The organism is Pseudomonas monteilii (assembly GCA_001534745.1).
Classification (GTDB): Bacteria; Pseudomonadota; Gammaproteobacteria; order Pseudomonadales; family Pseudomonadaceae; genus Aquipseudomonas; species Aquipseudomonas alabamensis.
On record CP013997.1, the window covers coordinates 3109428 to 3224770 of the forward strand.

The window sequence follows — 115343 nt, forward strand, 5'->3', positions numbered from 1 at the left end:
TGATTGAAATAGAAAGCCGGAAGCGGTATGCCGAGCAAAATCGACTCAATTAATCGGATTTGCTGACGATTTTTCCATATAAAGCTTCTTTGAAAATCTGGCGCCAGATCTAAATCGCCCTCATTTATCTGGGTATATATCTCTCGAACTGTGAAGTTTTTCGTAGTGATCCGGATATCTTTTGGATCCCAAGGACGAAGACTTAGCTCCTCGCCTTCTACGTCTTCCTCCTCAATCGCTTGATTAGCTTTTTCACCTACCAATTTAAGACCTCCAATAAACCAAAAATTAAGATACGAGAAATCGTCAAGCAGTTACAAACTTACGCTATATACGGCACACTATATATGCCTAGTTTAAACGCTCATCGTTCACATATAAATCTAATCATACCAATAATATTGACATTTCGATTTAATCACGACCTTTACTTAATCTAGCCATTCAAAGATAGCTTCATCCGTCCCCATGCCCAAAAATCGCGAACCCGAATATGACAGCTTCTCGCAAACGCTTAATGCTCTGCGGAAAACCGTCTTGGCTAAGCGGCTTGCAAACTCAGTCTCAGCATCCGGCAGCTAGACCTCTGTCCTCTAATCATAGCAGTCCCATCCCTCACCTGAGGCTATGGCGTCGACCTATGTCTCTCAAGGGGACTCCACGTTGTGGTGAGTCTACTTCGATAGTCCCAGATGGCAAAGCCTGCTGGTAGAAGGTATTGGGTAGCAGAGGGACACAAAGCGTTGAACCAGAATTTGAGCGACGCTACTGCCAATCCCGCCCAAGTCCGAGGCGTTGACCACGAACACGCGCTGCGGCTCGTTGCTGGCCGCTGCCGGTTCGTCATCCCTTGCGCCCAGCACCTGGCCCAAGGCGCCCAGCCCAACATCCACCAGCTTGTTGCCTGTTTTGGGCATCTGGATGGCGGCCGCAGGCTTGAGGCTTGCGCGACCGGCGCCGCGCTCCATGACACGGCCACGGGTCAGGTTGAGCAAGCCCCGGCCGATCTTGAAGGCGCTGGCCGCTGTGCGCAGGCCCAGGAATGCGGCCGTGATGGCGGCAATGCCCAGGACCACCGGCTGCGCACCGTCTGACAGCTTGGTAATGCCCCTGGCCACCTTGGTCAGGCCCTTGGCGGCACCGTCAGTGACCGGCCGAATCGCGTCCCCAATGCTGCGCATCGAGTCGTCGACCGCCTGCCCCAGTTCGGCCCATTGCTGCGCCGAGGTCTCGCGCCGCTCGGCCAAGTTCTTGTCGAGGATCCCGGAGGCCTTCTTGGAGTCGGCCTTGAGTTCTTCGTAAAGTCCGCGGTTCTGCCCGTAGGCGGTGAGCGCGGCCTTGACCTGCATGTCGGCAAAGATATCGCCAGTACGCAGGGTCTTTTCCAGTGCCTCGAGCGCGGCCTTGGCCTTCTCCGGGTCGGCCTCCTTGTCGATGTTAGCCTTGGCCTCTTCGATCTTCTTGGCCTTGGCAGGATCGGTCGCCTGGACGTACTTCATGGCCAGGGCCATGGACGCCTCGATAACGTTCATGCCCTTCTGCAGGCCCGTGTTCAGCGAGGCCTGATAGTCGATGCCGGCGTCCTTGTAGGCCTTGACCACGTCGCCGGCGCCTAACTTCTCCATCCAGTTCTTGAAGTTGTTGGCCGCTTCATCCGAGCTGCCGGCAGTCTTCATCTGCACCTGCAGCATCGAGCCGAGCGAGGTCACCGCATCCAGCCCGGTGATCCCGTTCTTCTCCATGCCGGCGAGCAGCTGCGGGAACCACTTGGCCATGTCGCTGGCTTCGAAGCTGCCCGCCTGACCTTGGTAGGCGATCGCCTCCAGGGCCTGCTGCATGACCCTGGGGTCGCTGATCTTGGCATTCTGCTCGAGCGCCTGAATCATCGACGCCGTGTCGACCCCGGAAGCGCCCTGCCCGATCGCGAACGTGGCCGCGACTGGGGCATACGACAGCGCCTTGTCCAGCTCCATGCCGGCGCCGACCAGCTGGTTGACCAGGTCGGCCACGTCGTTGCGCGACATGCCGGTATCGCTGGCCGTGTCGATCACCGTCCGATTCAGCTGGGCCTCGCCTGGCTGATTGACGATATCGGCCTTGATTGGCCTGCACACGCGGGCCAGACGGGAAACCAACCAAGGAGTAGGACCATGCTGATACTGACCCGCAAGACGGGCGAAACCATCGTGATCAACGAGAACATTCGAGTGACCGTTCTGGCCGTCAAAGGCAACCAAGTGCGGATCGGTATTGAGGCACCAGAGGACGTGCCAGTGCACCGCCATGAGGTCCAAGAGCGGATCAAGGCTGAAGCTGAGGCCGCCGTCTGACCGAACAACCAGCGTCACGGCAGCCTGCCGTTAACTGCCTGATGCCCTGCTACCGGTGCATCGGTGGAGCAACTGGCTTCATAACTCGACCAGCTTCGCCAGGAGCATGAGAGGCTGGGTGGTCCTTCATCAGTTGATCCACCGATGCACCCCGCGTCCCCTTCCCTTCACATACGACTGCATTGGCAGGCGCCTCCGGCTGCGCGTGGGTTTGGTCACCCGCCCTGGCGCCTGACCAATGCGGTCCCTCGAGACAGATTATGGAAACGATCACCTGCGGTACATGGACTGGCCAGCTCGGCGATGCCCTGGCGCCACGTGAACTCGAAGCTTTGCTGTGGGTTGCCCAAGGCCTCACCACGAAAGAGATCGCCCGCCAGATGGGCACCACTCCCGGTACCGCTGCCAACCGTGTGAAGCTGGCCCTGTTCAAGATGCAGGTCAGCCGGCGCGTCGAGGCCGTCACCAAGGCCATGAGCCGCCAGATCATCAGCCCCCTGTGCATCGTGCTGGCCAGCCTCATCGCGCTGCACGCCGCCATCGACGCCGGCGACCCCATGCGCCGCGACCGCCGCGTGCCAGAGCGCCGCACCGCCCAAGTTCGAATCGTTCGCAAGGCCGAGGCCTTCGAGCTTCACGTCTGACCGAGGATCCCACTATGCCAACAGCAACGAGTCGCGCCTTCGCTCTAGGCGTTCCACAGCTCGAGGCGCTGCTGGCCCGCACCAGCCTCGGCCGGCGAGAGGCCCAGGTCCGCGTCCAAGTCACTGCGCCACGCTATCAGGCCATGAGCCGCGGCAAGATCTGGGAAGTGGTCGACCTCCATACCGGCGCCGTCATGGGCATGGCCTACCGCTACGACACCGCCTGATGTTCGTCGATGCGATGGAGGCAGCTGCCCGGGGCAAGCTGGTCGGAAAGCAATGAGCAAGGAGTCTCCCCGCGCAATACAGACAGGTTAAATTTACATATTAACCTAATATAAAAATTTTATCTAAATTGCGAGAAATTATAAGCAAGCTCTGTTTATACGTAAAGATCAAAAAACACAAAACAATGCCAAATTGATCTTGAGAGAAGAGGCTCGTACTGATTTTAAACAATTTCCCAAGACCAAGACTCACTTACTTTTCTGAGCTTACCACTCTGAGCATCCAATTCCAAAACCATCAGATCCATTGAAGGATAGTCAGGATGCCACACTCCTTGCGGAAGGATCAAAATACCACTCACCCTCTTACCCTTACCTGCCATTTCTAGCAACAGAGTATATTTTGAAACCAGCTCCTTGAGTTTTAATTGATTTTTGACCAATGACGGAGCACTGCGGGAATTAGTTACCTCTACAACATAATCCACAATAGTAGTGCTCAGTATTGCGTCAACCTCAAGTTCAAAACCTCTTGCGGAAAACCGCATATTTTCCTGTAAAGAAGCATTTTTGAATCGCTTAGAATAGATTTTTAATGCATCCAAAGCTTGCTTTTCAAACTTCAAGATCTCTTTGGCCCTTGATGCAATAGTTGTCGGAAAGCCTTTTGAAATATCATCTTGGAGGCTTGCCTTGGCATTACTAAACTGTTCAGTATTTGATTTTTTTTGCCCGCCATCCAAATCTTGCTCAGCAGCACTTGAACCTTTTGAAGCTTTAGACTGATCATCTTTCGCTTTCACACTATTTTCAGTATGCAAACTTTCTTCTTGTGCATTTATAGCCTCTAAGATAGCCTTTTGCTCGGATTGCTCAGGAGTGGAGTGCTTGGTTAGATAATCCCAATATTTATCACGGTTTGTAAACATTGCGGCCAGCTTTTCCAGAAATTGGAGCTCAGTCACAAGAGTCGCAACAATAAATATTGAAAGTGCATAAGTCCAAACGTTATTGGATGCAAAAGCTAACGATAAAACCAGCCCACTCCCAATAAGCTTAATCTTTGAAGAGCCATCTGATATTATTGAGTAGACCACCATCCAAGCTAGCCCGGTAAACCCAAAAATTTGCGCAAGTATCGGCGCAGCATGTGTTATATCACTAAAAAGCTCAGCGCTTTTTATGTTTTCAAGCAAATGAAATATATATAAAAAAGCCCCAAGCGCTAACATGCCAGCCAAAAACCCTTTAAAAATCCCTTTCACACTTCACCTCTACATGCGTGGAAGCAGTATAATTTATGCTGCGCGCCCCAGAACACACATAAAACTATATTTATTAGAAAATTGCTATCGACTTCCAAAGATTGCTGAATGTCTTATTTGGCGCGACCATTATACTGCGCAATGGCGATTAATGCCTTTCTTAGAAAATTTTATAACACATACCTACTCCTATGCCTGAGTCTATCTAGGATAACAGAAAACGAGAAGGTGCGCAGATCCTTACAGGGCTAATTGACAACGCACAAGCCATTATCTGAACGAGAAACTTCCCAAGCATCTGTATTGGAGGAGATCTTGTAATTATTCTCACTACCGCAAATTCTTAATAGATAGCGACCAGATACCGCGCTTATTAATAGCGCAGCTTTACCGTCGTCTGAAATCGCATAAGGAAAGCGAGAATTCATTTTCAGCGTAGAAAAGTTTTCCCCACCTAAAACATGATAAGCGCTTCCCACAGAGCATACTAGATAAACCCCAATAATCGCAGGCACATATTTGTAGGTCTTCTCCCTTATTGATTCTTTGATCAATGCAGCCGCCCACACCCCAAACAAAGAGCAGCTTACAGAATAAACCACATAGTCAGTGACAATGTAACTTAAAGAGACACCAAGAAATTTTGATACGCCGACAAAAATCGCCACCCCCAGGAGGATCCAGCCTACAATTCTACGACCGTTATAGTCAAGATCCACAGAGCTTTCAAATGAAAAGAAAAAAACACTCCCCACCAAAAAAACAATTGCAACGTCCATTGATCCCTTAAAAACAAAATCCTGAAAATTATGAAAGGAAATAGCCCACTCACAGCCAAGCGACTGATACAACATATAGAACTTAAAGAACCCGGTTGCGCATGCCAGCAAAGCAAACACGCCCAGCCCACCTGCCATCTGCGTCGAAAGATTTAGGAAATCAATCTGCTTATTCTTATTTCTCAACTTATAAATCCCTTAGCCTGAAAAAATCTATAAATGAACTACGGTGCATTCATGATCGAAAACTTACCCTGATCGAAATGGAAGGCATGCTGAAGGACCGCTCGAAGCCCTGCGATATACGCTGCGACGAATCTATTGCTCAGTACCTGCACCGCGGGATCCAGGCTTTGGTTACTGAACGCAATAACCTCCGTGAAGACCGCAACGGCCTGCTTAAGGCTGGCGGCCATGCACTGTGACCTACCTCCACAATTGAAGCTATACAATTATGACCTGCCGCCGCCAACGGCGTGGAGACGACAATGAACACCAATTTCCTGCTGGTGGCCCAATACGGTGGCCAGGCAATCATCCCACTTGAGCGCGTGTGCCTCGACTATTTCAGCCATCTGACCCCAGAGAAAATGAAAGCTAAGGTCGCAAAAGGCGAGATCAACCTGCCACTGGTCTGCATGGAGGCCAGCTAGAAGTCAGCCCGGGGCGTACACCTGAATGACTTGGCTGCCTACCTCGACGCACAGCATGCCAAGGCCAAGACCGAGCACGACAAACTCATGGGTCGCGGTCTTCGACGCGTCTCTTGATCCTCTTCCGGGTCTCGATCACGGGGCCCGCTATCACCCTGTCGATCCACCCCCACCCCGTGTACGGATCGCCATTCCCCCGCAGGTGCATATAGCGCCGCATCGAGTTCCAATCCCGGTGACGGGAAACAGAGGCCACCTTCGGGATATCCCACCCCATTTCGAAAAGCCGGCTCACGCCATCATGACGTAGGTCGTGAAAATGCAGGTCGTCGATCTCTAGAAAATTGCATGCCCTGGTGAACGAGGCCGATATCGACTTCGAGTTGTACGGAAAAACCTCGCTGGCTACACGCGGCATCGACTGCAGGATGCGCCAGGCTTCGTCCGGCAAATGGCACCACACGTCATTCCCGTACTTCTGCCCGGGGTTCTTCATGTCGGTGATGAGGGCTGACCGGTCTTTGTCGTTGAGCGAATCCCAGCGTATGCGTGTGATCTCCTCCTGCCGCCGGGTAGAGAAGAGCGCGAATAGCACCACACGAAGCATATCGATCTCCTGCTTGCGGCGATCGCGCATCTCGTCAAAGTACGCTAGCAGGCGCTCAAGCTCGTCCAAAGTCGGCCGTCGGTTTCGCTCGCGGCTTTTGCTAACCGCGCCCATCTTCCTCAGCACCTTCCGGGCGTCGGGCATAGCGTGCGGATCAACTTCATAGCCCCAGGCCGGCCGCGCAACGGAGAGGACCGCGCCCAGGTGCGCCAAGTCGTTGCCTACAGTCTGTGCCTGAATGCCGCTGTTCTCCATTCGCCACATGGCGTACTCGACCAGCTTCTGGCTGGTTAGGTCTGTGTCCGCAACCTCGCCCAGCCAGGTTTCCTTAATGGCGTTCAGGGTAGCGCGTTTCGTTTTACCCAATGGGCGCAACTTCTCGTACTGATCCAGGTAACGGTCGACCATGTGCTGACCGTGATGCCGCCGCGGTTCGCCTTGTCGATCGCGCCTGGCTCATATAGCTCGGCCTCGCGCTTCCTGAGCCAGGCCTGCGCTGTAGCCTTGCGATCGACGTCTGGCTTTCCTGATAGACTGACTGACCCTTCTTCATGATCCGGATCTGCGCGGTATACGCTGCAGACCCATCCTTGCGCTTCCGAAGCGTGATGGTTCCCATTGGTTTTGCTACACGGCTGCTATGAGTTACTACGTTGTAACAACGATAGACGGCAAATAAGCAAAAATGACGGGAAACGGTAGCAAACGAGAGAATCGAAAATGCCCCCTGAAACCCTAGAAAACAAGGCCTCTCCAGTAGATTCAGTAATGAGGCGGTTTTCTGTTGCGCCGATGATGGACTGGACCGACCGCCACTGCCGGTTCTTCCTGCGCCTGCTCTCCCGCCACACCCTGCTCTACACCGAAATGGTCACCACCGGCGCCCTGCTCCACGGCGATGCTGCGCGCTTCCTGCGCCATGACGCCACCGAGCACCCGCTGGCCCTGCAACTGGGCGGCAGCAACCCCGCCGACCTGGCCGCCTGCGCGCGCCTGGCCGAGGCGGCCGGTTACGACGAGGTGAACCTCAACGTCGGCTGCCCGAGCGATCGGGTGCAGAACAACATGATCGGCGCCTGCCTGATGGGGCATCCGGCGCTGGTGGCCGAGTGCGTCACGGCGATGCGCGAGGCGGTGCAGATCCCGGTGACGGTCAAGCACCGCATCGGCATCAATGGGCGCGACAGCTATGCCGAGCTGTGTGACTTCATCGGTCAGGTGCGGGACGCGGGGTGCCGGAGTTTCACGGTGCATGCGCGGATCGCGATTCTCGAGGGGCTGTCACCGAAGGAGAACCGGGACATTCCGCCGCTGCGCTATGACGTGGCGGCGCAGGTGAAGGCGGACTTCCCAGAACTGGAGATCGTGCTCAACGGGGGGATCAAGACGCTGGCGGAATGCGAGGCGCACCTGCAGACCTTCGATGGCGTGATGCTGGGGCGGGAGGCGTATCACAACCCGTACCTGCTGGCGGAGGTGGATCAGCGGCTGTTCGGCAGCGAGGCGCCGGTGGTGAGCCGGAGCGAAGTGCTGGCGCGGTTGCGACCTTATATCGTGGCGCACCTGGCCGAAGGTGGAGCGATGCATCATGTGACGCGGCATATCCTGGGGTTGGGGCAAGGGTTCCCGGGGGCACGGCGGTTCCGGCAGTTGCTGTCGGCGGATATTCACAAGAGTGATGATCCTTTGGGGGTGTTCGATCGGGCGGCTGAGTTGATGGTGGGGCGGTAGGGCTGGATGGGTGGTGCTGGGCGGGTGTGGTGAGCATTGGGAGATGAGTGGCTGACTTGTGGGCCCTGCGGGCCCAATCGCGGCACAGGGGCCGCTCCCACAGGTGACCGCGATAGCCTGCAACCCCGCGTTGGGGCTACGGGTATAGGAGCGGCCCCCGCCGGGGCGCCGGACCGGCCGCGATGGGCCGCAAAGCGGCCCTAAAATCGATTAGCAATAAAGCTTCGGATCCTGCCAGCTATCGTCAGTTCTCTGCGCGACAACGCGGCGCCAAGGCGGCGGGCGGACTCTCCGATTGCCTGCACCACTGCGGCAGGTGGAAGCATGCTTGCCCGCGATGGCGGTGGCCGCTTCACCGCGTCGACGACAGGTTCGACGCGGGCCTGCCAACCCTGGAAAGGAGGCACAGGCCCGATGGCGGGCACGCCACCCGCCCTACCCCGGCAATTTCATCTATCCTTCAGGCTCTTCGCGAACCTTGAGTGCTTGCCCGGGGTCCGTTAATGTCGAGCCATTGCACAGGACAGAGCACGCCCATGACTTCCAAGCTGGAACAACTCAAGCAGTTCACCACCGTCGTCGCGGACACCGGCGACATCGAGGCGATCCGCCGGCTCAAGCCGGTCGATGCCACCACCAACCCGTCCCTGCTGCTCAAGGCCGCTGCACTCACCGGGTATGGCGAAGTGCTGGAGAAGATCCGCGCCGAGCACAAGGGCAACGTGGACCAGGCCTGCGATCAGTTCGCCGTCGCCGTGGGGTCGGGCATCCTCAAGGAAATCCCGGGCCGCATCTCCACCGAGGTGGATGCTCGCCTGTCGTTCGATCAGGACAAGCTGCTGGCCAAGGCGCGCAACCTGATTTCGCTGTACGACAAGGCCGGCGTCGGTCGTGATCGGGTGCTGATCAAGCTCGCCTCCACCTGGGAGGGCATCCGCGCCGCGGAAGTGCTCGAGAAGGAAGGCATCCAGACCAACCTGACGCTGCTGTTCTCCTACGCTCAGGCTCAGGCCTGCGCCGACGCTGGTGTGTTCCTGATCTCGCCGTTCGTGGGCCGGATCTACGACTGGTACAAGAAGAGCACCGGCCAGGAATACAGCGCCGCCGAAGACCCGGGCGTGCTGTCGGTGACGCGTATCTACAACTACTACAAGGCCAATGGCTACGATACCGTGGTCATGGGTGCGAGCTTCCGCAACGTCGGCCAGATCGAGCAACTGGCTGGTTGCGACCGTCTGACCATCAGCCCGGAGCTGCTGGAAAAGTTGGGCCAGGACGAAGGCGACCTGCCGCGCATCCTGCAACCGGGCAACGCCAGCGAAGCCAAGCGCATGCTGAACGAGGCGCAGTTCCGCTGGGACATGAACGAGGACGCCATGGCCACCGAGAAGCTGGCCGAAGGCATCCGCCAGTTCGCCCGCGACCAGGAGAAGCTCGAGGCCGTGATGGCTGGCAAGGCGTGAGCCTGAATGGCTGACACGTGTCACGCTGCAGAGGGCTGCCAGACAGCCCTTTGCAGCTGCCTGACCGATTGAACACCGTCCCTTCAGAAATGATCTGACACACATGCCGGTTGCCAGACGCGCGAGGGATGACCAGCATGCTCGCCCGATCGTGCGCTCCAGCGCGAGCCAACGTCCGCCCATGGCCTGACGTTCGCGTCTTTTCCTGACCCCCGCTCTCTCTCTTCGCTGAGTATCCGATGCCGTTGACCACCGCCCCGCTCCCCCTCGTGCTCGCCGGCCCCCTCCTGCGTCGCCTGGAGGCGCAGCGCTTCGCCTTGTGGCTGGTCGGCACACAGCGTCTGACCCTGAACGTGACCGTGGACTGCGCTGACCATGAAGTCACCACCGAGTGTCAGGTGGTGCAGATCGGGCACGCGGCCTTCGTCCACCTGATCGACGTCCGCCTGGATGCACCACTGCCGGTGGATCAGGCGATCGGCTACGACGTGCTCATCGACACCGACGGCGGCCCGCTGGGCATGGCCGACTGGGCGCCGCACCTGCTCTATCCGGGGCGCCAACAGGCGGACTTCGTGCTGCGCGGGCGGCTCGACCAGGTCTTGCATGGCTCCTGCCGCAAGCCGCACCACCGGGCAGCGGATGGGCTGCTGTGCGCCGACCGCTTGCTGCTCGCGTGCGAGCGTGCCGAAGAACGCCCGGCCCTGCTGCTGATGACCGGCGATCAGATCTACGCCGACGATGTGGCCGGCCCCATGCTGCGGGCCATTCACCGGCTGATCGAGCGCTTGGAGCTGTTCGACGAGCCCTTGGCGGGCGCGGTGGTGGATGACAGCCAGGCGCTGTACGCCCATGGCGCCTGCTACTACCAGCGCGCCGACCTGCTGCCGGCACTGGAGGCCAACGAAGGCCTGCGCCGACGCTTCTTCGGCGGCACGCGCAAACCGATCTTCACCAGCAGCAACGCCGACAATCACCTGGTGACCTTCGCCGAGGTCATGGCCATGTACCTGCTGGTCTGGTCGCCGGTCTGCTGGCGCCTGGTGCGCATGACGCAGCCGTCGGGCCTGAACGCCAAGCAGCAGGCGCGCTACGCCCAGGAATTGCCTTGGGTGGAGGCGTTCACCGAGGGTCTGGAGGGGGTGGCCCGGGCACTGGCGCACCTGCCCAGCCTGATGATCTTCGACGACCATGACATCACCGATGACTGGAACCTGTCGGCGCAGTGGGAAGCGTCGGTCTACGGGCATCCGTTCTCGCGGCGCATCGTCGGCAATGCGCTGATTGGCTATCTGCTCTGCCAGGGCTGGGGCAATGCCCCGGCGCGCTGTCGCCCGTTGATCGACGCCTGCCAGGCGATGACGATGCAAGCAGCGGACGGCTGGCTGACCCGCGACGCCCAGGACGGCCTGATCGATCAGCTGCTGGCCTTCCAGGGCTGGCAGTTCGAGGTGGCCAGCGAGCCGCCGCTGGTGGTACTCGACACTCGCACACGGCGCTGGCGTAGCGAACGCAGCCTGAAGAAACCCTCCGGGCTGCTGGACTGGGAAGCCCTGAGCGAACTGCAGCAGGCGTTGCTCGACCACCGCTCGGCGGTCATCGTCTCGCCGGCGCCGGTCTTCGGCGTCAAGCTGATCGAGACGGTGCAGCGGATCGTCAGCGGGTTGGGCTTCCCGCTGCTGGTGGATGCGGAAAACTGGATGGCGCACCGGGGCGCGGCCCAGGTGGTGCTGAACATCTTCCGTCACTCGCGCACGCCGGGGCACTACGTGATCCTCTCGGGCGACGTGCACTACTCGTTCGTCTACGAAGTGCTGATCCGAAACCGCCAGCACAGACCGCACCTCTGGCAGATCACCAGCAGCGGCATCAAGAACGAATTCCCCCGGCGCCTGCTGAAGGTGTTCGACCGGCTCAACCGGTGGCTGTACGCGCCACGCTCGCCCCTCAACGGCTTCACCAAACGCCGTCGCATGGAGGTGATCCCACGCACGCCAGACCGCAGCCAGGCGGGCGAGCGGCTGTGGAACGGTGCGGGGTTGGGGCAGGTGTTCTTCGATGCCGAGGGGCGGCCGACGCGGATCCTGCAGCTCAACGCGGACGGCACGCCCGCGACCGAGTTTCCACCCAAGGCCTAGTCGGCCAGGCGGTCAGGTACGCTCGAGGGCGTTGACCAGGTCGCGGAAGGCTTCGCGGTTGGAGTCGTTCAGGCCCATCAGGATGCGGTGCGCCTCGAGCACCTTGGACCGCACCACGTCTTCGTTCTGGTCCTGGGACGGCAGGTCGCTCAGACAGTCCGGGCACGGGATCGGCCGGTCGACGATGTTGAACACCTGCTCGAAACCCATCGACTGCAGCAACCGGGAAATGTCCGGGTTGGTGGTGACCACGGTGGGCAGCAGCCCGACTTTCTGACGCGACAGGATCGACAACTTGGCCAGCAGGCCGAGCGTGGTGCTGTCGATGCTCTCGGCTTCGGTCAGGTCGATGACGATGGCCGAGAAGTTGAGGGCACTGAAGATCTTGTCGATCGTCGCATCCAACGCCGAACACAGGGTCAGGCGCACTTCACCGACGAATTTCAGCACGAAGGTGCCGCACTGCTCGGCGAACTGGATTCTACCGGTACTCATTGAAGGTTCCTGCTCAACACCATTAGGGCGATATCATCCGGCATCTCCCCAAGCGTAGCCAAATTGAAACGTCGACGCAGCCCATCCAGGCTGCCTCCCGCCTCCTTGACGATCTCCGGCAGCGACGCCTCTTTGTCTTTGAGGGTCGCGCCCGGCAAAAGGTCCAGGATGCCATCGGACATCAGGCTCAGGCTGAACTGACCGGGCAAGGTCATTTCATGATCCTGATAGGTCGCCTCTTCGAACAGCCCCACGGGCAAGCCTCGGCCCTGGAGGTAGCAGGCCTGGTCCGGGGTGTGCAGCACCGGCAGCGGCAGGTGCCCGCCGACGGCGTAGGTCAGCACGTTGGTGTGCTCGTCGATCACGCCGCCGACCATGGTCACGTGCTTGCCCAGCTTGCAGTTGATCAGCCCACGGTTGATGTGCGACAGCACTTCCGACGGCTTGAACTCGCGCAAGTGGCCCCCGCTGCGCTTGAATTCGAACAGCAGGCGGGTGGTCATGAACTTCAGCAGCACGGTGACGAAGGCCGACGAGGCGCCATGGCCGGACACGTCGGCCAGGTAGAAGGCGATGCGCCGATCGTCCACCCGGAAGTAGTCGACGAAATCACCCGACAGGTACAGCGACGGGATGATCTGGTGATCGAACGAGAAGCCACCGGCGAACCACGGGCTTTCAGGCAGCATGTTCATCTGCACCTGACGACCGGCGGTCTGGTCTTCCTGCAACAGGTGCAGGCTGGCCTCCAGTTCACGGTTGGCGGTCTCGAGCTTTTCCCGGTAGCGCTGGTTCTCGAGCAACAGCCGCGAGCGGTCGAGCACACGACGGACCGAGTGCTCCAGGACCGCCAGGTCCTGCAGGGGCTTGATCAGGTAGTCGGCCGCACCCAGGCGCAGCGCATCGACCGCGTCGCTCATGACCCCGGCGCCAGACACCACGATCACCGGCAACTGCGGTGCGCGTTCGCTGATGCGGCGGATCAGTTCCAGGCCACCCATCTGCGGCATGCGCAGGTCGCAGATCACAAGGTCGGGCGCGTGCTGCTCGAACACGTCCAGGCCCTGCTGGCCGTTACAGGCCTGCAGCACGGCGAAACCACTGTCTTCCAGGTAGGCGGCGAGGCTTGCACGGACCACGTCGTCGTCATCGATGATCAGCAACGTTGCACTGGTGTTCGGCATGTGGGCAAACGGCGCCAGAAATAGGTTGGCGTAGCGACGTCGACAAACACGACGAACGGCTACTGGAATTCTCTCTGGCACGCTTCTATTGGGGATGGACCCTGACGGTCGACCCGGCAAAAGGCAGAGGTGCCCTGTAAGGCGCTGACGGTACTCCCATCCGCAGGGCGTTTCAAGCACGACAGGCCATTGGGCGGGTGCGCTTTACAGCGCAAATTGCCAGACGTTATAAGAACTTCATGTACAACAACCTGATGGAAGGATGTGAGCATGTCGACGGTATCCCAGGGTCACGAAGAGAAACGCGATTTCATCCGTATGCGCATCGACAGCCAGGCCAGCCTGCTGCACGCCGGTGAGGTGGTCTCGGCAGTGTGCATCGACCTGTCCGCCAGCGGCCTGCAAGTGCAGGCACCCCGGCGCTTTGCCGTCGGCGATCAGGTGGACGTGAGCATCGAATCCGAACACGCCTCGCTCAGTGGCCTGCAGGCCAGCGCGGAGGTGGTCTGGGTGGCGGATGAAGGGGCTGGCGAACAAAGGGTGGGGTTGAAGATCGTGGCGATGCATTGAGGCGAGCAGGTGAATGACGCGACCTGCAACAGCCTGCGGCTTCCCGTGTGAGTGACCTTGGGGCTGCCTCGCAGCCCATCGCGGGCAAGCCCGCTCCTATAGAACAAAAAATAGCTTGTTGATTTCAAAGGAAATAATTTTAGAATTTTGTGGGCCCTGCGGGCCCAATCGCGGCACTGGGGCCGCTCCCACAGGTGACCGCGATAGCTTGCAACCCCGCGGTGGAGCTACGGGTGTAGGAGCGGCCCCAGCCGGGGCGCCGGACCGGCCGCGATGGGCCGCAAAGCGGCCCTAAAATCAATTAGCAATGAAGCTTCGGATCCTACCAGCTATCGCCATGTTCTCTGCGCGACAGCGCGGCGCCAAGGCGGCGGGCGGACTCCCACCCAGATCTGCGCAGCCTGTCAGCTAGCAAGGCTGCTCAGCACCCTGTGGGAGCGGGCTTGCCCGCGATGACGGCAGTAGCCTCACCGCCTGCCCATCGCTCTCACAACCCCTCCAACTCCGCCATCAGATCACTCAACCGATCCACCTTCTCCTCATCCAGCACCGTGCCCTGCAACCCCTCCACGTACACAGCCAGCGCCTCCACCGTGCTGCACTCGAACATCGCCCGCAGCGGCACGTTCAACTGCAAGCGCTTCTGCACCCGCGAGGCGATCTGCGTCGCCAGCAATGAATGCCCGCCCAGCTCGAAGAAGTTGTCGCGCACCCCGACCTGCTCGACCTTGAGCACATCGGCCCAGATGTGGGCCAGGGTCGTCTCCAGCTCGCTGCGCGGCGCCAGGTACGCCGATCCCTGAAGGGCACCGATCTCCAGCGCAGGCAAGGCCTTGCGGTCGAGCTTGCCATTGGCGTTGTGCGGCAGGCCGTCGAACCAGGCCCAGTGCAGCGGCACCATGTACTCCGGCAACTCGGCGCGCAGGCGCTGCTTGAGCTGCTCGAGCAGCACGCTGTCGCCCGCGACGCCCTGGTGTGCCACCAGATAGCCCACCAGGTACGTGCCGTTGGCGCCTGCCTGCACGCCTACCGCCGCGTCGCGCAGCTCGGGCTGTTCGTGCAGGCGGGCCTCGATTTCGCCCAGTTCGATACGGTAACCGCGGATCTTCACCTGATGATCGGCGCGCCCGACGTATTCGAGCACCCCATCGACCCGGCGCCGCGCCAGGTCGCCGGTGCGGTACAAGCGCTCGCCCGCTGCGCCATGGGGATGCGGGACGAAGGCCAAGGCCGTTCGCCCTGGATCGCCCACATAACCGCGCCCGACGCCCGTGCCGGCCACGCACAGCTCACCCACCGCGCCCACGGGCACCAGTGCCTGGGTCTCGCCATACAGGTACAGCCGGTTGTTGTCGGTCGGCGTGCCGATCGGCAGGTAGCTGCCCTGGGTAGAAGCCGCGTCCACGTGGAAGAACGCCACGTCGTCGGAACACTCGGCCGGGCCGTAGGCATTGATCAGGCCCACCTGCGGGTAGCGCTGCAACCACTGCGCCGCCAGCTCCGGCGGCATGGCCTCGCCCGTCGGCAGCATCCAGCGCAGGCCGGGCACGGGCAGGTGCTCGTGGGCCAGCATGCCCTGGATCAGCGACGGCACGCTTTCGAGCACCGTGATGCCGCTGGCCTGGACGTGCGCCAGCAACCCCTGCGGGTCATGGGCGATGGCGTTCGGCACGATCTCCACGCAGGCGCCGAACAAGGGCGCCGCCAGGAACTGCCAGACCGAGATGTCGAAGCTCTGGGACGCGGTCTGGGCGATCACATCGGATGCGTCCAAGGCCAAATACGGCACCTTGCTCAGCTGATTGTTGAGCATGCCGCGCTGTTCGACCATCACGCCCTTGGGCAGGCCGGTCGAGCCCGAGGTATAGATGACGTAGGCCAGGTTGTCCGGCCCGCTGTAGACCCCTGGATCGTGGTCGACGGTTTCCTGGATCTGGACCTCGTCCCACACCAGCAGGCGCACTGGCACGTTGCCATCCAAGGTGGCCAGCAATGCCCGGGCCTGTTCGGCCGTGGTCTCGGTGCAGACCAGCAACGGCGTGCGGCTCAGGTCGAGGATGCGTTGCAGGCGCGCCGTGGGCAGCCCTGGGTCGAGGGGCAGGTAGCCGGCGCCCGCCTTGAAGCTGCCGACGATCATGCCGAGCAGGTCCAGACCGCGTTCGGCCAGCAGCGCCACGGGCTGGTCGATACGCACGCCGGCCGCGATCAGGGCGTGGCCCAGCCGGTTGGCCTGTCGGTTGAGGGTGGCATAGTCGAGCGAGCGTCCCTCGCAGCGAGCGACGACCCGCCGTGGCTGAGCGGCGACCTGCGCCTCGAACAGCGCGACGTAGCCCTGCTCCAGCGGGTAGGCACGTGCACTGCGGTTGCAGTTCTCGAGCAGGAAGCGTCGTTCGTCCTCGCCCAGCAGCGGCACGTCCGTCAGGGCACCATGGAAGCCGTCCACCAGCGCCAGCAACAGGCGCTTGAAGGCAGCCAGCAGGCGCTCGACCGTGGGCTGATCGAAATAACGCTGGTCGAACGACAGGTGCAGCCCCAGGTCATCGCCGGGGTAGCACACGGCGGTCAACGGGAAGTTGGTGTGCGTACGGCCCGAGTCGGAGCGGGCGTTGAGGTGCCGGGCGTGGTCGAGCACGGTGCTCTCCACCGGTGCGTTCTCGAACACGAACAGGCTGTCGAACAGCGGCTGGCCCTTGGGCAGCTCGCTGCACTCCTGGATCGCCACCAGCGGCAGGTATTCGTGCTCGCGCAGCTCCATGTTGCGCTCGAGCAGGCTGTGCAGCCATTGGCGCACGGTCACCGGCTCGCCCGGCGAAGGCAGTTGCACACGCAAGGCGATGCTGTTGATGAACAGCCCGACCGTGCGCTGCATCTGCGGCAGGCTCACCGGGCGACCGGCCACGGTCACGCCGAACACCACGTCACGCTCGCCGCTGCAGCGCGCCAGCACCAAGGCCCAGGCCGCCTGGGCGAAAGTGTTGACGGTCAGCTGATGGGCCTGGGCCAGTTCACGCAGGCGTGCGCCCTGGGCAGGCTCCAGGCGGGTCAAACAGTCGCCGACGATCATGCCGTCGCTGTCGCCGACATGGGCGTGCCGCAAGGGCCGGTCGCTTGGTACCGCCGTGGCGCGCTCGAAGCCGGCCAGGTGGGCCTGCCACCAGCGTCGCGAGGCGTCCAGGTCCTGACGTTGCAGCCAGCCGATGTAGTCGCGGTAGCGCGGCGGCGCCGGCAGGTTCGCGGGGCGCCCTTCGCCCAGGGCCTGGTACAGCGCGAAGAAATCGTTCATCAGCAGCGAACGGCACCAGGCATCGATGAGAATGTGGTGGTTGCTCATCATGAACCAGTAGCGCGCCTCGTCCACACGCACCAGGCGCAGGTGGAAAGGTGCCTGGTGCAGCAGATCGAAACCGGCCTCGCGCTCGGCCTTGTGCAGGGCGTTGAGTCGCGCTTCCTGGGCCGGTGCCTCGAGGTCACGCCAGTCCTGGTAGTCCACCACCGTCTGGCCGGGCTTGTGGATGATCTGCAGCATGGCCTCGCCCGCACTCCAGCTGAACGAGGCGCGCAGGGCTTCGTGCCGTGCCACCACGGCCTGCCAGGCTTCGGTGAAACGCTGGGGGTCCAGCGCGCTGTCGATGAAGTAGCGGTCCTGCATGTAGTAGATGCCGGTGCCCGGCTCGAGCAGGGTGTGCAGCAGCAGGCCCTCCTGCATCGGCGTCAGCGGGTAGACGTCCTCGATGCAGGCCGCGGGCACCGGCAGGGCGTCGATCTGCGCCTGGTCCAGACGCGCCAGCGGGAAGTCCGACGGCGTGAAGCTGCCGGTGCCGTCGGCCAGGCAGTGCGCGACCAGCGCCAGTAGTTCGAGGCGGTACGCTTCGGCCAGGCGTGCGATGGTCGCGGCCTCGTAGCGTTCGCTGCTGTAGGTCCAGCGCAGCTGCAAGGCGCCGCCGTAGACCTGGCCGTCGACGCTCAGCCAGTTGGGCAGGGGCGCCTCGAGGTCATGGGCCAGGCCGGTGTCGCCTTCCACTGGCGCGAACACGGCCGCAGCGTCGAAGGCCTGGTCGAACTGGCCCAGGTAGTTGAAGGTGATGCGCGCCTGGGCCAGCGCGGCCATGCGCTCGCGGCTGGCGTCATCGCCCAGGTAGCGCAGCACACCATAGCCCACGCCCTTGTGCGGGACCTGGCGCAGTTGTTCCTTGATGCGCTTGAGTGCGTCGCCGCGGGCGGCGTCCTCCTGCCCCAGGGCCGGGCTCAGGCACAGTGGGTAGGCGGTGGTGAACCAGCCGACGCTGCGGGTCAGGTCGAGGTCTTCGAACAGCCCGTCACGACCATGGCCTTCGAGCTGGACCAGCACCTGCTCCTCGCCGCTCCAGTGGCACAGGACCCGGGACAGCGCCGTCAGCAGCAGGTCATTGACCTGGGTGTGGTAGGCCGCCGGCGCCTGCTGCAGCAGCTGGCGGGTCTGCTCGACGTCCAGGCCGATGGTCACGCGGGCGGCATGCCGGTAGCGGTTGTCACCCTGCGGATGATCGCATGGCAGCTCCTGGCGAACCTGGCTCAGTTGGCCTTCCCACCAGCCCAGCTCGTCGCGCAGCGAGTCGCTGCCGGCATAGCTGGCCAGGCGTGCGGCCCACTCGCCCATCGCATGGGTCTTGGTGGTCAGCGACTGGCCGCGGTAGGCCGCTTGCAGGTCCTCGAGCAGCACACGCCAGGACACCCCATCCACCACCAGGTGGTGGATCGCCAGCAACAGCCGTTGCGCGCCTCGTGGGTCCTCCACCAGCACGGCACGCAGCAGTGGCCCTTCGGCTAGGTCGAGGCTGCGTTGCGCGTCGTTGAACAGGGCCTGGCACGCGTCCAGGTCGTCGACCTGGTGCGTCCAGAGCAAGGCGTCGGCCGTCAGCGAAGCGTACTCGCCCTGCCAGCGGCCTTCGACCTGGGCGAAGCGCAGCCGCAGGCTGTCGTGCTGCGTGACCAGCGTGCGCAGCGCCTGTTCGAGGCGCTCGGCCTGCATCGGTTGCTGAACCTGCAACAGCACGGCCTGGTTCCAGTGCTGCGGCTGCGGCACGTCGCCGTCGAAGAACCAGTGCTGGATCGGGGTCAAAGCGACGGCTCCGGTCAGCGGCCCTTGCTCGATTCCGGCGGGCGCCGTGCTGACGGTCACCACGGCAGCGAGGGCCTGGATGGTCTGGTGCTGGAACAAGTCGCGCGGGGTGAACTGCATCCCCACCTGACGCGCCCGGCTGACCACCTGGATCGACAGGATCGAATCGCCGCCCAGCTCGAAGAAGTTGTCGCGTGTGCCGACCTGCGGCAGGTTCAGCACCGCGCCCCAGACCTGCGCCAGTTGCGCCTCGCGCTCATTGGCCGGTGCCTGATAGGCCTGACGCGCCTGCTCCAGGTCCGGCGCGGGCAAGGCGCGGCGGTCGAGCTTGCCGTTGCCCATCAGCGGCAGGCTGTCGAGCAGCACCAGGTGCGTCGGCACCATGTGGTCCGGCAGGTGCTGGCTGGCATGGCGCTTGACCGCCTCGCGCAGGGCCGTGGCCGCTGCGGCATCGCCACTGGCCTGTGGGCACACCAGGTAGCCGACCAGTTGCTTGCCGCCCGTCATGTCCAGAGCCGCGACCACCGCCTGCTCGACCTCGGCATGGGCCTGCAGGCAGCTCTCGATCTCGCCCAGCTCGATGCGGAAGCCACGGATCTTCACCTGGTGGTCGGCACGCCCGACGTACTCCACCGCCCCATCGGCGCACGCCCGCACCAGGTCACCGGTGCGGTACAGGCGCCCACCGTGCGGGTCGAACGGGTCGGCCACGAAGCGTTCGGCGCTCAGCCCCGGACGGTCGTGGTAACCGTCGGCCACGCCCGCGCCGCCGATGTACAGCTCACCGATGCCGCCCTGGGGCAGCAACGCCAGATCCTCGTCGAGAATGTAGGCGGTGCGGGCACCGATCACCTGCCCGATGGGCACGCTGCCGGCCTGTGCCGGCAACGACGCAGGGACCGGGTAGGCCAGCGGCATGACCACGGTTTCGGTCGGGCCGTAGGCGTTGAAGAGGTGCGCCGGGGTGAACGCCTGGCGCAGGCGCTGCACGTGCTCGCCGGTCAGCGCTTCGCCACCGGTGATCACCAGGCGCACCGGCAGCTGCTCGCCACGGGCGGCCAGCCAGTGGGCCAGTTGGCTGCCGTAGCTGGGGGTGAAGCCCAGGATGGACACCTGCTGTTCGCGCACCAGCGCGCAGATGGCCTCGGCATCCCATTGGCCCTGGGCCCGCACCACCACCCGCGCGCCGCACAGCAGCGGGGTCAGCAGGCGCTCGGTGGCGGCGTCGAAGTTGATCGAATAGAAATGCAGCTCGCAATCCTCGGCCTGCATACCGAACGCCTTGATCACCGCCTGGCAATGCAGGGCGATCTGCCCGTGGCTGACCACCACGCCCTTGGGCTGGCCGGTCGAGCCGGAGGTGTAGATCAGGTAGGCCGAGTGGGCGGGGTCGCTGAGGTCGTGCGGTGCGCCGTCCGGGTACTCGGCCAGGGCGGCGCGGTCATCCTCCAGGCTCCAGCGCGCGACGCCCTCAGGCAGCGCGCCAAGGGCGTCGAACAGTGCTCGCTGGCTGAGCAGCAGGCCGATGCGGCTGTCCTCGATCATGTAGCGCAGGCGGTCGAGCGGGTACTCCGGGTCCAGCGGCACGTAGGCGCCGCCGGCCTTGAGGATCGCCAGCAGGCCGACCACCATCTCCAGCGAGCGCTCCAGCGCCAGCCCTACCCGCACCTGCGGGCCGACGCCATGGGCGCGCAGCGCATGGGCCAGACGGTTGGCCTGGCGGTCCAGCTCGGCGTAGGTCAGGTGCTGGCCGGCGTAGGTCAGGACACGGGCCTCGGGGGTGCGCGCGGCCTGGGCGGCGAACAGCCCGTGCACGGTGTGGCGGGCAGCGTCAGGCTGCTCGCCGCGCAGCCCCTCGATCAGCCCTTGGCGCTCGGCAGGGTCCAGCAGTGGCAGCTCGCACAGACGCTGCTGCGGGTCGTCCAGCAGCCCGGTCAGCAGGCGCTGCCAATGCTGCGCCAGGCGCGCGATGCGCGGTTCGTCGAAGAGGTCCTGGCTGTAGGTCAGGCAGCAGCCGAGGCGACCGTCGAGGTCGGTGACCTCCAGGTACAGGTCGAACTTGGTCGCGTGGGCGTCGTTGACCAGGTAGTCCACCTCCAGGCCCGCCAGCGTCCGGCGTTGCTGGAAGGCCCAGCGCTGCACGTTGCACATCACCTGGAACAGCGGGTTGTAGGCGCTGCTGCGTGGGGGTTGCAAGGCCTCGACCAGGTGGTCGAACGGCAGGTCCTGGTGCGACTGGCCTTCGATGACGCGCTGGCGCACCTGCTCCAGCAACGCCTCGCCCGGCATCTGCCCATCCAGCTCGCAGCGCAGCACCTGGGTGTTGAGGAAGGCCCCGATCAGGCCCTCGCTTTCCGGGCGAATCCGGTTGGCCACCGGCACGCCGATGCGCAGGTCGCGTTGGCCGCTGTGGCGGTGCAGCACCGCCGCCAAGGTCGCGGTCACGGTCATGAACAACGTCAGCCCGCGGGCCTGGTCGAAGGCATGCACCCGCTCGGCCAGGGCCGGGTCGAGGTCGAAGCGGTACAGGGCCCCTTGATGACTCTGTACGGCCGGACGTGGGCGGTCGGCCGGCAGCTCGAGCACCGGATGCTCGTCGCCCAGGCGCGCCTGCCAGTACGCCCGTTGCCGCGCGCCCTCGCCGCCTTCGAGCCACTGACGTTGCCAGACGCTGTAGTCCAGGTACTGCACCGGCAAGGGCGCCAGGGGTGAATCGCGATCGTCGACGAAGGCTTCGTACAGATCGCCCAGCTCACGGGCGAAAATGTCCATGGCCCAGCCTTCGGTGACGATGTGGTGCAAGGTCAGCACGAAGTAGTGTTCGTGGGTTTCAGCCTTGACCAGGCAGGCGCGCAGCAGCGGGCCTTGTTCGAGGTCGAAGGGCTGATGCGCCTGGGTCTCGGCCAGGGCGTGCAGGCGCTGCTCGCGCTGCGCAGGGTCATGCGCGCTGAGGTCGCACCAGTCCAGCTGCAGCGGGCTGTCCGGCGCCACGCACTGGGACGGTACGCCGTCGAGGCTGGGGAAAGTGGTGCGCAGGGTCTCGTGCCGCACGATCAGCGCCTGCAAGGCGCGCTCGAAAGCCTCGACGTGCAGCGTGCCACGCAGCCGCGCCATGCCGCCGACGTTGTAGGCCGGGCTGTCCGGCGCCATCTGCCAGAGGAACCACATGCGCTGCTGGGAATACGACAGCGGCACGGCCTGGCGCCGGTCGATCCGGGCGATTTCGCCTTGCAGGTCATGCCGGCCCTGCTCGCTCAGCGCGTCGATCTCGGCGCAGAAGGCTTCCAGTTCACTGGCTTCGAACAATACCTTGAGCGGCAGGTCGACGTTGCAGGCCTGGCGGCAGCGCGAGACGATCTGGGTGGCCAGCAGCGAATGACCGCCCAAGGCGAAGAAGTCGTCGCGCAGGCCGACCTGGGCCACACCCAGCACCTCGCGCCAGATCGCCGCCACCTGCCGTTGCACAGGCGTGTGCGGCTCGATGTGCTCACGCTGCTGCCAGACCGGCGCCGGCAGCGCCTTGTGATCGAGCTTGCCGCTGGGGCCCAGGGGCATCCGTGCCAGGTGGATCAATTGCGCCGGCACCAGGTAGGCCGGCAGGCGCTCGCTCAGGGCGGCGAGTAGGGCCGCGTCGCGTGGCTCGCCGCAGTAGTAGCCGACCAGTTGCGCGCCTACACGGTCCTGATGCACCCGCACCACCGCCTGTTCGACGCCCTCACAGGCCAGCAGGCAGGCCTGGACCTCTTCGGGCTCGACGCGGAAGCCGCGCACCTTGACCTGCTGGTCCAGGCGTCCGAGGTAATCGAGGGCCTGAAGGTCGAACCGCCAACGCGCGCGGTCGCCGCTGCGGTACAGGCGCTGGCCATCCCCGTCGGGCTGGGGCACGAAACGTTCGGCGGTCAAACCTGGACGGCCCAGGTAGCCCCGCGCCAGCCCTGCGCCGCCCAGGTACAGCTCACCCGGTACGCCAGGCAGGCTGGCCTCCAGTTCGGTGTCGAGTACCCGGCACAGCACGTTGTCCAACGGCCGGCCGATCGGCGAGCGGTCGCCGTCGATGGCCTGGCAGTGCCAGTGGGTGACGTTGATCGCGGTTTCGGTCGGGCCGTAGCGATTGTGCAGTTCGACCTGCGGCAAGACCTCCAAGACACGGTCGCGCAGTCTCGCCGACAGCGCTTCGCCACCGGAGAACACCCGCCGCAGGCTGGTGCAGCCCGCCGCCAATGGCTCCTGCACGAACACCTGCAACAGCGGCGGCACGAAGTGCAAGGTGGTCACGCCATGGGCCTGCACCCGCTCGGCGATGCGCCGGGGATCGCGGTGCTCACCGGGCCCGGCCAGCACCAGGCTGGCGCCGGTGACCAGGGGCCAGAAGCACTCCCACACCGACACGTCGAAGCTGATCGGCGCCTTCTGCATCAGCACGTCGCTGGCGTCCAGCCCATAGCGGCCCTGCATCCAGTGCAAGCGCTCGGCCAGCGCCCCGTGCGTGTTGCCCACGCCCTTGGGCTGGCCAGTGGAGCCGGAGGTGTAGATCACGTAGGCCAGGTGATCGCCGTCCAGGTGCAGCCCGGGCGCCTGGCTTGGCCAGCGGTCCAGGTGCAGTTGGTCGAGGGCGATGACGCTGACCCCTTCGGCGCGGGGCAGGCGGTCGAGGCGCTCGCTGTGGCTGAGCAGCAGGCTGGCGCCGCAGTCGGCCAGCATGTAGCTCAGGCGTTCGGCGGGGTAATCGACGTCCAGCGGCACATAGGCACCGCCGGCCTTGAGGATGGCCAGCAGGCCGATCAACAGCTGCGGCGAGCGCTCCAGGCAGATCGCCACGCGGGTCTCGGGGCCGACGCCCTTGTCGCGCAGGTAATGCGCCAGGCGGTTGGCCTGCTGGTGCAGGCTGGCGTAGTCGAGCTGGCCGCCGTCCCAGATCAACGCGGTGTGCGTCGGGGTGGCCCGGGCCTGGTCGTTGAGCTGCTCGACCAGCCACCGAGCGGGCGCCGGCCTGGGGGCCTCGCCCCACTGACGCAGGCGCTGGCTGTCGTCCGCCGTGTGCAGGGGCACCTTGCTCAGCGCGCACTCGGGGTGCCGGGTCACATGGTCGAGCAGCGCCAGCAGATGGCGCGACAGGCGCTCGACGGTCTCGCCGTCGAAGCGTTCGCTGGCGTAGTCGAAGGCTAGGGTCAGGCGACCTTGCGGGTCTTCTTCGCTGTGCAGCTGCAGGTCGACCTTGGCTTCGCGGCTGTGCCACGGCAGCTCCTCGGCGAGCAGACCGGGCAGGCGACGCAGGGCCGACAGGTCGCGCTGCTGGTGGTTGAACATCACCTGGAACAGGCCGTGTTCGCGGGCGTCGGGCAGCGCCTCGAGGACCTGTTCGAAGGGCAGGTCCTGATGCGCCTGGGCTTCCAGCGTGGCCTGGCGTACCTGGGCCAGCAGCTGCACGAAGGTCTGGCGCGGCCCAGGGGTGGCACGCAGCACCTGGGTGTTGATGAAGAAGCCGACCAAGCCCTGGCTGTCCAGACGCGACCGGTTGGCATTGGGCACGCCGACGCGGATGTCGGTCTGGCCCGTATAGCGGTGCAACAGTCCCTGCCAGGCGGCCAGCAGAACCATGAACACACTGACCTGCTGCTGACGGGCCAGATCGCGCACGGCATTGGCCAGCGCCGCGGGCACCTTGACCTGCAGGCGGGCGGCGCTGTGCTGGATCTGGCGGGTGCGTGGGTGGTCGGCGCACAGGTCCAGTACCGGCAGGTCGTCCCCCAGCTGGCCGATCCAGTAGTCGCGCTGGCGCGTCGCTTCACCGGCGGCCAGCCAGTGGCGCTGCCGTTGGCCATGGTCGGCGTATCCGATCGGCAAGGCGTCCAGGGTCAGCGTTTGCCCGTGGACGTGGGCGGCATACAGGCGGGCGAACTCGTCCAGCAGGATGTTCAGCGACCAGCCGTCGGCGATGATGTGGTGCAGGGTCACCCACAGCTGGTGTTCGTCATCGGCCAGCCGCGCCAGGGTCACGCGCAGCAGCGGCCCCTGGCGCAGGTCGAAGGGGCGAACGGCCTCCTGCTCGCGCTGGGCGATCACGTCGCCAGGCGCGAGGCCTTCGAGGTCACGGTGCTCGAGTGTGAAGATCTGTTGAGGCAAGACCGTCTGTACCGCTTGGCCCTCGACCTCGTCGAAGCGTGTGCGCAGTGCTTCGTGTCGCGCCACCAGGGCCTGGAAGCTGGCACGCAGCGCCGCATCGTCCAACTCGCCTCGCAGGTGCAACCCGGCGGGGATATTGTAGGCCGCCGACTGGGGTTCCAGTTGCCAGAGCAACCACAGGCGATTCTGCGCCAGCGACTGGGGCATTGGCCCGGCACGGTCGAGTCGCTCGATGCCGTCGGCCAGCGTGACGCCCGGCTGACGCGCCGCTTCCACCGCAGCGGTGTAGGCCGTCAGCGTCGGGTGCTCGAACAGGGCCCGCACGCCCAGGCCGGTGCCCAGCGTCTCGTCGACACGCGCGGCGACCTGGGTGGCAAGAATGGAGTTGCCGCCCAGCAACAGGAAGTGATCGTCGGCGCCGACCGTGTCGAGGCCGAGCACGTCGCACCAGATGTGGGCGATGCGCGCCTGCAGGTCATCGAGGGCAGCCTCGGCGGTGTCGGCCTTCACGTCAGCCGGGAAGCGCGCATAGCTGTCCAGGCTGCCCTCCTCCAGGCGCTGACGGCAGGCCGAGCGCTGCAGCTTGCCGCTGGAGGTCTTTGGCAGCGCGCCGGGGTTGAGCAGCAGGACCACGGCCGGCGCCTGGTGGCACACCTCGGCGATGGTCTGGCGCACGGCCTGGATCAGCGTGGCGGGCGGCTGCGTCTTCTGGACGCCGCGACCGATCTCCACCGCGACGCCGATGCCCTCCTCGCCCCGGTCGTCGACCGCGAACACCGCGACCCGCCCCTTGCGCAGCCCCGCGACCTCGCGCTCCAGAGCCTGCTCCAGGTCCTGGGGGTAGAGGTTCTGGCCGCGGACGATCAGCATGTCCTTGAGACGTCCGGTGACGAACAGCTGCCCGTCGCGCTGGAAACCCAAGTCGCCGGTGCGCAGCCAGGTCTGCCCGTCGCGCTCGATGAAGGTCTTGGCGGTGGCTTCAGGGTTGCGCCAGTAGCCCAGGGCGATGCTCGGGCCAGTGGCCCAGATTTCACCCACGTGGTTGTCTGGCAGGCCGGTCAAGGTGCCGGGGTCGACGATCTGCACCGCATGCCTGGGCTGGCTGTAGCCGCAGCTCATCAGCACGCTGCCCTCGCCCGGTTCGACGCGGTGGGCGGCAAGCGCCTGGGCGTCCAGCGACAGCGCGGGAATGCCTTGACCGCGGCGGCTGCCGCTGACGAACAGGGTCGCTTCGGCCAGACCATAGCTGGCGAAGAACTGCTCGGGCCTGAAGCCGCAGGCGCGGAAGGTCTCGGCGAAGGTCGCCAGGCTGTCCTGGCGGATCGGCTCGGAGCCGGAGTAGGCCACGCGCCAGCGGCTCAGGTCGAGCCCGGCCAGGGCGGCCTCGCTGATCCGTTCGCTGCACAGCCGGTAGGCGAAGTCCGGGCCGCCGCTGATGGTGCCGCCGTGGTCGCTGATCGCCTGCAACCAGCGCAGGGGCCGGGCGAGGAAGTACCCCGGCGCCATCAGCACACAGGGCACGCCGCTGAAGATGGGCTGCAGCAGCCCGCCGATCAGCCCCATGTCGTGGTACAGCGGCAGCCAGCTGACGATCACGTCGTCGGGGTTCAGGTCGATGCCGAAGCCCCGGCGAATCAACTGCTCGTTGGCCACCAGGTTGCCGTGGCTGACCTGCACGCCCTTGGGCAAGGCCGTGGAACCCGAGGTGTATTGCAGAAAGGCGATGTCGTGCGCCTGCAGCGTGGGCGCTTGCCACGTGTCGGCCAGGGCCGAGGCCAGGCCATCGACAGCCAGCAGCCCAGGCGCCCCTGCGCCACCCAGGGCGTCCAGGCCTTGCAGCGTGTCACCCAAGGCTGCAACGGTCAGCAGCAGGCGTGGTTCGGCATCGTCGATGATCGACAGCAGGCGTGCCTGATGGTGCGCGCGGCTGGACTCCGGTGGATAGGCCGGCACCGCGATCACGCCGGCATACAGGCAGCCGAAGAACGCCGCCACATAGTCCGGCCCGCTGGGGAACAGCAGCACGGCACGGTCACCGAACGCCGCCTGGGCCTGCAAGGCCGCCGCGATGGTGCGGGCGCGCGTATCGAGATCACGGTAGCTGAGCACGGCCTGGGCGCCCGGTTCGTCCGCCAGGAAGCGCAGCGCGACGCGGTCCGGGGTCTGCGCAGCGCGCGTTTGCAAGGCCTGGACCAGCGTGAGCGGGAGTTCGAAGGCGTCCGTCATGGGGTTTCCTGCCATGTCTGGGTAATCGGTGGCGAGCGCCCGCCTCGCGAGCAGGCGCAAGTGTCGGGGGACCGGGATGTACACAAAGGACGGATGGACAGGTGAAAAATTAAGGGGCAGGCGACGCGGTCGGTAAGCCTTGCCGGCTTTCTTCATAGGGGTGGTATATCTAACTGAGTGCATCAGATATCGAGGCTTTTCCTACAGAAGAACGCATCACGCCGTCAGCCCTTTCTGGCGTGGACGTACGACGCGACTGCATCCCCATTAGGAAATTGCGCGAAACAAAGTCTTTTTCTCAATTGACAATCATTATCATTCTGAATAACTTGTCGCTCGTCGCAGGGACCTCGACCACCCGAAGGCCTCTTTCTCCTTTCGAAACCAGGTGATTTCCATGGCGGAACAACTCTCCACAGGCAAGTGCGATTCACCGTTGCTACAAGCATTCGTCGACAACCGCAACGTGCTGGTGAAGATCGCCGCACGCATCACCGGTTGCCGCTCGCGTGCCGAAGACGTGGTGCAGGATGCATTCTTCCGCCTGACCAATGCCCCGCAGATCACCTCCTCGTTCAAGGCTCAGCTGAGCTACCTGTTCCAGATCGTGCGCAACCTGGCCATCGACCACTACCGCAAGCAGTCGATGGAGCAGAAGTATTCCGGGCCTGAAGAAGAAGGCATGAACGTGGTGGTGCAAAGCGCCACGCCGGAGACCAGCCACATCAACTTCGCCACCCTCGAGCACATCGCCGAGGCACTGGACGAGTTGCCCAAGCGCACCCGGTACGCCTTCGAGATGTACCGCCTGCATGGGGTGCCGCAGAAGGACATCGCCAAGGAGCTGGGCGTATCGCCGACCCTGGTGAACTTCATGATCCGCGACGCGCTGGTGCATTGCCGCAAGACGGCCAGTCGGCAGGGGTGAAGGTGTCGGCCCATTCATAGAGCAGGGCCATGGGCGTTTCTGGGCAGGGCCCGTGTCGATGGGGTTTAGTCTGAGAGGCAGGCGGTGGTCGATCGGGCCCTATCGCGGGCAAGCCCGCTCCCACAGGCTGCTTGCGCAGCCATGACTAAGCCGACGGCTGCAGAGGTCTGGGTGGGAGCTGGCTTGCCAGCGATAGGGCCCTGCCAGGCGCCGCCTGTGTCGCGGGTAAGCCCACACATCAGCCCAAGTCGCCCCTGCAAGATACCCCCGTCATTGGGCTTGATTCATCAAACTGTGGGCCTGCCGGCGACAGGGCCTCTCGGCCACCCCTATGGCCTCAGGCTGCCGAGCCTGCACACCCCCTCCAGTACCCAACGAACCGCCCTCCTCCCGCTTCACATCCCTCTGAACCCCTCGAAGAACGCCTCGCGTCCCACCTTCATCAGCGCCGCCCGCTTGTGCGGGAAATCGAAAGTCTTTTCGCGGTAGAACCCTTGCGTCTGCAGATAACCGATCATCTTGTCATTGTCGGCGCGCGGCTCGGCCACCACGTGTTGCGTGCGTGGATCGTCGAGGAACAGATAGTGCGTCAGGGCCGACAGCCAGCTGGCCACCTTGTGCGGCCCGCGGTGGATCTCTTCGCCCACCAGCATGTGCACGCCCCGGTCGTAGTCGTCGACCGCGTAGAACGGCGCGATGCGGTCTTCCTTGGCCCAGTAGGCCTCGAAATAGGCGAAGGGCTGATCGTCGAAGCAACCGATCAGGGTCACGGTGTGGGGATCGTCTTCCAGTCGCGACAGGTAATCGCGGTGCTGCGCCAGGCTGCCGCCCTCTTCCCAGAAGTGCAGCACCCGGGGGTTGTTCTGCCAGCGGTTGAAACGCTCCAGGTCATGGTCGAGCGACAGCGTGCGCAGCGACACCCAGGCCCCGATGCGGGGATCGAAGCGGCGGTACACCTCGCCCTGGGGCTTGGGCGGGCGTCGTGGGTGGCGCTTGCCGGCGGTGATCTGCATCTGTTGCGGATAGACGCGCGCAACGGTGTCGCCCAGCCAAGGCTGGGGCAATTGCCAGAACAGCGTGCGCTCGCAGCGGTAGCGGTCGGGGTTCACGTCACGTACCAACAGGCCGCTGGCCAAGGCCTCGACCGGCACCTGGGGCAGCGTCCAGAGCAGCCGCTGGCAGGCCGGATGGCGTGCCAGCAGCCAGTAACAGGCGGCCCACAGCGCCTGCTCGGCGCGGTGGGTGTCGTGCTCCTGGCACTGGACCTCGAGCTGCGCGCCGGTGCCTGCCAGACGCACGACGATCAAGGGCTGGCCCTCCAGCACTAGGTCCAGGCGGCCTGGGGCTTCTTCGGCATGCAGATTGCGCCAGCGTGGCAAGGAGAGGGTCTGGGGTCGGCTATCGAACGGCATGGCGGAAGCTCGCGGCAAGATGAGGGCACATAGGGCAAGTAACGTTGCCGGGGCAGGAGAAATTAGCCCAGGCGCCAGCAGGACGGGCGAGCCCAGGCGAAAACCGCGCGATGCCGGTTCATGCCCAGGCACGCCGGGCCGACGCTCGACGCTGCGGGTTCGTCGCCTGGATGCGCTCTACAGCCGCGTCGCCACACGCACCTGGTACGGCGCGAAGATCCGTTCCAGCTCGCCGCTGGCGCGCAGGCGCTCCATCAGTTGTGCGAAGGCCTGCGCGCTGATCGGGGCCTCGGGACGCAGCAGGGCGTAATGACGGTAGGTCTGGTCGACGCGCTCGGACGCCATCAGGCGCTCGGCCTGATCGGGGTGGCGCAGCAGGAAATCGTTGAAATACGAGCGGGTCACCAGGGCGATGTCGGCGCGCCCACGTTCGAGCATGTACAGGTTGCTGTCATGGGAGTAGGTCAGGGTGGCGCCGTAGGTCTGCTGCAGAAAGCGCGTGTCGGCGTTGAAGCTGGCGAAGGCATAGTGATAACCGTGGAACAGCGCCAGGTGCTTGCCGCGCAGGTCGTCGAAGAAGCGTTGATCGCGCCCGGCCTTGCGCGCGGCGACGAAGATCTCGGCGTCCTCCAGGCCCAGGTCCACGGCGCTGTGCGCCACCTTCTGCCAGCCCCAGGCGGGGTTTTCGAAGATGGCCATGTCAGTACGTCCCTGCTCCAGGTCGGCGAAGCGCCGGGGCACCGAAGTCGGCACCAGGACGAAGTGATACACCGGCTGCGCCTGGTTCAGTGCCTGGGCCAATTGCGCCAGCAAGCCAACCTTTACGTTTTGTTCGGGTCGTATCGTGTACGGCGGAAAATGTGTCGCTCCGATCCTGACTTCGATGGCCTCGGCGGCCATCAGCGATGTGGAATGCACCAGCCCGGCGAATACCGTCAGGCAGGTCAAGGACAGCAGGCGTATGAATCGGGGCACGACCAGGCGCTCGTTACGAATTCTGAAAGAAATGGCCTTGGCCACATGATGGGCCCGCTCGCGTCGCTTCAGGGCTGAGCAATCGGGCAACGGCAAAAATGCCACGAAATGGCGTCGGCTGCTACAGCAGCTACGCTTGGGCCACGTCTTGCAAGGGAGCCTCGCCATGGGCCATTGGCTGGTGATCGACCTGGAAGCCACCACCGACGAGGGTGGTTGGCCGATCACGGACATGGAAATCATCGAAATCGGCGCCAGCCTGGTGAACCGGGAAGGTCGTGAAGTCGACCATTTCCAGCGGTTCGTACGACCGCGGCGGCGTCCGCAGTTGACCACCTTCTGCCGTCACCTGACCCACATCGGCCAGGCCAGCATCGACACGGCAGAATCGTTCGTGCAGGTGTGGCTGCAGTTCGAGCGCTGGCTGGTGCACCATCAGCCGCGTCTCGAGGGCTGGGTCAGCTGGGGCGACTACGACCGTCGGCAACTGCTGCTGGAGTGGCAGGTGCATGGCGTGCAGAGCCTGCTGGCGGCCTTGCCACACGTCAACCTCAAGCAGCGCTTCGCCAAAGCCCGGCAATTGCAGCGGCCCACGGGCCTCAATGGCGCGTTGCACCTGGCGGGCCTGCAATTCACCGGGCAGCAGCATCGGGCCCTGGAAGACGCCCGCAACACGGCGCGCCTGTTGCCCCTGAGCCTGCCCTTGGCGCGGGCCTGAAAGCAGATGACGTCGCGTTGGGCCTTGGGCATACTGGCCGGCCTTCTCTCATAGCCTTCACGCAGGAGCCGCGCCATGTTCAAGGTCAACGAATACTTCGATGGAACCGTCAAGTCGATCGCCTTCACCAGTCAGGAAGGCCCGGCGACCTTGGGTGTGATGGCTCCGGGTGAATACGAGTTCGGCACCGCCAAGCGCGAGATCATGCACGTGGTGTCGGGCGCACTGACGGCGAAACTGCCGGGCAGCGACAGCTGGGAAACCTTCGAGAGCGGCAGCCAGTTCCAGGTGCCTGCCGACAGCAAGTTCCAGTTGAAGGTCGCCGTGGACACGGCGTACCTGTGCGAGTACCGCGACTGAGCGAGGGTGAGCCAGGCACAGCGCAGTGGCGCCTGAACGGGCGCCATCGCGGGCAAGCCCGCTCCCACAGGTACTTGTTTTCAAGCAGGCAGAAGCACAATGGCTCAGCCCTCTATGGGAGCAACTGTCTTTTTCTACTCGGTACATGCCCGACCGCATGGGATTATATGTGGGCCCTACGGTCCCAATCGCGGCACTGGGGCCGCTCCTACACCCGTAGTTACATCGCAGTAGTGCAGGCGATCGCGGTACTGTGGGAGCGGGCTTGCCCGCGATGACGTCGGCCCCGTCACCGCCATCGACGAGCGAGACACCCTTTCACGCCTGACCGCGCAAGAAAGCCCCCACCTGCTCCGCCGCCGACTGCACGTGCTGCTCATGGGTAAACCCGGACGCCTTCAACGGCTTGAGATCATGATCCCCCGTCGCCAACCAGCTCACCTGTATCGCGCAGGACAAGGCGTACCCCGCGACCGTTTCATGGTTGCCCAAGGCGTCGCGTGTGCCTTGTACGATCACGGTCGGCGTCCGTAGCGTCGCCAGGTGTTCGACCCGAGGCTTCTCCGGCTTGCCTGCTGCATGGAACGGATACCCCAGGCACACCAGCGCCTCGGCACCCGATTCGTCGGCCAGCAGACTGGCCATGCGCCCGCCCATGGACTTACCCCCTATCGCCACAGGCCCGGCCAAGTGGGCGCGCACCTGCGCCAGCACCTCGCGCCAGCGTTCGAGCAGGACCTTCTGCGGATTCGGCGGCCGTCGTTTGCCGTCCAGCCGCCGTTGCGCCATGTAGGGAAACTCGAACCTCACCACCCCCACGCCCAGCGCGGCCAGACGCCGTGCCATCGTCTCCATGAACGGGCTGTCCATGGGTGCACCGGCGCCGTGGGCAAGGATCAGGCAACCGATGCCCGGGGCTACTCGCTGGGGCGGATCGCAGTGCAGCCCTGGTACCTGCGCCAATGCCTTCCACGCCACCCGATCATCGTCCGTCACCTGTCGCTCACTCACCTGGATCTCCATCGCTGCTGACAGCCCCTTTGCCGACTGCGGCCAAGGCTCGAAGGCATAGGGTAACGTGTACGCTCGACGCGCGTTCGGCTTTCAAGGTGTGCCTCTCGGCGTCCACGCCTGGATCTGCCCGTTACCCGATCCACACCGCTCACCGAAGCGACCTTGATGCAGATCAAGATCGCCCGTCGCAGAGGCCCTAGACTGCGTTACCGCCGCTCTCTCCAGGACATTCCCATGCTCGACGACCTCCGTTGGGATCCAGACCTGATCCGTCGCTACGACATGGCCGGGCCTCGCTACACGTCCTACCCCACTGCCGTGCAGCTACGCGCCGACATCGGCTCGTTCGACCTGCTGCACGCCCTGCGCGACAGCCGCCGGGCGATGCGCCCTCTGTCGCTGTACGTACACGTGCCGTTCTGCGCCAACATCTGCTATTACTGCGCCTGCAACAAGGTCATCACCAAGGACCGCGCCCGGGCCCAACCGTACCTGCAGCGCCTGGAACAGGAGATCCAGCTGGTCGCCTGCCACCTGGACCGCGCCCAGCCGGTCGAGCAACTGCATTTCGGCGGCGGCACGCCGACCTTCCTCAGCCATGTCGAGCTGCGCGCGCTGATGGCCAGCCTGCGCCAGCATTTCGGCCTGCTCGACGACGACTCCGGCGACTACGGTATCGAGATCGACCCGCGCGAGGCCGACTGGTCGACCATGGGCCTGTTGCGCGAACTGGGCTTCAACCGCATCAGCCTGGGCGTACAGGACCTCGACCCGACCGTGCAGCGGGCAATCAACCGCCTGCAAAGCCTGGAGCAGACCCGCACGCTGATCGAGGCGGCACGCACCTTGCAATTCCGCTCGGTGAACCTCGACCTGATCTACGGCCTGCCGCACCAGACACCGACCGGCTTCGCCCGCACGGTGAGCGAGGTCATCGCCCTGCAACCGGAACGGCTGGCCGTCTTCAACTACGCCCATTTGCCCGATCGTTTCCTGCCGCAACGGCGCATCGACAGCCTGACGCTGCCCTCGCCAGCGGCCAAGCTGGAGATGCTGCATGGCACCATCGAGCAACTGACCGCGGCCGGTTACCGGTACATCGGCATGGACCATTTCGCCCTGCCCGACGACGACCTGGCCATCGCCCAGGAAGACGGCACCCTGCAGCGCAACTTCCAGGGCTACACCACGCACGGCCACTGCGACCTGATCGGCCTGGGCGTCTCGGCGATCAGCCAGATCGGCGACCTCTACTGCCAGAACACCAGCGACCTAACCACGTATCAGGACACCGTGGGCAACGGGCAGCTGGCCAGCCAGCGTGGTCTGATCTGCACGCCGGACGATCGCCTGCGCCGGGCGGTGATCCAGCAACTGATCTGCCACTTCGCGCTGGCGTTCGAGCCTATCGAAACGCGCTTCGCCATCGATTTCCGGGGCTACTTCAAGGACCAGTGGCCTGCCTTGCAGGCCCTGCACGACGACGGCCTCATCCACCTCGACCCCCACGGCATCCAGGTCCTGCCCGCCGGGCGGCTGCTGGTGCGCTCGGTGTGCAAGGTGTTCGACGCGTACCTGGACTACGGCAACCTGCAGCGGTTTTCCAAGGTCATTTGAGCCCAGCACGATGACCACGCGTCGACGAAGGGCTGGGCAGGGCTGCCTTCGCCCCTGATGACGGCCCTGTCCCGGTCCTGTCACCCCCCTGGAGTCCTGTGCGCTGGCCTACAGCCCGGTCGTGGGTTACCCTTACAGTCGATGTGTGCTTTCCCACAAGGACCGAAACGAATGCCCGAGCCCGTCAAACTGCGCGCCCATAGCCAGGCCCACTGCAAGGATTGCAGCCTGGCCCCGCTGTGCCTGCCCTTGTCCTTGAACCTCGAGGACATGGATGCACTGGACGAAATCGTCAAGCGCGGCCGCCCGTTGAAGAAAGGCGAGTTCCTGTTCCGCCAGGGCGACGCCTTCGGCTCGGTCTATGCGGTGCGCTCAGGCGCCTTGAAGACCTTCAGCCTGAGCGACAGCGGCGAAGAGCAGATCACCGGCTTTCACTTGCCCAGCGAACTGGTCGGCCTGTCCGGCATGGACACCGAGTCCTACCCGGTCTCGGCCCAGGCCCAGGAAACCACGTCGGTCTGCGAGATCCCCTTCGAGCGCCTGGACGAGCTGTCGGTGCAACTGCCGCAATTGCGACGCCAGTTGATGCGGGTGATGAGCCGCGAGATCCGCGACGACCAGCAGATGATGCTGTTGCTGTCGAAGAAGACCGCCGACGAGCGCATTGCCACCTTCCTGGTCAACCTGTCCGCGCGTTTCCGGGCCCGTGGCTATTCGGCCAACCAGTTCCGCCTGAGCATGTCGCGCAACGAGATGGGCAACTACCTGGGGCTGGCGGTGGAAACCGTTTCCCGGGTGTTCACCCGCTTCCAGCAGAATGGCCTGCTCAAGGCCGAAGGCAAGGAAGTGCACATTCTCGATCCGATCCAGCTCTGCGCGCTGGCCGGCGGCTCGATGGACACCTGAACACGCCCGGCAGCAGGTATACTGGCGCATTCGTTTTTCAGGATACCTGCCTCATGCACAGCGACACCTTCGACCTCAAAGCCTTGATCCGCCCCGTACCGGACTTTCCCAAGCCGGGCGTGATCTTTCGCGACATCACGCCGCTGTTCCAGTCGCCCCGTGGCCTGCGCTACGTGACCGACCAGTTCGTCGAGCGTTATGTAGAGGCCGACTTCACCCACATCGGCGCCATGGACGCGCGCGGCTTCCTGATCGGCGCGATCATCGCCCATCAACTGAACAAGCCGCTGATCCTGTTCCGCAAGCAGGGCAAGCTGCCGGCCGACGTGCTGTCGGAAGGCTACCAGACCGAGTATGGCGAGGCGTTCCTGGAAGTGCACGCCGACAGCCTGTGCGAAGGCGATTCGGTACTGATCTTCGACGACCTGATCGCCACCGGCGGGACCTTGCTGGCCGCGACCAACCTGGTGCGCCGCACCGGTGCCCAGGTGTTCGAGGCGGCGGCGATCATCGACCTGCCGGAGCTGGACGGCTCCAAGCGCTTGCAGGCGGTCGGGGTGCCGACGTTCTGCCTGACCGAGTTCTCCCTCAGCGAATATTGAGGGCGTGGGGAAGCTGGTCTGCCCATGAGGCCAGCGCCGCTGCAGAGACAGGCATGCCCCTGCCCTGCAGCCTTCCCCTACAGCGAAATCGGCCGACGCCCGGCAAAGGCGTGGGCCAGGGTCCCGCCATCCACCAGTTCCAACTCCCCACCCAACGGCACGCCATGGGCGATGCGGGTTGCCGGCAAGCCTTTCTCGGCCAGCAGCTGGGCGATGTAGTGCGCGGTCGCCTCGCCTTCGACGGTGGGGTTGGTGGCCACGATCACTTCGCTGAACGTGCCTTGTTCTTCGATGCGCGCCATCAATTGCGGGATGCCGATGGCGTCCGGGCCCAGGCCATCGAGCGGCGACAGGTGCCCCTTGAGCACGAAATAGCGCCCACGGTAGCCGGTCTGCTCCACCGCATAGACGTCCATCGGGCTTTCCACCACGCACAGCTGGGTGTCATCGCGACGCGTGTCGGCGCACTGCGGGCACAGCTCCTGTTCGGTCAGGGTGCGGCACTGCCGGCAATGCCCCACACCCTCCATGGCCTGGGCCAAGGCCTGGGACAGGCGGACGCCGCCGCTGCGGTCGCGCTCGAGCAGTTGCAGTGCCATGCGCTGGGCGGTCTTCTGGCCGACACCGGGCAAGGTTCGCAGCGCGTCGATCAGTTGGCGGATGAGAGGGCTGAAGCTCATGGGGGCAACCTGTCGGTGATTCAGAGGGACTGCAATGAAAATGGGAGCAGCGACGCGCTGGCCGATGCTCCCACTGGACCTGACGCCGGGTCGGTCAGAACGGCATCTTGAAGCCTGGCGGCAGCTGCATGCCAGCGGTCATGCCGCCCATCTTTTCCTGGCTGTTCTGCTCGACCTTGCGCACGGCATCGTTGATGGCGGCAGCGATGAGGTCTTCGAGCACTTCCTTGTCTTCCTGCATCAGGCTGTCGTCGATGCTCAGGCGCTTGACGTCGTGACGACCGGTCATCACCACGCTGACCAGGCCGGCGCCGGATTGGCCGGTCACTTCGGCGTTGGCCAGTTCTTCCTGCATCTTGGCCATCTTTTCCTGCATCTGCTGAGCCTGCTTCATCAGGCCGGCCATGCCACCTTTCATCATGGGGAATTCCTCGGTTGTGTCATGTAAGGCGGTCAGGCGTGCCTGGCCGCGGGGTGTGCTTTCAATTGCCCTGGGGGGCCATGGCCTCGACAGGCTGGATGCTGTCCGGCCGTACCGTTGCACCGAACTGGCGGACCATCTGCTGGATCAATGGATCGCTCTCGATCGCCACCTCGGCCTCGCGCTGACGCTCGGCCCGCTTGCGGGCGGCGGCCTGGGCCGGGGTTTCCTGCTCGGGCCGGACCAGCTCGATCTTCAACCGTAGGCTACGCCCCAGGTGCTGGTCGAGGGCTTCGTTCAGGCGCCGCTGCTGGGTGGCATTGAACAGCGCGCCTTGCGCCGGGTCCAGGTGCAGCAGCCAGTCGTCGCCGTCGGCCGCCATCAGCGTACAGTTGGCGGCGATGTTGCCTGTCATCCCTGAGATAGGCAATTGTGGGAATAATTCCAGCCATTGCAAGGCCAGGCCGGTGGCCGGGCGTGCGGCGGGCGACGGTTCGGGGACGCTGGACGGCTCGGGGTCGTGTACGTGCTCGGCCAGTTCGTCGAGGTAGGTGAAGCTGGCCGGGTCCGTTTCGACCGGGTAGTCGTCCTCATCGTCCGACGCGGGCTCGTCGTCGCGGACCATGCCTGCCAGGTCATAGGCGTCAGGGTCGAACGGCGGCGCGTCGTCACGCGAAGGGCCCCTGTCCGCCACAGGATCGGCCAGGGGTGGGCTGGCCTGCGGACCGGCATTGGTACGCGGCGGCGGGGCTGAATCGGGCGCGGCCTCCCAGGGTGGATGGAACCCCTGGGCATCGGCCGGCGCCGGCTCGGACGCCTCGACGGGCGGGCGCGGCTTGACCGTCGGCCCTGCGACCGCCGTCAGGGGCGCATCGGGGTCGTCTCGTTCATGGGGCGCAAGCGCTGGCACCGGTTCAGGCAGAGAGGACGGCACCGCCACCGGGGCGGACGGGGCAGCAGCCACTGGCTCCGGGGAATCAGCCGTGGCCTGGCTGATCCCCGAGGTCTTTAGCCGGGGCGCTGGCGCGTCGTCGGTGTCGGCGGGCCGGAACGCAAGCATGCGCAACAGCACCATCTCGAAACCGCCCCGCGGGTCCGGCGCCAGCGGCAGGTCGCGTCGGCCGATCAGGCCCATCTGGTAGTAGAACTGCACGTCCTCGGCCGGCAACGCCGAAGCCAGCGCCAGCACCTTGTCCCGGTCGCCCTGGCCATTGTCCACCGCGTCGGGCAGGGCCTGGGCGACGGCGACCCGGTGCAGCACGTTGAGCATTTCGGCCAGCACGCCGCCCCAGTCCGGCCCCTGCTCGGCCAGCGCGCGCACCGCCTCGAGCAAGGCCCGGGCGTCACCGTCGAGCAAGGCCTGCAACACGCCGTAGACCTGACCGTGGTCCAGTGTACCGAGCATGGCCCGCACGTCGGCGGCCAACACCCGGCCTTCGCCGAAGGCGATGGCCTGGTCGGTCAGGCTCATGGCATCGCGCATGGACCCATCGGCAGCACGGCCGAGCAGCCACAGCGCATCGTCCTCGAACGGCACGTTCTCGGCGCCGAGCACATGGGTCAGGTGTTCGACCACCCGCTCCGGGCTCATGTTCTTCAGGGAGAACTGCAGGCAGCGCGACAGGATGGTCGCCGGCAACTTCTGCGGGTCGGTGGTGGCGAGGATGAACTTGACGTAGGGCGGTGGCTCCTCCAACGTCTTGAGCAGTGCGTTGAACGAGTGCGTCGAGAGCATGTGCACTTCGTCGATCAGGTAGACCTTGAAGCGCCCACGACTCGGGGCATACTGCACGTTGTCCAGCAGTTCGCGGGTATCCTCGACCTTGGTGCGGCTCGCGGCGTCGATCTCGATCAGGTCGACGAAGCGGCCTTCGTCGATCTCCCGGCAGACCGAACAGGTGCCGCAGGGCGTGGAGGTGATACCGGTCTCGCAGTTCAGGCACTTGGCGATGATCCGGGCGATGGTAGTCTTGCCGACCCCGCGGGTCCCGGTGAACAGGTAGGCGTGGTGCAGGCGCTGGTTGTCCAGCGCGTTGATCAGCGCCTTGAGCACGTGCGCCTGGCCGACCATTTCGCGGAACGAGCGCGGACGCCATTTACGTGCAAGAACCTGATAACTCATGGGAAAACGCCACAGCCTGAACGAGCGGAAGAGGCGCTAATGCTAGCGGAGCGGGGGCAAAATTGCACCCTGCCCTGCACGTCTTCCTCCCAGCGGGCAAGGCCCTGACCCTCTTTACCTGCGGAGATCTGGTGTGCGACGACTATTAGCCCTGTTGACGCTGTGTGCGGCGCCCTGCCTGGCCGCGCCACCGACCTTGCGCATCGCGGTCTCCGAGAGCTGGAGCATGCCGCTGATGCAACTGCGCGATGACCGCCCGGTGGACGGCATCCTGTTCGAGGTGTTCCAGGCCCTGGCCCAACGGGCGGGGTTCGAGCCCGAATACCACCTCATGCCGCGGCTGCGCCTGCAGCAGGCCATGGGCGAAGGCGCCATCGATCTACAGTGCTATGTGGCGCCGGCCTGGCTCGACCCGGTTCCGCGCAACTACCGCTGGAGCGTGCCGTTGCTGGTCCAGCGCGACCTGCTGGTGGGCGCGCCAGGGGTGGCGCCGTCGACCACCCTGGCCCAATTGCGCCAGGAGACCGTAGGCGCCGTCCTGGGCTTTCGCTACCCCGCTCTGGACGCTGCCTGGCAGTCGGGCGAGCTGCGCCGTGAAGACAGCCGCAACCAGCTGCTGGCCCTGCAGAAGCTCGAAGCCGGCCGCTTTCGCTTCGCCGTGAGCAACCAGTTGACGCTCGACTGGTACAACCGCCAGTTGCCGCCGGACGAACGGTTGCAGGCACTCGATGTGCTGGAAGAGGACGCGCTGGGGTGCCTGGTGCGCGATGATCCTAGGCTGCCTGTGAATGCGCTGCTGGCCGAACTCAAGCGCATGAAGCGCTCGGGGGACATCGACCGGTTGATCCATCGCTACCTCGCCCGGACAGAGTCTGCCAGCGCGGACTGACACCGGGCATCGCCCACTTATCACACTCGATATGCGAGTGCGAGGCCCTAGCATCTGAAACATAAACGCAGATGTGAAATATTTCTATTTACACTTTTTTCACAATTGACTAGCCTTCCGTCCGCGCCGACGGCTAGGCGCCTTCGCCTTAAAAGGACGTTCACCCTCAGACTTCGACACCGCCCCATCCGAGGCGCGGGTCCGCTTGGGTTTTGCCCGGGGAATTTTTCGAGCATGAATCGTTTTGCTGTGCGCCCACTGGCGCTGCTGATTTCGCTGACCACCGCCAGCTCGCTGGCCGTCGCTGCCGACGTCATCGAACTGGACGAGAGCAAGATCACGGCGGAAACCGCCGGTGTGGCCGGGCAGGCGACGACCGAGGGGACCCGGTCGTATACCACGGGGTCGATGAGCACGTCGGCGGGCCTGCCATTGTCGATTCGTGAAACGCCGCAGTCCGTGAGCGTGATCACGCGCCAGCGCATCGAGGACCAAGGGCTGAACAACCTGGACGACGTGGTCAAAGCTGCGCCGGGGGTAACGTTGCGCAAGTTCGGTTCGGACCGGCGTGAATACCTGTCTCGAGGCTTTCGCATTGATAACCTGATGTACGATGGTCTGCCAACGATTGCAGGCACGTTCAACCTAGACACCATTGCGTCCGGTGATCTAGCGATGTATGACCGCGTTGAAGTAGTTCGAGGTGCAACGGGTCTTACGACCGGTGCAGGCGATCCATCTGCCACTTTGAACCTTGTACGTAAACGCCCAACGGCTACGCCTCAAGTCAGCGTTACCACTAGCGCAGGCAGTTGGGACCGGTATCGTACCGAAATCGATGCATCCAACAAGCTCAACGAAAGTGGGACGCTACGTGGCCGTGCGGTAGCTGCCTATGAGAATAACAAAAGCTTTGTCGACGTGCGTGAGACACAGCGGCAGACATTCTACGGCATTCTTGAAGCCGATGTGAGCGATGCGACGACCCTCACACTTGGCCTGTCCAAACAGCGTGAAGATAAAAAATCTGACTGGGGCAGCTTGCCAAGTGGACCGAACGGTGAAAACCTTGGGCTGTCGCGCTCGACCTTCTATGGTGGTGATTGGTCTTATTGGGATCAAGACAACTACACGATGTTTGGTGATATAACGCACAGATTTAGCAATGGCTGGAAGGCCAAAGTGGCAGCTCAAAAAGTTTGGGGCGAGTCAGATACATTCTCAAACTACTTAACGGCCTACCCTTACACAGCCCCGTCTGATTTGCGCACGGCATCAGGGCATTATTTCACCGACGACGACATGCTCAACCTCGATGCTTCGTTGAGTGGCGATTTTCAAGCGTTTGGCCGTAACCATGAATTTCAAACAGGTGTGAGTTGGCGTCAAGACAAGTACAACCTCCGTGGTGGGTACTGGGACGGCACACCAGTCGACATTTACAATTTCAAACCTGGCAAAGTTGCCAAACCCTCGATCGAGGGTCGCACGGGTTACGCCAACCACAATATCACCACGGAAAAATCCGCCTATGCGGTAGTTCGATTGAATCCATTTGATCCTCTGCATGTCATTCTGGGGGGACGGCTCAGCTGGTATGACTTCAACGATAAATCTTTCGGTAACAGTTACAGCGTGACTCGTGAAGTTACGCCTTATGCCGGCATTATCTACGACCTGAATGAAACTTATTCGACCTACGCGAGTTACACGCAGATATTCAAGCCACAGAGCGTTCAGGATGAGGCAGGCTCAGTGCTTGAGCCCATGACCGGCGAAAGCTATGAAATCGGGATCAAAGGTGAATATCTACAAGGCGCGCTGAATGCTTCGGTTGCGCTATTCGATATGACCCAGGAAAACCGTGCTTATGAATTGAGCCCCCAACCGCTGAGCTGTAGCCAACAGTACCGCACCTGTTACGGCACCGCTGGAGAAGTCCGCAGTCGCGGTATTGACACTGAGGTGACTGGCGCGCTGACACCAGACTGGAACTTCTCTGCATCCTACACGTATGTAATGAGCGAGTACGTCAAGGATGCTACCTACGAAGGCAAGCGCTTTTCAGCGGACCAACCTAAACACCTGTTCAAGGCTTCTACGTCCTACAATCTGACTGGCGACCTAAGCAAATGGCGTGTAGGTGGAGATGTGTTCGCCCAAAGTAAAACTTACGAGCGTGTTGGCACTGGCCATGCCGAACAGGACAGCTACGCCGTGGTCGGCCTGATGGCAGGCTACCGCTTCGACGAGCATTGGGACGGCCGAGTCAACCTTAACAACGTGTTCGACGAAAAGTACTGGCAGGGCATCCCGACCGGTACCGGCCAGGGCGTCTACGGCGACCCGCGCAACGTGATGTTCAGCCTGAAATGGACCCTGTGATCGGCCTGACCGTCTGATCCACAAGCCGTCCCAGCCTCGGCCCTGACAGCAGCGAACCCCATTGTTGCCAGGGCCTTGGCCCCTCCCTATACAGCCCACACCCAGGCTGACGTATACAACCCCGCTCCAAACACCAGGTGTGTTGCCAGACTCCGCGCGCACCCGCGCCAGGGTTTAGCCGTATGCCGTGCGAACAGCCCCAGCCCCATCGCCGGTTGCATCACGCACAGCGGCACCAGCACCGTCAGCGCACCGAACGCCAAGGCCTTTCCGAGCGTCGGCTGCACGGTCCACCCCTCCCCGACCCATGCCAGGAACAGACCCGCGAACACGATACCCACCGTATAGTGAAGCCCCCAACCCCACGCCCGCTCGAACGCCACTGGCGCCGCCTGCCCGATGGCGCGATGGCGCCATTGCCCCCGCCACACATGCCCGACCCATCGGCCCAACAGGGCATAATCCAAGGTTCGAACCCCTGCATGGCGCAGCAACCCTGTCCACAGGCCCATGAGCACGGTGGCACCCAGCCCGATCTGCAGACTGTGGAGTGTGAAAGCAGCGATGTTCATGATGATCGATCCTTGCGCGTTGACGGATGGTTACCTGCCGCGCAGCATAGAAGTTGAAGTCAACTTCAAGTCAAGGACCCCTCCATGGACATAGCGGACGTCGCCAAACGCACCGGCGTACCGGCCTCGACGTTGCGGTATTACGCGAAGAAAGGGCTGATTCACTCACTGGCCACGCCAGGTCAACGGCGTCAGTTCCCAGCCGATGTCATCGACCGGCTGGCGTTGATCGCCCTGGGTCAGGCAGCGGGGTTTTCCCTGGACGAGATCGAGGAACTGCTTGGTCAACCGCGCATCGACCGACAGCATCTGATCGACAAGGCCACTGCACTGGAAAGCACGGCCAGGCGATTGATGGCCTTGAGCAAAGGCCTTCGCCATGCCGCCGAGTGCCCTCAGGAGGATCATGTGCAGTGCCCGACCTTTCAGCGGTTGCTCACGGTATCGGCGAGTGCGGTGCGGGCGAGGAAGCGTCGGTAAGGTGGGTTCGAACGTTGTAATAGCGATACCTGGCGGGGCGTGCTGACGTCAGGACTCATGGCGGGGCAGCGAACGCCGACTCACGGTCGACAGGTCGAACACTGGCCTATCAGCCTTGAGGTGGATGAACAGGCCTTATCGCTGGCAAGCCAGCTCCCACAGGTACCTATTTCAAGCAAGCAGTCGCACGATGACAAAGCCGGCTGTGGGAGTCCGCCCGCCGCCTTGGCGCCGCGCTGTCGCGCATAGAGATTGGGCCCGCAGTGCCCACAAAATCCTAAAATTATTTACTTTGAAATCAATAGGCTATTTTTTGTTTTATAGGAGCGGAGTTCCTCTTTACGACACACGCAACCCACGACCCGCCTAATAAATTTTAGTTTTCAGATAAAATGATTCTTCATCAAAATACTATCACCTAGGAATCTGCTTTTCTACTTTCATCGCGCCACCCTAACTCAAGGAGATAAGTTTACGTTCTTCTTCCCAAGTTCTAATCTGGGCATAATCCTTGTCAAGCTGATCCATATTGTTATGCATGAGATAGATATGGCCAGCTTTCGAAGACAAGTCTACAGTCTTCGGAATTAAATCTCCGACCTCCGGGGTTCGTGCAATCAGGTAAAACGATGGCAGTGTAGCCAGCAACGTTCGACTATTATTTTCAACGACGACACCCGACTTTTCTGAAATGAGATTTACAACCCTGATACAGTTATTTAATCTATATTCGATATTGATCTCTCGAAAAAATCGTGACGGATCTATGTAACGATTTAACGTTAGGGTCATATGACTATAGCCAAGCGCTTCTATTATTGGCTTTGAAACGATCCCCCCCTGCATTCTGGCACCTGTCTCTATCAAGACAGGCCCGCGTGAAGTAACGATGATTTCACTATGACTCGCGCCGTTCCTTACACCCAATGCATCCAACACGCAGGTTACATACGTGATCAGCTTGCCTTGAACACTTCCCTCATAGGGCAATATCGTTTCGTAATCATAGAGGTTGCCTACCCCTCGCACGTTGAGTCGCTTCTCATGCCAAATCTCTGAAATTCTATGACGACCCTCTATACTTACTGCATTGACAAGATATTGGTCCCCTTCTAAAAACTCTTGAACCAATACAGAATTATTTATGTTACCAACAAAATTTTCTTTGTCGAATATGTTCTCGAAGGCCTCCAACGCCTCGCATTCATCGTAGCAAACGCGAACATTTTCACTTCCCATAGAGTCAACGGGTTTTACGACGACGGGGTATACCTTCAAGCAAGCCAATGCACTCAGAAGTTGAGCTCGAGACGTCACTTGGTATTGAGAGACTGCATCAAGCCCCACGTGGGTCAGACGCTCCGACATGGCGTATTTATTTCGTCTTAGGTAGCTAGTATGAGGATCATTACCTGCTAATTGCAGCGCAGCGCTTATCCAGTCAGCCAGTTCGACCCCTGGTTCACTTCCGGCCACCACGAACGCCGGCTTGAAGTTGTCTAACAGGCTGAATAGCTGCGAGCGACTCAATGCCGCAGCAATAAGATTAGTTTCGAATAAATCGCAATCATACGTTTTCTTAAAGGCGGCTGGAATTGTCAAACCCGACTGAACATGAACCAACCGCCACCCCAACTTATATAGCGCTTTGGCCAGCTCTGCCCCGGTACTGTAAGCATCCACTAGACAGGCGATTTTTCCTGCGTTTTTCCTCATCCTCTCCACCTTTATTGTTCTTAACGGGAGAACCGACATGTCGCATTGCGCTTGCTTGCTCTTCTGAAGCGTTCTCTACCTCCTAACATGCAAAGAGAATCTCTTAATACGCACTAGGCTTTTAGGGAAACCAACTAGCAAAGCGCCAATAAAAACATTAATGCAATCCAGTCGAGGTCCCATTTTAAGCTCATGCACTTAGCTATCTGTGCCCACCTCCAAGATTATCCACTTCTTATATCGAAGGCACCCTCTCCTCTGGCTTCAGACATAATCCTGATGCTGGACCTTATTTCACAAAAAACAAGCTGGAAATTTCCCAAGCAGCAGTAGGAAATTTCCTTTCTTAGGATGCTGCTATTTTTTAGAAAAGCAGCTATTTCACCTTCGATAACCCCTGCTGCCTGTCTAACTCAAGGCATACGCCGTAGTCACTTGTCCTTCGCCCCCTCGGTTTAGTCGTACCTGTCAGGTTGGGAGCGCCAAGGCTGTAGCTCGCCCTCCCCCTCAATGCTATGCATTCGGAGGTTAGGCTTTTCACACGCTTACATTGGGTTCGCTAGCTTCTACACAGTGCTAAATTATCACGTTAGGCAGATAATCAGGCACTATAGTTTGGCAACTTCAGCATATTTATAGCGCATTCAAGCTCAAACTTCGCTATCTAAAAGCGCTCAAGATCAGTAAGTATCTACACAGGAACCTTGAAAACTTAGGGGATTCACTGCCACTGACTGTGCCATGTTTGCACTCAACTCTGGTCGGGCTCCCCAAGTTCGCTCTGCTTGAGTCCATCATTGCTTACTAATTTTAAAATTACGAACTGGGCTACCATCCGCTGCGTCGGGTTATCCAGAACAGGTCTGCGCCATACGTCCTGAAGGAGTCTTACTTCAATAAGTCGAAGTCACGCAGGCGAGCGAAGCCTTATACTCAGCTCGGCAATGATCTGCGGCGACGTCTCGATGTTCACGGGCTTATTGGTCGTGTAGAGAACGCCATTGCCATGCTACCTCACGTCATATATCCGCGATGTGTGCGAGCTTGCCCGCGATGAAGAGGCCGCCGTGCCTGCCGGGAACACGTCGCCCTCAGTACCCATGCACCCCACGATGATTGCTCGCGTGAAACCCGATCCACTCCTGCAAGTCATACGGCAGGTACAGCCGGTGCTTGGCCCGGGAAATCCCGATGTAGATCGCGCAGATCCGGTGATCGAACTCGTAGGCATCCTTGAACGGCACGGTGGTCAGCAGCCCCGGCGTCAGCAGCACCTGGTCGAACTCCCAGCCACCGGCCTCCTCTGCCATCAACAGCAGGCAGCTCGACGGCCCGTCGCTGATCACCCGGTCGAGCGCCGTCACGTCGGCCACGCGCAAGCCCTGTTCCAGCTCATCCTGCACCCACAGGAACGACTCGTCGAACCGGTGAGTCTCACGTACCCGGTGCCAATCGGTCAGCTCGGCGAAGGCCGGATGGCGTTCGGCGCGCCCGGTCTCGCCATACACGTCCGGGCGGAACAGCCGGACGGCGCTTTCCATGAACCACTTCAGGTCATCCTCGGCACGCTTTTCGAGAAAGCCGAAGCCACAGTGCTGGCGGCACAGTTCCAAGGCCCAGCGCATGCTGTCCCAGCGCGACCCGGTCAGGACCACGCAGCCAGCCGGGGGGGTGAAGCGCTCGGGGTAGAGTTCCACACGCACATCGGCATCGCGCGCGCCTTCGAACGGCAGGCGGGGTTGGTGCGAGTGCAGCGAAATCAACGGATTGACCAGCGCCTCGACCTTGCGGCCGGAGCGCACCGAATAGCTCACATCGCTCTGGCGCACCCGTCGTTCGCGCTTGACCACCGGGCCACTGGCCTTCTGGTACTCGTCGCCCAGGGTCACCAGCACCTGGCGCCCACGCTCGATGATCTGCAACAGCGGCGGCGGGATGTCCTGGCTTTCGTCGACGATCACGTGGGTGAAGCGTGACGGCACCTGGCACCCGGCCAGGCTGGCGCGCTTGATCAGCAACAGCATCTCGAACCCGGTGCGCGGCGCCCACTGCGGGTGCGCGTCCAGCCAGGTCCAGACCCGGCTGGCCTGCTCGAGCAGCACCTGCGCTTCGACCGGTGTCAGGGCCTGTTGGAAGACCGGCAGATGGGCATTGCACAGCGCTCGATCCCACGAATCGCAGTAGCGCGCCAGCACGACCAGGCAGATGTCCAGCGCCTGCACCGGTCCGTACCCGCGAAAGCCGTGGATCGACAACTCATCGCACACGGCGGCCTTGGTCGGGAGCCGGGCGGTACGCTTCACAGTGCGCGCGCCCCGTGGGGGTGCCAGGACGGCTTCAGCGAAGGCCTTGAAGCTCAGCCCAGGCAACTTGCCCTGGCCGCCCAGGCGACGCCGCAGCGCTTCGAGCTTCTTGTCCGTGCGGGCCAGGGCCAGGGTACGCCCTGGCCGCAGACAGTCCATCAAGGCGCCGAGCAAGTGGCTCTTGCCCACCCCGGCATACCCTTGCACGTGCAGATGCTCGTCGAGGTTGGCGCGAAAGGTCCGCACCAGCCGGTCCTGCGCCGAACTCAACCAGCGCTCGCGCCCTCGGGCGGTGATCATCTGGCGGGCGAACGGATGGTGCCGGAGAAAGTGCCGGGCCTTGTACTGCTCGTCCCAGCGACCATCGGGCAGCAGGTACTCCTGCGTCGTCACCTCCTCCGCCTCGAGCAACCGCAGGCCCAGGCTGTCGAGCAGGCCCAGGCCGAAATAGAGCTTGCGTGCATCGAACAACCGTTGCGCTTCGCTCAGCAGACAGGGCCCCGTATCCGACGTGCGCGCCTGTTGCCAGGCCAGCAGCTTGGCCAGGATCTTCTCCGCGCCGCTGGCACTGACCCCCTGCTCACCCGCCTGCGCCAGGTGCTGGATCACCAGCACTGCGGCCAGTTCCGGGTCGCTGAGCGCTTCCAGCCCCGCCACGCCCTCGTCGTCGAGCAGCCGCTGGCAGCATTCCTCGGCAATGGGCAGATAGACAGGGCTGGACAGGTCGTAATGTTCCGGTTGCATGGGGTCTCGTGGTGTGGGCGATGGGGCTGGGCGTCAACGCTGGTCAGGCTCTTCTGGGTCGTCGCGCCTGGTGGGACGATTGGCCAGCAGCTTGGAGGCCGCCAGCTGCGCGACCATGCGCTGCGCCGGGTTGACAGGCGCAGGCCGCTGGCGGACGTCGCGCAGCAGCTGGGCATCGATCAGGCGTTGGCGTACGGTCGCGGCCGGCAGGGACAATGTCCTGCCGAGGTCGGCGATGATACGTTGCGCCGTCTCGATGTTGTAGGGTTCGTCGTCGACATAGATCACGCCATGGCCACGCCACTTCACCTCATAGGTGGCGAGCAGCGGCGCCAGGTGCCGGGCCAGCGCTTCGTCCGAGAGGTGGGGCGCGGCGCACGGGTCGGCAGCGACCGGCAGGGTCTTGTCGAGGTCGGGCGGGGTCGAATCACTCATCGAAAAGGCCTGTGCGCTTGAGTTCGAAGCGGTAGTCACCCAGGGTGCCACCCATTCGGCCGGCGAGCGCATGCGCCTCGGCGTCGTGCAGTCTACCGTCAAGTTCATGCAGAGCGGTCTGGATCAATGCACGAAGGTCGTCGACGGTGGCGGCCGAGACGTCCAGCCGCAGATCGAGCCGGTGGCGACCTGGCCCAGGCGCAGGCTCGCTGACCACGGGTGACGTCTGCACGGGCTCGACCGGCTCGGACACGTCCGCCGTCAGCGCCTCCCCTTGGGCGGCGTGCAGGATGCGCTCGTGCTCTTCATCCATTTCATCCAGCACCCATGACAATTCCAGGGTGCGCTCCGGAGACGCCTGCATCTGATCCTTGATGGCCAGACGCCGGGCCTGCCATTCCCGAACGCGCTCCGCGATGAGCGGGTCGACTTGATCCACGGTTACCACTCCTGACGCGTTGACGAACATCCCTGACGAGTAGGCACCAGGATGCCGGCAGGATCAAGCGGTGCAAGGATTCAAGATGTACACGGCAGGTCGATCGATCGATGCGCTCGCCCCTTACTAAACAGCGTCATGAGCACGGCTAAAGGGCCTGTGAAATCAATTCAGTTCCGCCCCCTCTACCCCGCCCCTACCATACGACCGACTGGCAGGGCCCGTAGACATCCGAGCGAGACGACCGATCATGACGTGCACAGACTTCCGTTTTTCCATCAAGACCGTGGGTTTCGACGAGCACTACCGTCCCGCCTCCACGACACGGATGACGACCAACTTCGCCAACCTGGCGCGGGGCGAACGCCGTCAGGAAAACCTGCGCAACACGTTGCGCATGATCGACAACCGCTTCAACGCCCTGGCGCAGTGGGACAACCCTGAAAGCGACCGCTACGCCGTCGAGCTCGACATCGTCTCCGTCGACCTGCACCTCACCGCTGCGCGGGACGATCACGCACTCCCGCTGATCGAGATGCTGAAAACCACCGTGCTCGATCGACACACCGGCGAACGCAGCGCGGGCATGGTCGGCAACAACTTCTCCTCCTACCTGCGCGATTACGACTTCAGCATCGTGCTGCCAGCGCATGCCAAGGAGGCCTCGGTGGCCAGCGCACCCGCCCGCTTCGGCGAGCTGCACGGCAGGCTGTTCACGTGCTTCCTCCAGTCGAACGAATACCGCGCGCACTTCGACAAGCCGCCGGTCATTTGCCTGAGCGTTTCGAGCAGCAGGACGTACTACCGTACCGACAATCACCACCCGGTGCTGGGCTTCGAATACCAGCAGAACGACCCGTCGCTGACCGACGCGTATTTCGCCAAGATGGGTTTGCAGGTGCGCTACTTCATGCCGGCGAACAGCGTTGCGCCCCTGGCGTTCTATTTCACGGGCGATCTGCTGGCGGATTATTCCAACCTGGAACTGATCAGCACCATCAGCACCATGGACACCTTCCAGAAGATCTACCGCCCCGAGATCTACAACGCCAACGCGGCAGCCGGCAAGACCTATCGTCCCAGCCTGCAGCACCAGGACTATTCCCTGACGCGCATCGTCTACGACCGCGAAGAACGCAGCCGGCTGGCCGTCGAACAAGCCCGTTTCGTCGAAGCGCATTTCATCAAGCCCTACCACGCGATCCTCGAGCAGTGGTCCGCGCAGTGCACCGCTTGATCCCTCCGGCACACCAGGTCATTCCCCATGAAAACGCTGTTACCCACCTCCACCGCCGGCAGCCTGCCCAAACCCTCCTGGCTCGCCCAGCCCGAAACGCTCTGGTCACCCTGGAAGCTGAACGGCGAGGCATTGACCGAAGGCAAGCAGGATGCCCTGCGCTTGGCGCTGCTGGAGCAGCAACGGGCAGGCATCGACATCGTCAGCGACGGTGAGCAGACCCGTCAGCACTTCGTCACCACCTTCATCGAACACCTCGACGGCGTCGATTTCCAAAAGCGCGAGACGGTCAGGATCCGCGACCGCTACGAGGCCAGCGTGCCGACGGTCGTCGGGGCGGTCGCACGCCGTACGCCGGTGTTCGTGGAGGACGCCGCCTTCTTGCGTCGACACACCGACCAGCCCATCAAATGGGCCCTGCCCGGCCCGATGACCATGATCGACACGCTGTACGACAGCCATTACAAAAGCCGCGAGCAGCTGGCCTGGGAATTCGCCGCGATCCTCAACCAGGAAGCCCGCGAGCTGCAGGCGGCCGGCGTGGACATCATTCAGTTCGACGAACCGGCGTTCAACGTGTTCTTCGACGAGGTGAACGACTGGGGTGTCGCGGCCCTGGAACGGGCCGTCGAAGGGCTCACCTGCGAAACGGCCGTGCACATCTGCTACGGCTACGGCATCCAGGCCAACACGGACTGGAAAAAGACCCTGGGCCGCGAATGGCGGCAGTACGAAGACGTCTTCCCCCGGCTGCAGGCCTCCAGCCTCGACATCATTTCGCTGGAATGCCATAACTCGCACGTGCCCCTGGAACTGCTCGAACTCATTCGTGGCAAGAAGGTGATGGTGGGCGCCATCGACGTGGCGAACCCAGCCATCGAGACGCCTGAAGCGGTGGCCGACACGCTTCGCAAGGCACTCCAATTCGTCGACGCCGAGCACCTTTACCCCTGCACCAACTGCGGCATGGCACCGTTGCCCCGCTCGGTGGCGCAAGGCAAGCTGCGGGCCTTGAGCGCAGGCGCGGACATCGTTCGCCGCGAGCTGTCGGCGCGATGAAGGCACACGCGAGCGTAGCCTGCCGCCCATGATCGACTTGAGGCACCTGCGCACCCTCCACGCCCTGCGCGAAACCGACAGCCTGCCCCTGGCCGCCGAGCGCCTGCACCTGACGCAGTCGGCGCTGTCGCATCAGTTCCGCGAGCTGGAAAGCCGCCTGGGCCTGCCCGTGTTCGTGCGCAAGTCCAAGCCCGTGCGTTTCACCACCGCGGGCCTGAAGCTGCTGCAACTGGCCGACCAGGTCCTGCCGCTGATCCACACCACCGAGCGCAACCTGAGCAACCTGGCGTGCGGCACCGCTGACCGCCTGCACATCGCCATCGAATGCCACAGCTGCTATCAATGGCTGATGCCGTCACTGGACGCCTTTCGCAGCGACTGGCCGGAGGTCGAACTGGACCTGGCCTCGGGATGGTCGTTCGCGCCGCTGCCGGCCCTGGCACGGGGCGACCTCGACCTGGTCGTCACCTCCGACCCGGTGAGCCTGCCGGGCGTCACCTACATCCCCCTGTTCGGGTACGAAGCGCTGCTGACCCTCGACAAGCATCATGCACTGCGCGACAGACCCTACCTGGAACCTGCCGACCTCGCCGGGCAGACCTTGATCACGTACCCCATCGAACGCGACCGCCTGGACATCTTCACCCGCTTTCTGGACCCGGCCGACGTCGAGCCGGCGCAGGTCCGCACGGCGGAGATGACCGTCATGATGATGCAGCTGGTCGCCAGTGGGCGTGGGGTGTGCTGCTTGCCGAACTGGGCGGTGCATGAATACAGCGCACGGGGGTATGTGATGGCCAAGCGGTTGGGGAAGGAGGGGCTGCAGGCGACGCTGTTCGCGGGGGTGCGCAGCGATATGCTGGAGATGGCGTATATGCGGGATTTCTTGCTGACGGCGAAGGATATTTCGTTTGCGCGGTTGGAGGGGGTGCACAGGTCAGTGGGCGGGGTGTGAGCCTGTATCGAAGCGTTCTCATCACTTTGAAAAACCGCCTTGATTCCGCAGTGCCGAGCTATAGAAGATCGTCAGGTACAGCAGAAAGAGACGTAGCTTCCCAACTTATGGATTGGTTATTTGAAGCTGGCTTCCATGCCCTCAAGGCTTATAGTGTTGCCCTCGTCCAAGCTGAGTAAACGCTCGAATGCAAAACGCTCGGCACGAAGGTCTTCGAGCTCATCCTGCAAGGATTGATAGGCTTCGACGCCTATCAGCACCGCCGCAGGCTCATTGTCCTCGAAAATGACCAGATGGGTGGTCTCTCCACTGGTGACATCCTTCAGACGCGCGCCGAAGGTTCTAGCCATTGCAGTAGCAGATACGGCCTGTTCAGCTCTGGTCAATAGCGATGCCATGTTGTTCTCCTGCTTTCTGATTCAACGTGGCAGGCAGATCTGTTCACATTTCCTGCCTGTAAACGAGATACATAGACATAACGGGTCATGATGTCACGCATCAAAGCTTGTTCAATCATACACGAGTAGAAGGTTGTTTTATGTGAAACGCTAAAGCATGTCGCTACGTTAGCAACCGTCGGCTGATCAGCACTGTCCTGCGAGTAAAACTCAGTAGACTTAGCAGTGATGCAATAGGAAATGCTTGAAAAGAAATCCCCGAGAACTCAAGGACCTGCGTAATGGAGGCAGCCCCACCAGCCGCACCCCGGCACACGATGTTCCCGCCATGGCTGCTCCCTTCCGGGCCTGACCAGGTTAACGGGTAACCGTTGCGGGGGGACCGGTAGGGCCACCACTACGCCGCTTGCCATGTGACAAGCGGCGCCATTGTACCGCGCTGAGCAGAACTTACAACCTTTGCCTCACGAAAAACCCATCATTTCTCAATGACTTGTCGCACAGGCCCGTCAAACGGCGATGCCCTGCCCTTCCAGGAAGCGCACGAAGGCGTCCTCGTCGAGCACCTCGAGCCCCAGTTCGTTGGCCTTGGTCAGCTTCGAGCCGGCGCCGGGGCCGGCGACCACGCAGTGGGTCTTGCCGGACACCGAGCCGGACACCTTGGCGCCCAGGCTTTCGAGCTTGTCCTTGGCCACATCGCGGCTCATGCGTTCGAGCGAGCCGGTCAGTACCCAGGTCTGTCCCGCCAGGGGCAGGCCTTCGGCGGTTTTCTTCTCGCTCGCCCAGTGCATGCCGAACTCGCGCAACTGTGCTTCGAGGGCATGGGCCAGACGCTGGTTGGCCTCGTCGCGGAAGAATGCGCGCACGGCGTCGGCCTGGCGGGTGTTGAGGGCCTGGCGCAGGTCGATGCCGTCGGCCTCGATGATCTTGTCCAGGCTGTCGAAGCGGGCCACCAGTTTTTCAGCGCCGGTCGGGCCGACCGAGGCAATGTCGAGCTTGGCGATCAGGCCGGCAAGGCTGGTGCTGGCGGCGAACTCGGCGCCCAGCTCGCCTTCGTCCTGCAGCGTCAGGCCGCAGTCGAGCAGTTGCTGGATGACGCTGCGGTTGTGCTCGTCGTCGAAGAAGTTGTGGATCTCGTAGGCGACCTCCAGGCCGATGTCCGGCAGGTAGGTGAGCACCTGCGGCAAGGCGGCCTGGACGCGGGCGAGGCTGCCCAGGGAGCGGGCCAGGACCTTGGCGGTTTCCTCGCCGACATCCGGGATGCCCAGGGCATAGATGAAGCGGGCCAGGCTCGGGCGCTTGCTGGCCTCGATCGCCGCCAGCAGCTTGTTGCTGGAGACTTCGGCGAAGCCTTCGAGGGCCACCACCTGGTCGAAGGTCAGGCGGTACAGGTCGGCGGGCGAGCGGATCAGGTGCTGGTCGACCAGCTGCTCGACGCTCTTCTCGCCCAGGCCGTCGATGTCCATGGCGCGGCGCGACACGTAGTGGATGATCGCCTGCTTGAGCTGGGCGGCGCAGGCCAGGCGGCCGACGCAGCGGTATACGGCGCCTTCGCTGGTGGTCTCGCGGCCCTTGCTGCGCTTGACCAGCTGGGTACGCTCGACCTGGGCCCCGCATACCGGGCACTGTTCGGGCACGTGCACCGGACGGGCATCGTCGGGGCGACGCTCGGTGACCACCTGCATGACCTGCGGGATCACGTCGCCTGCGCGGCGGATGATCACGCTGTCGCCGATCATCAGGCCCAGGCGGCCGATCTCGTCCATGTTGTGCAAGGTGGCGTTGGACACGGTGACGCCCGCGACCTTGACCGGCTTGAGCCGCGCCACGGGGGTGACCGCGCCGGTACGGCCGACCTGGAACTCGACGTCGAGCACTTCGGTGATTTCTTCGAGCGCCGGGAATTTATGCGCCAGGGCCCAGCGCGGCTCGCGCGAGCGGAAGCCCAGTTCGCGCTGCGACGCCAGGCTGTTGACCTTGAACACCACGCCGTCGATTTCGTACGGCAGATCGTTACGCCGTGCGCCGATGTCATGGTAGTAGGCCAGGCACTCGTCGATGCCAGCGGCATGGCGCAGTTCGCGGCTGATCGGCAGGCCCCAGGTCTTGAGCGTCTCGAGGGTGTCGATGTGGCTCTCGGCGACAGGGGCCGAGGTGTGGCCGACTCCGTAGCAACAGAACTCCAGAGGGCGGCTGGCGGTAATCTTCGAGTCGAGCTGGCGCAAGCTCCCGGCAGCGGCGTTGCGCGGGTTGGCGAAGGTCTTGCCGCCGATCTCGGCCTGGGTGGCGTTGAGCCGCTCGAACCCGGCCTTGCTCATGTACACCTCGCCGCGCACCTCGAGTTCGGCCGGCCAGCCACTGCCGTGCAGTTTGAGGGGAATGTTGCGCACGGTGCGTACGTTGGTGCTGATGTCTTCGCCGGTGGTGCCATCGCCACGGGTGGCCCCTTGCACCAGTTGCCCGTCGCGGTAGAGCAGGCTGACCGCCAGGCCATCGAGTTTCGGCTCGCAGCTGTAGTCGACGGCCGAACTGGCATCGGGCAGGTCCAGGCCGCTGACCACGCGCCGGTCGAATTCGCGCAGGTCGCTCTCTTCGAAGGCGTTGCCCAGGCTGAGCATGGGGATCTGGTGGCGGATCTGGCTGAACGCGGCCAGGGCCTGGCCGCCGACGCGCTGGGTCGGGGAATCGGCGGTGACCAGGTCAGGATGCTCGGCCTCGAGCGCCTTGAGCTCGTTGAACAGGCGATCGTATTCGGCATCGGGCACGCTGGGCTCGTCGAGCACGTAGTAGCGGTAGTTGTGCTGGGCGATGGCGTCACGCAGTTCGAGGATTCTGGATTCAGCGGTCATGTCTGGGTCTTCTCTTGCAAAAGCAAGAAAGCAGCCGAAGCTGCTTTCTTGTCTGTTAACGGCTGGGCCCGGCCAGGCGAGCCCGCGTCACCTTCAGCGCTTCTGGGTCAACGCCCGGCGCTCGAATTCGACGATGCGCTGGCGATAGTGCTCGATGGTCTGGGCGGTCAGCACGCTGCGCTGATCGTCCTTCAGTTCGCCATCGAGCTCGTGGGCCAGCTTGCGCGCGGCCGCGACCATCACGTCGAAGGCCTGCTTGGGATGGCGCGGGCCCGGCAGACCGAGGAAGAAGCTCACGGCCCGCGTGCTGAAGTGGTCGATGTCGTCCAGGTCGAAGATGCCTGGCTTGACCGCATTGGCCATCGAGAACAGCACCTCGCCGTTGCCGGCCATGCTTTCGTGGCGGTGGAAGATGTCCATTTCGCCGAAGCGCAGGCCGCTTTCCAGGATGTTCTGCAACAGCGCCGGGCCCTTGAAGCCGCCTTCGTCACGGGAGATGACGCTGATCACCAGCACTTCCTCGGCCGGTGGCAGCTCCTTGGCCGGTGCCTGGGAAGGCGCATGCGCGGCAGGCGCAGCCTGGGCCGACACGAAGCCCGTGCCCCGGCGCTCGTCGGCATAATCGTCGTGATCGTCGGCGAACAGCTCGGGCTCCCGGACGTCACGTGGTGCCGCCACCGGCGCGCTGTCGACGACTTTCTCCTTGCGCTTGGGCGCCTTGACCGGTTTAGGGTCGCGCTCACGCGCCGGCGCGCTCATCGACGGCAGGTCGCTTTCGTCCAGGTCTGGCTCACGCGGGTTGTCCAGTACCCGTGAAGGGCCCAGCACCTCGGCGCCGCCCTCTTCCTCGGGGAGATTGGAAAAGCTGCGGTCCAGACGAAACTTCAATTTACCCTTGCCGCCGCGCATACGGCGCCAGCCATCGAACAGAATGCCGGCGATGACGATGACGCCGATGAGGATCAGCCACTCGCGCAGACCGATTTCCATGTAATTCCGTGCCTCTGTAAAAAAATGTGCTTGGAAACAAAGGCTTCAAAGCCCTTTAACTCGTGGCGCCAACTCGCTGTTCTGGCAGGCGTTTTCCCACGTTTAAAACAGGTGACATAAAGCTAGCACGACCTACGGTAAGTTTCACCGTCTGTCTGACATGTCAGTCGCATTCTTCCCACTTACCCCTTCCTTCTTGCGTGTCAGCTGTCCACCAGGGCCATCGCCGCTTCCACGTCGACCGCCACCAGCCGCGAACAGCCCGGCTCGTGCATGGTCACCCCCATCAGCTGATCGGCCTTTTCCATGGCGATCTTGTTGTGGGTGATGTAGATGAACTGCACGGTTTCGCTCATCTCCTTCACCAGCCGGGCGTAACGTCCCACGTTGGCATCGTCCAGCGGTGCATCGACCTCGTCGAGCATGCAGAACGGCGCCGGATTGAGCTTGAAGATGGCGAAAACCAGTGCCAGCGCGGTCAGGGCTTTCTCGCCACCGGACAGCAGATGGATGGTGCTGTTCTTCTTGCCCGGCGGACGCGCCATGATCGTCACCCCAGTATCGAGTAGATCTTCGCCCGTCAGTTCCAGATAAGCGCTGCCGCCACCGAAAACTTTTGGAAAAAGTGCCTGTAAACCTGCATTTATCAGATCAAAGGTATCCTTGAAGCGATTGCGGGTTTCCTTGTCGATCTTGCGAATGACGTTTTCCAGCGTGTCGAGCGCCTCGACCAGGTCGGCGTCCTGGGCGTCGAGGTAGCGCTTGCGCTCGGACTGCTGCTGGTACTCGTCGATGGCCGCCAGGTTGATCGCGCCCAGGCGCTGGATGCGTGCATCGAGCTGTTCGAGCTCCTGCTCGGTGGCCTCTTCGCTGGCCTGCTCGTCGAGGGTGTCCAGCACCCCCTGCAGGTCGTAGCCATCGGCCAGCAGTTGCTCCTGCAAGGTCTTGCGGCGCACGTCCAGCCCCTGGCTCTCCAGGCGCATCTGCTCGAGCTGGCCGCGCAGCAGGTGCGCCTGCTGTTCGGCCTGGGTGCGGCGCTTCTCGGCGTCGCGCAACTGGCGGTCGGCGTCCTCCAGGTGCAGGCGCGCCTGGCGCATCTCCTCGTCCACGCCCATGCGTTGCTCGAGCAGCTCTTCGAGCTTCAGGCGCAGCTCGTCCAGCGGCGCTTCGCCTTCTTCCAGGTTGAGGCTCAGTTGCTCCTGTCGCTCGACCAGGCGCACGGCCTGTTGCTCCAGGCGTTCCAGGGCCTGGCGGGTGGAATCATGCTGGGCCCGCAGCGAGCCCACGCGCACGGCGAGCTGGTGCGCATGGTCCTTGTGATGACGGGCCTCCTGGCGGACGCGGTCGAGGGTTTCGCGCAGACCGTCGCGGCGCGCCAACAGTTGCTCGCGCTGATCGGTGTCCTGGGCCATGTGTTCCAGGGCGTCCTGCAGCAGCAGCCGGGCTTCGCTCAACTGCTCGTGCTCCAGGGCGCGCTGCTCTTGCAGCTCGGTCAACTCTTCCTGCAAGCGCTGGCGTCGCAGCGCCACCTGCTCGGCACGGGCGCGCACGGCGGACAGCCGCGCCTTGGTCTCGCCCAGCTGACGGCTTTCGTCCTGATGGCGCCGACGCAGCTGCTCGCGTTGCGCTTCCTGCTCGCGCTGCCGCTCACCCAGCGCCTGCAGGCGTTCCTCGAGCTGGTCGAGCTCGGCCTGTTGCTCTGCTTGCTGAGCGAGCAGGCGTTCGAGTTCCTGGCCTCGCGCCAGCACGCCGCCCTGGGCATCGTCGCCCCGGCTGACACGCAGGAACTGCCGGCCGACCCAGTAGCCATCGCGACTGACCAGGCTTTCGCCCGGGGCCAGGCCCGCGCGCTGGGCCAGCGCCTGCTCCAGGCTGTCCACGGGGCGCACCTGGCCCAACCAGGCAGACAAGTCCACCGCGCTCTCGACCTTGTCGAGCAGGCTACCGGCCTGCCTCGGCGCCGCGGCCTCGGTCGACAACAGGCGCAACTCACCCTGCTCCAGGCGGGCATAGTCGAAGTCGGCGAAGTCATCCACCAGCACCGCTTGCAGGTCGGCGCCCAGCACGGTTTCCACCGCCAGCTCCCAGCCAGGCTCGACACGCAGGCGGTTCGCCACCCGCGGCCGCTGCGCCAGCCCGGCCTGCTGCAACCACTGTGCAGTCCCAGCACCCGGCTCCAGCGCGGCCTGCTGCAAGGCTTCCAGGGAGGCCACCCGGCCGCCGAGGCGTTGCAGCTCGCCTTGCAGTTGCTGACGACGCTCGTTGCCGTCACGCCAGTGCTCACGGGCGTGCTCGAGCTGCTCGAGCGCTTCCTGCTCGGCCAGCTGCAAGCCGTCGATCGACGCTTCACCGGCGGCCAGCTGCTCGGCCAGCTCGAGCAGGGCGGCGTCGTCCGGATCGACGCTCAGCTGGTCGCGTTCCTCGCCCAGCTTGCGCTGGCGTTCGGCGAGGCGTTCGAGCCCTGCTTCAAGCTGTTGCAGGCGTGACTGCTGCACTTCGGCCTGCCGGCGGGGCTCGGCCGAGCGGGCGGTGAAATCGTCCCACTGTTCCTGCCAGCCTTGCATGCCCTGCTCGGCCTCGTCCAAGGTGGCCGCACTCTCCTCGGCCGCCGCCAAGGTCAGTTCGCGCTCCGGCTCGAGCATCTCCAGTTCTTCGGCCAGGCTGGCCAGCAAGGCGCGGTCGTTGCCCAGGTGCGACTCGGTTTCCAGGCGCGTGCGCTCGGCTTCCTTGAGGTCGTCCTGCAACTGCCGCAGGCGCTGCTGCCCGTGCTGGATGCTCTGTTCGACCCGGGCGATGTCGCCTGCCACCGAGTAGAAACGTGCCTGCACCTGGTTGAAGCGCTCCGACAGCTCGTGGTGGCCGTCACGCAGCCGCTCGATGCTGGCATCGGCATTACGCTGCTCGGCCACCAGCGCCTCGAAGGCCACCTCCTGGTCGACGATCACTGCCTCGCGCTGGCGCACCCGTGCGTCCAGGGCGCTCCAGCGCAAGGCCGACAAGCTGGCCTTGAGCTGGCGCTCGCGCGCCTTGTAATCCTTGTACTTCTCGGCGGCCTGGGCCTGACGGTGCAGGCGTTCGAGCTGGCGCTCCAGCTCTTCGCGCAGGTCGGTCAGGCGCGCCAGGTTCTCCTGGGTCCGGCGGATGCGGTTCTCGGTCTCGCGGCGGCGCTCCTTGTACTTGGAGATGCCGGCGGCTTCCTCGATGAAGTTGCGCAGCTCCTCGGGCTTGGCCTCGATCAGCTTGGAGATCATCCCTTGCTCGATGATCGAGTAGCTGCGCGGCCCCAGGCCCGTGCCGAGGAAGATGTCGGTGATGTCCCGGCGCCGGCACTTCGTGCCGTTGAGGTAGTAGGTGTTTTGTGCGTCGCGGGTGACCTTGCGGCGGATGGAGATCTCGGCGTAGGCCGCGTATTCGCCCACCAGGGTGTTGTCGCTGTTGTCGAACACCAGCTCGATGCTCGCCTGGCTGACCGGCTTGCGGCTGGTCGAGCCGTTGAAGATGACGTCGGTCATCGACTCGCCGCGCAGGTTCTTCGCCGAGCTTTCGCCCATCACCCAGCGTACGGCGTCGATGATGTTGGACTTGCCGCAGCCGTTGGGCCCGACCACGGCGGCCATGTTGCTGGGGAAGTTGACCGTGGTCGGGTCGACAAAGGACTTGAAGCCGGCCAGGCGAATGCATTTCAGGCGCATCGATCAACCCGCAGCCAGGGCAGCGATGACCAGGTCGCCACTGCGCGTGCAGTAGGTCACCAGCACCTCGCGGATACGCGCCGTGTCACGTCGCAGCACGGCATCGAGCAGATCGTCGAACAGCTGGACGAAATCGGCCATGCTCGCCTGGCGCTGCGCGAGCGCCAGGTGGTAGGCGCGGCTCATGGCCGGCTGCAGGTTCTCGGCGGTCTCTTGCAGGTAGAGGTTGTCGGCGAACGGATAGGCCGTGCGCATCACCGCGAAACTGTCGGCGACGAACGCCTCGATGTCGCCACGGGCGCACGCCTGCACCAGCCGTTGCTGGACCGCCAGGAACGGCAGCAGGTCGCTGTCGGTGCGCCAGCGGGCGGCCACGGCGTTGCCCAGCAGGATGTACAGCTCACTCATCATGTGGCACAGGCTGCGCACGCTGTGGGCGTCCAGCACGGTCACATGGGCGCCGCGACGCGGCAGGATGGCCACCAGGTGCCGCCGCTCGAGGATCAGCAGCGCCTCGCGCACCGAGCCACGGCTGACGTTCAGGGCCTGGGTGACCTTCTGTTCCTGGATGCGCTCGCCAGGCGCGAGTTCGCCACGGATGATCCGTTCGGCCAGGTGGCGGGCGATCTGTTCGCAGAGGCTGTCCGGCGCCTTGAACGTCATGGGGGTCCTTAAGGGTCATGGGGCTGGGCGAAGGGGCGCAATTGTAGCGCACTTGATGCCCGGCGGCGCGAGCCGTTGCGGGTCTGGTACGCTTGCCCATGGCCCGCGTCGAACGTGCCCTGCTCCGTCTGAGGACAGGGCCTACGACGCCGCACCTTTTCTGACAGACGAGAGCCGCATGAGCACACCCCGCACCGCCTACCGCGCCGCCATTCTCTACAGCCTGGCCGACCCCAGCGAGGTCGGCCTGGACGCGTCCTACGCCTATTTCGACGATGGCCTGCTGGTGGTCGACGACGGCCGGATCACCGCTGTCGGCCCAGCGACCGAGCTGTTGCCGACCCTGGCACCGGACACCGAGGTGGTCACCTACACCGACGCCCTGATCACCCCCGGCTTCATCGACACCCATATTCACTTCCCACAGACCGGCATGATCGGTTCCTACGGTGAACAGCTGCTCGACTGGCTCGAGACCTACACCTTCCCTTGCGAGCGGCAGTTCGCCGACAAGGCCCACGCCGACGAGGTGGCCAAGCGGTTCCTCGGCGAGCTGCTGCGCAACGGCACCACCACGGCCCTGGTGTTCGGCAGCGTGCACCCTGAGTCGGTGGACGCCCTGTTCGAGGAGGCCGAACGCCTCGACCTGCGGCTGATCGCCGGCAAGGTGATGATGGACCGCAACGCCCCGGACTACCTGACCGACACGGCCGACAGCAGCTACCGGGACAGCAAGGCGCTGATCGAGCGCTGGCACGGCAAGGGCCGCCTGCACTACGCCGTGACGCCCCGCTTTGCCCCCACCAGCACGCCGGAGCAACTGGCCGCCGCTGGCTGCTTGCTCGAGGAACACCCTGGGGTTTACCTGCACACGCACCTGTCCGAGAACCTCAAGGAGATCGACTGGGTCAAGGCGCTGTACCCCGAGCGCAACGGCTACCTGGATGTCTACGACCATTACCGCCTGCTGGGCGAGCGCTCGGTGTTCGCCCACGGCGTGCACCTGTGCGACGCCGAATGCCAGCGCCTGGCGGAAACCGGCTCGGCCGTGGCCTTCTGCCCGACCTCGAACCTGTTCCTCGGCAGCGGCCTGTTCAACCTGCCCCAGGCCGAGCGTTTCGGCGTGCGCGTGGGGTTGGGCACCGACGTGGGCGCCGGCACCAGCTTCTCGCTGCTGGCGACCCTCAACGAAGCCTACAAGGTGATGCAGCTGCAGGACGTGCGCCTGCACCCGTTCAAGTCGCTGTACCTGGCGACCCTCGGAGGCGCCCGCGCCCTGCGTCTGGAAGAGCGCATCGGCAGCCTGGCGCCGGGCCACGACGCGGACTTCGTGGTGCTGGACTACAAGGCCACGCCGCTGCTCGACTACCGCCTGCAACAGTCGCGCAGCATCGAGGAAACGCTGTTCGTGCTGACGACGCTGGGGGATGACCGGGTGGTGCGGGAGACCTATGCCGCCGGGCGGTGCGTGCATCGCCGGTAACGTGCGACACAAGGTCCTCGGGATCCATCGTCAACAGTCAGGCGGCCGTCGAAAAGGTACGGAACGTGCACCGAACCTGATCGATCGTTCAGCTTATTGAGGCGTACCGGCCTCATCGAAGGCTTGAGCTTCATTCGACAAGCCAGTAACCTGCGCGCCCTTCGAGCAGCCTGGCTTGCAGGCGCGCCGCGCTGACGCTCGAAACCTTCGACACCTCTGCATCCTGTCACCTGCCAGGACTCGGCCGCTTCCTGCCCGAGTGCCTGGCCAGGCGCCTGCGTGCACACCCTAACGATACGGCCGCCAACGCCGACATTGACACCCGGAGCTTCCTTCGCAATGCGCATCTCCCAGAGCCTGCTACTGGCCGCCGGCCTGCTGACCACCGGCACCAGCCTTGCCGGCGACCTGCTGCAGTGGCAGGGCAACAGCCTCACCTACCTGTACGGCCACGACTTCAAGGTCAACCCCGAGATCCAGCAGACCTTCACCTTCGAGCATGCCGATGCCTGGAAGTACGGCGACAACTTCGTGTTCGTCGACCGCATCTTCTACAACGGCAAGAAGGATTCGGGCAACGGCCGCAGCACGCTGTACGGCGAGATCACCCCGCGCCTGTCGTTCAACAAGATCTTCGACCAGAAGCTCACCTTCGGCCCGGTCAAGGATGTATTGCTGGCGATGACCTACGAATTCGGCGAAGGCGACGTCGAGTCGTACCTGATCGGCCCTGGCTTCGACCTGGCGGTGCCGGGCTTCGACTGGTTCCAGGTCAACTTCTACCACCGCACCACCGATGGCAGCCGTCCGGGCGACAATGTCTGGCAGATCACCCCGGTCTGGTCCTACACGATTCCCGTCGGCAGCTCGGACGTGCTGATCGATGGCTACATGGACTGGGTGGTCGACAACGACGTGAACAGTCGCGGCACCTACCAGGCCAACCTGCACTTCAACCCGCAGATCAAGTACGACCTGGGCAAGGCGCTGAAGCTGGGCGAGAAGCAGCTGTACGTGGGGATCGAGTACGACTACTGGAAGAACAAGTACGGGATCAAGGACAGCAGCGCTTTCGAGACCGATCAGAACACCGCCAGCCTGCTGGTGAAGGTGCAGTTCTAAGGCGCCTGTGTGGGAGCAGCGGTCTTTCTACTCGGTACATGCCCGACCGCATGCGGCGCCTGTCAGGGCCCTATCGCTGGCAAGCCAGCTCCCACAGTAACCGCGATGGCCTGCATCACCGCGGTGGGGCTACGGGTGTGAGCGGCCCCTGCCGGGGCGCCGGACCGGCCGCGATTGGGTCCGCCAGGACCCACATTGGCACTTGGCAGAAACCATAGAATCTCCCACCTGAACCTCTGCAGCCGTCAATGTAGACATGGCTGCACAAGCAGCTTGTGGGAGCGGGCTTGCCCGCGATAGCGTCCGACCCGTCACCGCCTGCAGCGCAGGCAAGCTTCACCAAGGGCTGCACTGCTGATCTGTCAGATCAACAGGGCAGCCCAAGCTACAGGCCCGGCCTGGGATCAACGGGCTGCGCGCTCACGCACCCAGGATACGCCACCAACCGCTACCGCCGCCAGGAAGCCCGACACGATTCCCACCACGCCGAACAAGCCCATCTTGACGACCGCCCCCCAGCTGCCACTGCTGGCGACCACGCCCTCGACGGCGTGCTCCAGTGGAACGATGCCTTCGGCCACGAACGTCCCGCCAACCAAAAACATGGCGATCGTCCCGATCCACGACAACGCCTTCATCAAAAGAGGAGCGGCCGACACCAGGATCTGGCCACCCTTCCTGACCACCCTGCCCCACAGGCCTTGAGCCTTGGATTTGGCGAGCGCGAACCCGGCATCATCGAGTCGAACGATACCTGCCACCACGCCATACACGCCCACGGTCATCGCCACCGCGATCACGATCAAGGTCAGGATCTGCTGATACAGCGGTGCCTCGGCCACGACGTTCAAGGTGATGACGATGATCTCGGCGCTCAGGATGAAGTCGGTCTTGATGGCGCCCTTGACCTTGCGCTTCTCGTACTCGGCGAGCGCTTCAGGAGTCCGCGGGACCTTCTTTTTCGGCTCCTGGGTCCCCGACTCCTTGCGCGAAAACTTGTCTTTTATCGCCTCGTAGCCTTCGTAGCACAGGTAGACACCGCCTGCCATGAGCAACCACTTGACGGCGGCCGGGAGGAAGGCGCTGAGCAGGAGCGCACAGGGCACCAGGATCGCCTTGTTCTTGAGCGACCCCTTGAAGACGGCCCAGACCACGGGCAATTCGCGATCGGCCTTCATGCCTGTGACCTGTTCGGCATTCACGGCCAGGTCGTCACTCAGGACACTGGCCGTCTTTTTCGCAGCCACCTTGCTCATCAGGGAGATGTCATCCAGAAGCGCCGCGATGTCATCCAGTAACGCAAAAAAACTGCTGCCCGCCATGTCATTTCATCCTTAGTCGATTCCTGTCGCCTCATGCCTCCCGAAGGACCGTGTTTACGGATGTCCCGGTGGGAACAGCACGATGTGCGACAAGATGGCGTTCAGACCTATCGTGGGCGAAACAGTTCTGCTCAGGCGTCCAGGCACTCGAAGGCCGCCCCATAAGGGCCTATGCTTCGAGGCATCTACCTCGCCTGACGGCGCTTTCCCCCACCGCCAACCTTCACACGACAGGAAGACGAAGACGATGCGCATCGCCGCCAACTTGACGTTACTGTTCACCGAAGTGGACTTCCTGTCTCGCTTCGAAGCCGCCGCCCAGGCCGGGTTCGACGGTGTCGAATGCCAGTTCCCGTATGCTTTCGACGCCGAGCAGATACGTGAACGGCTGGACCGTCAGGGTCTGCCCATGGTGCTGTTCAACCTGCCGGCAGGGGATTGGGCGCGTGGCGAACGGGGCATTGCCTGTCACCCGGACCGCATCGAAGAGTTCCGCGCCGGGGTGCACACGGCCATCGCCTACGCCAAGGTGCTAGGGACCAAGCAGGTCAACTGCCTGGCAGGGATACGACCAGCCAACCTGGACGATGCGCTGGTGCAGCGTACCTTCATCGACAACCTGCGCTATGCGGCGGATGCGTTACAGCACGCCGGAATCACCCTGCTGATGGAAATGATCAACACCCGTGATGTGCCAGGCTTCTACCTCGACCACACGGCCCAGGCCCTGGCGATCCAAGCCGAGGTCGGCAGTGCCAACCTGTTGTTGCAATACGACCTCTATCACATGCAGATCATGGAAGGTGACTTGGCCCACACCCTTCAGACTCACCTGAGTCGTATCGGCCACGTCCAGTTGGCCGACACGCCGGGACGTCACGAACCGGGTACAGGAGAGATCAATCATCGCTTTCTGTTCGAGCACCTGGAGCGGATCGGCTATCAAGGATGGATCGGCGCGGAGTACCAGCCACGAAGGCATACCCATGAGGGACTGGGATGGCTGGCCACCGCACGGACCTGCGTTTGAACCACTGAAAAGCCTCGACGGAGCAGCAGGACGACCCTGGGCTCAGCTCGACCTGATCGACTTGAACTGTTCAGCGAGCGTGTCATAGGCCATATCGCTTACGGTTTTCCAGTCCAGCACGATGGTCGTGCTTGTCGAAAGAACCTGTTTCTGCGCCTGCCACAACGTTTTCAACGGCATGGACAGTGTCGCCGTTCCTGGGGCCGGGGCCGTCGCGACATTGCCTATCACAGCCTGGGCAGCCTTGAGCGTGGGAACCGTGACCTCGACACCCTTGGCGCTCATGGTCAGCGTGCTTCCGGGCAATTCGCTGAACAGCGTGTCCAAAGGAATCTGCACGTCCACCCCTTTCCTTGAGACATTCCAACGGCTGGAGCGGAATGCCTGTTTTACATCGGACGGACTGATGTCGACCTGCAGTTCCCACGGGACAATACGCATTTTTCCAGGAGGAGCGGCCGGTTTACGCATGAACAGACCGGACAGGGAAGAATGTGCGACATTCGGTGTAATCGGCTGGGGCTGTTTATAGGGTTTGTAATAGAAGGTGGGGGATTGCCCACTGGGATCGACTCCATTCACAGGATCCCCTTTGCAATACCCGTAGGCATTGAGCCCGCCTTCCAAAAACGGACTCAATCGATCGGGCTTCACAAAGCGCCCCAAGGCCGGACTGTAAAAGCGCCTGCCATTGCCCAAGGCATAGCCGCGTATCGAGTATTCCCACTGCTGGCCATTGAAGCCACAGGGAATATCCTGCGGCAAGCCACTGGCCTGGCCATAAGGGGTGTAGGCCAGGGCCACGCCTGTGCCAGACAGCCTAAGTAGCGATCCTTCCCTGTTCGTTTCCAGCAGTCGCGCCTGGTGGTCACAAGCAACCAGTGGGCTGTCACTTGCCCACACCAATCGACGGTTCCTGGTGCCTAATTCGGCGACGAAACGGCCGTGCTGGTAGAAACGGTTCGACCACGTGCAGTCTCTCATCTTCATGACTGGGCCCTACCTTGTTGATGAGTCTGTAGCGTGATGAAATCTTCGCGCCCGCGAAACTGACATTTCTATCGATTTTGCAGGTTTGAAACGCTTGCCACGGACCTTGTTCCACTTCTAGCCTTGCGGTTCTGCCTTTGGAACCTGTGCTTTCATGTCCCCCTCACTCTCCTTGCGCGAACGCCTCTACATCGTCGTCTTCCAAAACGACAACACCGCCGGCCGCCGTTTCGACAAGGCCTTGCTGCTGCTCATCCTCGCCAGCCTGGTCACGGTCATCCTCGACAGCATCGACTCGGTGCACCGCAACTACGCCCATGTCCTGGCCGGCATCGAATGGGGCTTCACCACGATCTTCCTGCTCGAGTACCTGACGCGCCTGTACTGCTCGCCCAAGCCGTTGCGCTACGCCTTCAGCTTCTACGGCCTGGTCGACCTGCTGGCGATCGTGCCGGGGATCATCGCGCTGTACTACAGCGACGCGCAGTACCTGCTGATCATTCGCGTGATCCGCATGCTGCGGATCTTCCGGATCCTCAAGCTCGGCCCCTACCTCAACCAGGCCAACTACCTGCTGACCGCGCTGCAGGGCAGCAAGCAGAAAATCATCGTGTTCCTGGTCAGCGTCTCGACCCTGGTCACGGTATTCGGCACGCTGATGTACGTGATCGAAGGCCCGGAGCACGGGTTCACCAGCATTCCCAAGGGCATCTACTGGGCGATCGTGACGCTGACCACGGTGGGCTTCGGCGACATCGTGCCGACCACGCCGCTGGGCCAGGTGCTGTCGTCGCTGGTGATGATCACCGGTTACTCGATCATCGCCGTGCCCACCGGGATCTTCACCGCCGAGCTGGCCAGTGCCATGCGCCCAGGGCAACTGGTGCACGACTGCCCGAGCTGCGCCAAACCGCAGCACGAGCACAGCGCCGCCTTCTGCGCCCGCTGCGGCAGCGCGCTGTTTCGCAAGACCGACTAAGCACAGCACGTTTCGGTCTTTATGAGGGCGGTGGCCAACCGCTATAGTCGCAGACCTACCGCCCTTCTCCCTCGAACAAGGAACGCGTCGTGAAAAGACTCTTCAGCGCATCGTTGCTGGCCGCCGGCCTCGCGCTCGGCAACCTGGCCCAGGCAGCCCCTACCCTGCTCAACGTCTCCTACGACGTGATGCGCGACTTCTACAAGGACTACAACCCAGCGTTCCAGAAGCACTGGGAGGCCGAGCACCAGGAGAAGGCCAACGTGCAGATGTCCTTCGGCGGCTCGAGCAAGCAGGCCCGCGCGGTCATCGACGGCCTGCCGGCGGACGTGATCACCATGAACATGGCCACCGACATCAATGCACTGGTCGACCATGGCAAGCTCATCCCGGACGACTGGGTGACCCGCCTGCCGAACAACAGCGCCCCGTTCACCTCGGCCACGGTGTTCATCGTGCGCAAGGGCAACCCCAAGGCGCTCAAGGACTGGCCGGACCTGCTCAAGGACGGCGTGCAGGTGATCGTGCCCAACCCCAAGACCTCGGGTAACGGTCGCTATACCTACCTGTCGGCCTGGGGCTACGTGCTCAAGACCGGTGGCGATGAAGCCAAGGCCCGGGATTTCGTCGGCAAGCTGTTCAAGCAGGCACCGGTGCTCGACACCGGCGGGCGCGCCGCCACCACCACCTTCATGACCAACCAGATCGGCGACGTGCTGGTGACCTTCGAGAACGAAGCCGAGATGATCGCCCGCGAGTTCGGCCGTGATCAGTTCGAAGTGGTCTACCCAAGCGTGTCCGCCGAAGCCGAGCCACCGGTAAGCGTGGTCGACAAGGTGGTGGACAAGAAAGGCACGCGGGCCGTGGCCGAGGAGTACCTGAAGTACCTGTGGTCGCCGGCCGCGCAGGAGATCGCCGCGCAGAACTACCTGCGCCCGCGTGATGCGACGGTGCTGGCCAAGTACACCGATCGCTTCCCGAAGGTGGACTTCCTGTCGGTGGAGAAGACCTTCGGTGACTGGCGCACGGTGCAGAAGACCCACTTCAACGATGGTGGGGTGTTCGACCAGATCTACAGTGGACAGTGAGGCAGCGGGGGGTTTTCTTGCGGCCCCTGGCGGGGCCGATCGCGGCACTGGGGCCGTTCCCACACCCGTAGTCCCATCGCGGTGGTAGTCACGGCCCCCTGTGGGGCCCTTTTGCTGCGATCGGCCCCTGACAAGGCAGCAAAAGCAAGCACCGCACGGGGCATGTCCACTGCAGTACGAGGCCTCCCTCGCTGACCACCGATACCCATCCATCTGCCCCCTTATCGAACTTTCCCACACCCTGACCCCTCAGTTCCTTGGATAACCCGTCCCCTGCACCGGTCCAAGGAGTCTTCCCGTGCCGCGTTCATTCATCACCCTGTTGTTCGGTCTCTTGCTGAGCACGCACCTGCTGGCCGCCGACCCGGCACCGGCCGATGCCCCTGCCAAGGCGCCGGCACCCGTGGTCCAGGGTGGACTGCTCGGGGCACTGGCCGACGGGCTGGACACTGCCGCCGATGACCTGGACCTGGACGAGCACCTGGTAGACGCCTGGCGCCTGCGCACCGACCGGGCGGCCAAGGAAGTCGAACGCCTGGTGGACCGTCATGCCGGTCAAGACGGGCTGGGACTGGTTGGCGACTTCCTACTCATCACGCTGGCCTGGGTCGTCAGCTTCGCCGTGCTGACCACCGTGGGTCGCTGGCTCTTTCACCGTAGCCGCCGGCGCACCTGGCTGAGCAGGCGACCGCGCATCGAGGGGCTGCTCAGCTACCTGCTGCCCTTTACCCTGCCGGCGTTGGCCAGCCTGCCGCTGACGCTGTACGCCAGCCGCTACCTGGACCCTTCGGTCGCCCGCGCCTCGGGCCTGAGCCTGGCCTACGCCACCAGCAGCGGGCTGTTCTCCACTTCGATCGTGCTGTGCCTGATCGTGCTGTTCGATGCCGGTCACAAACGTGCCGCCGTGGGCGTGATCCGGCGCCTGGCACCGCGCCCACTGTTCATGATCGGCTTTCTGGCGGCCTGGAGCGACGCGCTGACCAGCCCGCAGATCGCTCGCCAGCTGGGCAGCAACCTCACCGACAGCATCGCCGTGTGCACGGGCCTGGTGGCCACGGTGATCTTCGCCAGCCTGGTGATTCGCCTGCGTCGCCCGGTGGCCCACCTGATCCGCAACCGTGACCTCAAAGACCGTCTGCAACACCGCGCCGTGCAGGAGACGCTGCGGGTGTTTTCCAACCTCTGGTACCTGCCGATCCTGCTGATGATCCTGGTGTCGGCGGTGCACCTGATCGGTGCCGGGGAAGAAAGCCAGCGCGCCCTGCAAAACGCCCTGCTGACCACGGTACTGCTGGTGGGCACGCTGTTTCTCAGCACGGTCCTGCAGCACCTGTTTACCCCCCGCAAAACCGACCTCAACCAGCGCGCACGGCCCTACAAGGAACTGCTGCGCAGCCTGGCTCACGCGGTGCTGAGAATCGCCATGGCGGTCACCTTCATCGAACTGCTCGGACGCATCTGGGGCGTTTCGGTCATCGATTTCGCGCTCAGCAACCGTCTGGGTCGGGCGATCAGCGATTCGTTGAGCAGCATCGGTCTGATCCTGCTGGTGACTTGGCTGCTCTGGGTGGTGCTCGACACGGCCATCCAGGAAGCGCTCAAACCGGCCGTAGGGCGCCGCGCCTCGCGCCAACCGAGCACGCGCGTGCGGACCATCCTGCCGATGCTGCGCAACGCCATCAAGATCATCCTGGTGGTGATCTGCACCATCACCACCATGGCCAACCTGGGCATCAACGTCGCCCCCTTGCTGGCCGGGGCCGGGGTGGTCGGCCTGGCCATCGGTTTCGGTTCGCAGCAGCTGGTGCAGGACGTGATCACCGGGCTGTTCATCCTGATCGAGGACACCATCGCCATCGGCGACTGGGTGGTGCTGGACTCCGGCCACGCCGGCACGGTCGAGAGCCTGACCATTCGCACGCTGCGTCTGCGCGACGGCAAGGGCTTCGTGCACTCGGTGCCGTTCGGTCAGATCAAGGCCGTCACCAACCAGTCGCGGCAGTTCGCCTATGCGTTCTTCTCGGTGCAGTTCACCTACGATAGCGACGTGGACAAGGCCCTGGAGCTGATTCACGAAGTGGGGCAGTCGATCAGCGAGGACACTTTGCTGAAGATCAATCTGCAGGGCCCGTTGCAGGTCTTCGGGGTGGACCGCATGGACCTCAACGGCTTCGTGCTGACCGCGCAATTCCGGACCATCTCCGGCGGGCAGTACACGGTCAGCCGCGCCTTCAACGAACGCCTGAAAAAGCGTGTCGACCAGACCGACGACGTCAGCTTCGCCCAGCTCTATCCCGTGCCACCTGCCCTGCGCGCAGAGGCGGCGCAGGGTTGAACGGCTTGCGCCTCAGGCCTGGAACACCAGCGCCTTGAGGCCGCCCTGGGGGTCGGCGTCTGGGAACTCGGGTGGGTTGGCCAGACGCTCGACGAAGCGCAGTGTCGGCGCATGCTCGGCCATGCCGTCGATCAGGAAGTCCTGGCCGATGCCCGGATCGTTGACGCAGGCCAGGACGGTCCCGCCATCGCTCAGCAGCTCTGGCAGTCGGCGCAGGATCTTGGCGTAGTCCTGGGTCAGCACGAAACTGCCGCGCTGGAAGGTCGGCGGGTCGATGATGATGAGGTCGTACGGCCCATACTTGCGGACCTTGCCCCAGGACTTGAACAGCTCGTGGCCCAGGTAGGCGACCTTCGAGGCGTCATGGCCGTTGAGACGATGGTTATCCCGACCCCGTGCCAGGGCCGACTTGGCCATGTCCAGGTTGACCACCTGCTCGGCGCCCCCGGCGATCGCCGCCACTGAGAACCCACAGGTGTAGGCGAACAGGTTGAGCACGCGCCGGCCTGCCGCCTGCTCGCGCACCCACCGTCGCCCCAGGCGCATGTCGAGAAACAGCCCACTGTTCTGCCGCACGCCCAGGTCGAGCAGGTAACGCAGGCCGTCCTCCACCACCTCCCGTTGCGGCTGGGGCTCGCCCAGCAGCCAATGGGCCGGGCTGTCCGACAGGTAGCGGTGCTGGATCAGGATGGCCTGGCCCGTCCACACCGGCTGCTCAGCCAGACGCAGGAGCATGGCCTGGAGGGCTTCGAGCTGACCGGGTGGCGGTTCACGGAACAAGCCCACCTGCAACACGCCCTGCAGCCAGTCGACGGTGATCTGCTCCAGGTCGGGCCAGCAGCGGCCACGGCCATGGAACAGACGGCGGGTTTCGCACGGCGCGGGATCGAGGGCAGCGAGCAGGTGCTGCTCGAGGGTGTGAATAGCGGAAGACATGGCAGGGTCGCGGCTGAGAAAAGGGGGTGCATTCTAGCAAGGCTGAAGGAAGTGGGACGGTACGTGAGCGACTGTCTTTTCCGTTCCAAGTCTTCGCAAGGTGTAGCCGGCCCATGCACTCGGCCCTGAGGTGGATGAACAGGCCCCATCGCTGGCAAGCCAGCTCCCACAGGTACCCATTTCAAGCAGGCAGATAGCAAACCCTACCCATGACCTGCAGGCTGAATACTGGCCTATCAGCCTTGAGTTGGTTGAGCAGACCCTATCGCTGGCAAGCCAGCTCCCACAGGTGCTCATTTCAAGCAGGCAGCAGCACTATGGCTCAGCCACCTGTGGGAGCGGGCTTGCCCGCGATGGCGGTGGCAAACCCGACACATGGCCGACAGTTAAGCACTGGCCTGTCAGCCCTGAGGTGAATGCACAAGCCCCATCGCGGGTAATCCAGCTCCCGCAGGTACCCATCTCAAGCAGGCAGCAGCACGATGGCTCAGCCACCTGTGGGAGCGGGCTTGCCCGCGATGGCGGTGGCAAACCCGACGCATGGCCGACAGTCAAGCACTGGCCTGCCAGCCCTGGGATGAACCTTGCCCCCTCAGGTCGGACACCGCTGCGCGCCGCCATTGAGCCCCTGGCGTACATTGCGGCTGAGCAGGCTGGCCTTGCCATCGCGCCAGGTCAGGGTCAGTACGTACAGCGTATCGAAATCGTCCCCTTTCCAGTTCTGGGTCACCACCCGGTCCTCCCCCAGCGCCTTGCCGGCGACGGTGTTGATCAGCTCGGGCAGGTACCCGCTGGACCAGGCGGTGTACACCGTGGCATTGCGGTACTTGTCGCTCAACAGTTCATCGGCCAGGTCGTCATAGTCGTTGGCCCCGAAGTCGATGTTCACCGGCAGTCCCAGCTTGATGGCGCTGGGGCTGATGGTCATCAGCGGGCGGATGTAGCTGTAGCGGGCGTCCTCGCTGCCCTCCTCCACATGCCGGGTCGGATTGGCGGCGAACACGTAATCGGCCTTGCCGAACTTCTCGGGCAGCAACGTCGCCAGGTCGATGGCGCGATTGAGGCCTTGGCAGTTGAGTTGGCCGAGCCCTTCGCCGGGTTTCTCGGCGTGGCGCATGAAGACCAGGGTCTGGGTACCGTCGACCGGCTTGTCCAGCCCTTGCAGGGCCTCGACCGCCACGGGCGCGGCCAGGCCGACGGCCAGCAGACCGGCGAATGCAAGACGGTGACGACGCAGAAACGCGGGTAACGTCATGGGGGATAACTCTTTCAGCGAATGGGAAAGGTCGGCCTGACCGTCTCCTGCATCAGGCCAAGGGCCGCTTCCGTGCGGCGATGCGAGCGTGAGAGTCGAGAATGCCCACTTGGTTCAGCCCTGAGGCGTCTTCCTTGAACACGAACGAGCCTAATCCCTTCGTATTAAGGCTTTAAGACAGCGTCTGGCCGACGTTTTCCGACGAACCGTCAGTCGTCGCGGGTCAGCACTTCCAGCAATTCGATCTCGAAGGTGAGGTCCGAGTGTGGCGGGATGCGCCCGACCGAACGCTCGCCATAGCCCAGCGCGGCCGGCACCTGCAACCGGCGTTTGCCGCCCACGCGCATGCCCATCAGGCCCAGGTCCCAGCCCTTGATCACACGCCCGGTGCCGATCACGCACTGGAACGGCTTGCCCCGTGAAGCGGACGCGTCGAATTCGGTGCCATCGGCCAGCCAGCCGGTGTAGTGGGTGGTGATCAAGGCGCCCTTGACCACGGCCTTGCCGTCGCCTTCGACGAGATCGGTGCACTGCACGGTGTCATTCATGGTCTGTCGGTCCCTTCAGATGCAAAGGCCGCCGTTTTCGCAGGAATGCACCGGTTTGGCAAGCCGACCGGCGCGCTCAGGCCGTGACCGGGGTCAGCACCGGCTCCCCGGCGAAGAACGCCTGCAGGTTGCGCACCACCAAAGCGACGGTGTCATGGGCCGCCTCGGGCGACTGCCCGGCCACGTGCGGGGTCAACAGGGTACCGTCGAGCGTCTTGAGCGCCTCGGGCACCTGGGGCTCCTCGTCGAACACGTCCAGCGCCGCGCCCGCCAGGGTCTGCGCGCGCAGGGCCTCGACCAGGGCGTCGGTGTCGACGACGCTGGCCCGGGCGATGTTGACCAGGTAGCCCTGCGGCCCCAGCGCCTCGAGCACGGCCCCATCGACCAGGTGCCGGGTGGCCGCGCCACCGGGCGTCGCCACCACCAGGATGTCCACGGCGGCGGCCAGTGCCCGCGGGCTGTCGTACCAGGTGTAGGGCAGATCCTCGTGGCGTGTGCGGGTGCAGTAGCTCACCGGCATGTCGAAGCCCAGCGCGGCACGCCGGGCGATGGCCTGCCCCACCGCGCCCATGCCCAGGACGCCCAGGCGCTTGCCGGAGACCGAAGGGCGGATCACACGGCGCCATTCACCCTGCCGGGTGCTGGCGTCGGCACGAGGGATGTCGCGCAGCAGACCGAGCAGCATGGCCAGGGCATGATCGGCCACCGTGGCGGCATTGGCCCCGGCACCGTTGGTCACGGTGATGCCGCGCGCCGCTGCGGCGGCCAGGTCGACCTGCTCGTAACCGGCACCGATCACGCAGATGATCTTCAGCACGGGCAGCGCCGCGATTTCCTGGGCGCTCAGGCCCAACGGGCCACGGGTCAGGACGGCGTCGATCTGCGCGGCATGGGTGGCGATGAAGGTCTGGCGCAACGCCGGCGTGGGCGCGCGCAGCAGCCGGTAACCGGCCTGCTCGAGCAGAGGAAGGTAGTCGTCGACGGTTTCGACCAGTACCAGGATCGTCTTGCGCATGCCACCTCCGGCGTTAGGGGAGGCGGCAGTATGCGCCGTTCAGGTCACTGGGCGAAAGCCCGACCCAGGCCACCTGGCACACCGCTGCTGTCGGTCGCCTGCCAGGGGCCGTCGGGGCTGGTGGACCAGCTCCAGCCGTCGTTCCAGCGGTAGTAGGTGCGCTGACGGTAGAAGGTGTTCGGCTGCTTCTCCAGCACATAGACCCCCATCTTCGGGTCCCAATGGCTGGCGCCTCCGGGTGGCGGCGCGAAGCTGGCCGAGGTGCGCGGCATCGGCTTGGGCTTGGCGGCAGGCGCGCTGGGCGGCGGCGTCGGCTTGCCACCTGGCAGCGGCTTGACCACCGGGCCTGCGGGCGGCGCCTTGTCGATCGGGGGCGCGGGCGCATCGGTAGGCCGGTGGGTGGTACAGGCGGACAGCCCGATGGCCAGGGTGATCAAGGTCAGGCGAAGAGCACTGTTCATGGGCGGAGTTCTCGGGTATCGGGACGGTCGATGGTCAGGTGCTGCACCTCGCGAACGTCGGAGGACAGCGGCGCGCCCTGCCCGATCCACTCGCCTTGGGTCGGCTGGCCAGCCCGGGACACGCGCGCGAACAGTTGGACTTGCCCGGCGGTGGACAGTTTCATCCCGCTGACCATGGCATCGGCGTCGGTCAGGGTGATCTCGACCGGCAACTGCGCCACGGTGACCCGCTTGGCCGCCACCGGCATCGGAGGCCCCGCCACGGCCCGGGCGAAGATGTACACGCTGTCCTGCGGTTCGACCTTGCCTGCGAGCGCTTGGGCCAGGCTGACGCGAACGGTCAGGCGCGGACCGTCGGTGGCCGGTGCGCGCGCGGCATCGCCGCCCTGTTCGGCGAGCTTCGCCGTCGCCCGGTCGATGCCGCCTTGCAAGGCCGCGCGGGAGACATCCCCTGCCGGCAGCGTGGCCAGCAGGCGTTTCCAGTAGGCGATGGCGTCGGCGTAGCGCTGGCCTTCGAAGGCCGCGATGCCGAGCAGCCCCAGGCTGGTGGGCTCGCCCGGATCGGCCTTGAGCGCCTGGTCGGTCAGCGCCTGCACTTGCGGACTCCAGCGCTTGCCCTGGGCAAAGTACACGGCCTGGGCCCACTGCCCCAGCAACTCGGGCTGCGTCCCGCTCAGCGCCGCTGCCCGCTCGAAGGCGTGGGCGGCCTCGGCGAAGCGCTGCTCGGCCATGTAGGCACGACCGAGGAAGTACAGGCTCTCCACCGAATCGGGCTGTACGGCGACGGTACGCTCCAGGCGCGACGTCATCTCCTGAAGCGTCTTCGGAGGTTGAGCGAAGGACTGGGTCAGCGCGACGCGATCGGCCGCACCGACGTACAGGTACAGACCCAGCGCCACCAACGGCACCAGCACCGCCGCCACCAGGGGCACGCCACGGCCCAGGTGCACCGCACGCGCAGGCTCGGCCTGGTCGGCGTCGGTCAACAGCTCGCGGGCCGCCTCATCACGGCCATGCCGCACCTGCGCCTCGTCGAGCAGACCCGCCTGCTGCTGGGCCTCGAGCTCGGCGACACGGGCCTGATAGGCCTCGACGTTGACCGCGGTACGGTCGACCTCGGCGTGGCCATCACGGTGGCGCAGCACGGGCACCAGCAGCATGCCCAGGGCCACCAGCAACAGCAGCCCGGCGCTCAGCCATAACTCGATCATCGGTCGGTCTTCCTGTCGAGCAGCCGGGACAGCCGCTCGCGTTCTTCAGGTGAAAGGGTGGAGGCCGCATCGGGCGTCGGTGTCCGGCGGCGGTTCACCCGCAGCAGCAGTGTGACGGCACCGGCGACCAGCAGCACGCCCGGACCGAACCAGAGCAGCCAGGTGCGCGGCGTCAAGGCCGGCTTGTAACGGACGAAGTCGCCGTAGCGATCGACCATGAACGCGACGATCTGCGCATTGCTCTGGCCTTCGCCCAGCAGGCGGAAGATCTCGCGCCGCAGGTCGGCGGCGATCGGCGCGTTGGAGTCGGCGATGTCCTGGTTCTGACACTTGGGGCAGCGCAGCTCGCGGGTCAGTTGCTGGTAGCGCGCGCGTTCGGCGTCGTCGCGAAAACGGTAGGTGTCGATCGCCGCCTGCACCGTCCCGGCCAGACCCAGGCCCAGCACCAGCGCGGCCAGCCAGCGCCTCATGGCCGGGCCTCTTCGACCAGAGTCTGGTACAACGGCGCCAGCTGCTCACGCCAGACCGTGGCATCGATCACCCCCACATGGCGGTGACGGATGATGCCCTGGGCGTCGATCAGGAAGGTTTCCGGCGCGCCATACACGCCCAGGTTCAAGCCGAGGGTGCCGGCGTCGTCGCGCACGTTCAACGTATAGGGGTCATGGAAATCGCGCAGCCAGGCCTGGGCCGCGGCCGAATCGTCCTTGTAGTCGATGCCATGGATCAGCACGCCCTGCTCGGCCAGCTGGTTCAGGAATGGGTGCTCGACCTTGCAGGACGGGCACCAGGTGCCCCAGACGTTCACCAGCGCCGGGCGGCCGGTCAGGTCAGCCTCGGTCACGGTGCGCCCGCCCTGCACCGCCGGGAGTGAAAACGCCGGGAACGGCTTGCCGAGCAGCGCGGACGGCAAGGCGTCGGGCTTGAGGAACAGCCCTTTGTACAACACGCCAGCCAGCAGCAGAAACACCACCAGCGGCACCGCTTTCATCCAACGTTTCATGCCGTCGCTCCAGACAGGTTCAAGCCTTCCCGCACACGCGCCGCCACCTTGGCCCGGTAGCGCCGGTCGAAGGCCGCGAGCAGCCCGCCCAGGCCGGTCAACAGCCCACCCAGCCAGATCCAGCGCACGTACGGCTTGACGTGGATACGCACCGCCCAGGCACCGTTTTCCAACGGCTCGCCGAGGGCGACATAGAGGTCACGGGTGAAACCGGCATCGATGCCGGCCTCGGTCATCACCGAGCGCTGCACGCTGTACAGGCGCTTCTCCGGGTGCAGCACGGCGACCTCACGGCCCTCGCGGGTGACCCGCAGGGTGCCGCGATCAGCCACGAAGTTCGGCCCTTCGGCATGGGCGGCGCCTTCGAAGTGGAACACGTACCCGGCCAGGGTCACGTCCTCGCCCGGCGCCAGGCGCAGGTCGCGTTCGGCGCTGCCATGGCTGGACAGCACCACGCCAAGTGCACAGACCGCCAGCCCCAGGTGCGCCACCTGCATGCCCCAGTAGCTGCGTGGCAGGCGTCGCAGGCCGACCCACAGGCCGGTGTGGCGCGTCTTATCGAACACGTCGCGCACCCCGCCGAGCACCACCCAGGCGGCCAGCGCCAAGGTGCTCAGCACCGGCCAGGCGAAGTCGCCGACCAGCAGGCTGCCCAGCGGCGCCAGCAGCGCGCTGCCCAGCAGCACCGGGGTCAGCATGCCCGCCAGCCAACGGCCGGGCGTGTCTTTCCAGCGCACCAGCACGCCGATGCCCAGCACCAGCATCAGCATGGCCATCACCGGCAGGAACAAGGCGTCGAAGTACGGAGGCCCCACCGACAGCTTGGCGCCGGTCAGCGCATCGAGGATCAAGGGGTACAGGGTACCGAGCAGGATCGTCGACGCCGCCACCACCAACAGCAGGTTGTTGGCCAGCAGCAGCGCCTCGCGCGACCACAGGGCGAAGCGGATATGGCTCTTGACGGCTGGCGCGCGCACGGCGAACAGGGTCAGCGAGCCCCCGACCACGCACAGCAGGAAGGCCAGGATGAACACGCCACGGGACGGGTCGGCGGCGAACGCGTGCACCGAGGTCAGCACCCCGGAGCGCACCAGGAAGGTCCCCAGCAGGCTCAGCGAGAAGGCGGCGATCGCCAGCAGCACCGTCCAGCTCTTGAACACCCCGCGCTTTTCGGTCACCGCCAGCGAATGCACCAGGGCCGTGCCGACCAGCCAAGGCATGAACGAGGCGTTTTCCACCGGGTCCCAGAACCACCAGCCGCCCCAGCCCAGCTCGTAGTAGGCCCACCAGGAACCCAGGGTGATGCCGATGCCGAGAAAGGCCCAGGCCACCAGGGTCCAAGGGCGCGACCAGCGGGCCCAGGCCGCGTCCAGACGCCCGCCGAGCAAGGCGGCGATGGCGAAGGCGAAGGCCACCGAGAAGCCGACATAGCCCATGTACAGCATCGGCGGGTGCACGATCAGGCCGATGTCCTGCAGCAGCGGGTTGAGGTCGCGGCCGTTGGCCGGCATCTGCGGCAGCAGGCGCGCGAAGGGGTTCGAGGTGGCGATCAGGAACGTCAGGAAGCCCACGCTGATCATCCCCATCACCGCCAGTACCCGCGCCAGCATGACCTGCGGCAACTGCCGCGAGCAGACCGAGACAGCGAAGGTCCAGCCACCGAGGATCAGTGCCCAGAGCAGCAGCGAGCCCTCATGGGCGCCCCACACGGCGCTGAACTTGTAGTACCAGGGCAGAGCGCTGTTGGAATTGTTGGCGACGTAGGTGACCGAGAAGTTGTCGGTCAGGAAGGCCTGGGTCAGACAGGCGAACGCCACCACCAGAAAGCCGAACTGGCCCCAGGCCGCCGGACGTGCCAGCGCCATCCACAGGCGATCCCCGCGCCAGGCGCCGATCAGCGGCAGGCTGGCCTGGACGCCCGCGAAGCACAGCGCCAGGATCATCGCCAACTGGCCCAGTTCGGGCACGAGCAAGGTCGCGTTCATGGGCGGGCCTGCGTGGCAGTGGAGGCCTGGCCACTGTCCTTGAGCGCCTGGGTGACTTCCGGCGGCATGTATTTCTCGTCATGCTTGGCCAGCACCTCATCGGCCACCACCACCCCGTCGGCCCCGAGTCGGCCCAGGGCGACGATGCCCTGCCCTTCGCGGAACAGGTCCGGCAGGATGCCGCGGTAGGTGATCGGCACCGAGCGGTGGAAGTCGGTCACCACGAAGCGGACGTCCAGCGAGTCGGCCGAGCGCTGCACCGAGCCCTTCTCGACCATGCCACCGGCACGGATACGCGTGCCTTGGGGCGCCTCGCCGTCGGCGATCTGGGTCGGGGTGTAGAACAGGTTGATGTTCTGCTGCAAGGCGGTGAGCGCAAAGCCCACGGCCAGGCTCACGCCGAGCAGCAAGGCGGCGATCAGGGCCAGGCGTTTCTTGCGCTGGGGGGTCATCGGACGCGCTCCCGACGCAGGCGGCGCGCCTCGTCGCGCAGGTGGCAACGGCGTGCCCACAGCGGCGCCGCGACGTTGATCGCCAGCACCGCCAGGCACAGGCCGTAGGCCGACCAGACGTACAGGCCGTGTCGGCCCATGGCGAGAAAATCACTGAACGAAGCAAAACTCATGAAGCAGTCTCCTGGCCCAGGCAGCGGGCGATCTCGGCCTTCACCCAGCTGGCCCGCGCCTCGCGCTTGAGCACCTCCAGGCGCATGCGCAGCAGCAGCACCGCGCCGAAGAAGCAGTAGAATCCGAGTACGGTGAACAGCAGCGGCAGCCACATCTGCGCCGGCATGGCGGGTGTTTCGGTCAGGCTGAAGGTGGCGCCCTGGTGCAGGGTGTTCCACCACTCCACCGAATACTTGATGATCGGGATGTTCACCACCCCGACGATCGCCAGCACCGCACAGGCCTTGCCAGCGCTGTCGCGATTGCCGATCGCCTGGCCGAGGGCGATGATGCCGACGTACAGGAACAGCAGGATCAGCATCGAGGTCAGCCGCGCATCCCAGACCCACCAGCTGCCCCAGGTCGGCTTGCCCCAGATCGCCCCGGTGAGCAGCGCCAGTGCGGTCATCCAGGCCCCGATCGGTGCCGCGCACTGCAGGGCGACATCGGCCAGCTTGATCTTCCACACCAGCCCGACCACGCCGGCCACCGCCAGCAGCACGTAGCACGACTGCGCCAGCATAGCCGCCGGCACGTGGATGTAGATGATGCGGAAGCTGTTGCCCTGCTGGTAGTCCTCGGGCGCGAAGGCCAGGCCCCAGACGACGCCGACCAGCAACAGCAGCGTCGCCGCCCCGGCCAGCCACGGCAGCAGGCGGCCACTGAAGGCGTAGAAGCCTTTCGGTGACGCCCAGGTGTGAAACCATGTCCAGCGTGTCTTCATCACGGTGCATCCAAAATGACTGGCCGCGCGCGCAGCGCGGGTCTCGTTATTCACCGACGCTGATGCTCAGCCCGGCGGCGATGGCGAACGGTGCCAGGGTCACGGTCAGTGCCGCCAGGCTGGCCAGCCACCACAACTGCCCGGTGGCCGGCAGCCCTTGCAGGGCCGCTTGCAGCGCGCCGCTGCCCAGGATCAGCACCGGAATGTAGAGCGGCAGCACCAGCAGCGCGAGCAGCAGCCCACCGCGCTTGAGTCCGACCGTCAGGGCCGCGCCCACCGCGCCCAGCAGGCTCAGCACCGGGGTGCCGAGCAGCAGGGAGGCCAGCAGCACCGGCAGGCACTCGCCTGGCAGCCCCAGCATCAACGCCAGCAGCGGCGCCAGCACCACCAGGGCCAAGCCGGAGAAGAGCCAGTGCGTCAGGACCTTGGCCAGCGCCAGCAGCGGCAAGGCGCGTCGCGACAGCAGCCACTGCTCGAGCGAGCCGTCCTCGAAATCGCTGCGGAACAACCCGTCGAGCGACAGCAGCACGGCCAGCAGTGCCGCGACCCAGACCAGACCGGGCGACAGCGTGCGCAGCAGCGCCGTCTCCGGGCCGACGGCCAGGGGGAACAGGGCGACGACCAGGGCGAAGAACACCAGCGGGTTGGCCAGTTCGGCCGGCCGGCGGCACAGCACGCGCGCCTCGCGGCGCATCATCGAGAAGAACAGGCTCATGCCGCCTGGCCTCCCAGGTCGAGTTGCCGATAGCGCGCCGCCGTGCGCGTCAGGGCATGGTGGGTGGTCAGCACCACGCCGCCGCCTCGATCGCAATGGGTGGCCAGGTGCGCCTCCAGTTGCGCCACGCCTTCGCGGTCGAGCGCCGTGAAGGGCTCGTCGAGAATCCACACGGGCGGGGCCTCCAGGTACAGCCGGGCCAGGGCGACGCGTCGACGCTGTCCAGCGGACAGGGTCTGGCACGGCACGTCTTCGAAACCGCGCAACCCGACCCGGTCCAGGGCCTGGTCGATCGCCGTCGGGCTGACACGGCCCTGCAAGGCGCTGAGCCAGTGCAGGTTTTCCTGGGCGGTGAGCAGGTCTTTGATGCCGGCGGCATGGCCGATCCACAGCAGGCGTCCGGCCTGGGCCTGGCGCTGCATGGCCAGGGGCTGGCCGTCGAGCAGCACCTGCCCGTCCGTCGGCGTCATCAGCCCGGCCAGCAGGCGCAGCAGGCTGGTCTTGCCACTGCCGTTGGGGCCGCCGACCTGAAGCATCTCGCCCGGTCGCAGGCGCAGGTCCAGGCCCTCGAACAGCAGGCGCGAATCGCGTTCGCAGGCCAGGCCCACGGCTTGAAGATCAAAGGTCACGGTACCGCCTTGTGCTAGGGCTGCCTCAAGTCGCTCGCCGGGCTGCCGTTATACTGGCAGCGGCCAAGGGTCGACCCGGCGCGCGGTCGGCATTATACATACGTAGCCCCGGCCAAGAGCGCCGGGTTCGACAGGGTGTACAGACCATGAGCGACATCAAAAGTCTCGGCGCCCCCGCGACCGTGAGCACGCCGCCGGCCAAGGGCGCGACCGGCGGCGAGCTGCTGCGGCTGCTGGCACCGCAGACCAGCCCCCTGGCCGGAGGCGAGAACGCCCAGGCCGAGGTGGTCTCGCTGCGCCAGAACGGCCAGGACTTCCAGATGCTGCTGCGCCTGACCCAGGCCAATGGTGCGCAGAACCAGGTGCAGGTCAGCGCGAGCCAGCCGCTGCCGGAGGGCAGCCAGCTACTGGTCAGCCAGCCACCCGGTGGTTCGCCCGGCTTGATGGTACGCCAGCTGGACACCCGTGGCGCCGAGCCCCTGGTCCGCCTGGACACGGCGCGTACACCCGTGGGCACCCTGCTGCAGGCCAAGGTGGTGACCAGCCAGGTCGAAGCGCCGATACCCGGCCAGCCGGTCAATCACCGGATCCTGGCGACCCTGCTCAACACCGCCCAGGCCGGCGCGACGCTGGCCCTCGACAGCCCTCGCCCGCTGGCCGTCGGCAGCCTGCTCAGCGCGCTGGTGGACAATGACCAGACCCTGCGCTTCGTGCCGCTGGCCGGGCGTCAGGAACAGTTGGTGACCGCCCAGCAGTTGCTCAACCAGCAAGCGCGCCAGGCGTCCCTGCCTGGGCTGCTCGCGGCCCTGCAGGCCCTGCCCGACGACGCTGCGGTCGATCCGGCACTGCGCACCACGGTCCAGACGTTGCTCGCTACCTTGCCGGACCTGGCGCAACTGACCGACCCCAAAGGCCTGGCCCAGGCTTTGGCGCGCTCGGGTGCGTTTCTCGAATCCAGCCTGCTGGCTGGTCAATCGGGCGCCCTGGCGGGCGATCTCAAGGCGCAGGTGCTGCGTCTGGTGGCGCACCTGCCTGGCGTGCCGGGCAACCCGACGCTGCCGCCCGCCCTGGCCGCTGGCAGCATGGCCCAGGCCCTGCCGGGCATGGTCCGCAATGCTTTGGGGATGCTGGGCCAGGTCGGTCCTCGCCCACAGCCGGGCGGTTTCCCCTTGCCTGATCGCCTGCTGCAGAACCTGGCCGAGGGCGAAGGCGACCTGGAGCACCTCTTGCGCCTGGCGGCCGCCGCCATCTCACGGCTGCAGAACCATCAGCTGGCCAGCCTGCAACAGACCGGCATCGATGAGCGCGGCAATGTGCAGACCACCTGGCAGACCGAGCTGGCGCTGCGCCAGGACCAGGTGTTCGTGCCGATCCAGGTCAAGCTCCAGCGCGAAGAACCCCCGCCACGCGAGGACGATCCGCCCCGCGAGCAGCGCGACCCTTTGCAGGCCCTGTGGCGCATCGACCTGGCGTTCGACGTGGCGCCTTTGGGCCCTCTCCAGGTGCAGGCACAGCTGAGCCAGGCACGCCTGTCGGCACAGCTCTGGGCCGAGCGCGCCGATACCGCCACACTGCTGGCCGGCCAACTGGACGACTTGCGCCTGCACTTGGTGGCACGGGGCCTGAACGTCGGCGACCTTGCCTGTCATGCCGGTACCCCGCCCCAGGGCGCTGGCACGCGCCTCGAACACCGCTGGGTGGATGAAACCGCATGATCGAACGACCTCCACGCCAGGCCATCGCCTTGACCTACGATGGCGAGCAGGCACCGACCCTGAGCGCCAAAGGCGATGACGAATTGGCCGAGGCCATCATCGCCCTGGCCCGCGAGCACGAGGTGCCGATCTACGAGAACGCCGAGCTGGTCAGGCTGCTGGCGCGTCTGGAGCTGGGTGACCAGATTCCCGAAGCGTTGTACCTGACCATCGCCGAGATCATCGCCTTCGCCTGGCGCCTGCGGGGCAAGGCGCCGGTGGGGTTCGAAGAACGCGTCGCTCGCGAACGCGACGTCACGCCCACCCAGGCGGCGCTGCCGGACGGCAGCCATATGTAGCCCCCGCGCCCATGCCAAAACGGGATCCTCACGGCCTTCGCCCACCCCGAGGATTCCCATGGACAGCATTTCCCCTACCCTTCGTCGCATGGCCCATGAAGCCTTGATCGACTTCCCGCGCCCTGACGAAATGGCCCAGCAGCTGCTCACCAAATGGCTGCTCACCCACGGCATCACCCTCTCGCCCCGTGATATCGACGTGGTGACGGTGCATTACCAATATGAGCCCTTGGGCGAAGGACGCAGCCATTTTCGGGAAAACGCCATCGTTCGGCAGAAGATGGACCTGGTCGGCGCCTTGCTCGCCAACTGGCAGGGCGAGACGGCCTCCGGTCATGGCGGCTTTCATTACGGCAACTGGGCCGGTCGGCCGCCGTCGGGACCGCTGCATCTGGTCGAGCGCCTGGCGCCCGTGGGGCCCTTCTCCAATGCCGATGCGTACCAGGTCTTCAATGGCCTCTACCGACGCACCACGCCGGCGCAGTACAGCTCCGACACGTTGCTGCCGCTTCGTGCCGAGGCGTTCCAGGCCTTCATCTGGAGCCTGCGCTTCCATCAGCGGTTCAAGGAAGACCTGCAGCGGTATTGGCAGCGCCAGGAGAACACCTACCCGCGTGCCTTGCGAATCGCCCTGTTGGCCGCCTGCAACAAGCAGGTCGCTGAAGGCAGCCTGAACGCCTCGGCCCAGGCGCTGGTGTGGAAGGCCGCAGGCGTCGTCCCTGCCACGGGCCAGGTGCGGCTGTCGATGCTCAATGTGTATGGCTACAGCGCTGTCTCGATCCTGCGAATCGCCGATCCGCGCAGCCACCTGAACGTGCTGTACATCCCTGGCAACGCCTCGCCGCTGCACACGTTCGACACGGCCCTGGAGATGAAGCACTGGTTTGCCCGGCAGTGCCGGTCGGAGGAACGGCGAGAGGCGTTGCTGCACCACTTCAAGCGGGCCGACTGGCCAGACGGGCTGGACTTCAGCGGCTTGCGCACGGCGCTGATCGGGTTGGGGGTATTCCCCGAGGTCCACCGCTTCAGCCCTGACCATCCCGGCTTTGCCACCAGCGGGCGCTGGGATCCGGAATACATCGTCGACTATCGGCCCGAACGCTACAGCCCGGCGATTTCGGGTGACCTGTTCGCGTACCTGGCCGGCCTGCAGCAGCAACGCGCCTACGCCGACGCCGACAATCAGATCGTCAGCAACCACCAGATCGAACGCGCGCACTGGGGCAGTTACCTCAGGGTCAGCATCAACATCCTCATGCCCCTGGCCATCGTGGTGCCGCCTATCGCACCTCTGTTGGCCGTGGCGGGGGTGGTGCAGTTCAGCTTCGGCCTGGAACAGGTCATCCATGGCACCAGCCTGGAGGCCAAGGTCGAAGGCGTGGAACAGCAGGTGTTCGGCGTGCTCAACGCGCTGCCGCTGGCCGCCGAGGTGATCGGCCAGGCGCCCGCCCTGTTCGAATACCGTCGGCCTGGATTCGTCACCTGGGCCGACATGCGCGAGCAATTGAACCGCGCGCCTACGTCAGAAACCGACATCGAACTGGCCGAGCTGACGCCGGCCACGGCCGCGTTCCGCCCGCCGACGGTGTACGAGCAGTCGGTGGAAACCCCGTTCTTCACCCAGGTCAACGATGCCCTGTTCCCACAGTTTCGTGCCTACTTCGATGTGGACGGTTACCGTAGCGAAGAATCGGTGGAGTTCGAGCTGAGCAGCAACGCCTTCATCAAGAGCCGCGAAGTCAGAGACCCTGCCGCGCAACGCTGGGTCGCCAGCCCTGAGCCCCGTGGCGCCATGCAGCCGCTGGAGGGGACGCGCCCGGTCGACGATGCGGCGCGCATGGCCACGCTGCACAGCCTGGGTATCCATGTCGACCTGCCCCTGTCGGCGGCGCCCTTCGATGCCCTGCAAACCCGCGCGATCCCCAAGCGCGTGGCCAGCCTATGGGTCGGCGACCAAGTCATCGGGGACCCTTTTCTCGAGACGTTGGCCCATAACGCCCGGGCACTGCGTGGCAGCGACTACACGTTCGAACTGTACCTTTCCCGGCAGTCGACCCAGGCGTTCGAGCGCAACAGCGCCCTGCTGGCAGCGCGCGCGCCCGAGCTGTCGGTACGTGTGCTCGAGGACCAGCCGTTCTACCAGGACTTCGCCCACTCGGCGTGCTTCCCCCAGTTGCAGGCAGCCCTCAACGTCGCCGGTACGGGCGCAGGCAACTTCAGTTCAGCTTGTGACATCCTGCGCCTCCAGTTGCTCAAGCGACTCGGTGGCCTGTACCTGGATGCCGATGACCGCCTCCTGGTCACCACGGTGTCAGGTCAGCCGCATGCGCACCTGTTCGACATCCCCCTGCGTACCACCGACGATGGCCTGCTCCTGGCGCCACCGGTCTCCAACGACCAACTGGGCCTGTACTTCAAGTTCAACAGCAGCATGATCGGTAGCCATCCGGACAATCCGACGCTCGATGCGGTGCTCGACGAGATGCAGGCACGGTACGCCGACGACACCAGCTTCTATGCCAGTCGGCCCGACGCCCAGCACGACCCGGTCGCCTTTGGCGCCTACGCCAGACGCCTCAACCGACTGACGGGGCCGGGCCTGCTGAACGATGTGATCGATGCCCGCCTGCCATGGCTGCGCCAGCTCAGGGAACTCTGCGTATTGATGGTCGCACCGGTGACCGACGTCCACCGGATGATCAACCTGCGTTGGTTGAATCAGTTGCTGCGCCTGCATCTGCCGCTGGATCGAGTGGCGAAGATCGGGCATGCGAACAGCTGGCGGACGGTGCGCTAGGCTCTGTGCGGACAGTCGCCGAGCGGCGAGCAGCGAATGGGCATTATCTACCGCACGCTGCGCCGCTCAGTGGTGAACGCTTCTGGGTTCCTGACACCTGGAGAGTTCCCATGACCCACACCGGTATCAACGCCCAAGGCGTACAACGCGTGCGCGATCACCTTGCACGGCTGCCACGTCCTGATCGCGAAGCGCAAAAGGCCCTTGCCAGTTGGCTGCACAGCCAGGGCATCAGCCTCGAACCCGATGCGATCGACGTGGTGACGCTGCACCTGCAACCCCAGGCATCGGGGCGCTACCACGCACAGATCGTGCAGCGTACCCGCCTGCCACAGGCGGTGCTGATCAACTGGCAGGGCGAATCGGCCAACGATCTCTTCGGCGCCCTGATGGCCGCGCCCTGGGCCGGGCACTTCCCCACGGATGGCGCGATCGACGTGGTCGAAGCGCTCGACCCTCTGCCCCCGCTGTCGAATTCATCGCCCTATGCCGTCTTCAATGGTCTGTTCCAGCGCTGTGAACCGGCTCGATTCGATACGTCGACCCTGATCGACATCCCTGCCGAAAGCCTGCAGCGCCACATCGAGTCCCTGGACTTTCACACCCGCTACAAGAAGCAGCTCGAACATTACTGGCAGGCTCACCTGGACGAATACCGTCTATGCGGCAAGCTCAACGTCGTCGCTGCCTGCAACAAACAGGTGACCGAAGGCAGCCTTGGCGAAGCGGCGCGTCGGCTGGTCTGGCAGGCCACGGACCTGCTTGCGCGCAGCCCCACGTTCCAGGCACGGTGGCTCAACATTTATGGCTACGTGTCGACCGACCTGCTTTGCCTGCACGATACCCATAGTGATCTGACGGTCCTGTATGTGCCTGGCAACAGCGCTCCATTGCTGGAGTTCGCCAGCCAGGACCTGCTCAGGGACTGGATCGGCGAGCAGTGCAAGGATGCGCTCAAGCGCCGTCATCTGAAACGCCACTTCCGCCTGGCCGACGGTCCTCAAGGCGTCGATTTCAGCGGCCTGGACACCGCCATGGAAGGGCTGGGCGTCTATCCTCGGCGTCATCGCCTGCCACCGGAACACGGCTTCTTCAACGATGACGGCACGTGGCCGCCGCGCACCTATGTCCAGTACCGTCCCGACACCTACAGCCCAGCGCTGGAAGGCGATCTGTTTCAAGCCCTGGCCGAGCGGCAGCGTCAGCGAAGCCTGGACGATGCCGACTTTCTGATCACCAGCACCGGGGAGGTTCGCGAACGACGCTGGCGCCACTACCTGACCAACACCCTCAACCTGCTTCTGCCACTGTCCTTCGTCGTGCCCGGCCTGGCGCCTCTGCTCGCGGTAGGCGGCATCGTCCAGCTGGGCGTTGGCCTGGACGAAGCGATCAATGGCAAGACGTTGCACGACAAGCTGGACGGCATTGGCGACATCACCTACGGCCTTTTCAATGCCGTGCCCGGCCTCGCGTCCGTCACCCGCGAAGCTGATGGGCTGTTCCAGACCTGGCGCGAGGGATTTGTCGTGCCCACCCGTCTCGACGGACAGATCGGCTATCCGCTCAGCCCCCTCGATCCACCCCACTGGCCAGAGGTGGACATCGCTCCGTTCTTCGATCGCCCCTTGCGCATCGAGCCTTTGGTCGACGGCGACGCTGGCGTGGCCAAGGCGATTTCCCGTTATCCACGCTATGACGGTCGCAACGATATCCTGCGAGGCTATTACGAACCTGCGCCCGGTTATCTGGACACGCTTGAACTGGTCTACGACATGCAAACCAATCTGTTCTTGCTCGAGGACGAACTCAACGAGGTGGAGCCACAGTACTATGAGCCCGACCTGGGCACGGGCAACCTGCGCAAGACGAGCACGGCCAATCGTGAGGTGACTGACGCCATGCGCACGGCGACGTTGCGCGCCCTGGGCATCGACCTGCCGCTGCCCGTCGAGCTGCCACCTGCCGTTCCGGAAGGTGCCACGCCCCTGCTCAAACAGATTACCGCCCTGTGGGTGGGCGACAAGCAGCTCGAAGCGCCGGTGCTGGAGAACCTCGCCCACAATGCCCGGGCGCTGACCGACAGTGCCTATCGGTACCGGCTGATGCTGTCCAGGCGCAGTACCGAGGTCTTCGCCTACAACCTCGCGCAGCTCGAGAGACAGGTGCCAGGGCTCGAGGTCCTGGTGCTGGAGGATCAAGACTTCTACCGGTCGTTCGAACAAAGTTCGAACTACGCGCATTACCAGGCGGCACTGGGGGACGGTGGTCAAACGAGCAACTACGCCTCAGCCGCCGATGTCTTGCGCTACCCGATGTTGCACAGCGAAGGGGGCATCTACATGGACGTCGACGATACACTGGTGCTGGATCCTGACACTGGCAAAGCCGCGCTCGCCGAGGTCGAGCTGGCCGCGACGCCAGAAGGTCTGCTGCTGCAACCGCCGGTGCAAAACGATCTCATGGGCCTGGACTCGGCCTACAACAACAGCATGATCGGCAGCCATGCCGGTAACCCAACGTTGCTGGCCGTCAGCCAAGAGATGCATGGGCGCTATCTGGCTACCGTGGAGCCTTATCCCCTACGCCCGGATCGCCTGGCCGACCCGGCCGCGTTCAAGCGCTACGCCAGGCAGGTGAGTCGGCTCACGGGCCCCGGCCTGCTCACCGATGTGATCGACCGCACGCTGCCAGACTTGTACAGGCTGCGACAACTGGAGCATCTGTACATGATTCCGCGCATCAACAGCTACCAGTTCATCGACCTGGACGAGGTGAATGCGCTGCGTACCGCACGCTTCCCCCTGGCTCGCCTAGCGCAGATCGGCAGACTTCACTCCTGGGCCTGAAGCGCAGCCACCCTGGCGCCTGCTGTCATGCAGGGAGCATGACGATCAGGCAGGGTATCGCGATCCCTGTGCACCCACGTCGGCACCTGGCAAAAACCATACGCCCTCCTATAGAACAAGAAATAGGTTGTTGATTTCGAAGGAAATAATTTTAGAATTTTGTGGGCCCTGCGGGCCCAATCGCGGCACAGGGGCCGCTCCCACAGGTGACCGTGATAGCCTGCAACCCTGCGGTGGGGCTACGGGTGTAGGAGCGGCCCCTGCCGGGGCGCCGGACCGGCCGCGATGGGCCGCAAAGCGGCCCTAAAATCAGTTAGCAATGAAGCTCCGGATCCTGTCAGCTATCGACATGTTCTTTGCGCGACAGCGCAGCGCCAAGGCGCCAGGCGGGCTCGTACAAAAGCCGTGCCGTGGCGACTAGTCGCTACGGTGCAGCTTGCTCATCAACCGTGCCTCGGCCTGGGTCAGGCCACAGGACTGGGTCAGTTCCTCGACGCTGGCCCCCATGCCGACCAGCTTCGCCGCCTGGTGATAGGTCAGGCTCTTGGGGTCGCGCTGCTCGAGCTGCTGCAGCTTCTCGGGCAACGGCTCGACCAGCAGACGCAGCTCGTGCAGCATGTCGCCCATGCGCACGGTGCCGTTCTGGTAGTCGTCCAGGCGCTTGGCCAGGTCCTTGATGCGCTGGTCGCGCAGGGCATCGCCCAATGCCTGCTCGACGAGCAACTGGCGCTGGCGCTTGATGTGGTTGAGGAACAGCCACAGGCTCACGGCCCAGAGCAGCGCCAGGAACAGCAAGCCTGCTTCGAAGATCAACTCAGATGCTCTCCAGCTCGGACCACTCTTCCTCGGTCATCATCTTGTCCAGCTCGACCAGGATCAGCAGCTCGCCATTCTTGTTGCACACGCCCTGGATGAACTTGGCCGACTCGTCGTTGCCCACGTTCGGCGCGGTCTCGATCTCGGACTGGCGCAGGTAGACCACCTCGGCCACGCTGTCGACCAGGATGCCCACGACCTGCTTGTCCGCCTCGATGATCACGATACGGGTGTTGTCGGTCACTTCGGTGGGCATCAGGCCAAAGCGCTGACGGGTGTCGATCACCGTCACCACGTTGCCGCGCAGGTTGATGATCCCCAGCACGTAGCTCGGGGCACCCGGCACCGGCGCGATCTCGGTGTAGCGCAAGACTTCCTGCACCTGCATGACGTTGATGCCATACGACTCGTTGTCCAGGCGGAAGGTGACCCACTGCAGGATCGGATCTTCGGAACCCTGTGCTGACGACTTCTTCATTACCCTACCCTCGAAAGCCGCGCGGTGGCGGTCTGTGCTGCGTGAGTGCGCAAAATGCGCGTATTCATTTACCGGCCTGCATCTGCTTGACGGCGCCGCTGGCGATCAGTTCGGCCAGCTCGGCAACGTCCAGCAAGGCACACATGTGCTCGATCACCGTGCCGGCCAGCCAGGGCCGCTGGCCCCGCTGACTGCGCCACTTGATCTCGCTGGGGTCCAGGCGCAGGGAGCGGCTGACCTGGTGCACGGCCAGCCCCCATTCATAGCCCTGGACCGAAATCACATACTGCAAACCCTGGCGGAAATCGTCCCGGTAGCGGTCCGGCATCACCCAGCGCGCGGTGTCCAGGACCTTGAGGTTGCCCGCCTGGCAGGACAGGATGCCCAGGAACCAGTCGGGCTGGCCGAACAATGGCGTGAGCTCCTGGCCGGCCAGCGGATAGATCGACCCCAGGCACACCAAGGGCACGGCCAGGGTCAACCCGGCTACGTCGAACAGCAGGCATTCGAACGGCTCGGCACCCCAGGCCGGACGCCCGTCCGGCGTGGACGGCAGCCGCGGCCCCATGACGTGGGGACGGTGCAACTCGGCCAGCGGGGCGATGGGCTCAGGCGCGACGGGCGCATCGGCCTGCGGCGGCACGGCAGGCACGTTGACCGGTTCGGCAACCGGGTGCAGGGCCACGACCTCAGCCTCTTGCACCGGCAGGACCGGCTCGCGCACCGGCAGCACCGTGGTCAGCGCCAGCGGCGCAGGCGGCTCGGCGTAGGGGCGCGGCTCGTGCGAGGTGCGCGAGACACGCGCGTCGCGGACCTGCTCCTCGAGCACCGCCGCCTGGAATTCATCGTTGGCGACCGGTACCTGGGCAGCGATCGTCACCGCGACGGGTGCGGGCACGGGGGCGTCGAACGCTTCGGTCGCCTCCTGCAGCAGACCATCGAGGTAGGACTGCAAGGCCACTTGCGGACGGGTCGTGGTGGGCCGGGCTGGACTCATCAGGCTACCTGCAGGCTGGAACGAGGGGTCAGCAAGTGCTTGAGCAACGCCCGGTAGGCGATGATGCCGCGACTCTTGCCATCGTGTTGCGAAGGCGTGACACCGGCGCGACTGGCATCGCGCAGCCGGGTGTCCACCGGAATGTAGCCTTCCCAGACGTGCGCGGGATGCGCGTCACGCAGGAACTTCAACGTGCCCATCGAGGCCTGGGTACGGCGATCGAACAGGGTCGGCACGATGGTGTACGGCAAGGCCTGCTTGCGCGAACGGTTGATCATGCTCAGGGTGGTGATCATCCGCTCCAGCCCCTTGACCGCGAGAAACTCGGTCTGCACCGGCACCACCAGCTGCTGGCTGGCGGCCAGGGCGTTGACCATCAGCACCCCAAGCAAGGGCGGGCTGTCGATCAGCGCGAAATCGAAGTCCTGCCACAGCTGCGCCAGACTCTTGGCGATCACCAGCCCCAGGCCGCCATGGCCAGGCGACTGGCGCTCGAGCACGGCCAGGGCGGTGCTCGACGGCAGCAGTGCAATACGCTCGTGGCTGGTCGGCAGCAGCAACTGGCCGGGCAGCCCATCGGGCACGGCGCCCTGGTTCACGAACAGGTCATAGCAACTGTGCTCGAGCACATCCGGATCGTGCCCGAAGTAACTGGTCATCGAGCCGTGCGGGTCGAGGTCGACGACGAGCACGCGCTTGCCCGCATCGGCCAGCAGGCCGGCCAAGGCGATGGTCGTGGTGGTCTTGCCGACTCCACCTTTCTGATTGGCTACTGCCCAGACTCTCATCGTGCGTGTTTCCACCCGGTGGCCCAGAAGCCCTGTCGGGAACGGTTCAAGAAGACGGTGACGTAGATTTGACGGAACCCGCCGACTCCGACGTCGCTGGCGATGCCGGTGCACGTTGTGTGCCAGCCCGCTGCAACGCGGCATCGGGTGTGGCATTGGCGCTGCCCGAACCGGTCAGGCTGCGACGCACCTCGAGGTTGCGCGAGATCACCAGTACCACTCGACGGTTGCGCGAGCGGCCTTCGGCGGTGTCGTTGCTCGCCACCGGCTGGTACTCGCCGTAACCGACCGCGGCCAGGCGCCCCGGGTTCACCCCTTCCATGGCCAGCAGGCGCACGATGCTCGCCGAGCGCGCCGCTGACAGCTCCCAGTTGGTCGGGTATTGCGCCGTGCTGATCGGCAGGTTGTCGGTGAACCCTTCGACGTGCACCGGGTTGGCGAACGGCTTGAGGATGTTGGCGACCTTCTCGAGGATGCCGAACGCCGCGTCGCTGGGCATGGCGTCACCGCTGCCGAACAGCAGCGCCGAGTTGAGTTCGATCTCGATCCACAGCTCGTTGCCGCGCACGGTCATCTGTTTGGCGTCGATCAGGTCGCCAAAGGCCTGGCGCACGTCGTCGGCGATCTGGGTCAAAGCCTCGCTGGAGCTCTGCCCGAGCCCGGCGTCGGTCTGCTCGCTGTCCTTGATCAGCGGCTGCGCCGGGCGCACGCCCAGCGGCTGGTCCTCGCCTACCGGGATGGGCCGGGTGCTGCGGGCCGGGTCATTGAATACCCCGACCAATGCCTGGGAAATCACCTTGTACTTGCCTTCGTTGATCGAGGAAATCGAATACATCACCACGAAAAAGGCGAACAGCAAGGTGATGAAGTCGGCGTACGACACCAGCCAGCGGTCGTGGTTGACGGGTTCCTCGGTGCGATGGCGACGGCGCATGGCTACTCCATGAAGCCTTGCAGCTTCAGTTCGATGGAGCGCGGGTTCTCGCCCTCGGCGATCGACAGCAGGCCTTCGAGCAGCATTTCACGGTAGCGCGACTGGCGCAGGACGATGGCCTTGAGCTTGTTGGCGATCGGCAGCAGGATCAGGTTGGCGCTGGCCACCCCGTAGATGGTGGCGACGAAGGCCACGGCGATGCCGCTGCCCAGCTGCGCCGGATCGGCCAGATTGCCCATCACGTGGATCAGGCCCATCACCGCACCGATGATGCCGATGGTCGGCGCATAGCCGCCCATGCTTTCGAACACCTTGGCCGCCTGCAGGTCGCGGCTTTCCTGGGTCAGCAGGTCGACTTCGAGGATGCTGCGGATCGCCTCCGGCTCGGCGCCGTCGACCAGCAGTTGCAGGCCTTTACGGGCATAAGGATCCGGCTCGGCGTCGGCGATCGTCTCCAGCCCGAGCAGGCCCTCCTTGCGCGCGGTCAGGCTCCAGCCGACCACCCGGTCGATGCCGCCCGCCAGGTCTTCGCGGGGTGCGAAGAAGATCCAGCCGACGATCTGCAAGGCGCGCTTGAACGCCGGCAGCGGCGACTGCAGCAGCACCGCCGCCAGGGTGCCGCCCAGCACGATCAGCGCCGCCGGCCCATTGACCAGCGCCGACACGTGCCCGCCTTCGAGAAAGTTGCCACCGACGATGGCGACGAAGGCCAGGATCAGGCCGATCAGGCTCAGCACATCCATCAGCCACAGGCCTCCACCAGGTGCCGGCCGATCTCGTCCAGGCTGTAGACCGCATCGGCCAGGTTGGCCTTGACGATGGCCATGGGCATGCCATAGATCACGCAGCTGGCCTCATCCTGGGCCCACACGGTGCTGCCGCCCTGCTTGAGCAGGCGCGCGCCCTCGCGGCCATCGGCGCCCATGCCGGTGAGCACCACCGCCAGGACCTTGTCACCGTGGGCCTTGGCCGCCGAACCGAAGGTGATGTCCACGCAGGGCTTGTAGTTCAGGCGCTCGTCGCCCGGCAGGATCTTCACCGTGCCGCGGCCATCGACCATCATCTGCTTGCCGCCGGGGGCCAGCAGTGCCAAGCCAGGACGCAGCACGTCGCCGTCCTCGGCTTCCTTGACGCGGATCTTGCACAGCTTGTCGAGCCGTTCGGCGAAGGCCTTGGTGAAGGCGGCCGGCATGTGCTGGATGAGCACGATGGGCGCCGGGAACGCGGCCGGCAGCTGGGTCAGGACACGCTGCAGCGCCACCGGCCCGCCGGTGGAGGTGCCGATGGCGACCAGCTTGTAGGGCTTGCGCCGAGGCGTCGGCGAACTGGCCGGCTGCGGTGCGGGGGCCGGGGCACGCGAAGGGATCGGGCTACGCGTGGGTGCCGGTGCGGCCTGGGCAGGCTGGGCGGCCGGCGCGGCGTGACCACCCAGGCTGCTCGGCGTGGGCAGCGGAGTGCTGGACAGGTAGGCCGGGCGGCGGCGGTTGCTGCGCGAGACGCTGTGGACCTTCTCGCACAGCAGTTGCTTGACCTTTTCCGGGTTGCGGGAAATGTCCTCGAAGTTCTTCGGCAGGAAATCGACCGCCCCGGCGTCCAACGCATCCAGGGTCACCCGCGCACCCTCGTGGGTGAGCGAAGAGAACATCAGGACCGGCGTGGGGCTGCGCTGCATGATGTGGCGGACCGCAGTGATGCCATCCATCATCGGCATCTCGTAGTCCATGGTGATCACGTCAGGCTTGAGCGCCAGGGCCTGATCGATCGCTTCCTTGCCGTTGGTGGCAGTACCGACCACCTGAATCAGGGGGTCCGATGAAAGAATTTCCGTGACGCGGCGGCGGAAGAAACCCGAATCATCCACCACCAGGACCTTGACTGCCATAAACACTCCGTTAGGCGACGCACCGTGCAGGCGCGCCGCCAAAGATCAAATGCGCCGCGCGGCGTAGCGCTTGAGCATGCTCGGGACATCGAGGATCAGCGCGATGCGCCCGTCGCCGGTGATGGTGGCGCCAGACATGCCAGGCGTGCCCTGCAGCATCTTGCCCAGGGGCTTGATCACCACTTCTTCCTGACCGACCAGTTGGTCGACGACGAAGCCGATGCGCTGGGTGCCGACCGACAGGATCACCACATGGCCCTCGCGTTGTTCCTCGTGCGCCTCGTCGCGCACCAGCCAGCGCTTGAGGTAGAACAGCGGCAGCGCCTTGTCGCGCACGATCACCACTTCCTGGCCGTCCACCACGTTGGTGCGCGACAGGTCGAGGTGGAAGATCTCGTTGACGTTGACCAACGGGAAGGCGAACGCCTGGTTGGCCAGCATCACCATCAGGGTCGGCATGATCGCCAGGGTCAGCGGCACCTTGATGACGATCTTCGAGCCCTGGCCCTTGGCCGAGTAGATGTTGATCGAGCCGTTGAGCTGGGAAATCTTGGTCTTGACCACGTCCATGCCGACACCTCGGCCCGAAACGTCGGAAATCTCGGTCTTGGTCGAGAACCCCGGGGCGAAGATCAGGTTGTAGCAGTCCGACTCGCTCAGGCGATCGGCCGCGTCGCGGTCCATCAGGCCCTTCTCGACGGCCTTGGCGCGCAGGATTTCCGGGTCCATGCCCTTGCCGTCGTCCGAGATCGACAACAGGATATGGTCGCCCTCCTGCTCGGCGGACAGCACCACGTGACCGGTGCGCGGCTTGCCACCGGCCTCGCGCTCGTCGGGCGACTCGATGCCATGGTCCACCGCGTTGCGCACCAAGTGCACCAGCGGGTCGGCCAGGGCCTCGACCAGGTTCTTGTCCAGGTCGGTCTCTTCGCCGACCAGCTCCAGGTTGATTTCCTTCTTGAGCTGGCGGGCCAGGTCGCGGACCAGGCGCGGGAAGCGGCCGAAGACTTTCTTGATCGGCTGCATGCGGGTCTTCATGACCGCCGTCTGCAGGTCGGCGGTGACCACGTCCAGGTTGGAAACGGCCTTGGACATGGCTTCGTCGTTGCTGTTGAGCCCCAGGCGCACCAGGCGGTTACGCACCAGCACCAGTTCGCCGACCATGTTCATGATCTCGTCCAAGCGCGCGGTATCGACCCGCACGGTGGTTTCCGCTTCGCTGGTCACGGGCTTTTCAGCCACGGGCGCCGCTGCGCGGGCCGGGGCCGGAGCCTTGGCGGGCGCCGCCGCAGGCGCAGCCGGTGCACTACGGGCCGCTGCCGGCGCCGGTGCCGGCGCTGCCACGGGCGCGGCGACGCTGGCCGTGGCGACCGCGCCTTCATCCGGCAGGTTGTCGCCAGAGAACTTGCCCTTGCCATGCAACTGGTCGAGCAAGGCTTCGAATTCATGATCACTGATGTGATCGTCGGCCACGCTCGGGGGCGCCTCGGCCGTGACACTGGCAGGCAGGGCATTGGGGCTGAAAGCGCCCTTGCCGTGCAGCTGGTCGAGCAGCGACTCGAACTCGTCGTCGGTGATCTCGTCGCTGGTCGGCGCGGGGGCGGACTCGGCCGGTGCGGCGGTGGCCGTCACGGCAGGCGAGAACTGCCCCTTGCCGTGCAACTGGTCGAGCAGTGATTCGAACTCGGCATCGGTGATGTCATCGCCGCCAGGCGAGGCGGCCTCGACCTGCGCCTGCTCGGTGGCCTCGGCCTCGGCCTTGACCGCATCGAGCGAATCGAGCAGTTGCTCGAACTCGGTATCGGTGATGTCCGGGTCGGCCGCCACGGGCGCTACCTCGACCGGCGCGACGGGCTCGGGCGCGGCGATGGGCACAGGCGGCGCCTCGGCGCTGGCCGGTTCGGCCAGGCGCGCCAAGGCCTCCAGCAGCTCGGGCGTGGCCGGGGTGACGTCGGTACGTTCGCGCACCTGGCCGAACATGCGGTTGACCGTGTCGAGCGCTTCCAGGACCACGTCCATCAGCTCGGCATCCACGCGTCGCTCACCCTTGCGCAGGATGTCGAACACGTTCTCGGCGATATGGCAGCACTCCACCAGCTCGTTGAGCTGGAGGAAGCCGGCGCCCCCTTTTACAGTATGGAATCCGCGAAAGATCGCATTGAGCAGGTCCGCATCGTCCGGGCGGCTTTCCAGCTCGACCAGTTGTTCGGACAGTTGCTCGAGAATCTCGCCGGCCTCTACCAGGAAATCCTGAAGGATTTCTTCATCGGCGCCGAAGCTCATCAAAGGTGCTCCCTAAAAACCAAGGCTGGACAGCAGATCGTCGACGTCGTCCTGACCGGACATGACGTCTTCACGCTTATCGGCATGAATCTGCGGACCTTCACCCTGCGGCGGATGTTTTTCGTGATCTTTTTCCGCGCGCAGTTGATTGTGGTCATGCTCGATGCCGGCGAAACGGTCCACCTGACTGGCCATGAGCACCAGCTTGAGCAGATTGCTTTCGACGTCGGTCACCAGCGTGGTCACCCGTTTGATCACCTGGCCGGTCAGGTCCTGATAGTCCTGAGCCAGCAGAATGTCGTTGAACAGACCACCGACCTTGCGGTTGCCTTCGCAGCTGCGCGTCAGGAAACCGTCGACCCGACGGGCCAGCTCGCGGAACTCGGCCGCATCGACTTCCCGGCGCATGAACCGCTGCCAGTCGGCGCTCAGCGCCTGCGCCTCGTTGGCCAGGTCGTTGACCACCGGGGTACCGGCTTCGACCAGGTCCATGGTGCGGTTGGCCGCCCCTTCGGTCAGCTTGACCACGTAGTCCAGCCGCTCGGTGGCGTCGGTGATCTGCGAGACTTCCTCGGCCTGCGGCATGCGCGGGTCGATCTGGAAGCTGACGATCGCGCTGTGCAGCTCACGGGTGAGCTTGCCGACCTCCTGGTACAGGCCACGGTCACGGGTCTGGTTGAGCTGATGGATCAGCTGCACGGCCTCGCCGAAACGGCCTCGTTCGAGGCTGTCGACCAGTTCCTGGGCATGCTTCTTGAGAGTCGATTCGAACTCCCCGAGCGAGGTTTGATTTGACTGCATGGCGCCCTCTGGACTTCAACCGTTGACGCGTTCGAAGATCTTCTCGATCTTTTCCTTGAGCACCTGCGCGGTGAACGGCTTGACCACATAGCCGTTCACACCGGCCTGGGCCGCCTCGATGATCTGGTCGCGCTTGGCTTCAGCGGTGACCATCAGCACGGGCAAGGCCTTCAGGCGTTCGTCGGCGCGGACCTTGCGCAGCAGGTCGATGCCGGACATGCCGGGCATGTTCCAGTCGGTCACCAGGAAGTCGTAGTGGCCGTTCTGGAGCATCGGCAACGCCGTGGTGCCGTCGTCGGCCTCGTCGGTATTGGTGAAACCCAGATCACGCAACAGGTTCTTGATGATCCGCCGCATCGTCGAGAAGTCGTCGACGATGAGGATTTTCATGTCTTTGTTCAATTAGGCCTCCAGGCACTCTCAAACACGCTCGGCGCCGAGCGTGCGTCTTTCGGGGAGGGTCGGCTTCAAGCGGCAAGCTTCACGCCGACCGGGGTCGTGTGCACGGGACTCGACCCCTTCCCCACTGCTGATTCTGTTCGCTCAATGCGTGTAGCTTGTCGCTTTGCAGCGCGTCGCTCGGTCGCCTGCTGCTTATCGCGCGCGCCATTCGCCGAGACGGCTACGCAGGCGAGCGGCGCATTGGCTGTGCAACTGGCTGACGCGCGATTCGCTGACCCCCAGGACTTCACCGATCTCCTTGAGGTTCAGCTCTTCGTCATAGTACAACGCCAGCACCAGGCGCTCGCGCTCCGGCAGGTTGGCGATCGCATCGGTCAACGCGGCCTGGAAACGTTCGTCCTCCAGGTTGCGCGAAGGGCCGAGCTGGGCGCTGGCGCCATCCTCGTGCAGGCCTTCGTGTTCGCCGTCCTGCAGCAGGTCGTCGAAACTGAACAGGCGACTGCCCAAGGTATCGTTCAGGATCCCGTAGTAATCGTCCAACCCCATATTGAGTTCGGCAGCGACTTCATTATCTTTAGCGTCGCGTCCGGTACGAGCCTCGACGGCGCGCATGGCATCGCTGACCATGCGGGTGTTGCGGTGTACCGAGCGTGGCGCCCAGTCACCCTTGCGCACTTCGTCGAGCATGGCGCCGCGGATGCGGATGCCGGCATAGGTCTCGAAGCTGGCGCCCTTGCTGGCGTCGTACTTGTTGGCGACTTCCAGCAGGCCGAGCATGCCGGCCTGGATCAGGTCTTCGACCTGCACGTTGGCCGGCAGACGCGCCAGCAGGTGGTAGGCGATACGCTTGACCAGGGGCGCATGACGCTCGATCAGCGCGTACTGGGCGTCCTTGGATGGCTTGCTGTACATCTTGAAACCGCTCGCACTCATAGTACCGGCCCCGCGCTGGTCGGTTGCACCAGACGTTCGACGAAGAATTCAAGGTGCCCGCGTGGGTTGGCGGGCAATGGCCAACTGTCGACTTTCTGCGCGATGGCCTTGAAGGCCAGGGCGCACTTGGAGCGCGGGAAGGCCTCGTAGACCGCCCGCTGTTTCTGCACGGCCTTGCGCACGCACTCGTCGTAGGGCACGGCGCCGACGTACTGCAAGGCTACATCGAGGAAGCGGTCGGTGACCTTGGTCAGCTTGGCGAACAGGTTGCGCCCTTCCTGGGGGCTCTGCGCCATGTTGGCCAGGACCCGGAACCGGTTCATGCCGTAGTCACGGTTGAGCAGCTTGATCAGGGCATAGGCGTCGGTGATGGAGGTCGGCTCGTCGCAGACCACCAGGAGCACCTCCTGGGCCGCGCGCACGAAGCTCACCACCGAATCGCCGATCCCGGCGGCGGTGTCGATCACCAGCACGTCGAGGTTGTCGCCGATCTCGCTGAACGCCTGGATCAGCCCGGCGTGCTGCGCCGGGGCCAACTGCACCATGCTCTGGGTGCCGGAGGCCGCCGGGACCACGCGGATGCCACCGGGCCCCTGCAGCATGACGTCGCGCAGGTCGCAGCGCCCTTCGATCACGTCCGCCAGCGTGCGCTTGGGCGTCAGGCCCAGGAGCACGTCGACGTTGGCCAGACCCAGGTCGGCGTCCAGCAACATCACGCGCCGCCCCAGCTCGGCCAGGGCCAGCGACAGGTTCACTGAAACGTTGGTCTTGCCAACGCCGCCCTTGCCGCCGGTCACGGCGATCACCTGTACAGGATGCATGCTACCCATGTTTGTTATTTACCTTGTCTCGCTGGCATCCAAGCCGCACGAGGGACGTCGTCTTCAGGGCACGCGGCCTGGAAAACCCCTGTTTGGAGGTGGTCTGCACTTCGTTCATGGTCAACCTGCGCGCTTGCCAGGGTTGTGGTAGAGATCAGCGAACATGTCGGCCATGGCCTCGTCGCTGGGCTCGTCCTGCACTTGCACGCTCACCGCGCGGCTCACCAGCTGATGCTTGCGCGGCAGGTGCAGGTCTTCGGGTATCCGGGGTCCATCGGTCAGATAGGCCACGGGCAGTTCGTGTTCGATGGCCAGGCTCAGGACTTCGCCCAGGCCAGCCGTTTCGTCCAGCTTGCTCAGGATGCAGCCGGCCAGGCCACAGCGCTTGTAGCTGTGGTAGGCGGCCGACAGCACCTGCTTCTGGCTGGTGGTGGCCAGGACCAGGTAGTTGCGCGAGGCGATGCCGCGCCCGGCCAGGGAATCGAGCTGCATGCGCAGCGCCGGGTCGCTGGCCTGCAGGCCGGCGGTGTCGATCAGCACCACGCGTTTGCGCGCCAAGGGCTCGAGGGCCTGGACCAGGGACTCGCCCGGGTCGACGTAGGTCACCGGCACGTTGAGGATGCGACCGAGGGTCTTGAGCTGCTCCTGGGCGCCGATCCGGAAACTGTCCATGCTCACCAGGGCCAGGTTCTGCGCGCCGTAGGCCAGCACATACCGGGCGGCCAGCTTGGCCAGCGTGGTGGTCTTGCCCATGCCAGCCGGCCCGACCAGGGCGATCACACCGCCCTCCTCGATCGGCTCGACCTGCGGCACCTTGATCATGTGCGCCAGGTGCGCCAGGATCATCCGCCAGGCCTGGCGCGCATCGTCGATACCCGCCACGCGCTCGAGCAGCGTGCCCGCCAGCGCGCCCGACAGGCCGATGCGCTGCAGGCGGCGCCAGATGGTGGCCTGCTGCGGGCGGCTGCCCTGCAGCTGGTTCCAGGCCAGCGAGCCCAGTTGCACTTCCAGCAGCTCGCGCAGGCCCGACAGTTCCGAACGCATGGCATCGAACAAGCGCGGATCGACCGCGGCCGGCGCGGCAGCCGGGGCTGCCTTGGGCTTCTCCACAGGCGACTCGACCAGTGGCTCCGAGGCGGTCAGGGACAGCCCGGCGAACAGTTGGCGGTTGCCGCCGTCTTCCTCGGGGGCGTCCTGGCGGCTGTTCAGCTCGGCCTGGGCAGTGACGATGCGCGACTGGGTCTTGCGCAGTTCGGCTTCGAGCTCGGCGTTCGGCACCCGGGGCGAGAGCGCGGACTGCTTGTAATCCAGCGCAGCGGTCAGCTCGACACCCCCGGCGATACGCCGGTTGCCGATGATCGCCGCGTCGGAGCCGAGTTCGTCCCTGACCAGCTTCATGGCCTGACGCATATCGGCAGCGAAAAAACGCTTCACTTGCATATCCCACTACCCTCAGCCATTGGGGCCCACGGTGGCAACGATGGTGACTTGCTTGTTATCCGGAATTTCCTGGTACGCCAGCACGTGCAGGTTCGGTACCGCCAATCGCCCGAAGCGCGACAGCATCGCGCGGATCGGTCCGGCCACCAGCAGGATCGCCGGGTGGCCGAGCATTTCCTGACGCTGAGCCGCTTCGATCAACGAGCGTTGCAACTTCTCTGCCATGCTCGGTTCGAGCAGAACGCCTTCATCCTGACCCTGCCCGGCACGCTGCAGACTGTTGAGCAAGATCTGTTCCAACCTGGGCTCCAGCGTGATCACCGGCAGCTCCGACTCGATGCCGACGATGCTTTGCACGATGGCGCGGCTCAAGCCAACCCGCACGGCGGCCACCAGAGCGGCGGTATCTTGACTCTTATTCGCATTATTGGCGATCGCTTCGGCAATGCTGCGAATATCGCGTACCGGTACTTGCTCGGACAACAAAGCCTGCAAGACTTTCAACAGCCCTGACAAAGAAATGACGCCCGGTACCAATTCTTCTGCCAGCTTAGGCGACGCCTTAGACAACACCTGCAGCAACTGTTGAACCTCTTCATGGCCGATCAGTTCATGGCAGTGCTTCTGCAGGATCTGGTTCAGGTGGGTGGCGACCACGGTACTGGCGTCGACCACGGTGTAGCCCAGCGATTGCGCCTGGGCGCGTTGGGCCACGTCGATCCACACTGCCTCAAGGCCGAACGCCGGGTCACGGGCGGCAATGCCGTTGAGGGTACCGAACACTTGGCCGGGGTTGATCGCCAGTTCGCGGTCCGGGTAGATCTCGGCTTCGGCCAGGATCACCCCCATCAGGGTCAGCCGGTAGGCACTGGGGGACAGGTCGAGGTTGTCACGGATGTGCACCGTGGGCATGAGGAAGCCCAGGTCCTGGGAGAGCTTCTTGCGCACGCCCTTGATCCGCGCCAGCAGTTGCCCGCCCTGGTTGCGGTCCACCAGCGGGATGAGCCGGTAGCCGACTTCCAGGCCGATCATGTCGATCGGGGTGACGTCGTCCCAGCCCAGCTCCTTGGTCTCCAGGGCACGCTGTGGCGAAGGCAGCTGGTCCTGCTGGCGCTGCACTTCGGCAGCGGCCTTGACCTTGGCTTCCTGCTGCTTGCGCCACACCAGGTAGGCACCGCCCCCGGCAAGCAGGCCCAGGCCGATGAAGGCGATGTGGGGCATGCCCGGCACCAGGCCCATGACGATCATCAAGGCGGCCGAGACCCCCAGGGCCTTGGGCGAATCGAACATCTGCCGGTTGATCAGCTTGCCCATGTCCTCGGAACCCGAGGCACGGGTGACCATGATCGCGGCAGCCGTGGACAGCAGCAGCGACGGCAGCTGGGCGACCAGGCCGTCACCGATGGTCAGCAGCGCGTAGACCTTGCCTGCCTCGCTGAACGGCATGCCGTGCTGGAGCATGCCGATGAGCATGCCGCCGATGAGGTTGATGAACAGGATCAGCAGGCCGGCGATGGCGTCACCGCGGACGAACTTGCTGGCACCGTCCATCGAACCGTAGAACTCGGCCTCCTGGGCGACTTCGGCGCGGCGCGCCTTGGCCTGGTTCTGATCGATCAGGCCGGCGTTGAGGTCGGCGTCGATGGCCATCTGCTTGCCGGGCATGGCGTCCAGGGTGAACCGCGCGCTGACCTCGGAGATACGCCCGGCGCCCTTGGTGACCACCACGAAGTTGATGATCATCAGGATGGCGAACACCACCGCACCGACCACGTAGTTACCGCCGATCACCACCTCACCGAAGGCCTGGATCACCTTGCCCGCGGCTTGGTGGCCCTCCTGGCCGTGCAGCATCACCACCCGCGTGGAGGCGACGTTCAAGGCCAGTCGCAGCAGGGTGGCGACCAGCAGGATGGTCGGGAACGCGGCGAAGTCGAGCGGACGCAGGGCATAGACGCAGACCAGCAGGACCACGATCGACAGCGCGATGTTGAAGGTGAAGAAGATGTCCAGCAGGAACGGCGGGATGGGCAACATCATCATCGCCAACATCACCAACAGCAGCAGCGGCACCCCCAAGGCGCCCCGGCTGAGACCCGACAGGTTGCTGCGGGCATGGTTGATCAACTGGCTACGATCCACTGGACATCCTCTCGAAGCAGAACTTTGACGCCAGAAACGGCGTTTGGCGCTGCTTTGCAAGAAGCCTTCCAACTTTGTCGTCAGGTCATGGGCAGGGGCTGGCAATGGGCCTTCAGGGGAGCTTCAGGTGGCGTGTCGGAGATGGCGACCACTGACAAGGCCCGCAGGTTTTATCGCTGATCGAGCAGCCTGTGAGAGCAAGATTGCCCGCGATGCAGGCGGGGCCTGACAGGGCCTTATCGCTGGCAAGCCAGCTCCCACCTAGATCTCGGCAGCCTGTCGATATCGACATAGCTGCGCAAGCAGCCTGTGGGGCTTGCCCGCGATGCAGGCGGCGCTTGACAAGGCCCTATCGCTGGCAAGCCAGCTCCTATAGAAAAAAATAGCTTGTTGATTTTAAAGGAAATAATTTTAGAATCTTGTGGGCCCTGCGGGCCCAATCGCGGCACAGGGGCCCCACAGGTGACCGCGATAGCCTGCAACCCCGCGATGGGGCTACGGGTGTAGGAGCGGCCCCAGTGCCGCGATGGGCCGCAAAGCGGCCCCAAAATCGACTAGCAATGAAGCTCCTGATCCTGCCAGCGATCGCCATGTTCTCTGCGCGACAGCGCGGCGCCAAGGCGGCGGGTGGACTCCCACACAGATCGCTGCGGCCTGTCGGTGTAGACATAGCTGCGCAAGCAGTTTGTGGGAGCGGGCTTGCCCGCGATAGCGTCCGGTCCGTCACTGCCTGCATCGCGGGCAAGCCCGCTGATTTCAAAAGACATAGTCACAGGATTTCGTGGGCCCTGCGGGCCCACCCGACCTCGTCATTCCTCCCGCCGCAGATCCTCGGGAATCGGCAGGTCCTTCTTCAACGGATCCGGCGCCTTGCCGCGTCCGGCGCGGTACTGACGCAACTGGTACACGTACGCCAGCACCTGGGCCACGGCCAAATACAACCCGCCCGGAATCTCCTGCTCGAGTTCGGTGCTGTAGTAGATCGCCCGCGCCAGGGCCGGCGATTCGAGGATCTGCACGTTGTGCCCCACCGCGATCTCGCGGATCTTCAGGGCGATGAAGTCGGTCCCCTTGGCCAGCAGCAAAGGTGCCGCGCCATTCTTCTCGGGGTCGTACTTCAGGGCCACGGCATAGTGGGTCGGGTTGGTGATGATCACGTCGGCATCGGGCACCGCTGCCATCATCCGCCGCTGCGACGCGTCGCGCTGCAACTGCCGAATGCGCTGCTTGACCTCGGGCTTGCCCTCGGAGTCCTTGTACTCGTCGCGTATCTCCTGCTTGGTCATCTTCAGCTTGTTGTGCGACTGCCAGAGCTGGTACGGCACGTCGGCCGCGGCGATCAGCAGCAAACCCGCGGCCATCCACAGCGCACTCCACCCGACCACCTGGACACTGTGGATGATCGCCTGGTCGAGCGGTTCGTTGGCGATCGACAGCAGGTCCTGACGGTCGTGGGACAGCACCGCCAAGGCCACGGCCAGGATCACCATGAACTTGGCGATCGCCTTGAGCAGTTCGGTCAACGCATGCATCGAGAACATCCGCTTGAGCCCGGCCAAGGGGTTCATGCGGCTGAATTTCGGCGCCAGCAGGCTGCCGGAGAACAGAAAGCCCCCCAGCGCGATGGGCCCGATGAAGGACATCACGAACAGCACCACCAGCACCGGCTGGGTGGCCCAGATGGCCATCTTGCCGGACCCGAGCAGGAAGCGGCCCATGGCGCCGACATCGAGCACCGCCTCGCGGGGGATGTCGAAGTTCATGCGCATCAGGGTCATCAGGGTCTCGGCCAGGTACCCGCCGAAGGCCAGCAAGGCGCCCGCGCCCGCCAGGGTGACCACCACGGTGTTGAGTTCGCGCGAGCGGGCGATCTCGCCCTTCTTGCGGGCGTCCTGCTTGCGCTTGTCGGTGGGGTCTTCTGTCTTGTCCTGACCGCTTTCGCTCTCTGCCATGCTCAGCGCGCCCTTGCCAGATCACGCAACCACAGCAGGGCCTCGCTGGCCACGGCCTGGTAATGCGACAGAATGTCGGCCAGGCCGACCCAGAACACCAGCATGCCCAGCACCAGGGTCAGCGGGAAGCCGATTGAGAAGATGTTCAGCTGCGGCGCGGCCCGGGTCATGACGCCGAAGGCGACGTTGACCACCAGCAGCGCAGTGATGGCCGGCAGGATCAGCAGCAGCCCGGCGCCCATGACCCAGCCCAGCCGCCCGGCCAGCTCCCAGAACTGCGTCACCGACAGCGCATGGCCCACCGGCAGCGTGGTGAAACTCTCGGTCAGCACTTCGAACAGCACCAGGTGGCCGTTCATCAGCAGGAAGAGCACGCTCACCAACATGGTCATGAACTGGCTGATCACCGTGACGTTGACGCCGTTGGCCGGGTCGACCATGGACGCGAACGCCATGCCCATCTGCACGGCGACGATCTGCCCGGCGATCACGAAGGCCTGGAACAGCAGCTGCAGGGACAACCCGAACATGACCCCGACGATCACCTGCTCGGCGATCAGCAGCAGGCCATCGAGACCCAGCGGATTGACCGCCGGCAAGGGCGGCAGCGAGGGCAGGATGGCGACGGTAATCGCCACCCCCAGGTACAGCCGGATGCGCGCGGGCAACATGCGCGTGCCGAGGATGGGCATGGTCATCAGCACCGCCACGACCCGGAACAGCGGCAGCACCAGGGTCGCCACCCAGGTGGAGATCTGCGCATCGGTCAGCTCGAGCATGGCCGCCTCAACCGATCAGCTGCGGGATGCTGGTGTACAGGTTGGTGATGTACTCCATGAACTTCTGCACCAGCCACGGCCCGGTGACGATCAGCGTGACCAGCATCACCAGCAGGCGTGGCAGGAAGCTCAAGGTCTGTTCGTTGATCTGCGTGGCGGCCTGGAACATCGCCACCACCAGGCCGACCAACAGGCTCGGCACCACCAGGATGGCCACCAGCAGCGTGGTCAGCCACAGCGCATCGCGAAACAGGTCGACGGCAATTTCCGGGGTCATCGGCACTTCTCCTGAAAAGCGGTCAGACGCCGCCGAAGCTGCTGGCCAGGGTGCCCATGATCAGGGCCCAACCGTCGACCAGCACGAACAGCATGATCTTGAACGGCAACGAGATGATCAGCGGCGACAGCATCATCATGCCCATGGCCATCAGCACGCTCGCCACCACCATGTCGATGATCAGGAACGGGATGAAGATCATGAAGCCGATCTGGAACGCGGTCTTGAGCTCCGAGGTGACGAACGCCGGCACCAGGATGGTCAGTGGCGCCTGGTCGGGGCTGGCGATGTCGGTGCGCTTGGACAGGCGCATGAACAGGTCCAGGTCGCTCTGGCGCGTCTGCGCCAGCATGAACTCCTTGATCGGGCCCTGGGCGCGGTCGAGGGCCTGTGGGGCGGTCAGCTGTTCGTTCAGGTACGGCTGCAAGGCGTCCTGGTTCACCCTGTCGAACACCGGCGCCATGATGAAGAAGGTCAGGAACAGCGCCAGGCCCGTAAGCACCTGGTTCGACGGCGTCTGCTGCAGGCCCAGGGCCTGACGCAGGATCGAGAACACGATGATGATCCGGGTGAAGCTGGTCATCAGGATGACGATCGCCGGGATGAAGCTCAGCGCCGTCATGATCAGCAGGATCTGCAGGCTGACCGAATACTCCTGCTGACCGTCCGGGCCATTGGCCAGGGTGATCGCCGGGATCGACAGCGGGTCGGCCGCCAGGGCCAGTGGCGCGCCGAGCAGCAGCGCCAACGTCAACAGCATGCGCCATGCGCCCATCACGTCTTGTCCTTGTGGTCCTTGCCCATCAGCTCCATGAGGCGCTGAGCGAATTCCGGCGTGGCCTGACGCGCGCTGGCCGGCACCTCCACCGGTTCGTCCAGCACGTGCAGCGCCTCGATCGTGCCAGGGCTGTGCCCCAGCAGGATCTGCGCCTTGCCCACCTGCACCAGCAGCAACCGATCACGCGGGCCGATGGTGCGGCTGCCGAGGATCTCGATCACCTGCCCGCGCTGCGGCGTGGCGCCCTGCACCCGCCGCAGCAGCCAGGCCATCACGAAGATCAGGCCGAGCACCGCCAGCAGGCCGAGCACCATCTGCAGCACCTGGCCACCGAGGTTGCCGGGCGCCGCACCGGTCGGCGCGACGGTCGCCGCGCTGGCCAGGGAAGCGACGCCTGCCAGGCCGAGGGCCACCAGGGCACGCATCAGGCCGGCCACTCAGCGCAGCTTCCGAATGCGCTCGCTGGGGCTGATCACGTCGGTCAGGCGGATGCCGAACTTCTCGTTGACCACCACCACCTCGCCATGGGCGATCAGGGTTCCGTTGACCAGCACGTCCAGCGGCTCGCCGGCCAGGCGGTCGAGCTCGATCACCGAGCCCTGGTTGAGCTGCAGCAGGTTGCGGATGCTGATCTCGGTGCTGCCCACTTCCATGGAGATGTTCACCGGGATGTCCAGGATCACGTCCAGGTTCGGGCCTTCCAGGTTGACGTTCTCCTTGGGCCGCGGCGAGCTGGCGAACTCTTCCATCGGCAGGCGGCCGGCGCCGGCGGAGGCCGAACGGCCGGCATCGGCAGCGAGCAAGGCGTCGATGTCGGCCTGACCGGCGTCACCGGTCTCCTGCAGGGCAGCGGCCCATTCGTCGGCCAGGGCCTGGTCGTCGACGGAGGGGATTTCGTTTTCGTTGGCCATGATGTCCTCGACTGGCGTTCAACTGAAGAATGACGGACGGGCGCCTCAGCGGCGCTCGATCGGGTCGATGACCTGCACGGCCAAGGTGCCCTTGTGCGAGCCGAGCCGCGCCTTGAACGACGGCACGCCGTTGGTGCGCAAGACCAGATGGTCGGGCAGCTCGATGGGGATCACGTCACCCGGCTGCATGTGCAGGATGTCGCGCAGCTTGAGCTGGCGACGGGCCACGGTGGCGGTCAACGGCACGCTCACGTCCAGCACGTCCTCGCGCAGGGCCTTGACCCAGCGCTCGTCCTGATCGTCCAGGTCGGACTGGAAGCCCGCATCGAGCATTTCACGTACCGGCTCGATCATCGAATACGGCATGGTCACGTGCAGGTCGCCGCCGCCGCCATCGAGTTCGATGTGGAAAGTCGAGACCACCACCGCCTCGCTCGGGCCGACGATGTTGGCCATGGCCGGGTTGACCTCGGAATTGATGTACTCGAAGTTGACCGGCATGATCGCCTGCCAGGCTTCCTTGAGATCGACGAAGACCTGGTCCAGCACCATGCGCACCACGCGCAGTTCGGTCGGGGTGAACTCGCGACCCTCGATCTTGGCGTGACGCCCGTCGCCGCCGAAGAAGTTGTCCACCAGCTTGAACACCAGCTTGGCGTCGAGGATGAACAGCGCGGTGCCGCGCAACGGCTTGACCTTGACCAGATTGAGGCTGGTGGGCACGTACAGCGAATGCACGTATTCGCCGAACTTCATCACCTGCACACCACCGACCGCCACGTCGGCGGAGCGACGCAGCAGGTTGAACATGCTGATGCGGGTGTAACGGGCGAACCGTTCGTTGATCATTTCCAGGGTCGGCATGCGTCCACGGACGATCCGATCCTGACTGGTCAGGTCGTAGCTCTTGACGCTGCCCGGCTCGGTGGGCACATCGGTCTGCACCAGACCATCGTCCACCCCGTGCAACAGGGCGTCGATCTCATCCTGGGACAGCAGGTCCTGCACAGCCATCGGGTGCTCCTACTGCAATACGAAGTTGGTGAACAGCAGCTGATCCACGACCGGCTTGCCGACTTCCTTCTGCGCTACTTCCTGGACGACCACGGTGGCCTTCTGGCGTAGCATCTCCTGGCCGACCGGGCTGCCGGCCAGGGTGTCGAAGCCCTGCCCGGAGAACATCATCACCAGGTTGTTGCGAATCACCGGCATGTGCACCTTGAGCGCGTCCAGGTCGGCCTGGTTGCGCGCCTGCAAGGTGATGCTTACCTGCATGTAGCGCTGACGGCCGTTCTGGTTGAAGTTGACCACGAAGGCGGGGGTAAGTGCCTCGTAGATCGCCGCCGGCTTGGCGTTGGCCTGCGCCGGATCGGCAGCCGGGGCCGGTTCGCTCTTGTGCATGAAGAACCAGGTGGCGCCCACGGACAGGCCGACGGCCAGCAGCAGGCCAACGACCAGCAGCAGGATCAGCTTGAGCTTGCCCTTCTTGGCGCCGGGTTCTTTCGTGTCTTCGGTTTTTGCCATGCCAATAATCCGTCATCCAGCGAGGAGGTCGAGAGGAATGACGGGGGTCGAGCAAGTGTTATGCCAGGTCTGCTGATGGGGTGGATGCGGGGAGTGAAATGGGACTGGGGCGGTGGCTGCCAGGCGGTGATGGAACTTTGACAAGCTGGCGTCATGCCTGCCCAGCGTGCAGCGACGCCACCATCGCAATCGCGGGCAAGCCCGCTCCCACAGGGTGGTGCACGCTCCTGCTTCTTGGCAGCCTGCACTGGCTGGCCTGGATGGTGCAAACCCATGCTTCTTGGCAACCTTTACTGGCTTACCTGATGGTGCAAGCCCATGCTTCTTGGCCGCCTGCACTGGCCTCTGTGGGAGTCCGCTCGCCGCCTTGGCGCCGCGCTGTCGCGCAGAGAACATGGCGATAGGTAGCAGGATCCGAAGCTTTATTGCTAATCGATTTTAGGGCCGCTTTGCGGCCCATCGCGGCACTGGGGCCGCTCCTACACCCGTAGCCCCACCGCGGGGTTGCAGGCTACCACGGTCACCTGTGGGAGCGGCCCCAGCCGGGGCGCCGGACCGGCCGCGATTGGGCCCGCAGGGCCCACAAAATCCTGAAATTATTCCTTTTAAAATCAACAAGATATTTTATGTTCTATGAGAGCTGGCTTGCCAGCGATGAGGCCCGTACAGGCGACGCCTGGCAAGTCGGTGCCCCATGGGCTCGAGCAGAAGGCGTGATCGGACCGGCCCTTCTTTCTACGCGTAGTAATCCACCGCACTACTCCCCATCACCACCTGCCGCTCAGCCACCGTGCCCACCGCCTCGCGCTCCCCACCCTGCCCTTCGGCTTCCGCACGGCGGGCTGCCACGCCCGACAGACGTGTCTCGCCCTGCTGTTGCGCCTGCTGCTGTTGCTGGCTACGAGACTGGTCGGCCACGCTCACGTCCGGCTGGGCCAGGCCCTGCTGGGTGAACAGCTCGCGCAGCCGGTGCAGCTGGCTGTCGAGGGTGTCGCGCACGCCGGCATGGCCGCTGACGAAGGTGATCTGGGTCGCCTGGTCGGTGGCCATGTTCACACGGATGTCCAGGCGGCCCAGTTCGGCGGGTTCGAGCTGGATGTCGGCCGACTTGAGGTTCTGGCTGGACAGGTACATGACGCGATTGACCAGGCCTTCGCTCCAGGCGCTCTGGTTCAGGGCCAGCGGCTGCTGCAGCGGATTGCTCGGCAAGGCGGCTTCGGTCTTGTGGGGCACGGCCTGGGTCAGGGCGGCCAGGCGGTTGGCGAAATCGTCGACACGGGTGTCCTGGCCTGCACCCTTGATGTCTTTCAGACCGCTGTCGATCAGCGCACCGAAGGCCTTGTCACCTTGCTCGGACGCACCCGCCTCCCCCTCGGCAGCCAGGTCTAGCGTCGCCAAGGTATTGACGGCGCCCCGGCCATCCCCTGGAGAAGCGTCAGTTTCTTCACGGGCATGGGCCGAGGTGGTGCCCTGACGCTCGGCGCTGTGCTGCAGGGCCAGGCGCAAGGCCGGCAGGTCGGCCAGGGGGTCACCGCTGGGGTCGAACGACTCGCCTTCCGCCGCGTCTTCATCGCTGGTCGTGGCCTGAGGCGGCGCCAGGGGCAAGCCGGCGACCGCTTCGGCCTGGGCCTGCATCATCTGCGCCCCAGGCGGTGCATCGGTCACCTGGCCGGCCACCAGGCGCGCATCGGTCGAATCGACCGCAGCGGCATCGACCGTATCGCGCTCGTCGACCGGCAAGGACTTGCCGCCCTCAGCCGCCTGCGAGGCCTCGGCTTGCCGTCCATCCGCCTCGACCTTGCGCTCATCGCCGCGGGCCCGCTCGGGCGTGTCCGCACGCGGCGCAGCGCCTGGCTTGGCCTGTCGGGCCATGACCTGGTCGAAGCCCGAGGCACGGTCGTTGCCCGCCTGCGAGGCTTTTTCGGACGCGGTGGCGCGGGCAGTGACGGACGCGGTCGCAGGGCCGGTCTGCAACAGGGGATTGGACGCAACGGGCATTGAAACGGTCTCCGCGCCAGAAGGCTGAATGGCTCTGGCACAAAAGCAGGCAAAACTCGCGCCAGCTTGTCTCAGACCGCTGAAAATCGCTCGCGCTCGCCGCTGTAGAACCGCTGCACTTCCTGGTATTCCTGATCGATCTGGTTGATCAGGTCCTCGATGCCATACAAGGGCAATTGCCGGGTACGCTCCTCGAGCTGGCGGCACAGCTCGGCCAGGCCCACGGCCCCCATGTTGCTGCTGCTGCCCTTGAAGCTATGGGCCGCCTGGCCCAGCTCGCCCGCGTCCTTGGCATCGTGCAGCTGCGACAGACGCCGCTGGGAATCTTCCAGGAAGATCTCCAGCAGCTGAAGGTAGCCATCTTCCATGACGTCCCGCAGGTCGCTCAGGACCTTGTGATCGATATGATGCTCTGACACTTGTTCACTCCCTGACCAAGTCACTGACCCTGGGCGCCCCAGGCGAATTCCACACGGGCCCGACGCCCGCCATCGAGCCATTGCGCACGCTGGCTCAAGCGTTGTACCAGATCCAGGCCACGTCCGCTCAACCCACGCTGCGTGGGCACAGGCGCCAGCACACGCTGGACGTCGAAACCCTCGCCACTGTCGAGCACCTCGATCGTCAAGCGTCCCCCATCGTCCTTCGGTTCGACCTGCAGCGCAAGACGCACGAAGCCTTCAGGGACCGCCGCCAGTCGCAAGGCCCGTTGTCGATAGTACTCGGCGAACCCTGCAGCGTCGCGCTTGAGGGCCGAGTCGAGCTTCAGCACGCCATGCTCCAGGGCATTGGAATACAGCTCCGTCAGCACGCTGTGCAAGGCGCCGCTGCATGCGCGCAGCCCGGGCACCGCCTGCAGCAGTTGCAGCAGGAACGGAATCGGGTTGAGCTGTTGCAGGCTCTCGTCGCACACCTCGAAGGACAACGACCAGCGCGACGAGGCCGAAACGCCTCGGCGTGCCGCACCGAGCACCGAAGGCGGCGCATGCTCGGGTTCCGCCAGACGGATGTCGACCAGGCTGACATCGTCCCGTGCATGCCCACCGAAGGTCGCCAGGGCCTGAACCACATGATCGAGCGAGGAGCCGCCCACCTCGCTGGCGCTCAGGGCGGCCTGCAACTGCTCCACACCGAAAGGCCGATCCTGGGCATCCCGCCGATCGACCACGCCGTCGGAGACCAGGAACAGCCGATCACCGGCCTGCAACGGCATGACCTCCAGCTCATCGTCGAACTGGCCGCTGTCCAGAATGCCCAGGGGCAGATGTCGCGAGCGCAAGGCTGCGCGAATGACGCCGCCCGCATCCAGGCGATAGCCGTCGGGCATGCCGCCGTTCCAGACCTCGACGGTGCGGTGCTGGAAGCTGACGCTGAGCACCACGGCGCAGCAGAACATGTCCACCGGCAGGATGCGCTTGAGCTTGGCGTTGAGCTCACGGACGACTTCGGCCAGCCCGTAGCCCTTGGCCGTCATGCTGTAGAACACATCGGCCAGCGGCATGGCGCCGACCGCCGCGGGCAGGCCGTGGCCGGTGAAATCGCCCAGCAGCACATGCATGTCACCCGACGGCGCGTGCGCGGCCAGCAGCAGGTCGCCGTTGAACAGCGCATAGGGCGATTGCACGTAGCGGATGTGCGGCGAGTTCAGGCAGCCGGAGTGGGTGACCTTGTCGAATACCGCCTTGGCCACCCGCTGTTCGTTGAGCAGGTGATGGTGGTGCCGGGCAATCTCGTCACGCTGCGCCAGGACCGTGGCCTGCAGTCGGCGCAAGCGGTCCATGGCGCGGATCTTCGCCGCCAGCAGGGTCGCGTTGTAGGGCTTGGCCATGATGTCGTCACCGCCGGCCTCCAGGCAGCGCACCAGAGCCTCTTCTTCGCTCAGGGAGGTCAGGAAGATGATCGGCACCAGCGACTCGCCGGCCAGCTGCTTGATCTGCCGGGCAGCCTCGAACCCGTCCATCACCGGCATCAGGGCATCGAGCAGCACCAGCTGGGGCGCTTCCCGGGTGAACAGCTCCACGGCCTGCCGACCGTTCTCGGCGGTGAACACCTGATGCCCCTGGCGGCTGACGATTCGCGCCAGCAGCAGCCGGTCGGCGGCAGCGTCCTCGGCGATCAGCA

At 64.4% G+C, this 115343-nt stretch carries 89 protein-coding genes, 1 other RNA gene and 4 pseudogenes (2 of these 94 cut by a window edge); 30 read left to right on the forward strand and 64 right to left on the reverse strand.

The annotated features are described in order from the left end of the window. Positions 1-278 carry the start of a hypothetical protein gene (locus APT63_13215; GenBank protein AMA46502.1) on the reverse strand. The gene continues 886 nt to the left of window position 1, outside the view, so 278 of the gene's 1164 nt are visible here — the first part of the coding sequence; it begins with the start codon at positions 276-278; its stop codon lies off the left edge, out of view. A gap of 483 nt (positions 279-761) precedes the next feature. After that, positions 762-2102 (reverse strand): annotated as a pseudogene (locus tag APT63_13220) (phage tail protein). Positions 2103-2150: 48 nt separating this feature from the next. Between APT63_13220 and APT63_13225 the strand changes: the two are divergent. From APT63_13225 to APT63_13235, 3 genes and pseudogenes are all read left to right on the forward strand, one after another. Continuing rightward, positions 2151-2330, forward strand: a complete 180-nt coding sequence (locus tag APT63_13225) for a carbon storage regulator (protein AMA46503.1) — start codon at positions 2151-2153, stop codon at positions 2328-2330. Between the two features lie 260 nt (positions 2331-2590). Further along, the gene (locus APT63_13230; protein ID AMA46504.1) at positions 2591-2974 is read left to right on the forward strand and encodes a helix-turn-helix transcriptional regulator; all 384 of its coding nucleotides are present in this window, start codon (positions 2591-2593) and stop codon (positions 2972-2974) included. Positions 2975-2988: 14 nt separating this feature from the next. Next, positions 2989-3257, forward strand: a pseudogene (locus APT63_13235) (hypothetical protein). Between the two features lie 2212 nt (positions 3258-5469). Here the strand turns inward: APT63_13235 and APT63_13240 are convergent. After that, positions 5470-5661 carry a hypothetical protein gene (locus APT63_13240; protein AMA46505.1) on the reverse strand — a complete coding sequence of 64 codons (192 nt, stop codon included), beginning with the start codon at positions 5659-5661 and terminating at the stop codon, positions 5470-5472. Between the two features lie 72 nt (positions 5662-5733). Here APT63_13240 and APT63_13245 point away from each other — a divergent pair. Beyond that, positions 5734-6015: pseudogene (locus APT63_13245) on the forward strand (Pyocin activator protein PrtN). Here APT63_13245 and APT63_13250 read toward each other — a convergent pair. Further along, a pseudogene (locus APT63_13250) lies at positions 5984-7124 on the reverse strand (integrase). The pseudogenes APT63_13245 and APT63_13250 overlap by 32 nt on opposite strands. Positions 7125-7273: 149 nt before the next feature. On the opposite strand from APT63_13250, the gene APT63_13255 reads away from it, so the two are divergent. From APT63_13255 to APT63_13265, 3 genes are all read left to right on the forward strand, one after another. Then, positions 7274-8236 carry a tRNA dihydrouridine synthase DusA gene (locus APT63_13255; GenBank protein AMA46506.1) on the forward strand — a complete coding sequence of 321 codons (963 nt, stop codon included), beginning with the start codon at positions 7274-7276 and terminating at the stop codon, positions 8234-8236. 536 nt (positions 8237-8772) lie between these two features. Next, complete coding sequence (locus tag APT63_13260; GenBank protein ID AMA46507.1) at positions 8773-9699, forward strand: transaldolase; 927 nt, start codon at positions 8773-8775, stop codon at positions 9697-9699. Positions 9700-9944: 245 nt separating this feature from the next. Next, positions 9945-11837, forward strand: coding sequence for a hypothetical protein (locus APT63_13265; protein ID AMA47898.1), 1893 nt, complete (start codon positions 9945-9947; stop codon positions 11835-11837). A 12-nt stretch (positions 11838-11849) separates the two neighbouring features. Here the strand turns inward: APT63_13265 and APT63_13270 are convergent, their stop codons facing one another. Both APT63_13270 and APT63_13275 read right to left on the reverse strand, forming a co-directional pair. Next, positions 11850-12332, reverse strand: a complete 483-nt coding sequence (locus APT63_13270; protein ID AMA46508.1) for an anti-anti-sigma factor — start codon at positions 12330-12332, stop codon at positions 11850-11852. After that, positions 12329-13516, reverse strand: a complete 1188-nt coding sequence (locus tag APT63_13275; GenBank protein AMA46509.1) for a fused response regulator/phosphatase — start codon at positions 13514-13516, stop codon at positions 12329-12331. The genes APT63_13270 and APT63_13275 overlap by 4 nt, the downstream gene beginning before the upstream one ends. A gap of 270 nt (positions 13517-13786) precedes the next feature. On the opposite strand from APT63_13275, the gene APT63_13280 reads away from it, so the two are divergent. Beyond that, a complete protein-coding gene (locus tag APT63_13280) occupies positions 13787-14086 on the forward strand; it encodes a pilus assembly protein (protein AMA46510.1) in 300 nt (99 codons plus the stop codon). A gap of 487 nt (positions 14087-14573) precedes the next feature. Here APT63_13280 and APT63_13285 read toward each other — a convergent pair whose 3' ends face one another. Next, entirely contained in the window at positions 14574-27533 is a 12960-nt protein-coding gene (locus APT63_13285; protein AMA46511.1) for a non-ribosomal peptide synthetase, read from the reverse strand. 397 nt (positions 27534-27930) lie between these two features. Between APT63_13285 and APT63_13290 the strand changes: the two genes are divergently transcribed. After that, positions 27931-28461: an RNA polymerase subunit sigma-70 gene (locus tag APT63_13290; GenBank protein AMA46512.1), complete on the forward strand. Its 531-nt coding sequence runs from the start codon at positions 27931-27933 to the stop codon at positions 28459-28461. A 395-nt stretch (positions 28462-28856) separates the two neighbouring features. On the opposite strand, the gene APT63_13295 is transcribed toward APT63_13290, so the two are convergent. Together APT63_13295 and APT63_13300 are read right to left on the reverse strand one after the other, a co-directional pair. Then, positions 28857-29873, reverse strand: a complete 1017-nt coding sequence (locus APT63_13295; protein AMA46513.1) for an acetyltransferase — start codon at positions 29871-29873, stop codon at positions 28857-28859. A 177-nt stretch (positions 29874-30050) separates the two neighbouring features. Further along, positions 30051-30830, reverse strand: coding sequence for an amino acid ABC transporter substrate-binding protein (locus APT63_13300; protein AMA47899.1), 780 nt, complete (start codon positions 30828-30830; stop codon positions 30051-30053). A 184-nt stretch (positions 30831-31014) separates the two neighbouring features. Between APT63_13300 and APT63_13305 the strand changes: the two genes are divergently transcribed. Both APT63_13305 and APT63_13310 read left to right on the forward strand, forming a co-directional pair. Then, a complete protein-coding gene (locus tag APT63_13305; protein AMA46514.1) occupies positions 31015-31566 on the forward strand; it encodes an exonuclease in 552 nt (183 codons plus the stop codon). Positions 31567-31641: 75 nt separating this feature from the next. After that, complete coding sequence (locus tag APT63_13310; GenBank protein AMA46515.1) at positions 31642-31926, forward strand: hypothetical protein; 285 nt, start codon at positions 31642-31644, stop codon at positions 31924-31926. A 318-nt stretch (positions 31927-32244) separates the two neighbouring features. Here the strand turns inward: APT63_13310 and APT63_13315 are convergent, their stop codons facing one another. After that, positions 32245-32949, reverse strand: a complete 705-nt coding sequence (locus tag APT63_13315) for an alpha/beta hydrolase (GenBank protein AMA46516.1) — start codon at positions 32947-32949, stop codon at positions 32245-32247. Positions 32950-33174: 225 nt separating this feature from the next. On the opposite strand from APT63_13315, the gene APT63_13320 reads away from it, so the two are divergent. From APT63_13320 to APT63_13330, 3 genes are all read left to right on the forward strand, one after another. Then, positions 33175-34557 carry a coproporphyrinogen III oxidase gene (locus tag APT63_13320; GenBank protein ID AMA46517.1) on the forward strand — a complete coding sequence of 461 codons (1383 nt, stop codon included), beginning with the start codon at positions 33175-33177 and terminating at the stop codon, positions 34555-34557. Positions 34558-34728: 171 nt separating this feature from the next. Then, entirely contained in the window at positions 34729-35463 is a 735-nt protein-coding gene (locus APT63_13325; protein AMA46518.1) for a transcriptional regulator, read from the forward strand. Between the two features lie 53 nt (positions 35464-35516). Continuing rightward, positions 35517-36065, forward strand: coding sequence for an adenine phosphoribosyltransferase (locus APT63_13330; protein ID AMA46519.1), 549 nt, complete (start codon positions 35517-35519; stop codon positions 36063-36065). A 77-nt stretch (positions 36066-36142) separates the two neighbouring features. Here the strand turns inward: APT63_13330 and recR are convergent, their stop codons facing one another. The 3 genes from recR to APT63_13345 form a co-directional block, all read right to left on the reverse strand. Further along, positions 36143-36745: a recombination protein RecR gene (gene recR, locus APT63_13335; GenBank protein ID AMA46520.1), complete on the reverse strand. Its 603-nt coding sequence runs from the start codon at positions 36743-36745 to the stop codon at positions 36143-36145. Between the two features lie 94 nt (positions 36746-36839). Continuing rightward, positions 36840-37166, reverse strand: coding sequence for a nucleoid-associated protein (locus APT63_13340; GenBank protein ID AMA46521.1), 327 nt, complete (start codon positions 37164-37166; stop codon positions 36840-36842). Positions 37167-37227: 61 nt separating this feature from the next. After that, a complete protein-coding gene (locus APT63_13345) occupies positions 37228-39288 on the reverse strand; it encodes a hypothetical protein (protein ID AMA46522.1) in 2061 nt (686 codons plus the stop codon). A 133-nt stretch (positions 39289-39421) separates the two neighbouring features. Between APT63_13345 and APT63_13350 the strand changes: the two genes are divergently transcribed. Together APT63_13350 and APT63_13355 are read left to right on the forward strand one after the other, a co-directional pair. Beyond that, positions 39422-40177 (forward strand): amino acid ABC transporter substrate-binding protein, encoded by a 756-nt coding sequence (locus tag APT63_13350; GenBank protein AMA46523.1) that lies wholly within the window; start codon positions 39422-39424, stop codon positions 40175-40177. Between the two features lie 234 nt (positions 40178-40411). Then, complete coding sequence (locus tag APT63_13355) at positions 40412-42562, forward strand: ligand-gated channel (GenBank protein AMA46524.1); 2151 nt, start codon at positions 40412-40414, stop codon at positions 42560-42562. Between the two features lie 86 nt (positions 42563-42648). Here APT63_13355 and APT63_13360 read toward each other — a convergent pair whose 3' ends face one another. After that, the gene (locus tag APT63_13360; protein AMA46525.1) at positions 42649-43134 is read right to left on the reverse strand and encodes a hypothetical protein; all 486 of its coding nucleotides are present in this window, start codon (positions 43132-43134) and stop codon (positions 42649-42651) included. A gap of 84 nt (positions 43135-43218) precedes the next feature. Here APT63_13360 and APT63_13365 point away from each other — a divergent pair, with 84 nt between their 5' ends. Then, a complete protein-coding gene (locus tag APT63_13365; protein AMA46526.1) occupies positions 43219-43614 on the forward strand; it encodes a MerR family transcriptional regulator in 396 nt (131 codons plus the stop codon). Between the two features lie 2807 nt (positions 43615-46421). On the opposite strand, the gene APT63_13370 is transcribed toward APT63_13365, so the two are convergent. Genes APT63_13370 through APT63_13380 form a run of 3 tightly spaced genes read right to left on the reverse strand, consistent with a single transcriptional unit; the run spans position 46422 to position 49251 of the window. Continuing rightward, a complete protein-coding gene (locus APT63_13370) occupies positions 46422-48377 on the reverse strand; it encodes a hypothetical protein (GenBank protein AMA46527.1) in 1956 nt (651 codons plus the stop codon). Between the two features lie 33 nt (positions 48378-48410). After that, positions 48411-48812 carry a hypothetical protein gene (locus tag APT63_13375; GenBank protein AMA46528.1) on the reverse strand — a complete coding sequence of 134 codons (402 nt, stop codon included), beginning with the start codon at positions 48810-48812 and terminating at the stop codon, positions 48411-48413. Next, positions 48805-49251, reverse strand: coding sequence for a hypothetical protein (locus tag APT63_13380; protein AMA46529.1), 447 nt, complete (start codon positions 49249-49251; stop codon positions 48805-48807). The genes APT63_13375 and APT63_13380 overlap by 8 nt, the downstream gene beginning before the upstream one ends. Before the next feature lie 250 nt (positions 49252-49501). Here APT63_13380 and APT63_13385 point away from each other — a divergent pair, with 250 nt between their 5' ends. Genes APT63_13385 through APT63_13395 form a run of 3 tightly spaced genes read left to right on the forward strand, consistent with a single transcriptional unit; the run spans position 49502 to position 52502 of the window. Further along, a complete protein-coding gene (locus tag APT63_13385; protein ID AMA46530.1) occupies positions 49502-50488 on the forward strand; it encodes a hypothetical protein in 987 nt (328 codons plus the stop codon). 27 nt (positions 50489-50515) lie between these two features. Beyond that, a complete protein-coding gene (locus tag APT63_13390; protein AMA46531.1) occupies positions 50516-51547 on the forward strand; it encodes a 5-methyltetrahydropteroyltriglutamate--homocysteine methyltransferase in 1032 nt (343 codons plus the stop codon). A 28-nt stretch (positions 51548-51575) separates the two neighbouring features. Beyond that, positions 51576-52502: an XRE family transcriptional regulator gene (locus tag APT63_13395; GenBank protein AMA46532.1), complete on the forward strand. Its 927-nt coding sequence runs from the start codon at positions 51576-51578 to the stop codon at positions 52500-52502. A gap of 116 nt (positions 52503-52618) precedes the next feature. On the opposite strand, the gene APT63_13400 is transcribed toward APT63_13395, so the two are convergent. The 6 genes from APT63_13400 to APT63_13430 form a co-directional block, all read right to left on the reverse strand. Continuing rightward, positions 52619-52900, reverse strand: coding sequence for a Phd-YefM (locus APT63_13400; protein AMA46533.1), 282 nt, complete (start codon positions 52898-52900; stop codon positions 52619-52621). A 258-nt stretch (positions 52901-53158) separates the two neighbouring features. Next, an RNA gene (gene ffs, locus APT63_13405) (signal recognition particle sRNA large type) lies at positions 53159-53370 on the reverse strand. A gap of 39 nt (positions 53371-53409) precedes the next feature. After that, the gene (locus tag APT63_13415; GenBank protein ID AMA46534.1) at positions 53410-55749 is read right to left on the reverse strand and encodes a DNA ligase (NAD(+)) LigA; all 2340 of its coding nucleotides are present in this window, start codon (positions 55747-55749) and stop codon (positions 53410-53412) included. A 93-nt stretch (positions 55750-55842) separates the two neighbouring features. Beyond that, positions 55843-56739: a cell division protein ZipA gene (zipA, locus tag APT63_13420; GenBank protein ID AMA46535.1), complete on the reverse strand. Its 897-nt coding sequence runs from the start codon at positions 56737-56739 to the stop codon at positions 55843-55845. A gap of 203 nt (positions 56740-56942) precedes the next feature. Beyond that, on the reverse strand, positions 56943-60431 hold the full coding sequence (locus tag APT63_13425; GenBank protein AMA46536.1) for a chromosome segregation protein SMC: 3489 nt from the start codon (positions 60429-60431) through the stop codon (positions 56943-56945). A gap of 3 nt (positions 60432-60434) precedes the next feature. Then, positions 60435-61094 (reverse strand): GntR family transcriptional regulator, encoded by a 660-nt coding sequence (locus APT63_13430; protein AMA46537.1) that lies wholly within the window; start codon positions 61092-61094, stop codon positions 60435-60437. Positions 61095-61272: 178 nt separating this feature from the next. Between APT63_13430 and APT63_13435 the strand changes: the two genes are divergently transcribed. Both APT63_13435 and APT63_13440 read left to right on the forward strand, forming a co-directional pair. After that, positions 61273-62577, forward strand: coding sequence for a guanine deaminase (locus APT63_13435; protein ID AMA46538.1), 1305 nt, complete (start codon positions 61273-61275; stop codon positions 62575-62577). Between the two features lie 339 nt (positions 62578-62916). Further along, on the forward strand, positions 62917-63699 hold the full coding sequence (locus tag APT63_13440) for a hypothetical protein (protein AMA46539.1): 783 nt from the start codon (positions 62917-62919) through the stop codon (positions 63697-63699). A gap of 404 nt (positions 63700-64103) precedes the next feature. On the opposite strand, the gene APT63_13445 is transcribed toward APT63_13440, so the two are convergent. After that, positions 64104-65021, reverse strand: a complete 918-nt coding sequence (locus APT63_13445; protein ID AMA46540.1) for a hypothetical protein — start codon at positions 65019-65021, stop codon at positions 64104-64106. 247 nt (positions 65022-65268) lie between these two features. Between APT63_13445 and APT63_13450 the strand changes: the two genes are divergently transcribed. Then, positions 65269-66051: a hydroxypyruvate isomerase gene (locus APT63_13450; GenBank protein ID AMA46541.1), complete on the forward strand. Its 783-nt coding sequence runs from the start codon at positions 65269-65271 to the stop codon at positions 66049-66051. A 42-nt stretch (positions 66052-66093) separates the two neighbouring features. On the opposite strand, the gene APT63_13455 is transcribed toward APT63_13450, so the two are convergent. Beyond that, on the reverse strand, positions 66094-66492 hold the full coding sequence (locus APT63_13455; GenBank protein AMA46542.1) for a hypothetical protein: 399 nt from the start codon (positions 66490-66492) through the stop codon (positions 66094-66096). Positions 66493-67195: 703 nt separating this feature from the next. On the opposite strand from APT63_13455, the gene APT63_13460 reads away from it, so the two are divergent. The 3 genes from APT63_13460 (at position 67196) to APT63_13470 (ending at position 71443) form a co-directional block, all read left to right on the forward strand. Beyond that, complete coding sequence (locus tag APT63_13460; protein ID AMA46543.1) at positions 67196-68020, forward strand: ion transporter; 825 nt, start codon at positions 67196-67198, stop codon at positions 68018-68020. A gap of 89 nt (positions 68021-68109) precedes the next feature. After that, complete coding sequence (locus APT63_13465; protein AMA46544.1) at positions 68110-69108, forward strand: thiosulfate transporter subunit; 999 nt, start codon at positions 68110-68112, stop codon at positions 69106-69108. A gap of 298 nt (positions 69109-69406) precedes the next feature. Further along, positions 69407-71443 (forward strand): mechanosensitive ion channel protein, encoded by a 2037-nt coding sequence (locus tag APT63_13470; GenBank protein AMA46545.1) that lies wholly within the window; start codon positions 69407-69409, stop codon positions 71441-71443. Positions 71444-71455: 12 nt separating this feature from the next. Here APT63_13470 and APT63_13475 read toward each other — a convergent pair whose 3' ends face one another. The 14 genes from APT63_13475 to APT63_13540 all read right to left on the reverse strand — a co-directional run bounded on the left by APT63_13475 (position 71456) and on the right by APT63_13540 (position 82590). Beyond that, complete coding sequence (locus tag APT63_13475) at positions 71456-72379, reverse strand: methyltransferase (protein AMA46546.1); 924 nt, start codon at positions 72377-72379, stop codon at positions 71456-71458. Between the two features lie 592 nt (positions 72380-72971). Further along, positions 72972-73634, reverse strand: coding sequence for a histidine phosphatase family protein (locus APT63_13480; protein ID AMA46547.1), 663 nt, complete (start codon positions 73632-73634; stop codon positions 72972-72974). A gap of 209 nt (positions 73635-73843) precedes the next feature. After that, the gene (locus APT63_13485) at positions 73844-74182 is read right to left on the reverse strand and encodes a peptidylprolyl isomerase (GenBank protein AMA46548.1); all 339 of its coding nucleotides are present in this window, start codon (positions 74180-74182) and stop codon (positions 73844-73846) included. A 76-nt stretch (positions 74183-74258) separates the two neighbouring features. Beyond that, the gene (locus APT63_13490; GenBank protein ID AMA46549.1) at positions 74259-75197 is read right to left on the reverse strand and encodes a hydroxyacid dehydrogenase; all 939 of its coding nucleotides are present in this window, start codon (positions 75195-75197) and stop codon (positions 74259-74261) included. Between the two features lie 44 nt (positions 75198-75241). Beyond that, on the reverse strand, positions 75242-75658 hold the full coding sequence (locus APT63_13495) for a hypothetical protein (protein ID AMA46550.1): 417 nt from the start codon (positions 75656-75658) through the stop codon (positions 75242-75244). Next, positions 75655-76869: a cytochrome C gene (locus APT63_13500; protein AMA46551.1), complete on the reverse strand. Its 1215-nt coding sequence runs from the start codon at positions 76867-76869 to the stop codon at positions 75655-75657. Before APT63_13500 ends, APT63_13495 begins: the two co-directional genes overlap by 4 nt. Next, on the reverse strand, positions 76866-77339 hold the full coding sequence (locus tag APT63_13505; protein ID AMA46552.1) for a cytochrome C: 474 nt from the start codon (positions 77337-77339) through the stop codon (positions 76866-76868). Before APT63_13505 ends, APT63_13500 begins: the two co-directional genes overlap by 4 nt. Beyond that, positions 77336-77872 (reverse strand): thiol:disulfide interchange protein, encoded by a 537-nt coding sequence (locus tag APT63_13510; protein ID AMA46553.1) that lies wholly within the window; start codon positions 77870-77872, stop codon positions 77336-77338. Before APT63_13510 ends, APT63_13505 begins: the two co-directional genes overlap by 4 nt. Continuing rightward, complete coding sequence (locus tag APT63_13515; protein ID AMA46554.1) at positions 77869-79857, reverse strand: cytochrome C biogenesis protein CcmF; 1989 nt, start codon at positions 79855-79857, stop codon at positions 77869-77871. Before APT63_13515 ends, APT63_13510 begins: the two co-directional genes overlap by 4 nt. Then, positions 79854-80309, reverse strand: a complete 456-nt coding sequence (locus APT63_13520) for a cytochrome c biogenesis protein CcmE (protein ID AMA46555.1) — start codon at positions 80307-80309, stop codon at positions 79854-79856. Before APT63_13520 ends, APT63_13515 begins: the two co-directional genes overlap by 4 nt. Next, on the reverse strand, positions 80306-80482 hold the full coding sequence (locus APT63_13525; GenBank protein ID AMA46556.1) for a heme exporter protein CcmD: 177 nt from the start codon (positions 80480-80482) through the stop codon (positions 80306-80308). The genes APT63_13520 and APT63_13525 overlap by 4 nt, the downstream gene beginning before the upstream one ends. Continuing rightward, on the reverse strand, positions 80479-81246 hold the full coding sequence (locus APT63_13530; protein AMA46557.1) for a heme ABC transporter permease: 768 nt from the start codon (positions 81244-81246) through the stop codon (positions 80479-80481). The genes APT63_13525 and APT63_13530 overlap by 4 nt, the downstream gene beginning before the upstream one ends. A 46-nt stretch (positions 81247-81292) precedes the next feature. Further along, positions 81293-81961: a heme transporter gene (locus tag APT63_13535; GenBank protein AMA46558.1), complete on the reverse strand. Its 669-nt coding sequence runs from the start codon at positions 81959-81961 to the stop codon at positions 81293-81295. Then, on the reverse strand, positions 81958-82590 hold the full coding sequence (locus APT63_13540) for a heme ABC transporter ATP-binding protein CcmA (protein AMA46559.1): 633 nt from the start codon (positions 82588-82590) through the stop codon (positions 81958-81960). The genes APT63_13535 and APT63_13540 overlap by 4 nt, the downstream gene beginning before the upstream one ends. Positions 82591-82736: 146 nt before the next feature. On the opposite strand from APT63_13540, the gene APT63_13545 reads away from it, so the two are divergent. The 4 genes from APT63_13545 to APT63_13560 all read left to right on the forward strand — a co-directional run bounded on the left by APT63_13545 (position 82737) and on the right by APT63_13560 (position 90286). After that, positions 82737-84305 (forward strand): flagellar hook-length control protein FliK, encoded by a 1569-nt coding sequence (locus APT63_13545; GenBank protein AMA46560.1) that lies wholly within the window; start codon positions 82737-82739, stop codon positions 84303-84305. Continuing rightward, positions 84302-84643, forward strand: a complete 342-nt coding sequence (locus APT63_13550) for a flagellar biosynthesis protein FlhB (GenBank protein ID AMA46561.1) — start codon at positions 84302-84304, stop codon at positions 84641-84643. The genes APT63_13545 and APT63_13550 overlap by 4 nt, the downstream gene beginning before the upstream one ends. A gap of 58 nt (positions 84644-84701) precedes the next feature. Then, on the forward strand, positions 84702-87440 hold the full coding sequence (locus APT63_13555) for a hypothetical protein (GenBank protein ID AMA46562.1): 2739 nt from the start codon (positions 84702-84704) through the stop codon (positions 87438-87440). Between the two features lie 110 nt (positions 87441-87550). Then, complete coding sequence (locus tag APT63_13560) at positions 87551-90286, forward strand: mannosyltransferase (protein ID AMA46563.1); 2736 nt, start codon at positions 87551-87553, stop codon at positions 90284-90286. Positions 90287-90703: 417 nt separating this feature from the next. Here the strand turns inward: APT63_13560 and APT63_13565 are convergent, their stop codons facing one another. The 25 genes from APT63_13565 to APT63_13685 all read right to left on the reverse strand — a co-directional run. After that, positions 90704-91099, reverse strand: coding sequence for a chemotaxis protein (locus APT63_13565; GenBank protein AMA46564.1), 396 nt, complete (start codon positions 91097-91099; stop codon positions 90704-90706). 1 nt (position 91100) lies between these two features. Next, positions 91101-91580 (reverse strand): chemotaxis protein CheW, encoded by a 480-nt coding sequence (locus APT63_13570; protein ID AMA46565.1) that lies wholly within the window; start codon positions 91578-91580, stop codon positions 91101-91103. A 64-nt stretch (positions 91581-91644) separates the two neighbouring features. After that, positions 91645-92577, reverse strand: coding sequence for a chemotaxis protein CheW (locus APT63_13575; protein ID AMA46566.1), 933 nt, complete (start codon positions 92575-92577; stop codon positions 91645-91647). Continuing rightward, positions 92577-93365, reverse strand: a complete 789-nt coding sequence (locus APT63_13580) for a cobalamin biosynthesis protein CobQ (protein AMA46567.1) — start codon at positions 93363-93365, stop codon at positions 92577-92579. Before APT63_13580 ends, APT63_13575 begins: the two co-directional genes overlap by 1 nt. 46 nt (positions 93366-93411) lie before the next feature. Continuing rightward, positions 93412-94299, reverse strand: coding sequence for a flagellar motor protein MotD (locus APT63_13585; protein ID AMA46568.1), 888 nt, complete (start codon positions 94297-94299; stop codon positions 93412-93414). Between the two features lie 2 nt (positions 94300-94301). Next, complete coding sequence (gene motC / locus APT63_13590; GenBank protein ID AMA46569.1) at positions 94302-95042, reverse strand: flagellar motor protein; 741 nt, start codon at positions 95040-95042, stop codon at positions 94302-94304. Then, complete coding sequence (locus tag APT63_13595) at positions 95042-96181, reverse strand: chemotaxis response regulator protein-glutamate methylesterase (protein AMA46570.1); 1140 nt, start codon at positions 96179-96181, stop codon at positions 95042-95044. Before APT63_13595 ends, motC begins: the two co-directional genes overlap by 1 nt. A 45-nt stretch (positions 96182-96226) precedes the next feature. Further along, a complete protein-coding gene (locus APT63_13600) occupies positions 96227-98464 on the reverse strand; it encodes a chemotaxis protein CheA (protein ID AMA46571.1) in 2238 nt (745 codons plus the stop codon). Positions 98465-98476: 12 nt separating this feature from the next. Next, complete coding sequence (locus APT63_13605) at positions 98477-99265, reverse strand: protein phosphatase (GenBank protein AMA46572.1); 789 nt, start codon at positions 99263-99265, stop codon at positions 98477-98479. Between the two features lie 15 nt (positions 99266-99280). Continuing rightward, positions 99281-99667 (reverse strand): histidine kinase, encoded by a 387-nt coding sequence (locus APT63_13610; protein ID AMA46573.1) that lies wholly within the window; start codon positions 99665-99667, stop codon positions 99281-99283. 192 nt (positions 99668-99859) lie between these two features. Beyond that, positions 99860-100600: a flagellar biosynthesis sigma factor gene (gene fliA, locus APT63_13615; protein ID AMA46574.1), complete on the reverse strand. Its 741-nt coding sequence runs from the start codon at positions 100598-100600 to the stop codon at positions 99860-99862. Then, the gene (locus APT63_13620; protein AMA46575.1) at positions 100597-101430 is read right to left on the reverse strand and encodes a cobyrinic acid a,c-diamide synthase; all 834 of its coding nucleotides are present in this window, start codon (positions 101428-101430) and stop codon (positions 100597-100599) included. Before APT63_13620 ends, fliA begins: the two co-directional genes overlap by 4 nt. 111 nt (positions 101431-101541) lie before the next feature. Beyond that, positions 101542-102861, reverse strand: coding sequence for a flagellar biosynthesis protein FlhF (gene flhF, locus APT63_13625; GenBank protein AMA46576.1), 1320 nt, complete (start codon positions 102859-102861; stop codon positions 101542-101544). A 12-nt stretch (positions 102862-102873) separates the two neighbouring features. Beyond that, the gene (locus APT63_13630; protein AMA46577.1) at positions 102874-105003 is read right to left on the reverse strand and encodes a flagellar biosynthesis protein FlhA; all 2130 of its coding nucleotides are present in this window, start codon (positions 105001-105003) and stop codon (positions 102874-102876) included. A gap of 809 nt (positions 105004-105812) precedes the next feature. Beyond that, positions 105813-106955: a flagellar biosynthetic protein FlhB gene (locus APT63_13635; GenBank protein ID AMA46578.1), complete on the reverse strand. Its 1143-nt coding sequence runs from the start codon at positions 106953-106955 to the stop codon at positions 105813-105815. Between the two features lie 2 nt (positions 106956-106957). Next, positions 106958-107734 (reverse strand): flagellar biosynthetic protein FliR, encoded by a 777-nt coding sequence (locus APT63_13640; protein AMA46579.1) that lies wholly within the window; start codon positions 107732-107734, stop codon positions 106958-106960. 7 nt (positions 107735-107741) lie between these two features. Then, complete coding sequence (locus tag APT63_13645) at positions 107742-108011, reverse strand: flagellar biosynthetic protein FliQ (protein AMA46580.1); 270 nt, start codon at positions 108009-108011, stop codon at positions 107742-107744. 22 nt (positions 108012-108033) lie between these two features. After that, positions 108034-108786: a flagellar biosynthesis protein flip gene (locus APT63_13650; protein ID AMA46581.1), complete on the reverse strand. Its 753-nt coding sequence runs from the start codon at positions 108784-108786 to the stop codon at positions 108034-108036. Then, complete coding sequence (locus APT63_13655) at positions 108786-109214, reverse strand: flagellar assembly protein FliO (protein AMA47900.1); 429 nt, start codon at positions 109212-109214, stop codon at positions 108786-108788. The genes APT63_13650 and APT63_13655 overlap by 1 nt, the downstream gene beginning before the upstream one ends. A 12-nt stretch (positions 109215-109226) precedes the next feature. After that, positions 109227-109700 carry a flagellar motor switch protein gene (gene fliN, locus APT63_13660; GenBank protein AMA46582.1) on the reverse strand — a complete coding sequence of 158 codons (474 nt, stop codon included), beginning with the start codon at positions 109698-109700 and terminating at the stop codon, positions 109227-109229. Between the two features lie 45 nt (positions 109701-109745). Continuing rightward, entirely contained in the window at positions 109746-110714 is a 969-nt protein-coding gene (locus APT63_13665) for a flagellar motor switch protein FliM (protein ID AMA46583.1), read from the reverse strand. Between the two features lie 9 nt (positions 110715-110723). Beyond that, positions 110724-111224 carry a flagellar basal body-associated protein FliL gene (locus tag APT63_13670; protein ID AMA46584.1) on the reverse strand — a complete coding sequence of 167 codons (501 nt, stop codon included), beginning with the start codon at positions 111222-111224 and terminating at the stop codon, positions 110724-110726. Positions 111225-111959: 735 nt separating this feature from the next. Beyond that, complete coding sequence (locus tag APT63_13675) at positions 111960-113222, reverse strand: flagellar hook-length control protein (GenBank protein AMA46585.1); 1263 nt, start codon at positions 113220-113222, stop codon at positions 111960-111962. Positions 113223-113293: 71 nt separating this feature from the next. Beyond that, positions 113294-113641 (reverse strand): histidine kinase, encoded by a 348-nt coding sequence (locus tag APT63_13680; protein AMA46586.1) that lies wholly within the window; start codon positions 113639-113641, stop codon positions 113294-113296. A gap of 20 nt (positions 113642-113661) precedes the next feature. Continuing rightward, positions 113662-115343 carry the 3' portion of a fused response regulator/phosphatase gene (locus APT63_13685; GenBank protein ID AMA46587.1) on the reverse strand. The gene runs 25 nt beyond the window's last position, so only the last 1682 of its 1707 coding nucleotides appear in the window; its start codon lies off the right edge, out of view; its stop codon occupies positions 113662-113664.

Bases quoted from the DNA above. Each gene is read 5' to 3' on its own strand.
- APT63_13225 (AMA46503.1), top strand. From the start codon at position 2,151: ATGCTGATACTGACCCGCAAGACGGGCGAAACCATCGTGATCAACGAG.
- APT63_13500 (AMA46551.1), bottom strand. From the start codon at position 76,869: ATGATCGAGTTATGGCTGAGCGCCGGGCTGCTGTTGCTGGTGGCCCTG.
- APT63_13295 (AMA46513.1), bottom strand. From the start codon at position 29,873: ATGCCGTTCGATAGCCGACCCCAGACCCTCTCCTTGCCACGCTGGCGC.
- APT63_13455 (AMA46542.1), bottom strand. From the start codon at position 66,492: ATGCGTATTGTCCCGTGGGAACTGCAGGTCGACATCAGTCCGTCCGAT.
- fliA (AMA46574.1), bottom strand. From the start codon at position 100,600: ATGAGTGCGAGCGGTTTCAAGATGTACAGCAAGCCATCCAAGGACGCC.
- APT63_13475 (AMA46546.1), bottom strand. From the start codon at position 72,379: ATGTCTTCCGCTATTCACACCCTCGAGCAGCACCTGCTCGCTGCCCTC.
- APT63_13285 (AMA46511.1), bottom strand. From the start codon at position 27,533: ATGACGGACGCCTTCGAACTCCCGCTCACGCTGGTCCAGGCCTTGCAA.
- APT63_13275 (AMA46509.1), bottom strand. From the start codon at position 13,516: ATGCCGAACACCAGTGCAACGTTGCTGATCATCGATGACGACGACGTG.
- APT63_13370 (AMA46527.1), bottom strand. From the start codon at position 48,377: ATGCAACCGGAACATTACGACCTGTCCAGCCCTGTCTATCTGCCCATT.
- APT63_13490 (AMA46549.1), bottom strand. From the start codon at position 75,197: ATGCGCAAGACGATCCTGGTACTGGTCGAAACCGTCGACGACTACCTT.
- APT63_13495 (AMA46550.1), bottom strand. From the start codon at position 75,658: ATGAACAGTGCTCTTCGCCTGACCTTGATCACCCTGGCCATCGGGCTG.
- APT63_13600 (AMA46571.1), bottom strand. From the start codon at position 98,464: ATGAGCTTCGGCGCCGATGAAGAAATCCTTCAGGATTTCCTGGTAGAG.
- APT63_13520 (AMA46555.1), bottom strand. From the start codon at position 80,309: ATGACCCCCCAGCGCAAGAAACGCCTGGCCCTGATCGCCGCCTTGCTG.
- APT63_13315 (AMA46516.1), bottom strand. From the start codon at position 32,949: ATGGAGATCCAGGTGAGTGAGCGACAGGTGACGGACGATGATCGGGTG.
- APT63_13650 (AMA46581.1), bottom strand. From the start codon at position 108,786: ATGGGCGCATGGCGCATGCTGTTGACGTTGGCGCTGCTGCTCGGCGCG.
- APT63_13535 (AMA46558.1), bottom strand. From the start codon at position 81,961: ATGAGCCTGTTCTTCTCGATGATGCGCCGCGAGGCGCGCGTGCTGTGC.
- APT63_13325 (AMA46518.1), top strand. From the start codon at position 34,729: ATGCCCGAGCCCGTCAAACTGCGCGCCCATAGCCAGGCCCACTGCAAG.
- APT63_13440 (AMA46539.1), top strand. From the start codon at position 62,917: ATGCGCATCTCCCAGAGCCTGCTACTGGCCGCCGGCCTGCTGACCACC.
- APT63_13505 (AMA46552.1), bottom strand. From the start codon at position 77,339: ATGAGGCGCTGGCTGGCCGCGCTGGTGCTGGGCCTGGGTCTGGCCGGG.
- APT63_13375 (AMA46528.1), bottom strand. From the start codon at position 48,812: ATGAGTGATTCGACCCCGCCCGACCTCGACAAGACCCTGCCGGTCGCT.
- APT63_13595 (AMA46570.1), bottom strand. From the start codon at position 96,181: ATGGCAGTCAAGGTCCTGGTGGTGGATGATTCGGGTTTCTTCCGCCGC.
- APT63_13580 (AMA46567.1), bottom strand. From the start codon at position 93,365: ATGAGAGTCTGGGCAGTAGCCAATCAGAAAGGTGGAGTCGGCAAGACC.
- APT63_13585 (AMA46568.1), bottom strand. From the start codon at position 94,299: ATGCGCCGTCGCCATCGCACCGAGGAACCCGTCAACCACGACCGCTGG.
- APT63_13415 (AMA46534.1), bottom strand. From the start codon at position 55,749: ATGACCGCTGAATCCAGAATCCTCGAACTGCGTGACGCCATCGCCCAG.
- APT63_13430 (AMA46537.1), bottom strand. From the start codon at position 61,094: ATGACGTTCAAGGCGCCGGACAGCCTCTGCGAACAGATCGCCCGCCAC.
- APT63_13555 (AMA46562.1), top strand. From the start codon at position 84,702: ATGGACAGCATTTCCCCTACCCTTCGTCGCATGGCCCATGAAGCCTTG.
- APT63_13645 (AMA46580.1), bottom strand. From the start codon at position 108,011: ATGACCCCGGAAATTGCCGTCGACCTGTTTCGCGATGCGCTGTGGCTG.
- APT63_13330 (AMA46519.1), top strand. From the start codon at position 35,517: ATGCACAGCGACACCTTCGACCTCAAAGCCTTGATCCGCCCCGTACCG.
- APT63_13525 (AMA46556.1), bottom strand. From the start codon at position 80,482: ATGAGTTTTGCTTCGTTCAGTGATTTTCTCGCCATGGGCCGACACGGC.
- APT63_13675 (AMA46585.1), bottom strand. From the start codon at position 113,222: ATGCCCGTTGCGTCCAATCCCCTGTTGCAGACCGGCCCTGCGACCGCG.
- motC (AMA46569.1), bottom strand. From the start codon at position 95,042: ATGGATGTGCTGAGCCTGATCGGCCTGATCCTGGCCTTCGTCGCCATC.
- APT63_13255 (AMA46506.1), top strand. From the start codon at position 7,274: ATGAGGCGGTTTTCTGTTGCGCCGATGATGGACTGGACCGACCGCCAC.
- APT63_13515 (AMA46554.1), bottom strand. From the start codon at position 79,857: ATGAACGCGACCTTGCTCGTGCCCGAACTGGGCCAGTTGGCGATGATC.
- recR (AMA46520.1), bottom strand. From the start codon at position 36,745: ATGAGCTTCAGCCCTCTCATCCGCCAACTGATCGACGCGCTGCGAACC.
- APT63_13355 (AMA46524.1), top strand. From the start codon at position 40,412: ATGAATCGTTTTGCTGTGCGCCCACTGGCGCTGCTGATTTCGCTGACC.
- APT63_13640 (AMA46579.1), bottom strand. From the start codon at position 107,734: ATGCTCGAGCTGACCGATGCGCAGATCTCCACCTGGGTGGCGACCCTG.
- APT63_13435 (AMA46538.1), top strand. From the start codon at position 61,273: ATGAGCACACCCCGCACCGCCTACCGCGCCGCCATTCTCTACAGCCTG.
- APT63_13240 (AMA46505.1), bottom strand. From the start codon at position 5,661: ATGGCCGCCAGCCTTAAGCAGGCCGTTGCGGTCTTCACGGAGGTTATT.
- APT63_13400 (AMA46533.1), bottom strand. From the start codon at position 52,900: ATGGCATCGCTATTGACCAGAGCTGAACAGGCCGTATCTGCTACTGCA.
- APT63_13280 (AMA46510.1), top strand. From the start codon at position 13,787: ATGTCGACGGTATCCCAGGGTCACGAAGAGAAACGCGATTTCATCCGT.
- APT63_13545 (AMA46560.1), top strand. From the start codon at position 82,737: ATGAGCGACATCAAAAGTCTCGGCGCCCCCGCGACCGTGAGCACGCCG.
- APT63_13290 (AMA46512.1), top strand. From the start codon at position 27,931: ATGGCGGAACAACTCTCCACAGGCAAGTGCGATTCACCGTTGCTACAA.
- fliN (AMA46582.1), bottom strand. From the start codon at position 109,700: ATGGCCAACGAAAACGAAATCCCCTCCGTCGACGACCAGGCCCTGGCC.
- APT63_13365 (AMA46526.1), top strand. From the start codon at position 43,219: ATGGACATAGCGGACGTCGCCAAACGCACCGGCGTACCGGCCTCGACG.
- APT63_13450 (AMA46541.1), top strand. From the start codon at position 65,269: ATGCGCATCGCCGCCAACTTGACGTTACTGTTCACCGAAGTGGACTTC.
- APT63_13550 (AMA46561.1), top strand. From the start codon at position 84,302: ATGATCGAACGACCTCCACGCCAGGCCATCGCCTTGACCTACGATGGC.
- APT63_13270 (AMA46508.1), bottom strand. From the start codon at position 12,332: ATGAGTACCGGTAGAATCCAGTTCGCCGAGCAGTGCGGCACCTTCGTG.
- APT63_13605 (AMA46572.1), bottom strand. From the start codon at position 99,265: ATGCAGTCAAATCAAACCTCGCTCGGGGAGTTCGAATCGACTCTCAAG.
- APT63_13480 (AMA46547.1), bottom strand. From the start codon at position 73,634: ATGACGTTACCCGCGTTTCTGCGTCGTCACCGTCTTGCATTCGCCGGT.
- APT63_13570 (AMA46565.1), bottom strand. From the start codon at position 91,580: ATGAAGAAGTCGTCAGCACAGGGTTCCGAAGATCCGATCCTGCAGTGG.
- APT63_13395 (AMA46532.1), top strand. From the start codon at position 51,576: ATGATCGACTTGAGGCACCTGCGCACCCTCCACGCCCTGCGCGAAACC.
- APT63_13665 (AMA46583.1), bottom strand. From the start codon at position 110,714: ATGGCTGTGCAGGACCTGCTGTCCCAGGATGAGATCGACGCCCTGTTG.
- APT63_13320 (AMA46517.1), top strand. From the start codon at position 33,175: ATGCTCGACGACCTCCGTTGGGATCCAGACCTGATCCGTCGCTACGAC.
- APT63_13385 (AMA46530.1), top strand. From the start codon at position 49,502: ATGACGTGCACAGACTTCCGTTTTTCCATCAAGACCGTGGGTTTCGAC.
- APT63_13360 (AMA46525.1), bottom strand. From the start codon at position 43,134: ATGAACATCGCTGCTTTCACACTCCACAGTCTGCAGATCGGGCTGGGT.
- APT63_13260 (AMA46507.1), top strand. From the start codon at position 8,773: ATGACTTCCAAGCTGGAACAACTCAAGCAGTTCACCACCGTCGTCGCG.
- APT63_13635 (AMA46578.1), bottom strand. From the start codon at position 106,955: ATGGCAGAGAGCGAAAGCGGTCAGGACAAGACAGAAGACCCCACCGAC.
- APT63_13655 (AMA47900.1), bottom strand. From the start codon at position 109,214: ATGCGTGCCCTGGTGGCCCTCGGCCTGGCAGGCGTCGCTTCCCTGGCC.
- APT63_13345 (AMA46522.1), bottom strand. From the start codon at position 39,288: ATGAGTTATCAGGTTCTTGCACGTAAATGGCGTCCGCGCTCGTTCCGC.
- APT63_13230 (AMA46504.1), top strand. From the start codon at position 2,591: ATGGAAACGATCACCTGCGGTACATGGACTGGCCAGCTCGGCGATGCC.
- APT63_13620 (AMA46575.1), bottom strand. From the start codon at position 101,430: ATGGGTAGCATGCATCCTGTACAGGTGATCGCCGTGACCGGCGGCAAG.
- APT63_13460 (AMA46543.1), top strand. From the start codon at position 67,196: ATGTCCCCCTCACTCTCCTTGCGCGAACGCCTCTACATCGTCGTCTTC.
- APT63_13485 (AMA46548.1), bottom strand. From the start codon at position 74,182: ATGAATGACACCGTGCAGTGCACCGATCTCGTCGAAGGCGACGGCAAG.
- APT63_13445 (AMA46540.1), bottom strand. From the start codon at position 65,021: ATGGCGGGCAGCAGTTTTTTTGCGTTACTGGATGACATCGCGGCGCTT.
- APT63_13425 (AMA46536.1), bottom strand. From the start codon at position 60,431: ATGCGCCTGAAATGCATTCGCCTGGCCGGCTTCAAGTCCTTTGTCGAC.
- APT63_13510 (AMA46553.1), bottom strand. From the start codon at position 77,872: ATGAAACGTTGGATGAAAGCGGTGCCGCTGGTGGTGTTTCTGCTGCTG.
- zipA (AMA46535.1), bottom strand. From the start codon at position 56,739: ATGGAAATCGGTCTGCGCGAGTGGCTGATCCTCATCGGCGTCATCGTC.
- APT63_13305 (AMA46514.1), top strand. From the start codon at position 31,015: ATGGGCCATTGGCTGGTGATCGACCTGGAAGCCACCACCGACGAGGGT.
- APT63_13560 (AMA46563.1), top strand. From the start codon at position 87,551: ATGACCCACACCGGTATCAACGCCCAAGGCGTACAACGCGTGCGCGAT.
- APT63_13575 (AMA46566.1), bottom strand. From the start codon at position 92,577: ATGAGTCCAGCCCGGCCCACCACGACCCGTCCGCAAGTGGCCTTGCAG.
- APT63_13340 (AMA46521.1), bottom strand. From the start codon at position 37,166: ATGATGAAAGGTGGCATGGCCGGCCTGATGAAGCAGGCTCAGCAGATG.
- APT63_13530 (AMA46557.1), bottom strand. From the start codon at position 81,246: ATGAAGACACGCTGGACATGGTTTCACACCTGGGCGTCACCGAAAGGC.
- flhF (AMA46576.1), bottom strand. From the start codon at position 102,861: ATGCAAGTGAAGCGTTTTTTCGCTGCCGATATGCGTCAGGCCATGAAG.
- APT63_13310 (AMA46515.1), top strand. From the start codon at position 31,642: ATGTTCAAGGTCAACGAATACTTCGATGGAACCGTCAAGTCGATCGCC.
- APT63_13390 (AMA46531.1), top strand. From the start codon at position 50,516: ATGAAAACGCTGTTACCCACCTCCACCGCCGGCAGCCTGCCCAAACCC.
- APT63_13670 (AMA46584.1), bottom strand. From the start codon at position 111,224: ATGGCAAAAACCGAAGACACGAAAGAACCCGGCGCCAAGAAGGGCAAG.